Raw genomic sequence first — 101314 nt, 5'->3', positions numbered from 1 at the left:
CTTTTAATTCGTTGAAACTTTGTTCAGTTTTCAAAGGACTACGTGTTGCCAACGCAGCTTAATTAGTATAGCATTTACAGCTAAAATTGTCAAAAACTTTTTTAACTTTTTTTATACTATATAAGCTGTAAGAAACAACTTTTTAAGTATATTAAGTCTAAGCAAAAATGTCAAACACAATTTTTATTTAGTTAAATACTTAAATTGACAGCCCATTTAATGTACTACAAATACAAATAAACGTCAACTACAAATTTCCGGTTGCCTGCTGTAATGTTCGATCCAATGCCCCACCATACATCTCACCAAATAGATTCAGGTGTGCCAACAAATAATAAGTTTGGTACCACGTAATGCGCTGCTGATAATTTGGACGTAGCGGATAAGCCTGTGTATAAGCTTGATAAAAGGCGTCGGAAAAACCACCAAACAAACTAGTCATCGCTAAATCCATTTCGCGATCACCATAAAAAACATCTGGATCAATTAAAACTGGCGTGCCGTCAGCTAGGAAATCGACGTTGCCACCCCACAAATCACCATGTAATAGGCTAGGCTTAATTTTATGTGCACTAAAATATTGCCGGATCAATTGTGTTAATTGAGTTAAATGCGTTTGCCGAAAATCATTCCATAAATAATTTTTCTGCGCTAATTGTGCTAAAACATTTAAACGCTGATTAATGTAAAAATCAGCCCAGCTGCTCTGCCAAGTATTAATTTTAGGGAGCTTACCTGCAGTGAAATCATGGGCTAAGCCAAATTGCTGTGCATGCTGCTGGTGTACTTGCGCAACCGCTTTTCCTAATTGGGCGTCATTTCCCGCCCCCAAGTCTAACCATTCTAATAGTAAATAAGCATCCCCGGTGATCACACCACTAGCAATCACTTTGGGTACCCGAACGACTGGACTCAACAAGTGCAAGCCTTCTTGCTCATGGGCAAAAAAAGCTGCCGAATATTTTGGCTGCACTTTCAAAAAATAACGTGCAGTTGCAGTTTTAATTTGGTAAGCCTGATTAATATCGCCACCGCTAACTGCTTTCACTTTCTGAATTGCCCTTAAAGGTAGCTGGGCTAACCACTTTTTTGTCAACATCATGATATAAATCAACCTCCCGATCAAAATAGCCGTGGCAAAAGGACTTTGCCACGGCTATTGAGCTGAAATACTATTCAGAACCTAGAACACTTGCATTAAGTGAAATTTGACTACCTTCAATCACTTTTTCGTAGTCAGATTGATGCAATAAGAATATATTACGAATGCCTGCCTTACCCGTTAGAATTTCATTAACCAATTCAGGTTGCTGGCTTAACGCTGTAATCACTGGTAGCAAAGTAACATCATCTGGACAATTATCACGTAAATAAGTATAGAAGTCATTTGCTGTATTGATAAGCAATTGACTAGCACTATTAAAGACCATGTTCTTTAACCACCAAATAATAAGCTCATTTTCATTTGAAAATACTTCTAATAAAACACCAGCTTCATTTAACAACTGAATGTTTTCTTTATTATTTTCATTGTATTCTTTAACCAAGACTAAACTACCATTCGTCCGGTAAAAGTTTTCGCTGACGACCCGATTAGCATTATTTTGGTCCAAGTATTGCGTTGCTGACAAGCGACCCTGTAAATCAAAAACATCCCGCTTAATTACTTTGCCTTGGCTATAATACAACACATACCAAAGCGTATCATCGTCCCGGCGCTTAAGCTGCATCACCGGTTGATTATTTTGATCACGAACTAATTCTGAATGTGTCGCGTCATCTTTGGTATATTGCCAATCATCATTTTGCGGAATAATATTATCCGAGCTAGCCTGTGGTTGGTCACTTTCTTGTAGTGATTGATACAAGTTAATCAATTTTGCATTTGGCGCAACTAAATCATGCTGCTGGTAATCCTGCCAAGTATGCTGCAAATAATCATTGTAATCAACTGTAATGTAGGTTGGTGTCACATCTGCTTGTTGGAAAGTTGCCGCGCTAGCATGCAATAACTGTTTTTGGGTTTCGTCTGGATTAGGTGCTAAATCACGCTCAAAAACAAAGTAAGGCGTCTTTTGATCCAATACAACCTCGTTAACGCTTTCCGTCACTTGAAAATATTGTTCTAATTTTTTCTTAGTGTTATCTAGTTGGACATTATACTGCCGGTGCCGGTTTTGGGCATTTTCCAGTGCACTTTTAGTCGAAGTCAAACGCCGGTCTGCCGCTTCGCGCGCTTTTTTCCGATCTGCTTGCTTAGCATCAATTTCTTGTTGCAGCTTTTGTAGCTGTTCATCTAAAATCTTTTGCTTAGCATTGATGTCTGCAACTTCTTTAGGCAGTTCTGCTTGCCGTTTCTGAGCATTAGTCAATTTGACATCAACAACTTCTAACTGCCGCTTGACATCATCTTTTTTGGCATTTAATACTTGCACATGACTCTTTTGCTGTTCAGCCAAAGAAATCATCGCAGACAAATCATCGGTTTGCTTAATTTTATCCACCATTGCGGCTTCTTCTTGCTCATAGCCTGCCAATTCGTCTTTAGCAGCTGCCGTTTGCTTTTCAAATTCTTCAATTGAATCGGCGACAGCAGATTGTTGCTGTTTAACCTTAGCCAATTGGCCTTGCGACTGTTGCCGTTGTTGTTTAACATTGCCGAACTGAACAGTGGTTTCATCTTCCACATCACCTTGCAGTCGGTCCAATGCCTGTTGATCTTTTTGCGTGTCTGCCTTCAGCGCCTCAATTTGCGGCACGATTTGGTTAATTTGATTCAACAGTAATTTTCGCTCAGTAAAGAGTTGGTCGCGTAACTCATCTTTAACAGCTTTGAGTTGATTTTCCAAATCAGCCAACTGATTTTCAGTCGCCGAACGCGCATTGAAGATGTCAGTCAACGTAACATCGTTTGTGTTCGTGTTGTTTGCTGCATCTGTTGATTTACTCGTTGTCCCCATCTCCATCTCATTGATTATTGTTCAAGTCGCCTTGAAGTAAGGCCACTTTTGCCAGCGAAAATTCATTAACAACAAATCGCTACAAAAATAAGCCATTTAGCTTAATTTTAATGCATTCATTAAAGGGTATCAACTCATGTTGTAACTTTTTGTAAAATTGTCATGAAATTGTCCCTAAATTGAGATAAAATCAGCATTCCTTAAATGTACAGGAAAGCCCAGTTTTTCATTTTGTTACATAAAACCAGTACTCAAAAGCTCCCGCCACTGTTTTTTCTGGGTAAACTGCTGTAAACGCGCACCTGAAAACAGCTTCCTCCGGTTAACGTCAAAATCGGCACCACCCACTGCGTGAATGGTGCCGATTTTATGTTAATCCTCAGAAGCTAGCCCACGCTACGTTGCTGTAAACGCGGACGATAAGGCAGCTTTTTCCGTCTAGCTACAAAAAGCCAACAATCCACTACGCGCATCATTGGCTTTCTTAGGCTAGTACTCAAAAGCTCCCGCCACTGCTTTTTCTGAGTAAACTGCCGTAAACGCGCACCTGAAAACAGCTTCCTCCGGTTAACGTCAAAATCGGCACCACCCACTACGTGAATGGTGCCGATTTTATGTTAATCCTCAGAAGCTAGCCGTTTTCAGGTGCGCTCTGTAATTTTTCTATATCCAAGACGCGGTCTATCCAGCCTTGGTAGAATTCTGGTTCGTGGGTGACTAGTAAGACGCTACCTTCAAAATCACGAATAGCATGTGCTAATGCGTGTTTAGTATCGTCATCCAAATGGTTAGTCGGTTCATCTAGTACCAATAGGTTGGCAGGGAATAGCATAAGCAAACACAGTTTGACTTTTGTTTGCTCACCACCACTTAACACTTTAACGGGTTTAACCACATTGTCGCGTTCGATGCCTGCTCGTGCCAAAGCTTGGCGCACTTTTTTCTGTGTCAGCCCTGGCGCCTGTTCATGAACAATTTGAAGCGGTGTTTGCATTGGATCTTGCCAAAGCAACTCCTGCCGGAAATAACCGACCTTAGTTGTCTCTGAAAAAACAAAGTTACCTTTTAATGGTGGAATAATGCCCAACAATGTTTTCAACAAAGTGGATTTTCCAATACCGTTAAACCCGGTGATAGCTACTTTTTCAGCCTGCATAATTGAAAAGTTAAACGGTGCTAACAAAGGTTTGTCATAGCCGACAACCAGATCGCTAACTTCCAATAGCATTCTCACCGCACTGGGTTGATACGGAAAACTAAAATGTGAGACAGCTAAATTACCTGGTGGTGTTAAAACATCCATGTGTGCCAACTGCTTTTCCCGGCTTTTTGCCATAGTCGAACGGCTACCAGCTTTATACTTACGAATATAAGCCTTGGTTTTTTGAATTTTCTTTTGTTGGGTAGTATAAGCTTTCAAATAAGTTTCTTTATTTGCAGCTTTTTGGCGTAAAGCCTGCTTTAATGTTCCATGATACTTAGTGATTTTGCCAAACTCAATATCACAAACACAATTGGTAATTTGACCTAAAAATTCATAATCATGGGAAATAACTAAATACGCTCCAGGAAAATCCACTAAATAGTCAATTAACCAATCAATATGGTTAGTATCTAAATAGTTAGTGGGCTCATCCAATAATAAAACATCAGGCTGTTCCAACAGTAATTTGGCTAAAATCACTCGTGAGCGCTGACCACCAGATAATGTACTAGCTTCCCGGTCAAGACCAAAAGCATCGATACCTAATCCAGTTGCCACTTGATGAATTTTAGTTTCTACTTCATAAAAATTGCGTGCTTCAAGAATTTCTTGATTGCGGCCTGCCTTTGCTAGCAATTCATCGTCTGGATTTTCTGCATAACTAGCATAAATCTTTTCATTTTCCGCGTTCAATGCGTATAAATCATCAAAAGCCGTCTTTAAAAATTCAAAAATTGATTGCTTTGCAGTTAAACTAACATATTGATCCAAATAGCCAATTTTAATTTTTTTCTTCCAAGCAATTTTTCCTGCATCCGGCAACATCTGACCGGTAATAATTTTGATCAGTGTACTCTTACCGACACCATTTTGGCCGATAATGCCCATGTGATCTTCCTGATTCAGGGTAAAACCCGTATCATCATACAATGTTTTATCCAAAAATTGCTGACGCAGGTTTTCCACTGTCAGTACACTCATGGTGATCCACACTTCTTTCTGTAATAATTGAATAACCTTAACATAGTTAAAAAGCGTGGTCAAACCTAGGCTTTCTTGAAAACACCTGCTGGTAAGCTCACCTATTCAGCCTGTGTCCCAGTTGCCTGTGCAATTTGTAAATGCCGGTAGAAAGCTCGGATCGCCGCTAATTCTTGAGTATTACCGTTTAGTTTAGCAAATGCACAGCTATCATTTAAATCGGCATAAATTTCTGTTATTGGTTGATGTTGTGCGTATTTATTTTTCGCTAAACGAAAAACCACTCGAGCTAAATAATAAGTCACATGGTTATCCGCGCAAATCTTATAAGCGTAATTCAGCAGTGCATCGCTAGTTTCGTACTCTTGGACTTCAGAGTAAAATTTACCACAATTATAAACGATGTTTAATACCCGCCAAATATCCGTTGTGGTGTGGATTTTATAATCATAAATTTCCTTCAAGACCCGATTGAAATAAAAATCAGCTTTTTCGTTTTCTTGTTTTTGTGCATAAATCATCCCTGAGCCAGTCAGCGCTAATAAGTTGTAAATTTCCGTGTGCTCTTTTGCTTGACTGGTCAGAATTTGACTAAACGCAAATAAAGCATCTGTATTCTTACCTGCCAATAAAGTCGTTAAGTACCCCGATAAATAAAGGTAGCGCAGACGCTGATCATCATTTGTAATTTGATCAAAATCAATTTGCTGCAAAGCTTGTTGTGCCGATTGATAATCCATGGTAATCAATTTAAATTCAACATCCGTCATTTTCTGATTCAACGCACTACTGGCTTGTTCAACCTTAGGAAAAAGATCAGCCAGGCTTAGGTTCAACCGGTTGCATAGCCGGATTAAGATTTTAATTGCCGGTACTTGACCGTTTTTTTCAAATCGGCTTAGCGTTGCTTGCGTACAGATACCTGCACATAATTCTTTTTGCGATAATCCCATCGCCTTACGTGTTTTTACAAAATAAGCAATATTCATTGTCATCACGTTCCCGTTGTCATTCTTTCTTTGCATGCTAGCAAGTGAACAAGCTAGCTTTGCTCAAACTTATTTGTTTATTGGTCCTTGAGCAATTGTTGTCTGTTTATATAATATCCTATATTTATCCAACAAATAATATACTAATATTATATCATAATCTATAATGCGATTATACTGACAGAAACCCTAATTTGTAGTTGTGCAGTTCAACACGAAATTAGGCGTGGCAACGCTGCTTAAAATTCAATCAACGATGGAAATAAAAGGGACAGATGATTTGCAGGTCAAATCATCTGTCCCTTTTAAAATAATACTCAAAAGCTAACCACTTCTTGGCAGTTACCTGCCAACGCCCATTTAAACGTGATTGATGTGCCAGCTTTTTAGGCTAGTACTCAAAAGCTAACCGGCACATCAATCACTCTACCACTCTAATCATTTACCGATGCGCTGGATGCGTCGTCGACTAAGTTTTCTTTCTTTTCGTCATCGACTGACGCACTGGATGTGTCATCTGGTTGATCTTGAAGTGAAGCGCTAGAGCCGGCATCTGGGTCGGCCACTAATTTTTGTCCAGTTTTTTCTAAATACCACTTAATAACTGGCATTAAGTCTAGGACATATTCGTTAACTCCAGCATAGTCACCTTTTTTATCGTGCATTGCCCGGTAATAATGCATGATGCATTTATCCGGGCCGGTTGGTACCCGCATTTTAATCTCGTCAGTTTCACCAGTACGCAAAGCATGAATTGCTTGTGCAACGTGCTTTTGCGCTCGTTTAGGATGACAGTTAACCAATGCCTCCCCAACTTGTTCTGGTGTCCGGGATGCCAACATTTTTTCCGTTGGCATCATATTATTATAGTAGAGAAATTGATTATTACTATCTGCATAGGTTAATTCCAATGGCATTGAATTTAAGAAATAATTCAACTGATCAACCGTTAGTAGACCGCGATCCAATTTCACATAAGTGTTGCCTTCAACGGCGTTCACTTTTTTCGCTGCCTTTTCTACCCATTGGTCATCCGACTTCGAAACGCCTTCAATAGTAGTATCAATTTTTCCAGTTGCATTTAAATCTTCAACCATATCATCTTGTTTTTTCTCTTCGCTCATTTTAACTGCTCCCTTCGCAATCAAATGGTGACTATTAGTCGTCAAAAGGTCAATTGGCTCACTGATTCAAGTATAACAAACGCTAAACAGGGTGCGCAATCGTTTTCACAGACCGTTTATGCCCAGGTCGTCGCCATCGTACCATCTTGATTAATGACAATGCCTTCAATACTCGGTAATTGTCGTAGTTTAGCTAAAATCACTGCCTGTGATTGTCCAAACAGACGCGTGGTCCACAATTCACCATCAAGTGACCATGGCGAAATCACCGTAATACTGGCCACATCAGTTTTCATCGGGTACCCGGTTTGCGGATCCAAAATGTGGTGATAAGTTTTACCACCAACCTTCAATTGCCGTTCATAAATCCCTGAAGTGACAACTGAACGATTTTGGACCTTAACAATGGTTTTATAATTACCTCGCGGCTGGGCAGGATCTTGAATACCAATTCGCCAAAGCTGATCTTGATGCTGTCGCATCGGCCCCAGTGCATAAACGTTACCACCTAAATTTAACAGCGCGGACGTGACACCCACTCGCTTTAAATAAGTGATCAGCAAATCTGCGATGTAGCCTTTAGCCAGCGATCCTAAATCAAGCGCCATTCCCACTTTTTTTAAATAAACGGTTTGTGCCGTGTCATCTAAAATAATGGCATGCGGGTCAGTTTTAGTCAGTGCTGCTTTAATTTCAGCTGACTGAGGTAGTTTCGCATCGCTAAAACCAATCCGCCAAGTTTGCACCAGCGGTCCGATGGCAATGTTCAACCGGCTATTTGGCAAACAACTCTGCTGTTGGCCAATTTTAATCAATTGGTACAAATCTGGATGCACCTTTACCGGATGTTTTCCAGCTTGATGGGCGATCGCCATCAATTCAGAATCATCTGCATTGGCGCTAAACCGGTGTTCATAAATTTTTAACCGGTGCACTAATTCAGTTAAAATCGGTTCTGGTTGGGAAAACACAACTTGTAATTTGATCACAGTCCCCATCAAATGGACCACACGTGCTGCTTGTCTCATGACCTTGACCCTTTCAAACTAAATCCAACTTTAAATCTTGCCTTCAGCGGCTTCTTTCATGTACGTGCTAAATGGTTTCAAGTCTTCTGCCTGGTACTTCTTGACAAATTCTTGAACCTTTTCTGGATCTTGCCAGCTTGGATCGATGTACATGTGTTGTGTTGTCAATGGCATTGCACCAGTTAATTTAACGTCAATCACAACTGGGCCATCAGCGGCAACTGCAGCTTTAAAGACAGAATCAATATCATCCCAACTACGAATGGTATAGCCTTTAGCACCCATGCCCTTAGCGACAGTTGCCCAATCTGTGTCAATTAAATCAACACCAGATAGTGGTTGGTGCGTATCATCACGTTGTTCAGCTTCAATGTAGCCTAAAGTTTGATTACTGAAGACCACGTTGATGGTGTGCAAATGATACTTAACGGCCGTTAAGATTTCTTGCGACATCATGGCAAAACCACCGTCACCACTTAAACTGAAGACTTGCCGATCAGGGTAAGCTACTTTAGCAGCAACTGCGGCTGGTAAGCCATAGCCCATAGTTGCGTATTGGCCAGAAGTTGTCCATTTTTGTGTGGTCTTCAAATCCATTAACCGCATGAAGTTGATGTTGACGTTCCCAACATCGATGCCAAAGACAGCATCGTCAGCGGCATATTTGTTGATAGCAGCAAAAATCGGTTCTGGACGCAAAGGTTCTTCTTTGTCATCAATAAAGCTATCTTGCCAAGCGCGCCAGTCTTTTTGGTTAGCCTTAGCAGCACGGTAAAAGTCTGAAGGTTCTAAAGTATCACCCTTTGCGGCTAATGCTACCAACGTCTTTTTGGCATCAGCTAAAATTGGCACATCGATTTGGTGACGTTTGCCTAATTTTTCGCTGTCCGTGTCTACTTGGATCACTTTCGCCTTTGGATTGAACAAGAAGATACTAAATGGTGAATCGTTCCCAACCCAAAGGATTAAGTCTGTATTAAAGCCTAATTCAGAACCTGGTTTCCCAGCCGGCCGACCAGTAGAACCGATGTAACCTGGGTAGGTGTCCTCAACGATGCCCTTTGCAATGACAGTCGAAACTAATGGCATCTTAAACTTCTCAGACACTGCCTTTAATTCTGGTCCCGCGTTTTTAGCACCGATACCAAAGTAAATCATTGGTTTCTTAGCTGCTTTAATCAAATCAACTGCTTTATCAATTGCAGCTGGATCTGGTTCTGGCATAATCGGTGCAACGTGATTTTTCGCGTTAGAAATGTAAGTGTCCGGAATGTCTGTCCAGCCTAAGTTCTTTGGAATAATGACAACGGACACACCATTGTACTTATAAGCTTGACGAATGGCAGTATCGATCAAAGCTGGCAATCCTTTAGCGGTTGTTGCAGTCCGGTTGAACACTGCAACATCATCAAAAATCGGTCCTTCATCAATTGCTTGGAAAAAGTCAATGTTCATCCGTGCTTGTGGGACTTGTGCCACCAATGCCAAAACTGGTGCGTGGTCATGCTTTGCATCGTATAACCCATTCATCAAATGAACTGCGCCAGGGCCTGCGGAACCGATTGCAACTCCAAGCTTACCAGTCAATTTAGCTTCAGCAGCGGCAGACAAGGCGCCAGCTTCTTCATGCCGAACCTGAATGAATTTCATGGTGTCCTTACGATTGTGAAGCGCATTCATTCCATCGTCAAAAGAACCCCCGGGATATCCGTAAACGTGATCAACGCCCCATTCTTCGATGACTTTAAAAGCCGCATCGGCTGCTTTGATCGTTTGTGCCATATCTAAATTCCTCCTAAACAAAAATGTTAATTTATAATATATAAATTAAGTATAATAGTTTTATCTAAAATGTAAACAGTTTATTCAAAATTCCTGCTCACAATTAATTAGTATACACTTATTTTAATGAAAACGTTTAACTAGATTTGATTGCGATCAAGTTTTAACTTTATTTTTAACTTTTTATCATTATTTTTACAACATAAAAAAAGAAACACACTTTCACACCAGCTTAGCAATTTCTAATTCGTCACTATTGGCAGCAACAGTCGCCCTTTACCGTCTTCCAACCGAACCATTTCTCTAACTTTAGACTGATTTTACCGTTTAAACTTGCAAAAATTTAAGCATCAAGTTATAGTGTAACAGTAAGCTAATACACTAGTTAGGAGGGGCCGGAATGGAATTTGACGATAAAGTGCCGATCTATTACCAAATTAAACAGTATATTTACAAAGAGATCATTGTTAATCGGCTGAAACCAGGCGCTAAATTACCAGCAGTACGACAATTAGCTGTCAAATTGACGGTTAATGTCAATACTGTCCAGCGGGCACTCAGCGAGTTAGTCAACGAAGGTATCTTAAAGCCACAACGCGGCAAAGGAAATTTTGTGACGACAGATATTTCCGTATTGGTGGATCTCAGACGCCGAGTGGTGGAAGGTCAACTCGCCATGGTGTACGATCGCCTAGCCGAATTGCAAATTACCCCAGACGAAATGATTCAATATTTAACCAATTATATCGACCAACGAAAGGAGCAGTCACATGACTGACTTACTAGCTATCAAGGATTTATCCTATAAACGTAACATGCACACCATTTTAACTGATTTATCACTGACTTTACCGCACAATGCCATTATTGGTTTACTAGGTGCTAACGGCGCCGGAAAAACCACTTTAATGCGACTGATCGCTGGTAGTGCAACAGAATTCCACGGGGAAATTCGCTTAAACGATGAAACAGCTGCCTCGATTCGCAAGAGCATGGTCAGCTTTAGCGAACAGCTGGCTGGGCTTAACCCAGGCATGAAATTAAACCAGATCGCTGATTTTTACGACCGGGTTTATCCCGATTTTGTCCGCGCAGATTTTGATAAATTAGCACAGCAGCTGGAATTAGATCTACAAAAACGGTTAAACCAGTTATCTAAAGGTAATCAACGTAAATTCACCATTGCGATTACCTTTGCTCGCCATGTCCAACTATACCTGCTAGACGAGCCGTTTAACGGTATTGACAGTATGAACCGTAAAAAGATCATCGCCAGCATCATTCAGTGGAAACCAGAAATGGCCACCATTTTAATCAGTGATCACCACGTTACTGACATCGCCAATTTGTTGGACCAAGTCATTGTGGTGCAGCACCAAACGGTTGTCGCACAAGAAAAAGCCGACACCATCCGGGAAAAGCATAATCAAAGCATTGAAGATTATTACGAAAGTTTTTACGAGGGGGAAAACGAGCATGACTAGTACAGGCAGTTTAATTAAAACTTTTTGGCGGCAAAAAGCTAGAATTATCCATGGTGCCGTGGGCATTGAACTTATTTTTATCATTTTAACTGGTATTTATAATTTATTTAAAGGTAGCTGGTCAGATAGTTTGCCATCTTCCTTAACCTTGGGCTACGGTAGTGTTGCAGGATTTGTTGTGTTTGTGCTGCTAGCTCAAAAAATGGAACGTAGCTGGGTTGCGAACAGTTATCGATTAATTCCAACTTCTGACACCAAGCTTTACTGCGCTAATGTAGCCGCAACATTTCTCAGCTATTTATACTTTATGGTTTTGCAAGTGATTCTATTAGCAGTTAGTGCACTCAAATTCTTTATTGATGGTGAAGCCTCGTTTGATTTTCCGGCAGAAGCTTGGCAATATTTAACCGGCGGTGTCCTAATTTTCATAAGCTTATTATTATTCACTTGGGTGTTTATCACGTTAATTCACTTCGTCACCATAACCATCAGCGCGTTTTTACCCACTATCCGGCAAAAGCTTTTCCGCTTCATTTTAATTATTGCGGTCATTATCATCACGTTATTTGCGGGAAACTGGATTGACAGCGGTGTGCAGGCCTTTTCTCAATGGCTGCTAAGCGGCTTCGGATTAGCGGCACCGACGGATACCAACGTTTTATTAGGCTTATATTTAAGTTCCGGCGACTTTTTATTGTCAGTCATCGTGATGTCAGCGATCAATGTTTATTTACTCAAGCATTGGGTTGAAACGAAAACTAGCATGGATTAATTTCCATTTGCAAGCCTTAATTTCACAATCTTAATCAGGTAACCTAAAATGGCAAATCACGTACTAAACGTGGTTTGTCATTTTTATTTACTAGCGGGGCACTTTTTATGCTGCCTGCTAAAAACAGCAGCAAACATTTAGCTATTGTTTGGGCTTAATGTCGTTAACGTCTAATGAACGATTAGCTTGCCGATTGGGCCCAACAGTCGGAAAAACTTTATACGGATTTAAAATGTGGTTGGGATCAAACACTGATTTAATCTTTTGCAATAATTGTACTTTGTCTTGTCCATAATAAGCTTCAAAATAAGGCTCCCGCGCAAAACCAATGCCATGTTCACCTGACATTTCGCCACCTAATTTACGGGCAGTCGCATACAATTGCCGAATGATTCGATCCACTTTACCAGCAAATTCAGCACGTGAATAATCATCTTTGCACATATAGATGTGTAAATTACCATCCCCAGCATGACCAAAATTAGGCATCCGGACCTGTTCACTATCTTGTAATGCAGCCACCTTATCCAATACACGCGGAATTTGGCTAATTGGTACCACCACGTCAATTTCATCGATTGCCGTGGTAGTTTGCTGAATCGCCGTCAACAACTGGTTCCGAGTTTTCCAGACAGCGACCCGATGTGCTTCATCCCCCATCCGAATCGGTGCTAAAGCCCCATTATCTTTGGCAATTTGCAGTGCCTTATCTAAATCACGCTGCACCACTGCTTCATCGTGACCATCAAATGTGACCAACAAGTAGCCATCGCCAGTATGATCCATAAATGGCTGCTGGGTATAATTTTCCCAATATTTAATGGTTTCCCGACTAAAGAATTCTAATCCCGCGGGCACTAAACCGGCTTGCAAAATTTTAGGTACGACGCTAATGGCCTTTTTAACGTTGACAAACGGCACTAACACATCCAAATTAACGGGCGGCCGTGGAACTAGGCGCAAAATCAATTCGGTAATCACTGCTAAAGTCCCTTCACTACCCACAATTAAATCACGTAAATCATAGCCCGAACTATTTTTAACCGTCTTGCCACCAAAATGCTGAATGGTGCCGTCTACCATCACCACGGTAATTCCCCGAATGTGTTCCCGGGTTGTGCCATACTTAACAGCGCGCATGCCCCCAGCATTGGTGCTGGCATTGCCACCAATGGTTGCCCATTTCATGGCTGGCGCAGGAATATAAGTAAATGGTTTGTCAGCTAGATATTCATTAATATCGCGAATCCGGAAACCGTTTTGCACCGTCAAGGTCAAATTGTCTGGATCATATTCTAGTACTTTATTCATTTTAATCATGTCAATATCAATACCTTGAGCCATCGGAACATTGGCGCCCATCAAACCAGTCGCATTTCCACGTACTGTGACTGGTATCAAATGCTCATTAGCGTAGCGTAAGATTGCGGCAACTTCCGCGTTGGTTTGCGGTTGTACGGCAACGTCAGGTAAACTACGCACTTGTTTAAACTGGTCATGATCATAATGCGTTGTGGCCGGATAAATGACCCGGTCTGCCGAAACAATCTCCCGTAGTGCGTCAACATCTGTTTTTGTTACACGACGATAAGTCATATGAACTCCCTACTTTCTAATAAATCACAGGTTATTTCCAAGCCAATCAATGAATCAACAGCAAATTAACCAAGCGTACAAATTAGATCCACTGATGGAATCGCTTACAGATGCATTATATAAAATTTATTATAAAAAGTCCATGAATTTGTTAACATTTATTTTAAAAATCGCTTGTGTTTTATTACACAATTGCGACGATCTAAGTCGTTGCTTTTTGTTTTGCCGGCTGTTATCCTGATAATGAAATATATAAAATATGTATAAAGAAGGTATCCATTATGACGCAAATCGCAATCATTTTAGGCAGCACTAGAAAAGTTGCTGCTGGACAGTTCATTTTCGACTATTTAAAACAACACGCACCAAAAATGGACAACATTGATTATCAATGGCTGGATTTAAAAAAGTACCAGCTTCCTTTCTATAATCATTCTGAAACACCGCTAGCACAACCGCTAACTGACCTGACTACTAACGAAAAAAACTGGCTTAATGCTTTGAAACAAGCCGATGGTTACCTCATCTTAACCCCGGAATATGATCATGCTTTACCGGGTGAGCTTAAAAATGCATTAGACTACGTGGGTCCTGAAGTTGCCCGCAAACCTGTTCAAATTCTTAGCTACACTTCCTATTCAGATGGTGGCGTGTTAGCAGCGGAATCATTAGTTCCAATTCTGCAAATGCTAAAAACGTTAGTGTTACCTAATCCAATCTTAATTTCACAGGTTAATGATAACTTTGCCGCAGATGGGCGCCTCTTAGCAACAGCTCCCTCCGGTGATTACTACGCCCAACGTTTAACCAATGGCATTAAAGAATTGATTTTTTATAGTCAACTACTTAAAACACACCCTTTTCATAGTCCATACGACGTTTAATCATATAAAAAATGTTGCAAAAATGTATAAAAAAAGCGCATAGAATTGACATAAACGCTTGTTAAAACGGTTACAAACCAAAAAGCACCCTGAGATTTGTCGTTAATAACCGATAAATTTCACGGTGCTTTTGTAGCCCACTTATTATAGTAGAAACTAAAATGATTCGTTAGCAACTGCTGCTTGCATAAATTCAGGTAGTGACTGCGCTGGATGACCCATAATTGTTTGGTAATCGCCACTGACTTCTTGTAACAAGCCGCGCGCACCGCCTGCATACATGGAAGCTAGCATTTTACCTTCCCCATTTTGATTGTACAGTTGTGCAAATTCAGTTAAGGTCACCGGCTGATAATCAATTGGTCGTCCTGAAACTTGGGATAAAACGGCTGCCAGTTCCGGCATGGTATAGTGCCGTGTTTGCGTCAAAGTATAAATGCGACCATTTTGCTGCAAAGCAGGTGTGGTCGCAACTTTGGCAAATGCCGCCGCACTATCCTTTTGTCCGATAAACGTCAAGGCCTTATCCGCCATTGGATAGATCACGTGCTGCCGCTGAACCAGTTCTGGTAAATAAGGAACTAAAGGATCAGCGTATAGCGCATTGCGCAAAATCGTATACGGAATGTCTGTTTGCGCCAGTCGCCGCGGCGCATAACCATAAAACGCTGATAACGCAAACGGATTATTTACCTGATCTGCAATAAAGCCCATCACAATCAAATGTTTAATATTGCTTTTTTCAACTGCCTGCAAGACATTTTCAGATTCTTCCACACGCTGGAAACTGGTTTGACTTTTACTAGGAATATAAATAAAAACATCGCAGTCTAGTAATAAGTTTTGTAAAGAAGTAGGTTCTTGGTAATCAATAGGAACAATTCCCATTCCCGCAGCAGCAAATGCTTTGGCCTTACTTAACGTGTGAACGCCTAAGGTAATTTGAGTTGCAGGTACCAGCCGACTGAGTTGCGCAATAATTTGCCGGCCTAAATGTCCAGTTGCACCACTAATACTGTATGTCATCTTTTTTCCTCCTTAACTAATCACGTTTATTGTGGCAACGCTTTAGCTAGTTTGTCAATAAATTAGTCCACGCTAGTTCAAGTTTAGCGCAACACTCCGTTAGGGATATCCCTTAAAATGTTAGCGCTTTATTGATTTTCGCTTAAAACGTGTTATTCTAAAGTCGTTCCACGTTTTCTCCTTTAGTCAAAAATGTTATTTTTATGATAGTAGCGGTTTGTGACCGGTAATAGTCACAAGCCGCTATTTAGCTTCGCATTTAATTTAAAACTGATTTTTACAACTATATAATAGAAGCGTGACGTTCATTTTGTGAATAAAAGCGCTAACATCAGTGTTTTACTCCTAACACCTTTGCAATTCAGTAATAGCTGTCATCTTTTTGTTAAATTAATGCTAAAAAGCAGGAAATTTGTTAATTAATGCGCAAAGCGTTAGAAATTTAAAGAAAAAAATAAAAAAAAGTCAAAATTTTTTCGCTTTTTCTGTAACATTTCACCAAATTTAACTTTTTATTAAGACCTAAGGCGTAGGATTCCCTCATTTTTCCATTACGTGATGTTACAAAAGTATGACGATATTTCAAAACAGCACCATTTTGTAACACTGTTGGTATTGGATTGTTACAGTCTACGCTTATAATGGGCACTGTTGAATCGATGACAGCACAAAGCGTCACCGGTTAAAGTTAAAAATATCGCAATTAAAACATAAAAATCCTTTAGGAGTGATTGATTATTTTATTAAGTAAACGCGCAAAGATGTTAATGTTCACAACAGCTGGTGCTGCAGGTTTGTTCATTGTTGGTGCACAACAAGCACAAGCTGCTACAGTAACAGCTCAATCTGGTGACACAGTTTCCAAGCTAGCTGACGAATATGGTGTTTCGATCAACAGCATTGAAAAAGCAAATAACATCAATTCAGATACGCATTTGATCTTCGCTGGCCAAAAGTACGATATTCCTGATTCAGAAAAGACACAAACAACTAATACAACACAAACTCAGACACAAACAACTAACAATAACGCACAAGTTCAACAAGCTGCACAAGCACAGCAACAAGCTAGTGCCGCACAAGCACAACAGCAAGCAGCTTCAGTCCAACAAACTGCACAAACACAACAAGCTTCAAATGCAGCAACTAAACAAGCTGCTTCTACTGGTGGTTCTACATATTCTCAGTTTATCGCCGCTGGTGGTACTGACGCATTATGGAACACAGTTGTTCAACCAGAATCTGGTGGCAACCCGAACGCCGTTTCACCAAATGGCTACCACGGTTTAGGCCAAACTAAAGAAGGCTGGGGCTATGGTTCAGTTGCTAGTCAAACCGCTGGTATGTTAAATTACGCAACTTCCCGCTATGGTAGTGTCGGCGGCGCTGTTGCCTTCCGTCAAGCTCATGGCTGGTGGTAAGATTCAGTTTTTGCTCTTAAAAGCACTCGGTTTTCCGAGTGCTTTTTTTATACCTTGATGAGCCGCACAACCTGCATTTAAAAACCTATCTATGCTATCATTAATGCGTATCTAGTCATATTTAAGGATTAATTTTAATTTTCAACTACAATTTTAGGAGGCATTTAAATGGCAAAAGAATTGCCACAACGTGAGCAGGTACCAGAAGCGCTAACTTGGGATTTAACTACCGTTTATCCTAACGATGACGCTTGGGAAGCTGCTTTTAAAGAAGTCACTGCTTTAGGCAAGCAAGCGGCCCACTTAAAGGGCACACTTGGTGCTAATGCACAAGACCTAAGCAAAGGCTTAGATGAAATTTTTGATCTTTACCGTAAATTGGAAAAACTTTATGTTTATGCAGACTTAAAACACAACCAAGATAATAACAATCCAACCTACCAAGCCATGTCCCAGCGTGCAGGAAGCTTGCTTGCACAAGTTGCAGCACAAACTTCTTTTTTAGAACCTGAATTATTAGCCATCCCAGAAGAAAAATTGCAAGCCGATATTGATAGCAACAGCAACTTGCAAGTCTACCAACATTATTTGGAAAGTGTGACGGCTACTCGTAAGCACGTGCTTTCTGCTGATGCTGAAGCGTTATTAGCTGGCGCAAGTGATATCTTTGACGCGTCTGCAGACATATTCAACACCTTAAATGACGTTGATTTGCCTTTTCCAACGGTCAAAGATGCCCATGGCAACGATATTCAGTTATCACAAGGCGTCTACGGTACTTTAATTGAGTCCACTGATCGCCAAGTCCGCAAACAAGCCTTCCAAGAACTTTATCGCGTTTATGGTCAATTTCGGAATACCTTAGCGTCGACTTTAGCGGCCCACGTTAAAATGCATAATTATCAAGCACGCGTCCACCACTACGATTCAGCGCGCCAAGCAGCATTAGCAGCTAACCATATTCCCGAAAGCGTTTATGAAACCTTAGTTAATCAAGTTGAACAGCACCTTCCCCTACTGCATCGCTACGTCGCGTTACGTAAAAAAGTTTTGGGATTGAAGGAACTGCACATGTATGACCTGTACACACCGTTAACCGGGCAACCTAGCCTAGCTTACACTTATCCACAGGCAAAAGCTGAAGTCCTTAAAGTCACTAAAGTTTTAGGACGCGAATATAACAGTATTGTCAAAGAAGCATTGAACAACCGGTGGGTCGATGTTGTTGAAAATAAAGGTAAAACCAGTGGTGCTTATTCTTCTGGTATGTATGACACGAACCCTTACATTCTTCTCAACTGGCAAGATAATTTAAACAACTTGTACACGCTGATCCACGAAATGGGACACTCAGTTCACAGTTATTATACCCACCACAATCAGCCTTACATTTATGGGGACTATGCAATCTTTGTTGCTGAAATTGCCTCAACTACCAACGAGAATTTATTGACCGATTACTTGCTGAAACAACAAACCGATCCACGTACTCGGGCCTACATTTTGAACTATTACTTAGATGGCTTTAAAGGCACCATTTTCCGGCAAACCCAATTTGCAGAATTTGAACAATTCATTCACACCGAAGATGCCAAAGGTGTACCGTTAACTGCTGAACACTTAGCAGATTATTACGGCAAACTTAACAAGAAGTACTACGGCCCAGCGATTACCAATGATGCTGAAATCGCATTAGAGTGGTCGCGAATTCCGCACTTCTACTTCAATTATTACGTTTACCAATACGCGACGGGCTTTGCAGCAGCCACAACGTTAGCCGATAAAATTATCAACGGTAAACACAGTGACCGTACTGCTTACATTAATTATTTGAAGTCTGGTAGTTGCGCTTATCCAATTGACATTATGCAAAAAGCTGGCGTAGATATGACTAAACCAGATTACCTACAACACGCTTTTAAAGTGTTCGAGCAACGTCTTGATGAACTGGAAAAACTTTTGCAACAACTCAATTAATCAAGTTTGTCGTTAATCAATTATAGCGAACGCCCATTTATGGACGCTCGCTATTTTTATCAGCTTTTTGCTTAAAATTGGCAAAAACTTTAGCAAATTTTTAATTTCATTTGTTATGGTTAGTTTTAATGCATTGAATTAAGATTTGGGAATCTTATCATTGTTTAAACTATTGTAAAAAAAGGAAGTTAAACCATTGAAACCACAAAAAAAGCACCGACTACCTGCGTTATTTACGGTAACCGTCTGTTTAGTGATCCTTGCACTGCTCGCCCATTTTCAAGTGACACCATTGCAAGTAGTCGATCACTGGCTAGCTTACCCGTTGCAAACCAAAGTAACGCCGACGCGCACTTTCATGTTTCGCTTAATCAGTGTCATCGCACAACCCACTTTTGCACTAATCTATGCCATCCTCCTTGCCGGCGGCCTCTGGTACTTTCACCAACGAGCGGCGGCTGTTTGGAGCGGGACAACTTTTCTAGCTGGTGCCGTCATTTCATGGTTACTAAAACATTTAGTGGCCCGACCACGGCCCACTACACACGTTTTAACCAGTGAAACTGGCTATAGTTTCCCTAGTGGCCATGTTTTTACGGCAGTGATGATCATCAGTTTATTGCTTTATTTATTCACCAAATCGCTACCGCATCTTTGGCAACGTGCGGGGTGTCTCCTTTTAGCCGGTATTTGGCTCGGATTAGTCTTGTGTGCGCGGATTTACTTAGGCGCCCACTATCCAAGCGATACTGTTGCTGGTTTACTGTTAGGGTATTTATGGTTACGTGCTGCCCTTTGGTCGCACCACCAGTTTAACCCATGGCTGCAAACCCATTTGGAAAAAGCGCCCACCAACATGCGGCACGCCCGTAAACCTAAATAAGTCAATTCAATGACATCACTAAACAAACAGATTAGCATCAGATGTCAATTCGATGACATCGGGACTTTTAACTGGTGTTTCGCTGCATAATTGCCTAGAATGGGCGTAACATCAATTGTAATTTATTTAGGGATGTGATTTTATTTTTTCCAAGCGACCAGCAACGCGGCAGCTTTCAGCAGGCATTCGTGTCGAGCTACCCCTTTATTTTACGAATTATCTCTGGAATTATTATGATTTATTAAAAACCGAAGTCAATCATCTACCGACTAACCTTAGCTTTATCATTAAGAAAAAAGGTCAGCACTGTGAAATTTATTGTCCGCAACTCACAGACCAACAATTTTCGCTGGAATTAATGGATGCCACGCTGATTTTACCCGAAAAAGTGATTATTCAACGGCACGCACACCAACAAATTATGCGGTTACCAGCTGAAACCATTGCCAGTGATTAGTGACGTTACATAGTGCCGCCCTAATGAATAAAAAAAGATCAACCAACAGTGATGCCTTAACTGCTGGTTGATCTTTTTTAAATCTAACCACTACCGCTGCCGCCATTTATCAATACCTAAGGCGGCTGCAATAATCAGCAAACCACCGCCGATGACGGCTAAAATGCCATAGTGGCGCTCTCCAGTTTGGGGTAGCCGTTGTGCTGTTTTAGCAGCAGTTTGCTTTTGATTAGCCTGCGCTGCATCAGTTTGACCACTAGCTTCAAATGCTCGCGCTAAACGATTATGCGCTTGTCCAGAAAGTGGTTGTGACCCTCCTGGCGTCTGATAACTGGTCATTGCCGGATCAACAATGATCGTCACCGGGTTGCTTTGCCGCGTGTGGCCGTTATTGTGCGCAACTGTATGGACGACAACCCGTTGACCAGCTGCTAAATGACCTGTTTTTAACGTGAAGCGTCCGTTACTTTCAGTGGTGGTTGTCACTTGTTGGCCAGAAGGTAAAGTCGCAACCGTCTCAAAATGCGTCTGTGCTGGTGTGGTAGCATCTGAAGCCACGGTACCACTAATTTGCACATCCCCATGTTTTACCGGATCCAAACTAGGCTGGCTAACTTGATAATCAATCAGTGGGCTATCTGTTGTACTATCAGAATTTCCCGTTTCTGTGTTCGACACATCATTTTCTGGTGGGCGTGTCCCCTCTGGCTTAATGTCAGTCCCCTCCGTTTCACCATCCGGCCGCGTCGTCGTTGTGTCATCATCTGGATTAGCTACCGGTGGCATGTCATCATTAGCATCACTGTCGCCATCGGTTTCTGGTTGTTCCGTTGGTGTATCCCCATTATCATCCGTGGTATTGCCATCGTCATCTGTATCTGGTGGCGGATTCCCCTCGTCCTCGTCAGTATCTGGCACCGGTGAATCATCATTACCAGTGTCGTTAGTATCATCGGGTATGGTATCCCCATCATTATCAGCATCTAAATCCTCATCTGGCTGCGTTTCCAAATCATTACCATCGTCGGTCGGCGGCGCAACATCTTCACCGTCATCATCAGTAGGCTGATCCTCGTCAGTTGAATCATCGCCTTCACCTGGTGTCTCGGCGTCCCCCGGTGAATCCGTATCTTGTTCTCCATCATCACCAGCACCTGGTTCGTCAGTTGGCGGCGCAGTTTCAGCTGCAGCAACAGTGACGGTGGTACTAGCACCCGCTTTGCTAAAATCGCCGTTGACTGCCACAATCTGAACCTGAAGGGATTCGCCTTCATTGACTGTTCCCGTTTCAATTGTAAAATGACCATCACTGTCAATTGGTGTGCGAATTTGCTGACCATTAGGCAGTGTCGTCACTGCTTCAAATGACGTTCCTGCTGGCACCGAGTCATCTAATGCTAAATTCCCGGTCAACGTATTTGCGCCATGATGGATAGGTTCAAAGGTTGCAGCTGGTACCGTAAAATCTTCCAACGGATTCGTCGGTGTTTCTTCTGGCAATTGAAAGTTTAACGTCACCGCTTCACCCCCTGTTTCTACTAACGATAAAACATCAGCAGAAAGCAAGGCATCATCAATGGCAGCTGCTCGGACAATTGCTGTTGGTGCACTAGGTTCCGAAACCGTCAAATTTAGCGTGCCTTTAGTTGTCCCCATTAAATTACCGTTAATGCTGGCGTTTAATACATCAGAAGTCGCATCACCAATACTGTTAATTAATTTAAACAACGGATCCGTACTTTCTTTTAAAATCGTTAACGCCGCTTCAACAAGCGGGTTGGCAGAGTCGATACCATTGACCGCTGTCTGCAAACTACCAAATAAGGTGGCATAAGCTTGGTGAAAATAATTGCCTAAACCCTGCGTAAAATCAACAGATAAGGCTTTGCCATCCCCACTGATCGTTGCTGGTAAAGTAGCAGTGTAGCTGCCTAAATCCTTTAATCCTTTTAATTCCTCAACGGCCGCTTGCAAACCACTAACATCGGTCCCGGTCAACGCCACAGCCGACGCAAACACATTGACAGCCAATTCAACCGCGTTAAATAGCAAATCGATCCCCGGAATATCAGCTGGCGTCACTGGCAATAAATCTGCCTGAATATCAACTGTTGCTCCATCTAAAACCTTTCCTTGCAGTTCTGCAGGCAAAACGTAGACCAACACTTTACTGTCTACCAGCCCCACATCTGCTAAACCGGTTCCGGAAAACTGCAGTGCCAAATCATAATTACCAGCTGCATTAGGTGCAATTTCCTGTCCAGTTGTCGAAACCAAGCTGGTATTTTCTAAAATTGACATGTCCGCTAATCCTGTTCGGGCAGTGGCCGAACTAGTCTGCACTGCTCCCGTAACAACTGCCGCGCTTGCTGGGACACTAGAACCTACTAACAATAGTAGAGCACCAGAAGCATACAACGTATTCTTTAAAACTGGCCGTCTCGAATAATTCATCGCTTCACCTCGTATTTAACTTTTCTTAAACAAAATTTAGCATGAGCTGAAATACTGTGTAAATAAAAATGCAAAGTCAGCGCGATTAAATAAGTCACTAAAATAACTAAAAAAAGTCAGGGCAACATTTGCCCTGACTTTTTATATTGATAGCCAATTTTAAAATTCTGCGTTCCCTGGTGTCCGTGGGAATGGAATCACATCCCGAATGTTTTCCATGCCAGTAACGTACATCAATAAGCGTTCAAAACCGATGCCGAAGCCAGCATGCTTTGTTTCACCGTATTTACGCAAATCCAAGTACCACTGGTATTCAGCTGGATTTAAGTCAAATTCACCAATCTTCTTAGTTAATTCAGCTTGCCGTTCCTCACGCTGACTACCACCGATTAACTCACCGATCCGCGGCACTAATAAATCAGCTGCGGCAACCGTTTTACCATCTGGATTGTCCCGCATGTAGAACGCTTTGATGCCTTTAGGATAATCTGTCACGAATACCGGCTTTTGGTAAACTTCTTCAGATAAATAACGTTCATGTTCTGTTTGCAGATCAATGCCCCATTTAACTGGGTAATCAAAAGAACGATCCGCCTTTTCCAACAATTCAATTGCTTTGGTATAAGTGATTTGGGCAAAATCTGCTTGACTAGTTTTCTTTAACCGTACCAGTAGCCCATCATCTACGTTAGCATCTAAAAAGGCCAATTCATCAGGTGCTTTTTGCATTAAATAATCTACCACGTACTTCAATAGTTTTTCAGATAACGCCATTTCAGCTTGTAAATCTGCAAACGCCATTTCCGGCTCAATCATCCAAAATTCAGCGGCGTGCCGCGGTGTATGTGAGTTTTCAGCCCGGAAAGTCGGCCCAAACGTATAAACATCCCGGAAAGCTAGGGCAAACGCTTCAGCCGTTAATTGCCCACTCACCGTTAAGTTAGTTTCTTTTTTAAAGAAATCTTGACTTTCATCCACTTTACCTGCCTCTGTTTTAGGTAAGTTGTTCAAATCTAAAGTGGTGACTTGGAACATATCCCCGGCACCTTCCGCGTCGCTACTGGTGATAATCGGGGTGTTGACGTAAACGAAACCGTGTTCTTGCAAAAACTGATGAACCGCAAAAGCAGCTAACGACCGAATCTTAAAGACCGCGTAAAAGGTATTTGTCCGCGGCCGTAAATGTGCTTGCGTCCGCAAATATTCAAACGAGTGGCGCTTTTTTTGCAGTGGAAAATCACTATCAGACTGCCCTTTTACACTTAATTCAGCCGCATGAATTTCAAAAGGCTGTTTGGCTTTAGGTGTATCCACCACTTGGCCGGTGACTTTAACCGTACTGTTAATCGGTAACTTAGTGATTTCATCATAGTTAGCGATGTCTTTTTCTACAATGACCTGCACATTTTTCAAACTCGACCCATCATTAACTTCCAAAAAACTTAATTTTTTAGCCGTCCGGATGGTTTTCAACCAACCCAAAACGCAAACTTGATCATCTCCATGCTGCGCTTGTTGATACAATGTCTTAATCAATGTTGTTTCCATTTTCTAACCTCCATTTTTAAAAACAATGTTGTCGCGCTGTAAACAAAAAGCCTTTCGCCCCTAGACAAGGGACGAAAGGCAACTTTCGCGGTACCACCCAATTTGTTTACCGAATAAACCACTTTAAGCGTACAAACATACGCTGTCAATGTTAACGGATTGATGCCGGCGAAGCCTACTACAATAATTGTTTCAGCTGGCAACCCAGTAAGTGTTTTTCCAGCCGCCCGTCATAGGTTGAGCTTCCACCGCCCTCAACTCGCTGTGCGTACACGCAACTGTACTCCTCTTACTGCTTGTTTTTGATCAATTGTTATATGCAAGTATCATAGCATGATCAGACGTGTTTGTAAATGTTGAGGATAACTAAGTGCTGACGCGCTAGTTCAATAGTAGGTAGCACTTCCAAACAAAAAAAGGTGCAACTCGCTTATGCGAATTGCACCAATTTTTAGCTGTTAAATGAGTTTATGGCATCTATCACCAACTACTTAATTTCGCAGAAGTTAACATCATACATGGTCATCAAATCAGCAACTTGTTGTTCACTAGCTGCAAATGAGAAGACTGTGTGGTGGCCGCCGCCTTGTTGGATCCATTCAGTAGCGCCTTTCTTCAAGCCAGCTTTTGGTGTCCACATCTGTTTAGCAACTGGTAAGTGTGGTGTTTCCTTTTCAGCTTTGTGGGCGTCAACTGGGTAGCTGATCACTTTGAAACCGTCCCGGAAATCTGCCATGGTAACGTCGACAGCGTCACCTTCAGAACCAGAGAAGACTAACCGTGCTGGATCGTCTTTGCCACCGATATCCAATGGGTGAACTTCAACCCGTGGTTTTTCGGAAGCGATGGATGGGTCAACTTCTAGCATGTGAGAGCCTAAGATAGCTTCGTGGCCTTTACGTAGGTCAAGGGTGTAGTCTTCCATAAAGGCAGTCTTCTTGTTATGCGTCATGATCTTGAATACCCGGAGTAATGCGGCTGTCTTCCAGTCACCTTCACCGGCAAAGCCATAGCCATCACGCATCAATAATTGTGCAGCCAAGCCTTGTAATTCTTCGATGCCGTGCAGGTCTTCGAAGTTTGTAGTAAAGGCAGAGTAGCCACCGCGTTCAAAGAAGCGTTTCATGGCAATATATTCTTTCAATTGATAACGAACAGCGTGTTCGTAAGTCTTAGGATCATTGTCGCCTTGGACTAATTCATACTTAGATTTCAAATCCGCATATTCTTTATCAACATCTGCGTCTGTGACTTTATTGATTTCTTCAACTAAATCACCGATACCAAAGTAGTCAACAGTCCAGCCTAATTGAATTTGTGCTTGGATCTTGTCCCCTTCAGTAACCGCAACGTTACGCATGTTGTCACCAAAACGTGCAACCTTTAAGTTAAATGATTCATTGTAAGCAACGGCAACGTCTTCCCAATCAGCGATTTCCTTTTGGATTTCTGGGTCTGCCCAGTGACCATAAATCACTTTGTTCCGTTTGTTTAAGCGGGCATTGATGTAACCATATTCACGGTCGCCATGTGCACTTTGGTTTAAGTTCATGTAATCAAAGTCGATGGTGTCATAAGGAATATTGTTCAAGAATTGGGTTGCTAAGTGCAACAATGGTTTTTGCAATAATTTTGTCCCGCGGATCCAGTTTTTAGCTGGGGAGAAAGTGTGCATCCAAGTAATGACACCGGCAACTTTATCTTGATAGTTTGCTTCCTTCATAAACTTGGTGATTTCATCTGCAGTAGTTAAAACTTCTTTGAATACAATCTTATAAGGCAAATTGCCTTTTTCATTTAAGCCGTCTGTAATTTTTTGAGCGTCTTCCGCAACATGCTTTAATGTTTCTTCACCATAAAGATGCTGACTACCAACAACAAACCAAAATTCATAATTAGGTACTGTTAACATGTAAAACACTCCTTCATCTATTTTTTATAACATTGATACACATAAGTTAAGTGTCACTAACCTTGGCCCTTATTTTTCGCGAGCAGCGTGGGTTTGTGACTTAGCGTTATCTTGGCCGTAATAGGCGTTCTTGCCGTGTTTGCGGTAATAATGCTTATCCAACAAGTATTGCGGAACGCCAATTTGTTCGTGGCCTGCTAGTTCTAACGCGTGGTAATCCATTTCCGCTACCACTTCCAAAACTTTAGCGTTATAAACCGCTTTGGCTGGTGTGGCTGCCCAAGTAAATGGCCCGTGTTGGTTAACTAGCACAGCCGGAACTGCTGCTTCATCAATGCCTCGCTCTTTAAACGTCCGCACGATGACTTTACCGGTGTTTTCTTCATAAGCCGTTTCAATTTCTTCTTTGGTTAACGGATCAGACACCGGTACGGGACCATAGAAAGTATCGGCATGGGTGGTATTCAATGCGGGCACATCTAACCCAGCTGAGGCAAAGGCCACTGCCCATGGCGAATGGGTGTGCACAATCCCGCCAATATCTGGAAACTTGTTGTACAGTACAGTGTGGGTCGGCGTATCGCTGGAAGGGTTCAGGTTGCCTTCTACGACTTTACCGTTTAAATCAACCACCACCATGTCTTCTGGTTTTAACTGATCGTAAGCAACGCCAGAAGGTTTAATGACAAACAAGCCTTTGTCCCGGTCAATACCAGAAACATTCCCCCAAGTAAACGTGACTAAATCTAACTTGGGCAGCTGCATGTTGGCGTCATACACTTCTTGTTTCAATTTTTCTAACATTCAATTCACCCTATTCTGCGTGATTTTGCGGATCTTTTAAAACATCTGCATGATTTTCAACATCTAAAGCGGCCTGATAACGGTCGATATATTTTTGATAACCAGCAACACTAGCCGGTTCAGGACTTAATGTCATAATTTCTGAATCTGGGAAAACGTGCACATCCAAGTAATCAGCTAATGATTCCTTAGCACCGGATAAGACGTATTGTGCTAAGACGGCCATGCCCCAAGGACCACCGACACTAGCGTTGGTCATGACGGAGATTGGTACGTTTAATGCGTTAGACAAGACTTGTTGACCCACAACTGGTGTTTTGAACAAACCACCTTGCGCAATCATCACATCAGTGGTGATGCCTTCTTCTTGCGTTAAAATATCCATCCCAATCTTTAACGGTGCAAACGCAGAATACAATTGCGCCAACATGAAGTTTGCTAAGGTAAAGTGGCTATTTGGTGTCCGCACGAAAAGCGGTCGCCCTTCTTGGGTTTTAGTAATCGGTTCACCAGAAAGATAGCCATAATTGACTAAGCCCCCTGCATCAGGATCAGATTTGGTTGCATCCAAGAACAAGGTTTCATAAAGTTCATCTGGTTTAACGTTATGGCCAAGCCGTGCGGCAAACTCTTTGAAAATATCTGCCCATGCATTGATGTCTGATGAGCAATTATTGATGTGCACCATCGCAACGGGTAAACCATCTGGCGTCGTAACGATGTCAATGTCCCGGTGAACGTGCTTCAATGGCTTGTCTAAAACAACCATTGAAAAAGCGGAGGTCCCCACCGAAATATTACCGGTACGTAGCCGAACACTGTTAGTGCTGATCATCCCAGTCCCAGCATCACCTTCTGGCGGTGCCATCACGCTACCTGGTTGTAAAGCACCACTAGGATCCAATAGTTTGGCTCCTTTAGCAGTTAATTCACCAGCACTTTGACCTGCTTTAAGCACTGTTGGTAAAATATCTGCCAACTGCCAAGGATATGGCTTGACTTTAGGTAGTTGATCAAATTGAGCGATCCGTTTTTGATCAAACTGACCTTTTTCATCAATTGGAAACATCCCAGAAGCATCACCAACACCGATGTTTTTCTGGCCGGATAATTGCCAGTGAACATAGCCAGCTAAAGTGGTGATGTAAGCCACATCTTTGACGTGTGGCTCAACTTTTAAAATCGCGTGGTACAAATGGGCGATACTCCAGCGTAACGGAATGTTGAAGTTGAACAATTTAGTTAATGCTTCAGCTGCATCGCCAGTAATGGTATTCCGCCAGGTCCGAAACGGCACTAACTGTTGATCATTTTTATCAAAGGCTAAGTAGCCATGCATCATGGCACTGACACCAATCGCACCAATTTTTTCAATTTTTACATGATATTTGCTGGCAACATCAGCAGCTAATTGCACATAGCTTTTTTCGATGCCTTGCCAAACATCTTTTAACGAATAAGTCCACACACCATCTTTTAAGCTGTTTTTCCAAAGAAAACTACCGGAAGCAATCGGTTTAAAATCTTTGGTGATCAACACCGATTTAATTTGCGTTGACCCAAGTTCAATCCCAAGCGTTGTCTGTCCAGATTGAATCATTTGGGCAATTTCTGCAATATTCATGTTGTGCCCTCCTTTAAGCTTGACGTTACTTATTGTGTTTCATACCTTCTTCTTCGATCTTCTCTAAAGTTAAGCCTTTGGTTTCCGGAACGCGGAAGCGGATGAACAAGACACCTAAGATACAGATAATCCCGAAAATCGCAAATACGGCTTCTTGTGACATGGAAGCTGTCATCACTGGGAATAATAAACCAACTGCCCAAGAACCGATCCAATTAAAGGATGATGCTAAACCAGATGCCCGACCCCGAATGGCTAATGGGAAGATTTCACCGACAAGGACCCATGTCAAAGGTGCCCAAGTAAATGAATAAAACGCAACGTAAATAGATAAGAAAACGACAATCATCATTGGATTGGCATTTTTAACCACACTGTTAATCAATGATGGCAACAGGAAGGATAAGCCCATTACGGTACCACCCATCATTAACAAGGTCCGCCGCTTGAATTTTTCAGCGATAGCAATGTAAACCAATGACCCAATGACTAAAATAACACCTTGAACAATTGGCCACAGTAATGCTGAACTAGCAGCATTGCCCGTAGCTTTTTCAACAATTAACGGAATGTAGTAGAAAATCGCGTTAGCCCCTTGAAATTGCTGGAAGGCTGCAACCCCAACACCAGCAATTACTAAGTAACGATACTTACCACTAAATAAGGAAGCCCAAGACGACTGCTTGTAAGCTGCTTTTTCCTCAGAAGAAGTTTCTTGGATCTGTTTGATTTCACCATCAATTTCGTCGTCATTACGAATGTAAGACAAGACACGCCGTGCTTGATCTACTTTACCGTTTTTGATTAAAAACCGTGGTGATTCCGGCAAGCGTAGCACACCGAGATAAAGGATAATCGCTGGTACTGCAGCTAGCCCTAACATTAAGCGCCAGCCCCAAGCTTCAGGCAAATCCTTTAAGAAGAAGTCCATGATGTAAGACAACAACATACCAGAAACAATCATGGTCTGGTTAAGTCCAGATAAACTCCCCCGCACTCTAGCCGGCGCCATTTCTGACATGTAAGCCGGAACTAAAGCGGAGGCAGCCCCAACAGCCAAGCCTAAAAGAATCCGGACAATAATGAGGTAAAATTGACCGTTATTAGGCGAAACCATCGATAAAATTGAAAATACTGCAAAAATAATAGCTGAAACTAAAATCATTTTCCGCCGACCAAATTTATCTGAAAGCTGCCCGGCAGCGGCACCACCAAAAATCGCACCAAACATCACAGCTGAAGTGATCCAGCCGACAATCGACGCGTTGGTTAAATTCCAATCGCTTTGTAAAAACGGTAGCGCCCCGGTCATGACACCAATATCATAACCAAATAAAATACCACCAAATGAACCGAAAAAATAGATAAAACTACTAGGTATCTTTTTTTCTGTTGCCACTGAACTTTCCCCCTTAATAAAAAACTGAAACGACTTAAAACGTCATCTAATTTAAAGCTTTTAGCGTAACCGTTTCCTGTAAACACTTACAGCATATGATTTTCATGCGAATAAGTCAACGGGTATAAAAATTGGTTCGGATAAATTCAGCGATTAATTTCAAGAAAGCCCTTTACCTATCACAGCCGAAATGAAAACAAAAAAATATTTATTTTTTTATCGCTTACACTAGCCAAATTGGTTCGACTAGAAAATAAATCGGTTTTAGCTTGAAGAATCGCTCAATATCGTGTATTTTATGGTAGTGACCTAAAATAATTAAGCGGCATCACGCCATAATTATTTTTGAAAGAATAATTTGTTCAAATAAATTATGGGGAGTTTAAAATGAAAAGCGACTACATTATGATTAAAGAAAATTTAAAGCATAAAATTACGTTTGGCACTTACCGGGTTAATGATAAATTACCGACTGAAAATGAGCTCATGCGGCAATTTCACAAATCACGCTACGCAGTCCGCCGGGCATTAACCGAGTTGCAGCACGAACACTTGATTTATAAAGTACAAGGCAGCGGAATGTACGTTCAGGATTGGAATAAAAAATGGCGGGCCAATACCGAAAGCAAAACAATCGGTTTAATCTGCACGCACATTGCGGATTATATTTTCCCACAAATTATTTCCCAAGTGGATGCCGTTATCTATAAAGAAAACTATTCACTCCTATTGGCCAACACCCATAACGACCCAACTCGGGAACGGCTGAGTTTAATTAAAATGTTAGATTCTCAAGTCGCTGGCTTAATTGTGGAGCCCAGCGAAAGTGCTAAACCAAATCCTAATCTGGATATTTATCAACGAATCGCGCAAAGTCAAATTCCCATTTTATTTTTAAACGCGGAATACCCAGAATTAGATTTTCCATCGATTCAAAACGCTGACGCTAAAGCAGAGAAAAAACTAATTCGTTATGTTTTAAGCCAGGGGCACAAACGAATTTTAGGTGTTTTTCAAGCAGATGATCGCCAAGGAACCCACCGCATGAACGGTTTCATTCAAGCATACCAAGAAGCTAATGCTGATCTATCGCAAAGCAACATCATTATGTATAGTTCCCACGATCCATTTAGCGTGATCAGCAAAAAAATCGATTTTTATTTAACCGCGGACAAACGGCCCACTGCCATCGCTTGCTATAACGATGAGCTCGCCGTTCAAGTATTGGATAAATTAAAGCAAACTGGTTACAACGTTCCCCAAGATATTTCACTGATTGGTTTTGACGATTATGATTCTGCTTATTACCTAACACCCAGCCTGACCACCATGCACTATGATCGCCGGAGCGTCGGCGAAGAAGCCGGCCGGGGCATTCTCAGTCTAATCAAAGGTAAACCATTTAATTCCATCATGCACCAGCCGCAACTGAAAATTCGCCGGTCTGTCGCCACGCCAGCAACTGAAAAATAAGCATCAAAAAACCGGGTGAAACGGAAATGAATTCCGTCTCACCCGGTTTTATTCATGTTTAAAAACGGTTATTTACCCGCTGCTTTTTGTTTACGCGCATAGCGTTGGTAAATCAAAATACTTAAGATTGAGAAGCCTATTGGGCCTGCGATCATCCAAATTGTATCTTGGAAGCCACGCCCTTCGATGGCAGGCTGGAAGATCGTAAAGATGTTTGCGCCTAAAATAATCACAAAGACAACAATGGTAACAAATAACGTAAAGCCGTGTGATTTATAAGCCACAAATGGCCGATCTAAATTAGGCGTCTTCTTAAATTTAGGAAAGGCATAAATTAAGAACAAATATGGTAATGTCATCGAAACGTTCGCCATCAACGTTAAAATATTGTAGAAAGCAGACGGATCAGACATCCCAAAGGACGCAATTAAAATGATGGCACAAACTAAGGCACATTCAGTCCACATCGCATAATTTGGCATGCCAGCTTTATTTAAGTGGGTGAATTTCTTAGGCCAGATTTCTTTTGGCGTCCCAAGCACTAAGGTTTTGATCGGTGAATAAATTAAAGTAAAGAATGCACCCGCATAGGACAAGAACATCCCTAAACCAGTGTAACGCGCAAACCATTGCCCTAAGGTAACCGCCGTTGCGTGACTTAAACCAATGCTATCCCCTAATTGAAAACCTAGGTTGCTCATCATGACATAGCTAATATTCCCTAAGTTAGTGGTGTGGCTGGACAAAACGCCATCCCAGTTCGTACTGATCCCCCAGCAGAAGATCCCAACGGCATAGCCCACCGTAATCACAATGGCAGACAAAATAATGCCTTTCGGGAAAGTCTTTGATGGGTTTTTAGTGTCATCCACCATACTACCGAGAACTTCCAGACCACCATAAGCAAACAGTGCAAACACAGCAAAGCCTAACAGCCCAATCGGACTTTGATAAGCTGGGTTAGGTGAATGCAAAATGTGGCGGAATGGTTGTTCTAAATGACCTTTATTGGCTACTAAAATAATCCCAGAAACTAATAGTAAAACAGCGTTTAAACTAGTTACGGCTAAACCACCTAAACTGGTGATTTTAACAATTTTCTTAACCCCTTTGATCGAGACCCATGTCACGATCACCATCCATAAACAAGCTAACAAACCGACTGTTTGCGTAGAATTCAAAGACAGAAAACTTAAATTTTGGGTCTGGTCACTACCAGCAAAAGTCGTGGTGAACGGAATCCAAACTTTGGACGAGGTGGAGACCATCCAAATTATGTATGACGCAAACCACATAAACGTCCCAATAAAGGCAAAACGGGGACCGACACTGACTTCTAGCCAAGTGTACATCCCACTATTTTCCCCTTTAATCGATGATCCATATTCCGCCATCATTAATGCATACGGAATAAAGAACAAGATTGCAGCGCCAAGGTAAAAGACAATGGAGCCATAGCCCATTAAATAATAAGCCACCGGTGCGTTAGCAAAGCCAAACACCGATGTGAAGATCATCATGACTAATGCGCCCAATGCCATTTTCTTCTTTGTCGCAGACAAATAACATCATTCCCCTCACAATTATTTTTAAGTTATTTATTGGGTGTCATTAAAAAATAAACGAAATAATGGCGTTGTTTTTTCAATCCCAATAAATAAGATACCTATGTTATATGGTAGCATGTGCTACTAGCAAAAAGCTAGCTAATTATGCGCTATCATGGCGTTTGTTCTAGGTTTCTAGTGGTTAAGCCTCCAAAAATAATAAAACAATTAGCTTATTGCTTTTAGCATTAATTTTAGGTTGAAAAGTAATGAGAAAAAAATGCTTTATGATGATATTTTTCTTATTTTAACTATCGATCATGAAAATTCCAATTAAAAAATCGCATTGGCTAATTCAGCCAATGCGACAGTGACTTGGTAATTTTAAAACAACAGTGCGTTTACTAGTGTAGCTTATCGTTTAAATCATCACCTAAATGATCGATTCCTTTGGCGGCTAAAACAGTCCCGCCGATGACCACACCTGCGACAATTAGCGTCCCAGTTGCCATCACTTTTAATGTTGTTTTTAAGAGTTGCATCCTGGTGCCCTCCTCACTTTATTTGCGGCGACTGACAACTGCTGAGACAATGAGGACTAGAACCACCGCACCAATGATGGATGGTACTAACGCCATCCCGGCTAAATGCGGCCCCCAAGAACCTAATACCATTTGCCCTAACCAGGAACCGACTAAACCAGCAACAATGTTGGCGATCCAGCCCATTGCCGCACCACGATTAGTGATGGCGCCGGCAATAGCACCGATGATAGCACCGACAATTAATGACCAAATTAATCCCATTTAAAGCACCTCTTTCTAAATTAGTGAATTTATTCTACGCGACTAGCTTCTGCTTTAGCAGCTACTTTTTGTGTGCCGCTACTAACAGATTCTTTTGTTTTTTGCATCCCACTGCTAACGGCGTCTTTCGTTTTGTCCGTTGCGTGGCTCACACGGTCTTGCAACGTTACGGAATCACTTTGGTATTCTTCTTTTGTTTTCACGTCCACAACCGTTACGTTAACTTCAACCACTTCTAAGTCCGTCATCTTCTTGATGTCTTTGTCGATGGCGGTTTTGATTTGGTCGTAAAGGTCAGAAATGTCAACCCCGTAAGCAGCCACGATATCTAAGTCAACCGCAATTTGTTTTTTGCCCACTTCAACGTTAATCCCAGTTGTCACATCACTTGAGTTCACTAATTTGTCAGTGATGTTGGAGAAAAAGCCGCCATCAACTGTTAATAAGTCGTCAATGTTAGAGATAGCTAAGCCGACAATTTTTTGAATCGCTTTGTCTTCGTAAGTTAATTGGCCTTTAATTTGTTTTGCTGCTGAATTTTGGTTTGTCATAGTATTCGCTCCTTTGTGTTGATCAGATTTAAAAGTTGATGGTGTTTGGGGTGCTGCTAAAGTGCCGGTAGTTTGACTGGAAGTTGGTGTCTTCAACGGTTTTGGTGGTGTCGGTGTTTTTAGATCTTTCATCTGAATCCCTCCTATTGTTTGAACAGTTTTTGCAGTAACCCACTTTTAGCAACATACGAGCCTGCGACAATGCCTAATGCGACAAATGCGATCACCAGCAATGTTGAGAAAAAGCCGATGGTAATAAACAGTATCGCAATGATCAGACCAACAACGCCGCCAATTAACGGCCATTGGTAAGTTTTTAGCAATTCCATCATGGATAAAACCTCCTTTACCTTAAGGGCTAAACAACCCGGGCTGCTTTCGGCGCTTCATTTTGTTGCGGGGTTAAATGAACAGTCACTTTTTTCACCCGTACGCCTAAACTATTTTCTAATGCCGTTACAGCTGTCTGTTTAATTGCTTGACTGCGCTGCACTAAGTTTTGATCAGCAGCCGTCGTCGCTTTAATGTCAGCCGTGGTTTTTTTCTTGTTTTTCGCCAACTTGACGGTCACTTTCACTTGATCAACTGGATGTTGCTGCTTAATGGCGTGTTGCACATTTTTTTCAACCGCTTGTTTGTTCAAACTCAATGTGCCGTGATCGGTATGGTAATTCAACTGCTTAACGGTTTTGCGGCGGAAAAGAGCAAGTAACAATAATCCTAGAAAAACCAAGCCGCTGATAACGCCTAGTCCAATTCCTAACCAACGGGACCACGACAGTTGTTCTTGCCAAGTAGTTACCCAACTGGACAATCTAGGAATGGGATAAACTAATGCAGTAAACCAAGCCGTCTGCAGTAAGCCGATTAAACTCGCCAGAAGTAACAGCCATTTTGTCTTTGCACTCATTTTCTAACCTCCTTACTTTTTAAACGTCCTAGAAAAACTGCTAAGCCTAAAAGGCTCATGCCAACTAACAAACCTATCAATGCGCCAATGCTAAGGAGCCAAATTAAAGGGAATTTCATCACGCATCCTTTCCTGTTTTTGACTTTGCTTATCATTGCGATAAGGTAATATTAATTTATTGTCTATTTTTAGTCAACGAAAAGACTACGCTAAATCAATAAGTTTTTTAGAACAGCGTTATTTCGCCGTTCTAACAGGTTTCTTAGGGACAAAAAAATTGTGTATCGCGAAAATAATTTCCGTAAACACACAATTTTGTATGGCTATGACAATCGCCAACTTGCAGCAATCAAATGATCAATAAACATGCCTAAGCTTAGATAATCAGCTGTTCCACCGGGACTTAAGTACTTTGCGGTTAAGCATTGGTCAAATTTAATTAAGCTAGCTTCTAGTTTATCGTCAGGCTGTTGTAGTATCTGTTTAGCTTGGGTTTGCACAAACTGCCAGCCTGCCAATCCACCGCGGTGCAGTAAATTAGTGTCTGTCACTTGGGTCATTAAGATTAACATTAATTTCCAGTAGCGCAATGGCGCGGCGTCCTCATTCGTCGTTAAAAATGGCAAAATTGTTTTAGCAATTACCGGGTAGCCAGCTTCCGCTTCCCCGCGAATCCCGGTAATGCCAGCCGTTTTGTAAAGCTTTTCGCCATAACTTAAGGTTGATTTAGTCGCTAAATTGGTAAAATCGGGTAATAGACGACCTGCCGTTAATGCCTGCACATTGGTTAGCCAAGGTTGAAAATCACGTGCTACCAGCTGTTTCAATGATTGCTGTTTTAACGTCCAACCCAAACTGGCTAATAAAAATCCAAAAGAAAAGTTCGCACCTTTATGGGTGTTGACTCCGTTTGTTGCCGTCAACATGGCTTGTTCAGCAGTTTGACCTAATTGGCGAGTTGCTTGAAATAAAGCCGCTAATGAAGTGGCATATTGACCTAGCTGAACGTACTGGCGGAAAAATGGTGCTAACGCGGCAATGCTTTTTAGAAATAGTGCATGATCCATATCTCGGTGAGCCCCTGGTGTCACAGGATCAACTAAACCTGGTTTAGGGGTTAGATTAACTTCTTGACGCAGTGCTTGCTGGGCGTAGTTGCCCAATATTTGGCTAAGTTTATCATTCAAGATCCCGTGCCCTCATTTCATTTAAAATAAATTGCAAACTATAATCTAAGTGTTCATGAATAAGCATCCTAATTTGTTCGGGATCATGATTGACCATTCCGCGATAAATCAGCCAATGTTCGCGAATCGCACGATTGCGCCGCCCTTTTGAACGAATGCTGATATCGCGAAAATACACTAAATAAGCCCGCAATTTAGTTAAAATGGACTCCAATAATGGCATTTGACTGGCTTGATAAATAAAAGCATTGAAGTCGGAAAAATGTTGGATGACGGCGTCCACTTCACCAGCTTGATCCAAACGTTGCGTGTCTTGTAGTAGCTTTTCTAATGCCGCGTACTGTGTGAAACTCATTCGTTCCATTGCTTTGCACGTAGCTAATGTATCCAGCTCTTTACGAATATCAAAAATTTCGCGCGCGTCCCGCAATGTCATGCCTTTAACAATCACACCAACGCCAGGTTTACGCACCACTAATCCTTCGTCTGCTAATCTGGTAAACGCATAGCGTAACGGCGTTCGCGAAATATTTAAGCCTGCAGCTAAATTTTTTTCGTTAATCCGCTCACCACTTAAAATATCCCCTAAAATAACAGTTTTACGCACCGCTTCATAAACTAATTCTTTAATTGGCCGATTTTCTGACAAATTTAAATTAGCTTTAATCGCCTTCACCATGTAGCTCATCTTAGTCCCCCTAGCCCCTTGTTAAAGATTCAAACACTTTCTTATCATAACATGTGAACCAGCGCTTGCGGCAGAGACGACCACCAGTAAATAAACAGCACGGTAATGATCAGCAACCATTACCGTGCTGTGATTTTTAATCTGTTGTTGGTGCTAAGGAAACACTGACTTTTTCAACTGGAACATCATAAAATTTGTCTTCGCGCCGACCTAGAAAATCGCGGCCCACTTCCGGAAATAGGCCATAAGTCAATACGTCTTCCAGCGAATGGGCATAAGGTTGCGCGCCTGTTTTAAAAGCAGGTAAGCCAGGCTGCAACAAATCAGCTGGCCGGGTGGTAATCACTTTTTCATCGCCAATAATTTTGTGCTGCATTTCTGGTGCAATCGGTACTGGTGGTCGACCATATTTCCCCCGGACGTAATCTTTGATTTCGTTGGGAATCATTTTATAACGCTGATGGGTTAACACATTCATCAACGCTTGCGTACCCACCATTTGCGATAACGGCGTCACTAACGGCGGGTAGCCAAGATCGGCCCGCACCCGGGGAACTTCTTCTAATACCGCTTGGTACTTGTCTTGATTGCCTTGATTTTTTAACTGGACTAACAAATTCGATAGCATTCCCCCTGGTACTTGATAGAGGAGCGACTTCGGTTGAACATCTTTCACCCGCGGATTGAGCCCGCCGCTTTTACGAAACCGATCACGGATGGGGCCAAAGTAATCTGCGATCGCAGCAGTTTTTTCCTGGTCAACGGTAGTCGTGTAACCTAAATCAGACAACGCCACTAAAGTGGATTCTGTAGCTGGCTGGCTGGTTCCCCCAGCAAAAGGTGAAATTGCCGTATCAATGATATCTGCACCTGCTTCAACAGCTTTTAAATAAGTCATTTCAGCCATACCGGCAGTGGCATGGGTGTGAATGTCCAATGACAAATCTGTCACGGCCTTAATGCCACTAATAGGTCAAATGCTTTTTGTGGAGTTAAAATACCGGCCATGTCTTTAATGCACAGCGAATCTGCCCCCATTGCTGCCATTTTTTGTGCTAATTTAACAAAATATTTAACGGTATGAAATTGACTGGTGGTGTAGCAGATGGTTAATTGCGCGTGCCCACCAGCCGCTTTGGTAGCTGCCAACGCCGTTTGCAAATTGCGGACATCATTTAACGCATCAAAAATACGAATGATGTCGATTCCATTTTCCACCGATTTACGAACAAATGCTTTGACCACATCGTCTGGGTAATTTTTGTACCCCAATAAATTTTGACCGCGCAAAAGCATTTGCAATTTGGTATGCGGAACAGCTTGGCGGATGGTGCGCAGCCGTTGCCAAGGATCTTCATTTAAATAGCGAATGCAAGAGTCAAACGTGGCGCCACCCCAAACTTCTAAGGCGTGGTAGCCAGCCTGATCCATGGTTTTTAAAATCGGTAGCATGTCTTTTAGCGGCATTCGCGTGGCGATTTGACTTTGCTGACCATCACGTAAAACAGTTTCAACTATGTTTACTTTATGCTTAGTCATTTTAGGAAAACCCTCCTTGAACAATTGTGGCGACTGCTTGTTGCACTGCTTTAATGCCATGTTTACGCGTGCGGCTGCAAACTTTTGCATCGCCGCCACAAACTAAACAACGCCGGGGAGCTATCCCCAACTCACGGCGTGATACTTGTTGTAGTTGCCCAGCTGCCAAATACACCACATCAAAATCACATAACAAACAAAAACGATGTTGTTGTTCATAGTGCAATAATTGTTGCTTTAACTGCCTTGGTGGTTGTGTCACCACTAAAAAAGCTAAATCACCAGTTGCTAATTGTTGGGCCTCATGAAAAACTAACGTTGCTTTAAATTGTGTTAATAAATCAGCTAGCAATTGTTTAAACACGCCATGTATTTGCGTTCCCGTTTTCACTGGACCCGGAACTCGTAAGGTCACAGAAATCAAACTAGTTTGCGGATAAGTTATTAACAATTCCTTTTGGCGTGCAACCCGCTGATCTCGTGCCGCTAGCATTTCCATTAAGGTAATGGCAGGTCCATTTAAAACGGCTTGCTCAGACATGATTAACCACATCGATTAAAGTGCCATCCCGGTATTCGATCAACGCCACTGGCCGGTCGCCATAGTGAATCTTGGCCGGTGTGCCTGTGACTGCGTAAGCTTTATCGCGTAACTCTTGAATGGTAAATTGTGGTACGTTTAAATCTTTAAACATGGCCATTAAGTCTTGTCGTTTAGGATTAATCGCAATGCCAACTTCAGTGACCACAACATCCACGGAAGCACCCGGTGTGACAACAGTATTCACATCATCAACAATAGTTGGAATCCGACCGCGAATTAACGGGGCGATCACCAAACTCATTTTACAAGCTGCTGCAGTATCGCTGTGACCACCACTAGCACCGCGGATAACACCGTCAGAACCGGTAATCACGTTCACATTATACTTGGTATCAACTTCTAAAGCTGACAAAACCGCAACGTCTAACTGATTGATCACACTGCCTTTAGATAACGGACTAGCATACATTTCTGCATCGATTTCATAATGGTGCGGATCTTCTGCCAACGATTCTGCACTAGGGTGATCAAAGTCTTGGACATCTAATAAGTTATCGACCAGCCCCGCACGCATCAGCGAAACCATTGCGCTAGTAATCCCGCCTAAAGCAAAGCTGGCGTGCACGTTTTGTTTTTCCATGGCCTGTTTCAAATAACGGGTGACCGCTAACGATGAACCGCCACTACCGGTTTGAAATGAAAAGCCTGGTTTGAAATAGTCAGAAGCTGTAATCACTTGTGCAGCGTATTGTGCAATCAATAATTCTTTTGGATCTTTTGTAAAACGAGCCGCGCCTTTAGCAATCCCTTTAGGGTCACCAATGGCATCGACCTGAACGACATAATCTACATCTGTTTGTGGAATCGCAATCGGCGTATTCGGGTACGGAACCAAAGTATCCGTGATCGCCACAACTTTGTCCGCGTACTTAGCATCAATTTTAGCGTAGCCTAAAGAACCACAAGTCGCTTTACCATTAACACCATTAATATTGCCGTACTCATCAGCCGATGGCGCGCCTAAAAAAGCCACATCAATGTGAATGTCGCCACTGGCAATTGCTCGTGCCCGGCCACCATGAGAACGAATCACCACTGGGTTTGCCATAATGCCGTTAGAAATTGCCGCACCTAATTTATCCCTTAAGCCACTAGAAGTAATATTAGTCACCACGCCACTTTTAATGTAATCAATCAAAGGCGCGTGAACGTTAGAAATGGAGCTAGGTGCTAACGAAAGATTTTTAATCCCCATTTTGGCAATTTCTGCCATGACCATGTTCATGACATAATCACCTTCACGGAAATGATGGTGGAAGGAAATGGTCATCCCATCTTTCAGCCCTGTCGCGACAATGGCATCATGAATTGATTGCATCAGTTTAGGTTGCCGTGGCTTAACCGGTTGCACTTTAGCAGCAGCCCGCTGATAGTGTTTGATGTGGGTAAACTCACCTGTATAGACACCATATTGACTAGCATACGGTTCCGGAATTTGCCGGCCTAATTTATTTTCAACCATTAGTCTACCTCCGTTTCCATATTCGATGCTTTTGCTAATTCCAGCGTGAATTGTGCCCGCTCAACAACTGGTTTATCAACCATTTGGCCATTGACGGAAACCACACCAGCACCTTTAGCTTCCGCTTCCTTTAAACCAGCGACAATTTTTTGCGCTTTGACCACTTGTTTTTGTGTCGGCGCAAAAATTTGGTGAATCACAGGAATTTGCCGTGGATTAATCACAGATTTACCATCAAAGCCTAATTGCTTGATCAATTTTGTTTCCCGGATCAATCCCGCTTCATTATCCAAATCAGTATAAACTGTATCGATTGCTGCAATTCCGGCTTCCCGAGCTGCATGTAAAATAAAATTACGGGCAAAGGACAATTCTGCCCCATCTTCATGACGGTAAGTTTTCTGTGATGTTAAATAATCCTCTGCACCTAAGGCAATCCCAATCATCCGTGGTGAGGCTTGGGCGATCTCGCGGGCATTAAGCACACCAGCAGCACTTTCAATTGCAGCCATCATGTGGGTGCGCCCAACTGGAATGTCATAAGCTTTTTCAACTTTAGTGATCGCGGCATCAACAGCCTTAATATCTTGAGCGGTTTCTGTCTTTGGCAAACGAATGACTTGAATGCCACCTAAAACCATCGCGGTAATGTCTTGCACACCCCCAAAATCCAGCGCATTGATTCGGACAACCGTTTCAACACTGGAATAATCAAAGGTTTTTAAGGCAGAATAAACTAACATCCGGGCAGTATCCTTTTCTTTCATGGACACCGCATCCTCTAAATCAAACATGATTGAATCGGCACCATATAGCGTACAATCCCGGAGCATCGCGGCATTGGCACCTGGCACAAACATCATCGTGCGTCTTAATTTATCCATGAGTTGATCTCCTCCCAATCATAATCGGTTTTATCCGCTGCCCGGTAGGCGGCAACAATGGTCCGCGCTTTGATGGTACAATTCAATGCACCTTTGTCATTAACCTTGACAGTAGCAGCTTGAATGCCTGATTTTTGTAACGTTACGGTAACCACCTGCTTGATCTGGTCGCCAAATTGCTTGGCCACACTACTGGTTAACGCAATTGAAATTCCTGCAGTCGCTGGCTGCAGTGTAACAGTTAAATCACTTGATTCTAACGTTCCTGCATGCGCTGAATGTTTAATTTCCATGATCGTAACACTCCTTTACATCATTTATCGTTGTTGGGGGAATCAGTTTTTCTAAGCTATTAAAATCCCGAGTTTGTAAAGCGCGCCGGGCCGCCGAAGCAGAAATGACTTGGCCAGCACACGTCAAACGCGGTACGATTTGCAATTTTAATGTTGGCGCTAGGGTGGCTTTTAATACTTGATTATAAATCGCAGTCACTGGTGAATGTGGCTCTGTTCCCACATAGCGCTGATTAATTTGTAAAACCGGCGCTAATTTATACTGAAATAGTTGAGCATCCACCAACGCTTGTTGCTTCGCTAAATTCAAATCAGCTTGATCCTTTAAAAAATAACTAGGAAAGGTAGCTGGCGATACCAAATAACCACGTGTAGGCAGCACGACAACATTAGTTAAAGTTGCTGTTGCCTGCTTAACCATCGCTAAACGCTGCTCAGCCGTAAAAAAAGCCTGCTGGGAAGAAAGGACAAAAACATAAACTGTTGGATTCGCTTGAGCAGCTTGTTCAATTAAATAAAGGTGCCCTTTTGTCATTGGATCAGCATTCATGACAATTGCCGCTGCCGACCCAGGGCGTTTATGCTGCCTTAAAAAACTTAAATAGTCATTAAAATCAGGATAACCGTATTCCAACAAGCTAATTTGCCCGGTTTGCACCAAATTTTGAAAACCCAGCGCGCTAAAATACCGGCTGGTAGCAGGCTTGGTGTACACAAACGCATGGGTTTGCTGCAGCGTATCCAATCGATCTAACAAGCCTTGAATGATTGGGGTCAATAAATTTTCAGCACGATGGGTAGGCGCAACGGCGACTGCTTTGATAATTGAACCAAATAGTGACCCTGTCGCCAGTAACTCGCCATTTTCAAATAAACCTAAAGTATAATTGACTTGCCGATCGACTGTTAAACCGGCTTGCTTAAGCAACGCTTCCCAAGCTTGAGCAGCTTGGGGGTTAATTGTCAGCCAAATGCGCTTTAGTTGCGGCATTATCACTGCTCCTTTTCTGGTGGAAAAACTTTTAACAATAATTTGGCCACTAAGAAAATGACAAAGAGGACGAAGAAAACGCCGCCCATACCGACACCCATCAATTCAAATGCTTGTTTGATTCCGGTCCAATTCACTGCCATGACCACATTCCTCCTAACTGAAAAAGGCAAGTAACAGGCCACCTGCGATTACCGAGGCAATTTGCCCAGAAACGTTGGCGCCCACTGCATACATTAAAACAAAATTTTGTGGGTCTTCGTCAGTTGCCATTTTTTGAATCACCCGGCTAGACATTGGAAAAGCTGAGATCCCAGCTGCGCCAATCATCGGGTTAATTTTTTGCTTACGGAACAAATTCAATAACTTGGCAAACAAAACGCCGCCGACAGAATCCATAATAAAGGCCACTAACCCAAAGCAGATGATCAATAACGTTTGGACATTTAAAAACAAATTGGCTTGTAATTTCACTGCAATGGTTAAGCCTAATAAAATGGAAACAATGTTGACCAACTCATTTTGTGCGGTTTGTGAAAGTCGGTCTAACACACCACATTCACGCAGTAAGTTACCAAACATCAAGAAACCGACCAATGGTAAAGCCGTTGGCGCAATCAAACCAGCCAATACAGTAATGATGATCGGAAACAAAATTTTAGTGGTTTTAGAGACGTTTTCAGCACGGTAAGTCATGCGGATCCGACGTTCTTTTTTGGTCGTCACTAACTTAATCGCCGCTGGCTGAATAATTGGGACCAAGGCCATGTATGAATAGGCGGCTACCGTAATCGCACCTAATAAATTAGGGGCTAACTGGTTGGAAACAAAAATTGAAGTCGGCCCATCTGCCGCACCGATAATCCCGATGCTAGCTGCTTCTTGAATGTTAAAGCCAAAAAAGACAGCGACCAACACGGTGAAAAAGATGCCAAATTGCGCCGCAGCGCCAAATAATAACATGAATGGCTTTTGCAACAAGGGGCCAAAGTCAATCATCGCGCCGATCCCAATAAAGATCAACAATGGAAATAATTCCGTATCGATACCAGCTTTAAATAAGACATCTAAAACGCCGATCGCTTTGGTACCGCCGGTTACCTGTGTCAACACACCCGTTTTAGGAAAATTAACCAAAATGGTCCCCAAGCCCATGGGAACTAACAAAGTCGGCTCGTATTCTTTTTTGATTCCCAAATAAATGAGCAGCAAACCAATCAAGATCATGATGATCTGGCCACCTGTAATGCTGGTAATGCTCTCTAATAAGGTTGCCATTTGTGCTCCTCCTACTGTAATTTAAACAACAATGCGCCAGAATCAACTTTTTCGTTTTTATCCACTTGAAGCTGGGTGATCACACCTGCTTTAGGTGCAACGATTTCGTTTTCCATCTTCATCGCTTCCAGTACCATTACTGGTTGGTTTTTGGCTACCTGTTCACCAGGTTGCACCATTAATTTAATGATGGTGCCTGGCATCGGCGCCGTTACTGCTTGGCCCTCTCCAGCAGACTGCGGTTTAGCTGGCTGCGGGGCGGGCTGAGCTGCGGTAGCTTGCGGAACTGGTTGCGGTACCGGCTGAGCAGCAGGTTGCGGCGCTGATTGCAGCTGACTAGCTGGTGTGCCACCCACTTCTTCCATTTCCACTAAATATTCTTGTCCATCAATTTTTATTTTAAACTTTCTCAGCATGATCTGAGTCACTCACTTTCTTTTTAATCGACTTCACAACAAATTGCTGGCCGCTGGTGGCCGCTGCTAAAGCAGTCGCAATTAAACTGACCCGCTTAGCTTCCGGATTTTGTTGGTAAAGTCGTTTAAACTGTAATTTTGAAGTCGTTGCTTGACTGGCGACAATGGCACTTGCAGCCAGTACTACCGGTAAATGCTGCCGTGGATCCACTGGTAAATAATGGGGAACCGGCTGCCACTGTTTTGCTTTCACGGCGACTTTAGTGACTTTTGCCGAATCATCTACAGCTGGCTTTGATCGTTTAACGCGCCGTTTTAAAAAACCAAACATACTTTACCTCCTCATTAGCTTTGTGGAATAAACGCTGGCATGTGGCCTAGCAACAATACGGTGACAATAAAGATCACAAAAATCCAAAACGCATACTTACCAGATTCCCGTTGCCATTTACCCATATCTAAACCAGTCAACCTTAATAACAGGTAGATGAACGCAGTTAATGGTGACAGTAAATGGAACGCTTGGCCCATTAAAGATGCCAGTGCCATGTTCATGTTGGTGAAGCCATAAGCTCGGCCAGCTTCTGCTAACACCGGCATGACGCCAAAGTAAAACCCATCGTTAGATAAGAAGAACGTCCCTGGCGCAGAAATCAACGTGACGATGATTCCCCAGAAACCAGCAAATTGCTTCGGTACGATTTCCGTAAAACTATTCGCTAACGCATCGGCCATCCCGGAACCTTGGAAAAGTCCCATGAAGATGCCGGCCGCAAAAACTAAAATCACCACTTGTACCGCGGCACCGCCATTAGCACCAATCCGCTTTGACTGATCAGAAAGGTTGGGATAATTGTAGATCAAGGCTAAAACAGTCCCCACAGCAAATAACATCAACGGCGGGACATAGATGGCTTTAATAAAGGAACCAGCAACTAACCAACCGATTAAGATCAAAGTCAAGATCCCATTCATGGCAAAATGTTCTGGCCGGCGCATGGCTTCTGTTTCTGGATCGCCATCATCAAACATCGCATCGATTTCGGCATTGGACAGATCTTTAATGCCCAGCCGTTTCCGTTCCGCGCGTCCCATGTGCGGTGCCACCCAAAAGGTGACGTACAGTAGCGACAACACCATGCCCGGTGCTAAATAAGCTAAAATACTGGCATCAACGTGCAGTACCGCCATGGCCCGCGCAGTGGGACCGCCCCAAGGCAATAAATTCATGATCGTATTTTGTAAAATTACCAAGACCCCTAAGTTCATCATCCGCATGTTCAACTTTTTATAAATTGGAATGAAAGCTGAACAACAAATTAAAGTGGTGGTGGTGCCATCACCGTTTAACGAAACCGCAGCGGCAACAATCGCTGTTGCCATCAACACCTTCATCGGGTCTCCTTTGGCAAAATGCACCATTTTTTGGGTGATCGGGTCAAATAACCCAGCATCTAACATGATGGAAAAATAAAGGATGGCAAATAGCAACATAATCCCAGTATTGGAGGTGGTGGCTAAGCCATCCATCACCCAATCACCGATGCCACCTTTAGTCGATGACACTCCAGCGACTACAGCAACCAAGGCAAAAATCAATGGGACCATGATTAGCGACGTTAATGGCGACATTTTCTTTTTCATGATCACGAACATAAAAACAATGATCATGCCATATGCGAGAATCGTTAAGAACATCATTTCCACCTCTAACTATGTATTCGTAATGACTTATCCTACAAATTAATCATAAGCGCATTTACTTTTTGATGGAAGCGTTTACTAACAGAAGTACACTAAAAGAACAATTTACTGGCGACCATAAAAAATAACCCACGTCGATATAGCGTGGGCTGTCATACTTCACTATCCTGGTTCAATTAACTAGTTACCAATCACTGAAACGTTGTTCTTCTAATTTCTTTAGTAGTGCTTTGTATTCTGCACGATCGGGATTTTCCGAAAAAGTCGTATTTTGTAATTGATTGAACCGTTCTGCCAAATAATAGGCCGTCAAAAAAAGTGTTAATTTGCGTTTTACGATGGCTTCTGGATCCTGTTGATCAGAGACTTGGTGTGACTTTACCACTAACTGCGCAAATTTACGCGGATCTAGTCGTAAGTCGTCTTTTTTATCCATTAACGCTACCCTCCAGTTTGAATTTAATGACACTATAGCACCAGTGTAGCACACTATCACAGCGCATTAGCCAAAAGCAAAACGCTTCCATGATCGCAGCAAAACCGATATAATGTTTTATATAACTTAAATTAAGGAGACGAATGATATGCAAATTGGTATCCCAAAAGAGATTAAAAATAATGAAAATCGTGTTGGGATCACACCATCTGGCGTCATGAATTTAATTCATGCAGGTCAACGTGTGGTTGTTGAAAAAGGTGCTGGCATTGCGGCAGGTTACCCCGACCAAGACTACATTGACGCCGGTGCGAAAGTCGCAACAGCAGATGACGCATGGCATTCAGACCTTGTCATGAAAGTTAAAGAACCACTAGCAGAAGAATATCACTATTTCCATCCTGGTTTAATTTTGTACACTTACTTGCATTTAGCCGCAAACCCTGATTTAACCAAAGCCTTATTAGAAAATAAAGTGACCGCTATCGGTTATGAAACCATGACCGCACCTGATGGCAGTCTACCAGCACTGATTCCAATGAGTCAGGTTGCAGGTCGGATGTCCATCATCACAGGTAGCCAGTACCTACAAAAACAATACGGCGGCAAAGGCGAATTAATTGCCAGTGTTCCCGGCGTTGCCCGGTGCAACGTGGTCATCGTCGGCGGTGGGACAGTCGGCTACAACGCTGCTAAAATCGCAGTGGGCATGGGCGCTCAAGTGACTATTTTAGACGTTAACCCGCAAACCCTAACTCGGATTGATAACGAATTTGACGAAAAAGTGCAGACCCTCTTTTCTAACCACCATAACTTAGCCAAAGCGATCAGGGACGCTGATTTAGTGATCGGTGCTGTTTTATTACCGGGTGCTAAAGCCCCTAAACTGATTTCTAAAAAAATGGTCCAGTCCATGGAGCCAGGCTCTGTCATCATTGACATTCCAATTGACCAAGGTGGGATTTGTGAAACAACCACTCACGCCACGACTTTTGATGACCCCGTGTATGTCGTTGAAGATGTGATTCACTATGCCGTCGCTAACGTACCAGGCGCAGTACCGAAAACTGCAACAGATGCATTAACTAACATCACTGTCAAATATGCTAGTGAAATTGGCAAAGCTGGCGTTAAAGCAGCCATTCAAGCCGACTCAACTATCAGCAGCGGTGTCAACACCATCAACGGCCAATTAGTTGAAAAAGCTGTGGCAGATAGTTTGGATTTGCCATATAAAGATTTAAAGGCTAGCTTATAATTAATATTTCCTAAACTGATCTGTATTAGTCATTAAACTATGGAATAATTGTATATTGTTATACAATGATAATGCTTAGCGCAAACGCCGCTAGTCATCAGCTTGATTAGTTGATTACTAGCGGCTTTTTCTACATAAATTCCACTCATAAATAATTGTGTTAGCTACTTTAATTGCGCTAAAATAACCGTATACAATCATCACATTCTGAAAGGAAGTTTCAGTATGAAAATCGCAGTCCGTTATTATTCACGCGCTGGTAGCACCAAAAAACTAGCAGAAGCCCTAGCCCAAGGTATTGGCGTCAAAGCTGCCAGTACCGCCACACCTTTAGCCGAACCCGTCGACCTATTATTCATTGGTGGTGCGCCCTACATCGCATCGCAATTAGCGCCGCAACTACGACAATTTCTCCACCAACTTACAGTAGATCAAGTCAAGCACATTGCCGTTTTTAGCACCTCGAACTGGAAAATGGCCATCCGCAAACAAGCGCAACGCAGTTTAGCCGATCCCAAAATTGATCTCTTAGAAGACAGTTTTCAAAGCCGCGGCTCTCTAGGTGCAATTAATAAATCCCATCCTACCGCGGAAGAATGTGATCAAGTCGTTGCTTTTGCAAAACGGGTGATTGCGCAGGTGCAGGAATAGGAAAATAATCTTAGCTTAAAGAATGAACCGCAGCGAGTGCTACTTAGCTTCTGCGGCTTATTTTAATCGGTTAATTTTACCTTAATTTGTTGATTACAGTAAGACACTACATCTAGCTCGTCGTTTAACATGTTATTATGCAGCCAGTGAATCATAAGTTTTGCTTATTTAAATAATATCAAAAAACTGATACCACTTTGTAGATAAATGCGCATACATTCGGTATAATTAACTTATCAAAGAATTAGAAGGAGTGGCATAATGGATAAGCCCTATAATATCGGCCTTGATATCGGTAGTCATTCAATTGGCTGGACCGTGGTCGATGATAACAGTAAACTGGTTAGAATTAAAGGTAAATTAGGTTATGGCGTGCGCCTCTTTGATGAAGGCAAAACAGCCGAAGAAAGACGCCAATTCAGAACAACACGGCGCCGTTTAAAACGGCGTAAATGGCGTTTAAGATTACTGCGTGAAATTTTTGAACCTCATATAGCACCACTGGACGAAACATTTTTCCTTCGCCAGAAACAATCTAATCTAGTTCCCACCCAAAAAAAGCTACCGCAACTAAGTTTATTTAACGATCGGTCAGATGCTGAATTTTACCACAAGTATCCTACCATTTATCATTTAAGAAACGCTTTAATGACCGAAAAGCGGCAATTTGATTTACGCGAAATTTATCTGGCAATCCACCACATTGTGAAATACCGCGGTCATTTTCTAAATGCGGCCCCTGCGGCATCTTTTAAAAGTGGCAAATTTGATTTAGAAAATAAGTTTGATCAGCTTAATTTGCTTTTTGCGAGCGCTTATAGTGATTTAGATTTCACTTTAAGGACTGACAACGTTGATCAAGTTAAAGCAATCTTACTCAACGAAGATCTCAGTGCCAGTACACGGCAGCGCCAAGCATTACCACTGATTTATCAAACATCAGCTGATCAAAAAGCAGCAAAAAAGCTAACTAAATCACTTGCCACTGAATTATTAAAAGCCATTTTAGGTTTAAAAGCTAAATTTGACGTCTTAACAGGAATTGAGACCGATGACACTAAAGCTTGGCGTTTGACCTTCAACGCTGAAGATTTTGACGATAAATTAAACGAGTTAAACGTCACCGACAATGAAGCAGCAACGCAAATCATCGAAATTTTACGCGAACTTTATTCCAGCATTTTATTAGCTGCCATTGTGCCGGAAAATTACACGTTATCCCAAGCAATGATGGCGAAATACAACGCACACAAACAGCACTTATCATTATTGCGACAGGTTAAAACAACCTTGCCAGCAAAAAAGCAAAAAGAGTTGCAAGCAGCCTATGATGACTACATTGACCAGCACCTTCCCCTAGATAAATTCTACGCAAAATTAACTAAAGTTTTACCAAAAGAAAAAGACACTGATAATCCGCAAATTATTCAAATATTGAATTTGATTGACTTGGATCAATTTCTACCAAAACAACGGACTAAAGACAACGGTGCAATTCCTCATCAATTGCACCAGCAAGAACTCGATCAAATCATTGACAATCAAAAAGCCTACTATCCTTGGTTAGCCCAATTAAATCCAAATGAAAAACGCCAAAAGATAGCCAAGTATAAATTAGATGAATTGGTTGCATTCAGAGTCCCTTATTACGTTGGCCCCTTAATTGAAGCCAAAACGCAACAAAAAACTTCCGGTGCCAACTTTGCTTGGATGATCCGCAAAGAACCTGGTACCACTACCCCCATTACCCCTTGGAACTTTGATGAAAAAGTGAACCGACAAGCTTCAGCCAATGAATTTATCAAACGGATGACCACCACGGATACTTATCTGCTAGGTGAAGATGTTTTACCTAAACATAGTCTACTATATCAACGGTTTGAAGTTTTAAACGAACTTAATGGCATTAAAATCGATCAAAAACGCGTGACTGTACGGCAAAAACAAGCGATTTTCAATGATTTATTTTTAAAGCAACCTAACGTTACGGTTAAAAAATTGCAGCAATATTTACAAGCTAAAGGCGAATACGCCAGTGCACCAATCATCACCGGTTTATCTGATCCTAAAAAATTCAACAGCCAATTAAGTACTTACCATGAGTACAAAAAAATTTTTGGCGGATTAATTGACGATCCTGATAAACAAGCTGACTTTGAAAAATGCATTGAATGGTCCACCATTTTTGAAGACAGTCAAATCCTTAAAGATAAACTAAAAGAAATTAACTGGCTAACCCCTGAACAACGGCACAAAGTTGCCAATAAACGTTATCAAGGCTGGGGTCGACTATCTAAAAAATTATTAACACAATTGGTCGATTACAATGGTCAGCGGATTATCGATATTCTTTGGAATACAACTGATAATTTTATGCAAATTGTCCACTCAGAGGCGTTTGATAAAGCAATTATCAAAGAAAATCAAGCTTTATTGACGCAATACAATCCGCAAGCTGTAATTGATGATCTGTACACATCACCGCAAAACAAAAAAGCCTTGCGCCAGATTTTATTAGTGGTTAACGATATTCAAAAAGCACTAAAAGGCCAAGCGCCAAGTCGGATTTTAATTGAATTTGCCCGAGAAGGTCAGGAAAATCCACGCCTGTCAACGCAACGGAAACAACAAGTTGAAAACGCGTATAAAGAAGCAAGTGATGCCTTGCTCAGCAGTGCAGAAGTCAGACAAGAACTCAAGGGCTTAGACAATAAAGCTCTCGCGAACACCCGGCTCTTCCTTTACTTTATGCAAGGCGGCCGTGATATTTACACAGGCAAGAGCCTAAATATCGATGATTTATCCAAATATGATATCGACCACATTTTGCCGCAAGCATTCATTAAAGACAATTCCTTAGATAACCGCGTGCTAGTTTCTGCTAAAATGAACCGGAGTAAATCTGATCAAGTCCCATTAAACGACTTTGCGGAGATTCGCTATGGGAAACAAATGCGGCAACAATGGGAAAAAATGCTACGGGCAGGCTTAATTACGCGGAAAAAATACCATAATTTAACACTAAATCCTGAAAGCATTAATAAATATACTGCTAAAGGTTTCATCAACCGGCAATTAGTTGAAACCAGACAGGTGACTAAATTAGCCACAAACCTTTTAGTAGATCAGTATGCTGAAGACGATGTCCAACTAATTACCGTCAAAAGTAATTTAACCCACCAAATGCGGGAAGAATTTGACTTTCCTAAAAACCGGAACGTCAATAACCATCACCATGCCTTCGACGCTTACTTAACTGCTTTTGTCGGACTTTATTTGCTAAAACGTTATCCAAAATTAGCCCCTTACTTTGTTTATGGTGACTACCAAAAAGGTGCCAGTCAAAATTCAAAGTGGCGCAATTTTAACTTTTTAGGCAACTTACACCGAGAGAAAGTGGTTGATAAAAATACCGGTGAAATTATCTGGCAACGTGATGCTGGGTTAGGTGAACTAAATCGGATTTATAACTTTAAAAAGATTTTGGTGACCCGCGCACTACGCGTTAACCGCGGTCCAATGTTTAAACAAACCATCTATAAGGCAGAGGAAGATAAGTCCAGCGGTCGTGGCAGTAAACAACTAATCCCAACCAAGAAAAACCGGCCCACTGAGTTATATGGTGGCTACACGAACAAAGAAACTGCCTACCTCTGTTTAGTTAAAGAACCACACAAAAAAGGCGACATTTATCGAATTTGTAGCGTTTTAAATATGTGGCTCACAGAACTAGATCGGATTGCTGACCCAATCGCTAAAGCACAAAAATTAACAGAATTATTGACCCCCCAATTCACAACTACCAAAAAGAAGCAAGGACAGAAAATTCCAGTCGTTAAACCGTTTAAGGTTGTCATTCCTAAAATTTTAATTAATCAACGCTTCTTTAGTCGTGGTCAAGAATTAACCGTTGCTTCTCCCATGTATATGCATAATGAGCAAGAACTCTTTCTCAATAAAAAAACAATTAAATTATTAAACGGTCAATTAGCTAAAAACGAGGCTCACGAGTTAGCACCTAAAATTTATCAACAAATTTTAGATCAAGTAAATGATTATTTTCCACTTTATGATATGTATAAATTCCGTGACACCCTTAACGCAAGTAAAGAAATTTTTGTTAATTTACCTTGGCAAGACCAACGGCAGGACAAAAAAATTAGCCAATCTGGTCAGAAATCTATCTTAAATAAAATTCTAATTGGATTACATGCTAATGCTGCTCGAATTAAATTAACTGAATTAAATTTCAAAAGTGATTTCGGTCTCTTATCACAAAGATCTGGTATTGCCTTCTCACCTGATGATCAAATTATTTATCAATCCCCTACTGGTTTATTCGAAAGAAGGGTTACGTTAAAAGATTTATAAGCAAAAAAAGCTGGTCCATCGTCATGATGAACCAGTTTTTTATAAAAATAAGCATAAAAAAAGGCCCCATACGAGGCTCAGAAGTAAAAACTCACCCGAAGGTTTGTTTGATTTTAACTCAGAGTATCAAATCAATGAATCTTTCAATTGGGAGTATCAAACCCAACAAATTAAATATATCATGCTTAATAAATAAAAGCAAATTATTTTTAATGAGGTGAATGTGATGAGTTGGCGCACCGTTGTTGTTACCCAACACGCTAAGATTTCTTACTCAGGGAGGCGAATAATTGTTCAAACTAACGAGACGATCCACCAGATTCCCATTGATGACATTCAAATTTTACTAATCTCAACCTTACAGGTAGTGCTCACAGCTCCAGCGATTACTGAACTAAGTCAAGCTGGCGCAAAAATTATTTTTACCGGAAGAGACAGTAATCCAACTTGCGAAGTAACTGAACTTTATCCAGGCAACCGGAATTCAATTTCAATTCAAAATCAAGCTCAGTGGCCACGAGAATTAAAGGAAACACTTTGGGATGCAATTGTTCAAGCTAAAATTGACATGCAGTTACAAAGTGCAGCTTTGCTAGGCCATAAGATTATAGCATTAAAAAAAGAAGCCACACAAATGCAGTTTGCAGATAAGACCAATAAGGAAGCAGTGATTGCACGCAAATATTTTCAGCTTATTTTCGGAAAGGATTTCATTCGTACAGACTGCAGCCCAATTAACGCCGCATTAAATTATGGCTACAGTATTTTATTAGCAGCAGTTAACCGTGAAATTGTTGGTAATGGGTTTCTAACCCAACTTGGCGTACACCATCACAATGCCATGAGTGATTTCAACCTTGGCTCAGATTTAATGGAACCTTTTCGGCCGATCATCGACTACTGGGTTGCCAGCCAAAAATTCAATGAATTAACACCGGACGTTAAATTTGGCTTAATTGAGTTATTAAATTTGGAAATTAAATACAATGGTAAAAATACCTTGTTGCGTAACGCACTAACTAAACACGTCCAAAATTGTCTCAACTACACAACCCATCCCCAAGAAAAACTAACGGTAAAGGTGGCATTAATTCATGAGGTACCGCATCATGCGCTTATTAGTAATGTTTGATCTTCCAACCGAAACTAGCGCAGACCGTAAAGCTTATCGCCACTTTAGAAAAGCATTATTAAATGAAGGCTTTATGATGCTGCAATATTCCGTTTACGTCCGCGTTTGTGTTAGCCGTCAATCCGCAAAATTTATCGAAAGAAGAATAACTAATTTCCTACCTGATAAAGGATTAATTCAAAGCTTAATGGTGACAGAACAACAATACAATAAAATGCATTTCTTAATTGGCAAGCCAAAAACTGATGTCCGTAATTCATCAGAAAGGACACTGATTTTATGAACATAACCCTCTACCCATTCCAACCTTTTACCATTACACCAAATAAAATTACTGTTTTTAGTACCAATGCCGTTTCGGTTTACACTAAACTGATCACTGGCCTAAAAACAGAGCAGGAAGCGCTTAAAATAAGTAACGAAGATTACCAATTGGTGGACTTTAATAAAAGTATTCTTTGGATTGGCGACTTAGCAACAGCAGATCTAAACCAACTATTTCAAAAACAATTACTTAAGAAAATTTCAAATGATTTAAACGATACCCAAAGACAAACACTGGTTCAGTTGGATAATCAGATCCGTACCGCAATTTCAGATACCATTTTAATGTACGATTTATCGCTTACCGTCGGACAAGAATGGAACATCAGTAAATTGCTGAAATACATTAGCGTGAAATTTTTCAATAGCATCCAAGCTGATCCCTATGGTATAATAGAGAATATAGTAAAGACTGTTTTAGAACTCAATAATAATAAAATAATTATTTTGATGAACGTTTCGCATTATCTTAGTATCAGCCAGTTCAATGAATTAGTAAGATTAATTGCGTCATTAGATGTGAAACTCTTTATCATCGAATTCTTAGAAAAGGCAATTCCACAGAAGTATCAAGATTGCCGGTATTATCACATTGATCGTGACTACGTTGAATGGCGTTATGATTAAATGAAAAATAACTGAGAATTTGGCGGTTTTAGAAGAGTATCAAATCAATGAGTTTATCAACACTTAAAAATGAAAGGAAATGGTAAAAAAAGTTTTAGAAGAGTATCAAATCAATGAGTTTATCAACATTATCAGAAATACGAAAAGCTGATTTAGTGTTTTAGAAGAGTATCAAATCAATGAGTTTATCAACATTTGATGTGACAGCAAAGTCAACGTCTGAGTTTTAGAAGAGTATCAAATCAATGAGTTTATCAACAAAAGAATCGAGAAAAGATTGACCCATTAAGTTTTAGAAGAGTATCAAATCAATGAGTTTATCAACAATGGGCTTTAACCGAGCTAAATATTTGTTGTTTTAGAAGAGTATCAAATCAATGAGTTTATCAACCGGCATTCCGCAACCTGACCCGGGCTTTTTGTTTTAGAAGAGTATCAAATCAATGAGTTTATCAACAAAAAACACTAAGAAAATTGCTGTCCGTAAGTTTTAGAAGAGTATCAAATCAATGAGTTTATCAACAAATTGTACAAACTGCTCCCGCTTTAACCGGTTTTAGAAGAGTATTAAATCAATGAGTTTATCAACTGCCGTAAACAAGGGTCGGATTACCAGAGTGTTTTAGAAGAGTATCAAATCAATGAGTTTATCAACGGGAGACACTAAAACTAAACAGGTTACTCGGTTTTAGAAGAGTATCAATTCAATGAGTTTATCAACCGTCTAATTATACAAATTGGGCCCAGCACAGTTTTAGAAGAGTATCAATTCAATGAGTTTATCAACTACGACAATCCCAACATGTTAGACGATGTCGTTTTAGAAGAGTATCAATTCAATGAATTAAATTTCAAAATATCCAATGATAAAAGAAGCCTGCAATTAGCGCTCAAATAAATCGTTAACTGTAGGTTTTTTATATGCTCTATTCTTCTAGAAATCAGTCCAGTCTTCATCCTTAACTGCCTGCTTCTGTTGTGGTAAATCTTTACGTTTGATTTTTAGCGTTCTCTCTTTTTGAAAAACCTGGTGAATCTTTGCTTTTTTAACATCACGCTTGTGTAAGTAATGAGCAATCATAAATGAGGTTGATTCGCTAGGTGTTTGCTCTCCTATTTCATCCTTCTGATTGGTAAATAATATCATTGGCGGAAATGGGATTAAAAAAGGCAAGAAGCCAGTGAACCATAAAAAAGATGCAGAATCACCTGATTCTTTTGCCCAGTGTAACCCTATAACAGTCATAAGTAGTAAAACAATAGTTATCACAGCTGTTATTTTTAATTTAAATGCCTTAACTCGATACTCTGACGGCATTTTAATCTGCTTTTCTTTTGGTTGTGGTTTAACATAAAATTTTCGTCTGACTGCACCTGAATTGACGTTGCTGCTCTTCACAGTATAATGCGGTGTTTGGGCAAAAGCTCGGGGAACTATGATTTGTTTTTGTGTTTGTGTTGCCCCCTTGCCTTGATTTGATTGCACCAACTCATCATTTGAAGTAAAACTTACTTCCTGTTTTTTGCCAATTTTAAAATTAACGTCAGTAACGGTTGCTTCATAGGTCTTTAAAGCTTTTCGCTCCAATGTATATTTCAACTCTTCAGGGAATTCATTCCGATCATCAATGATTTCAGGTTGTTTTATAATCAAATCGTCTAACTTTTTTTGATAATTAACACTGGCTGCAGCATCTAACTCGTAAGCAATTGCAAAGCACAGTTGTTTAGCACGCTCATGATCATAACCAACTCGTGCTAAATATTTTTCTGCTGCATCAACCGCTTTTGTCACCAACGAAACGGTTACCGTAAATGGCGCAAGCTTTTTTTCAATCTTTAATCGTTCTTGTTTAATTGCCGTTAGCTTATCCAGTTGGATTGCATATTCACTGGCCGTTTGATATTCTAAGCCCTTTCGTGCAAAAAAATTACTAACACGCAGTTTATGCAATTTTTCAGAAGTAATGTCTGGGATGACTTGGTCACCTTTATAAATGACTACTTGGCGCTTTGCATCATAACGGTACATATTTTTATTCATCGCTTGAACTTCATGATACTGCTCATCAAATAAATAAAGTGCTTTTTTAAAAGCAAATAAAGTCCCCAATTAATCATATCAGGTACTATTGTTCTCAGCTGGTAGCAAAACTTTAACCCATCATGTGTGGTGACTTTAAATTTCTCAGCATGATTAAGCATGAAAATTAAGTACTTCAAATAAGCTTGATTATTTTGATCTTTATCAGCCACTAATTGTCGGTATTGCTGTAAATCTTGCTGGCTAAATTGCGATTGTGACTTAAACATAGCTGCATAACGGCTAGGGATAAACTGTAAGGTCTGCTGAGTTTGCCAAATCCGTTTTCCATAATCTTTTTCGTGCTCGGGAATGCCAATACCATCTGCGTTATCCACACCAGCAACTCGGTTTAAATTATATTTTTTTGGTAACTGACTAGTTAGCTTAAGCTTTTCTGCAATAATTTGGTCTCTACCAGAAATTTCACGAATAAAAATACGACTGGTATCTTTGGCACCAAACGCTTCGATTGGCATCACTGGACCTGCTGTTATTTGCTTAACCGATGGTTGTGTCCGCCAATGCTGACAAATCTTATTTTTAAACGAAACCGCCGTTGCGCCTAAATAAAGTGCCCGGTACTGATCTAGCACTAATACATATAACCCTGTCTTACCAAATAATTGGGTTAAATTACTAACTTCATGAAATTGCTGATCTGCTAAAAAATCTTGTACAGTTTCATTGAATGTTTGTTTATCACGACTTTGAAAATCTTCTAAATTCCATCCATAAAAAATGTCGCTCCTAGTCTGCTGGCTGAATTCGCGATCTATCTATTATAAATATTATCTATAATTTATTATTCGGTCAAGTAAAGCTAAATTTGAGCCGATATAAAAAAACTAACTAGAATTTTTAAACCTAGTTAGCCTTTTTGTGATAACCATTTAACGGACCGAAATTATCAATTATCTTTTAAAATGCTGTAAATAACGTTGAGCGATTTGATTTGCTGTAAAACCATTCGTTTGCATGATGTCATCAGCGTCACCACTGGCGCCAAATTCGTCTAAGCCAATTCGCAGGCCATCAATACCAGTATATTTCCCCCATGATAGCGTGGATCCTAATTCAATGGACACCCGCTGACGTACAGTTGGTGGCAACACTTGATCACGATAACTTTGCGGTTGTTGTTCAAACAATTCCATGCTAGGAACTGAAACAACTTGAACATCTTGGCCATGCTCGTGCAATAATTTTTTAACTTCAATTGCTAAGGAAACTTCGGAACCAGTTGCTAAAAGAATGCCACTTGGTTGCGCACCAATACTAGGTGAAATCACGTAAGCCCCTTTCAACGTGCCAGCTTTACCATATGCAAGTGAACCTGCTAAAACTGGTAATTTTTGGCGTGATAATGCTAACATAATTGGTCCATGTTTTTCGTTTAACACATATTGCCAGATTTGTGTTGTTTCGACTGCATCTGCTGGTCTAAATACAGTTAATCCAGGAACTGCGCGGAAGTTATCAAGTTGTTCAATCGGTTGGTGCGTTGGGCCATCCTGTCCCAGCGCAATTGAATCATGACTGAAAATAAACAAAGATGGAATGTTCATTAACGCTGCCATCCGCAGCGCATTTTTCATGTAATCAGCAAACACGAAGAATGTACTACCAAAAGCTTGGCTCCCTCCATACAACATAATCCCGTTTACTGCTGCAGCCTGTGCAAATTCACGCACACCAAAGAAAATGTTTTTCTGGCTATAGTCAGTCGGTTCAAAGCCGGTATCCTGTTCAAAATAAGTTTTATTACTACTGGATAAATCTGCCGAGCCACCCCAAAAGTTTAATTCAGTGTCTGCAGATTTTTGAATCAATTGATGAACAGTTGTCCGAGTTGCTTCCATATCTCCGGCTTGATAATTTGCCACAAATGTAGGTACTTTGGCATCACTACGTTTATTTAAACTGAAGCTTTTCGCTAGTTCTGGATATCGCGCTTGATAAGCAGTAAATTGCTGCCGCCATTTTTTATATTGTTGCTCACCATCAACACTAATTTCCGCAAACCGTTGGTAAATTTCATCTGGAATTATAAAGGGAGCATGCTCCCAGCCTAATTTATGCATCGTTTCACGGCATTCAGTTGCGGTTAGTGGGTTCCCATGAACACTGTGCTGCCCTGCATATGGTGAACCATAGCCCAAAGTCGTTTTAACTTCAATTAAGGTAGGCCGTTCACTTTCATTGTCAGCATCCGTCATTGCTTGATCTAATGCAACTAAATTATTACCGTCTGCAACACGGGAATAATGCCAGCCATAAGCTTTGAACCTTCCCCCTACATCATCACCTAATGCCATTTTGGCAGAAGAATCCAAAGTAACACCGTTGGAATCATACAAAACAACTAAATTAGCTAACTTTAAATGTCCCGCAAGACTGGCTGCTTCATGGCTGATTCCCTCCATAAGGTCACCATCACTGACAATCACATAAACTTTATTATCAACAATTGGAAAATCTGCTTGATTATATTTAGCAGCTAAATGTTTTTCAGCCATCGCCATACCAACAGCCATCCCCAAGCCTTGTCCTAAAGGCCCAGTAGCAGCGTCTACGCCCGGTGTTTTTAATTCAGGGTGCCCTGGTGTCTTGCTGCCTAGCGTACGAAATGCTTTCAAATCAGACATTGTTAATGGATAGCCTGCAAGATGAAGCAATGCATATAACATTGAAGACCCATGACCAGCTGAGAGAACAAAACGATCACGGTTAAACCACTTAGGATATTTAGGGTCGACCTTTAAATGATGTTTGTAAGCAACATATAACATCGGTGCAGCGTCTAATGGCATTCCTGGATGTCCTGAATGTGCATGCTGAATCATATCAATACTTAAGGCACGAATGGCATTAACAGCATCTCGGTCTATTTGATCAAATTTCATTTACATTCACCTTTCTTTTTATTTAGCTGCTTTTTTTACTGCTGCCCGCTTGCTAGCAATAATTGAAGCAACAATGAAGACAACAAATGAAATTAAAATTGCAGCGGTAATCGCCATTACACCACCTGCATGTCCAGACCAACCAACAATTGAACCGACAATCCCAAAATCAGAATCTGAAAACATTGCGTTGCCTAATCCAATTTGTCCAAGCACAGGAATTAAAGCTAGCGGTAGAAAACTAATAAAAATGCCTTGAACAAAAGAACCGATAATCGCACCGCGGCGTCCACCAACCGCATTACCGATCACACCAGAAGTAGCCCCACACATAAAGTGCGCAACAACACCCGGAATAACAATAACGGTGTGTAAAGCAATCATAATGAACATGCTGACAATTCCGCCAACAAAACTGGAGAAAAAGCCCACAATCGTAGCATTAGGCGCATAGGGGAAAATAATAGGGCAATCTAAAGCAGGCACCGCATTAGGTACTAGCCGTTGTGAAATTCCTTTAAATGCTGGAATAATTTCGTTCAAAATTAAACGAACGCCTGTCAAAATGACATAAACACCAGCAGCGAAAGTCCCAGCTTGAATGAGTGCGTAAACAATGTAGTTCACATCGCCACTCATTTTACCAACGAAATCAGAGCCCGCGAAAATTGCTAAAATCACATAAATAACTGCCATTGTAATGGTAATCGCAACTGTTGAATCTCTTAAAAAGGAAACGCTTTTAGGAATTTTTAAATCTTCAGTTGATTTATTTTTATTCCCGGTTAATTTTGCCATCACACCAGCTAACCAATAACCAAAATCCCCTGTATGTGCTAGCGCCACCGTATTACTTTTAGTGACTTGGCGCATAAAAGGTTGTAACAAAGCAGGCATTGCCGTATTGGCTATTCCAAGCATTAAGCCGCCAAGTAGGACTTCTGGAATAAGTTCAAATCCAGCGACTTCCATTAAAACCGCAATCATTGCAGCCATATATAACATGACGTGTCCGGATAAATAAATGTATTTAAAATGCGAAAAACGTGCTAATAAAACATTAATAATCATACTAACTAACATAATTAAGGCAGTCGCAGTCCCAAATTTAACCAAAACCGTTGCCACAACAGCTTCATTATTTGGGATTACCCCCTGGACATTAAAAGCATGAATGAACATTTTCCCCATCGGTGTTAACGCATTGGTCACAATGCCTGCGCCACCAGTGAGTACTAAAAAGCCAATGAACGTTTTAATTCCGCCACTAATGATGTCCGGACCAGATTTTTTCTGCAACGCTAAACCCAAAACCGCAATGAGTCCGACTAAAATAGCAGGTGTCCGGACAATACTTATAATAACGTTAAGTGTACTTTGCATTACTTTTCACTCCTAAAGTTTAAATAATCTGTTGTGATTTAAGGTATTGAGTCACTTTTGTTTTTAATTCATTTTTATCAATGATACTGTCTAACACAGTGACATGATTCCCGAAACGATCTTTAGCAGCATCCGCTAAATCTTTACCCACGAAGAATTGATCAGCGGATTGCTGATTAGCACTCCCCATATCCATATGGGTAGATTCAACTTGATCATCAACGCCTAAATCTTTTAAAATTTCTTGAATATTCATATCAACCATGAAACTGGAACCTAATCCAGTACTACATACAGCTGCTAATTTCATATTATTTCTCTCCTTCCAAAATAATAGCTTCAACTTGTTGGGCGGTTGTTGCAGCCAGCAATGCATTTAACCTTTGCTGATCACCTAGCATTGTGGCTAATTCTGATAGCGCTCTAAGATGGGAATGATCGTCCACTGCAGCTAGAACAAAAATTAGTTGAATTGGATGCTGAGGATTAATCAGATCAATTGCTTGATCTAATCTTAGAAAAGACATCCCTAGCTGTTTAACCCCTTTTTCTGGCCGTGCATGTGCGAAAGCAACTTTATCGCCAATATTAATGTATGGCCCATTTTGCTTCACATTTGTGATCATGGCATCGATATAATTTTGATTAATTTTTCCTTCTTCCTGTAGTGGTTTAGCTGCTAACGCTATGGCATGCTGCCAATCCACTGCATTAGCAGAAGCAAATTGAATAGTTTTTTTATTGATTAATTCACTAAGCAACGGTTGATACCTCTTTTTATGATTTACAGATGATTTGGCAGAAAAAGTGAGCACTTCTTTAATGCCATTAATTAAAGCAGATTGATTAATAATTTTAGTATTATCAGAAATAACATCTAATAACGCCGACAAACGATCAGTTGAAACGTGCGAACGGATCACACCTTGTACCACTAAACGTTTGCGTAACGCATCTAATTCTTGGTGGTTTAATATGGGATGCACCACAATCACATCCTGATTATGGCGTTTCAATGGAATTGTAGATAAAACAACATCCGCATTAACCTTGGTTTGTAAATTGTAATCACGTTTTGTGATCGGTCCAATTAGTTGTAAATCTGGAAAATTAGCTTCAAGTTGACTTTTTAATAGCCGTGATGTTCCAATTCCAGTTGAACAAACTAATAATGCACGTGGTGTTTGTGTGTTTTCATAATAAATTTGGGAACCAAAATAAATGGCAATTAAAGAAATTTCACTCTCATTTAACGGCTGCTGGTTTAACTGAACAAAAGGACGAATAGCCATTTTGGTATAAATATAAATGTTAAAATAATTAGCTTTAATACTATCTGCCATACCTTCATGGTACTGACGGTTATATTTCACTCGGTAATACGTCGAAATTAGATGTACATATAACTCATCGGCTAACTGATCTTCATTGTGAAAATGAATCCCAGCCAATTTTTTAAAATTAGTAATCACTTGTTTAGTCGCTGCCATTACATTTTCTTTTATCGTAGTTTGATTTTTTGTATCAACAGCATTTAATTGGCCGCTTAACAATAAACTTTCCAAGTAGAAAATTTCTACTTCTGAATCGGCAACAGCAATGCCAAATTGAACTAAAAAATTACTCGCAAGTGAAAATTCAGGCTGGTTTAATAATTCATGCCGATTACTAAGCGGCTGTGGAAAAGAATTAACGTGTAAAACATGATCAGCTAAAATCCTGCGTAAAATAAACGCATAAAACAATTCCAACTTTCTAATTGCATCGTCGGTAAACGACCGTGATTGTTTTCTTTCCACAAAATGTAACCAATCATTCACAACTAAATTAATACTTTGAATTTCCTTAACATCAATCAAAGCTATCGGGTTAGCTTGTGCTGCTAACCAATCGAATTCTTTTGCCATCTCCGCAAACCGATCTTGGATATAATTACGGATAGTTAATTCATCACCTTCCAATCGGTGGCCGTTATGATCTGCTCGTAATAAAATATGCTTACGTGCTAAAATGGTTTTTAATTTATTTAGATCATTTACCGTTGAATTGCGGGTTACATGCGCTATTTTCGTTAAATTTTTTATGGTCACGTGCGGTGAATTGGCAAATAATGCCAATAAAATTAAATTAAGTCGTCTGTTAGCTGGTAACTTCTGATGATAAATAAATTTAGCTTGATCTTGTTGCAACAATTTACGGACAGCAATTTTACTTTTAGATGTTAAATAGTATCCTTGGCCACGGACATTGCGTGGTGGCGTGATGTGCAGTTTTAATAATTTCTTTGACAGACTATTCATAAAATAATAAGCTGAACGTTTTGAATAACCAATTTGCTTTGCAAGGACTGTCATCGGCCGATAAGTTGTACTTGCTAAAAGAAGCTGTAGAAGTGCTTTTTCGCTACTAGTTAATTTACTAACCATCTGGTTTCCTCCTACACGTTTATTATCACAAAGCAAAGGCAGAAACGGCAGACCAAAACTTGCACACAGCATTGTGCATAATTTAAAGCACTTACATTTTCGCTAACCGAATTACTTTTACTACTAAATATCTACCCATTTACTTATCTAAACAATTAGATTTTGTTTAGTGATATTAGCAAATCGATTCAATTAGCTCAAATTTAAAACGTAGCAACAGCTTCAATTAACTAGAAACACAGTACTGTCTTGTTAGATGTCAACCAGATAAAATAAAGACTTCTGGCAACAAGACAAAGTATTAAAACATAAAAACAGCAATCACTGTAAAATAAAAAAGCATCAGATTTCAGTGTTTATGCTGAAATCTGACCCTACAATATCTGTTGTTTTTAGACACATTTAAAGGGACCACACCACCATCAATAAATGGTGGTGTGGTCCCTTTATACTAATGCTTATCTTCTAAGTAACTTATGCTAAAATTTACTAGCAATAATGCTATTCTTTAAAAATCATAATGAATCATTGAACGATATTCGTTAACTAGTTGTTTATTTTTCTCATCACCACCGTCTAAATTAGCAGAGTAAAAGACTGGGGCATCTTCAGCGCCAGCTTCAACTAATTGCTGGCTAGCTTCCACAATAATTGTGTTTAAAATAGCCGCACCAATCACTGTCGATGTTGGCCCTACTTTTTGTGGCGTTCCTTTTAATTGACACGCTGCATCCCCAATGTCGCCATGATTATCAATCACAATATCCGCAACTTCAAATAAATGTTTTCCTGAAGAATGGCGGCTAGTGACAGAGCGAGAATAGGTTATATTAGTTAAACCAATAATTTTAACGCCTTTTTTCTTTGCTGCTAATGCTAAATCAATAATCACAGGATTACGGCCTGAGACTGAATGTAAGATCAACACATCTCCGGGCTTAAACGCGACAGTGCTGGCTAGGGCTGTACCATAGCCTTCCAAACGTTCCATTTGGCTAGTAAACGTGATTGGTTTCCGATCTAACATCACTTCGCGACCAAAAATAGCATTAATGGTCATCATACCGCCTGCACGATAATACATTTCCTCAGCCAATATCCCCGCATGACTCGCACCAAAGATATAAATTGATTGTTTTTTCTGATTAGCCGCAACAAGTAATTTAACGGCAGCGGCTATATTAGATTGTTCTTTTTCCTGCACAACATTTAATAAATGCTGTACTTTATTGAGATAAACATACATTTAAAAGCCTCCAAGCAACGTACTCAATAATTTACTAATCATTGCCCATAATGACAGGTCATTACCACCAAAAATAAGAATCCAATTTCTGATAGTGTCACCCATCATCGCAGCAGATAGCCCGACCAATGCAATCATGATAAACGAAGCAACTGCAGTACCGATAACTGCACCGCGAACGCCACCTTGACCTTCACCAATGATGGCAGCACCACCCATTTCAAAGAAACTAGTGATGACCATTGGGACAATCAACACACCAAAAACATTAGTGGTATTGGCAATCAATACTAAGATCGTTGAGGTGATAAATGCCGAAATGAAACCGATAATGACTGCGTTTGGTTTATAGTTAAACAAAATTGGAATATCAAATGCTGGCTTAGCACCTGGCACTAATTTTTCTGAAATTCCTTGGAAAGCCGGAATAATTTGGTTAACTAATAGCCGAACACCATATAACAGGATCAGTAAGCCCCCACCAAAACTTAAACCAGCATTAAGCGCAACCATAAACAAATTGCCACCTTTAGGTACTAGCGCTGGTGCAATTAGGCCGACGACAATATCGACTAAAAACATGACTAAACCACCGCTAATTGAAATTTCACGGAAAAAAGATAAACTTTTTGGAACGTTTAAATCTTCAGTGGAATTTTTCTTATTGCCAAAATGTTTGGCCACAAATCCTGAAACCAATGACAAAATGGTAGTTGGATGTCCAATCAAGAATGAATCGTCGCCAGTTGCAGCCCAAACATATTTACGCATAATCCAAGGTGCAATCGAAAAGTATAGTGCAGCTAAAATTGCACTGATGACGATCAATACTGGGCCGCGGAGACCGCCTTCAACACCACCTGCGACAATTACAAATGGGACCCACCAAAGCATATGGCCTGTTAAGAAGATTGATTTAATTGGTGTAAACCGGGCAATCAATAAATGAATGATTAAAGCTAAAAACATTGCCATCCCAACAGCACCGCCATAATCAGCAGTAAAAGTGGCATCAGATAGGCCCTTTGCAACACTGACGCCCATTTTAGTCTGAACTGCGGTATTAATGGCTGAAACAACGCCGGTTAACATGTTGACACCGGCGGTTAAAATAACCATGCCAAAAGCTGCAGACATACTGCCTTTGACGATTTCAGCTACTGGTTTCTTTTGCACAATTAGACCGATCATCGCAATAAGTCCGAGTAGTACCGGTGGATCTTGCAAAACGTTATTGGAAATAAAGTCTAATATATTGACCAACACTGTCATCGCTTATTTCTCCTCCCTTGTTGCTAAATATTCTTTCAGTCGCGCCCCAACTTCATTTTTATCCATATAACGTTTGACAGCATAAACTGGTTTATCCGTTGACGCTTCTAAATCCGACTCTAATTCAGCACTGGTAAAGTAAACGTCCGCATCGGTTGCCTTTGCTGTTGCGATATCTGTATTCTCAACAGTCGCCTCAATACCTAATTCTTTAACGACTTTATCTAAGGTCATTTTAAGGACCATTGAACTACCAACGCCAAAGCCACAAACTGCTAAAATTTTCATTGTGTTACCCCCATTGATTTAAATAATGTGATGATTTCTTGCTTATGTCCTGCTAGAACCGTTTGATAAGCCTTTTCATCCATAAAAACTGACATAATTTTCTGCAAACTTTTTAAATGGCTGGTATTATCCATCGCTGCCATAATCAAAAAAATTTTCACTGGTTTTCCAGCAAGGTCAACTGGTTTTCTTGAAACTAACAAACTCATCCCCATTTGATTCACACCTATGCCTGGCCGCGCGTGCATTAACGCAAAATAATCTGCTAACACCATGTACGGGCCATTTTGCTTAACACTGGCAATCATGTTGTCAATGTATTGCGTTGTTATCGCCCCAGATGCTATTAGCGGTTGACTCGCTTGTTTGACAGCCGCTGGCCAGTTTGGTGCCTGTTCAATCACTTGAATATTATTTTCTGAAAACATTGTATTTGCCACAACTTACTTAACCTCCATCATTTTTGAAATAAACCAATCTTTATTGTTAATGCCATGCATGATTAAATTCATAAAAGATTCAACAATTTTTTTATCTTCCTCACGAACCATTAATAATGAAACAACATCCACCTTGTTATTTCCCCATTTAATTGGCTTATCAAGAATTAAAACTGCAATGCAGCTATGATCAACCAAATGTGGATCACCATGCGGAATTGCAAAACCATTCCCTAAATAGGTCGACTGTAGTTTTTCACGTTGTTCGATACTATGCCGGTACTTTTGCATTGCTGAATCAGTTGCCCAAGTATTAGCCCTTATTAGTAAATCGAGCGCTTGGTTAAAGTCTTTGACGTTGTCGAAATAGATATGATGCTTTAACAGCACCAATGTTTGTTCCCGATTATCATCTGTTATAATCGGTGTTTTAACATGACTCATCGTTAAATCGATATATTGGTTCATAATTTTTTTCATATCGGTCGGTGTTAACATTGGGGAAATATTGGTCACTGGAACTGGCATCCCTGTTAGCGGGGTTGTTGAAATAATTAAATCAATATTACGCAAATTTTTCTTAGCCAGATCAGTACGCGCAACAATTTCAATAATGGATACCTCTGGTAATATTTGCCGCATTTTAGCTGCAATTAAGGAACTTGTTCCAATACCGTTAGGACAAACAAATAGAATGCGCTTAACATTTTTCAGTCGCTCAATTGCAGCTTGGAAATGTAAAGTGACAAACGCAACTTCATCATCTGAAATGACTAATTGATTTTCACTACCAAATTCACTTAACGCATACCAAATCACACCAAATAATTCTAAATAGTTCGCTTTAATTTCATCTAATAACGGATTAATCACCGTTGTCCCAGACCGTAAGCGCAATACCATTTGGTAAAGATGGACTAATAAGTCCGTTTCTAAACGAGAATCTTGTGTTAAATCTAAATTAAGACTGTCACTAATATTACGAATCAACAGCTTGACTTTTCTTTTAAAAATAATTGGAATCGTCGCGTCTTTCATGAAAAATTTGAAACCATTTCCTAAAATGATGTAAGAAAGGTAACGTAGTTCATCTTGTGAAAAATGGTACACTTTTTTCTTTTCCAATGATTCCAACAACTCATAAACTAGGGGATATTTTTCAAGTTGAAATAACAATTTTCCTAATTGGTTATTTGCTGCTTGCTGAATGAAATAACCTTGCCTGCCACGATAAATAACGATTGAAGCAGAGACAATAATGTCCCATAAATAATTTTCGGGTATTTCTAATGACCAAGCTTGAATTTTTTGGTCAAATGTTTCTTTAACAGTACTGAGTAAAGTTTGTGAAATGAATAATTGTAATAATTCTGGATTTGTTTTATCCTGGCGCACCAATCCCATTACTAAACGCTTCAGAACTTTTTGTTTATCAATCTCACCTCCGCCAATATAAGTTCCTGAATTATCAAAGACTAAAGCCACGTTATCTTTAGCCAGTAACTGTTTAATAAAAACAATGTCATTAGCAATACTACTTCTGGAAACAAAGTAATTATCTGCTAAATGCTGATAGCTTAAATGTTCGCCGTTCAATAAACGTACTAAAATATAGTATTTACGTTTTTTACTATCTGGCAGGACAGGTACATTCAAACTATCATCCCCTTCGATCCTTATCTTAGCGAAGCGCAACGTAGGTAAGAAGACCAAAAAAATGCGCTTTCTTAGCTTAAATCACTGAACACCTACACCGTTTTGTAAGTGTTGCTAAAAAAGCGACTAGCTCTTGTCTAGCAAAAGTTAGTCGCTTATTAAAATTTATCACGATGATTAATTTTTTTGATGATAGCAAATGGCTCCTCTATAAAACAACTTTAATGCGTCGTAATTAGCTAACTTACATTAATAACAAAAATAACCGGAAGACCACTTAACGGTCTTCCGGTTATTTGCTCACACTTTTTTATGAAAATTAATCATCTATCCCCGCACATCAACCTCAATGGCAGGATCATTTGCGGCAACACGTTTTTCTTTTGGTGCTGTCATTTTCGCCACCGCAGCCATATTGGTGATGACAGTGGCGATGGTAGTAGCTTTGCCAGCGGCTTCGATGGCGCCTAAATCCATCTCGCCACAAACTTGGCCAGCCTTAACTTTGTCGCCGGCTTTAATCATTAAATCAAATGGCTTGCCAGCAAGCTCAACAGTATCCAACCCTAAATGGACAATAATTTCTAAACCGTGATCGCTAATCATGGTCCAGGCATGCTTGGTGGCGGTGACGCTCATGATAGTCCCGCTGACTGGTGCCACAATTTTCTTGGCTTGTGGCTCAACTGCATAGCCATCGCCCATGATTTTCTTGGCGAACACATCATCTTTAACCTGCGTTAATGGTTCAAGGTCACCAGTTGCCGGGGCAACAAATTGTTCTGTCCCACTGACTAGTTTTACTGGTGTATTCGGTTCGTACACAATTTCAGTTCCAGCTGGCACAGGTTCAGGGACAACTAAACTACCATCCTCATTTTTAGCTTGCATGGCAGTTTTAGGAACACCAAAGAAGTAAGTCACAATGAAGCCGCCGATATAAGCAGCCAGTAATCCGAGAACGTAACCAAACCAGCGATTATTGGCGATTAAAGGAATCAAGGCCAGACCAGAGGGGCCAATGGTAATGGCACCAACGTTGCCGATTAAGCCGACAACGGCACCGCCGATCCCACCACCAATACAAGCAGTGATGAATGGTCGTCCTAATGGTAACGTGACACCGTAAATTAAAGGTTCGCCAACACCTAAAATCCCCACTGGCAATGCCCCTTTAATCATCCGGGTCAACTGTTTATTTTTCTTAGCTCGCAGCCACAATGCAATTGCGGCACCGACTTGGCCACCACCTGCCATGGCTAAAATGGGTAACAGTGGTGTGCTGCCTAATTCTTTGATCATTTCCAAATGAATCGGCGTCAAAATTTGGTGTAGACCAAACATTACCATAGGTAAGAAGGTCAAACCTAAAACAAATCCGGCAAAGGCACCACCAACGTTAAGTACCCAGTTGATGCCGCCGACTAGGGAACTTGAAATCCAGCCAGCAAATGGCATGACTAGGAAAATAGTGAACACACCCATAATTAGCAGTGTGACAAAGGGCACCACAATGATGTCAATGGCGTCAGGTATCCATTGGTGTAGCTTTTTTTCCACCAATGCCATGAGCCAAACGGAAAAAATGACCCCGATGATCCCACCTTGACCAGCCACTAAAGGTTGCCCTGTAAAAACGTTATTGATCGCTAAAGGTGCGACCACACCGGGTAAATAGATTAAACCGCCGATAATCCCGCCTAATCCGGGCGTCCCACCAAACTCGCGAGCAGTATTAATTCCCACGTAAATGTTAAGGTAAGTAAATAAACCGGAGTTGATCACTTTTAAAACGGTAATAAATTCGGTGAAGTTATCGCCTAGCATCCCGGCTGTCTGCATATTGCCCATAATCCCGGCAATGCCAGAAATTAAACCGGCACCCACAAAGGCTGGAATCAACGGAATAAAAATCGCAGAAATATGCTTTAAAGCTGCCCGCCACCAAGTTTGTTTCAATTTGGCTTTTTGGGCCGCATGGGTTTGCGCCGCTACTGCGGACACCGCTTCTTTATTTGCCGCGTGTTGGTTAGTTTGTGTGGTGCCCGGAAACGGATCCCCTAAACCAACCCCCACACTTGCCACCATGGCCTGCGCAACTTTGTTCACCACACCCGGTCCCAAAACAACCTGAAGAGTCTCTTCATTAACGACACCTAAGACGCCTGAAATTTGCTTTAACGCCGCCACATCAACTTTTTGATCGTCGATGATTGAAATGCGAACCCGCGTCATGCAGTGATTCAACGACGCAACGTTTTCTGGTCCGCCAATTGCGGCAAAAATTTTGTCGCCTAAAATCGTATACTTATCCTTTGCCATCCCAATTACTCCTCCTTTATCGCTTGGCCAATAAACCCATCGGCTTGTTGCAACCGTTGATTAGCCTCTGCTTGTGGTAAATCCGTTAACAACATGACAATTGCCAATTTAACGTTTTGATCTGCTGCCGCAAAGGCCTTAGCTGCTGCTTCAGCTGAACAACCTGTTGCTTGTTGGATGATCCGTTTACTTCGTGCAACCAATTTCGCATTTGTCGGCTTTACGTCCACCATCAAATTTTTATAAACCTTACCTAAACCCACCATGGCACCAGTTGAAAGCATATTTAAAATCAATTTTTGTGCGGTACCCGCTTTTAAACGCGTTGATCCGGTTAAGATTTCAGGGCCCATCGGTGCTTCTAATGCCAATTGGGCATGGGCGCTGATGGCGGCCTGATCTGTACAGGCAATACTAATTGTGGTAGCACCAACTGATTTTGCATAGTCTAAACCGCCAATAACATAAGGCGTGCGCCCGCTGGCCGAAATGCCCACAACAGCATCCTGTGCTTGTAGTTGGTGCGTACGTAAATCAGCTTCCCCTAAAGCTGGCCGATCTTCAGCACCTTCCACCGCCATGGTCATCGCTTTTTGACCGCCAGCAATCAAGCCTTGGACCATTTCAGGATCCGTTCCAAAAGTTGGCACACATTCTGCTGCATCTAAAACACCTAACCGACCGCTGGTTCCCGCACCAATGTAAAATAACCGGCCCTGTTGCTTAAAACTAGCTGTAATCAGCTTAATCGCTTGGGCAATCTGCGGTAAGATGGTTTGTAACTGCTGGGGAACACGTTGGTCTTCCGCATTCATTGCTTGCGCAAACGCCTCAACTGACATTTGATCTAAATGCATGGTGCGTTGGTTACGCTGTTCCGTTACTAAATGACTTAAATCCAAAATTTTAGCCTCATTTCATCAAATTAATGTCTACCTTCGGTTATACTGCAACAAACTGTACCCGCTGCTTTCCCGTTAAAAGCGGCAAAATAGCTTGATATGGTGCAGGAATCGTCCCTAAATAATTGCTAGTTGGAGAAAAAGGCAAGTCAGCTTTGGCGATCTCCACCTCACCAGCGTAGCGTTTCGCTAAATTATTTTCGCAAGTCACCGTACCTTTTGGTCGTGCTAAAGTTTGCTTAATCGCTTGTGGCTGACGCTTAGTCTGCACTCGAATCAATTGTGGTGATTCTTCTGCACGAATGGCTAGTGGCTGTTGTGGTAATTGACTGAGATCCGCATCCGCTATCGGTAACGTGACCACATGTTCCTGATTAAACCGCTGGATCCACGCTAAACTTTGTGGTGAAAGCTGGCTGTCTCCAATGTAAACTTGTTGTACACCATAGCGTTGGGTCATTTCTAAATAGGCGGTGTAAGAATTCCAACCTCGCTGCAGCTCCAAAGTTGGTAAACCCGCATAGAACGGATAACGTTTTAATCCATCCCCTGGAATAAAAGCTAGGGTCTGCAACCCCCACGCTTTGAACAAGTGATTTTTAGCTTGAAAATAAGCTGGCGTTAAGCCGGTCTCTGGCTTAGGGTAAAAATTATGCGCCGCAATGAGCTGTGAAAAATCTACTTTTGTACGTTGCAGCCGTACCAAAAAATTTTCATCAATTGTTGAGGCATTCAAAACCACTTTAAATGTTGCCTGTAATTGCTTAATCAATTGTGGCTCATCAAAACCGGCATCTAATCGTAAAGTGTGAAAGCCTTGCGCGGCCAATTCAGAAAAATCACCTTGTGCTAAGCCTAATTTTTTAAATGTTTCGCGTGAAACATCAACCATGATATCTAAATCATACCGGTGCACACTTTGGCGGAATTGCGCTAAACCAGTTGTAAACTCCTGCGGTGTTTCTTCTGGCAAATGTAACGATGTGAAAACTGCTTGAATTCCTGCATCAGCTGCTTGCTTTAAATATGTAGCAGAAAAATCTTTCAAATAAGCTGAAATTCCCAGCATGCTGTACCTCCTTAAAAGCGGCCTATTTGTAAGCCCTTACTTAACATCATTATTATAACGGCTGTGAAATTAAATTTCAATATCACAGCCACTGTTTTGAATTATTTTGGCATATAAGTTCAGTACTAATGGTCCCGAGTACGTTGAATATTTTGGTAAGATTGCTGGATTTTTTTAGCGTTTTGTTGAAAATGCAGTTGAAAGTACCGGTAATAAACTAAATCAATCACGTATAGTTGCGCTAACAAACTAGTGGTCGCAGCTGTTCTCATTTTAGTAGGTGCTGCGGTGGGATGATAGATCAACGTTAAATTAGCCAACTGACCTAAAGTACTTTTAGGCGCCTGCGTCAGCAAAATTAACGTATGTGACGGTGGCATAGCTTGGGCAATTTTGATTACGGCTGGTGTTTCACCACTATTTGAAATTAGCAATAAAACACCGGGATGTGACTGATTTGCATTATAAGCCATCACCTCATCCGCATCACGGCCTAAAAATGGCGCTACCCCTAAACGCGAAAATTTCTGCACGAAATCTGTTGCCGCCAATAAAGAAGCACCCACCCCATACACGCTGATACTGCGGCTTTTTTGCAACACCGCAACTGTTTTATCGATGGTTGTATTATGTAAAGACAGGTTTGTTTCCGCTAAAGTTTGCCGAATGCGCAAAGACAATTTTTCTTTTACCGTTGCTAGGTCTTCAGTCGGGGTAATTTCAGTTAGCAATGATTTATCCGTAGGTTGTTGTGCAGACAATCGGATTTTAAAATCGGCAAATCCTTTTGCCCCCATAGTCCGGGAAAAACGAATCACAGTTGCGGGACTGGCGCCTGCCTTAGTTGCTAAAGTCTGTGCATTCATTGCCAGTACTTGTTCCGCATGCTGTAAAACGTATTGTGCAACTTGCCGTTCAGCTGGACTAAACTGGGCTAATTTTTCCTGAATGGCCAACAGCATGTTTTCTCTCATGACGCTCATTCCTTAATCATTTATTAATTGGTCATATTATGGCAGAAAACAATACTTGCTGCAATTGGACAATTATCCACAGCTAACAGAAACAACGAGCCATCAACAATGTGAATGGCTCGCTGTTTTAACCTTACGCAGTAGCATCAAACCATAATTAATGCTTCAAAACTGATTTTTCTTTGGTCAAGTAATTACTTCTTGTCCGCATGAAAGTATCAATCCGTTTTTCTGCTAAACGGTCCGCTGCTTTTGCAGTGGTGATGTGTTCTTTTTTAGCAATGTCAAAGACTTCGCCGGTCAATTGGTAGAGGGTTTTAACCCTTTTTAATGCCCGGTCTTCATTATAGCCTTTCAATTCATCAGCAACGTTAATCACACCGCCAGCATTGGCGATGTAATCTGGGGCGTAAACCATTCCGTAATCTTCCACCATTTTGCCATGTTTATCAATATCCAATAATTGGTTGTTCGCACTACCGCAGATTGCCTTCACTTTCAACCGCGGAATGGTGTTGTCATCTAAAATGGCACCTAAGGCGCAAGGGGCAAAGATATCTGCCTGCACATCATAGATTTCGTCCACACCCACCATTTTCGCATCGCATGTTGTCACAATGTTTTGCGCTGCTGCTTGATTAATGTCGGTAACAACAATTTTGGCGCCTTCTTCATGCGCTAATTTTGCCAAGGTCGTCGCAACGTTCCCAGCACCTTGCAAACTGATGGTTTTACCGGCTAAACTGTCATCACCGAAAGCTTCTAAAGCTGTCCGCTTCATTGCATAGTAAACACCCCGAGCAGTTACTGGACTTGGATTACCAGACGAATTAGCTGCATCTGTCGAACCAGTCACATAATTGGTTTCCATATAAATCTGGTTCATGTCATCTGTGGTTGTACCAACGTCTTCTGAGATAATGTAGCGCCCATTCAAACTTTCAACGTAACGGCCTAACGCACGGAATAATGCTTCACTTTTATCCTTTTTTGAATCGCCGATCACGACCGTTTTAGCGCCGCCGATATTTAACCCCGCTGCTGCGTTCTTATAAGTCATCCCACGTGCCAAACGTAATGCGTCGCGCAGTGCTGCTTCTTCTGATTCATACGGCCACATCCGGCAACCGCCTAACGCGGGGCCCAAGGTGGTGTCATGAATCGCGATGATTGCTTTTAATCCTGACGTGGCATCATGTGCGAAAACAACCTGTTCATAATCCTTATCAATCATTTCTTTAAATAGTTCCATGGTGAACCCTCCCTTAAATTTATCCTATTTGGAACCTTGGACCCTAAATTAATAAATCTCGGTATCGACTTGATAATTTTCTAAAATCTGTTTCAGGTCATTTAAAAAGTGACCTGCAGCTAAGCCATCCAGTAACCTATGATCTAAGGTTAAGCACAGGTTTACTTTTTGCCGAATACCGATTTGATTATCTTTTGTCACCGCAACTTCGCGACGAATGGTTTCAACTTGTAAAATTGCGGCTTGCGGATAATTGATAATTCCCATGGAAGCCACTGAACCAAAGGAACCTGTATTATTAACGGTAAATGTCCCACCTGACATATCAGCAGCGGTGAGTTTGCCTTCACGAACACTAGTTGCTAAGCGGTTGATTTCATGCGCAATGCCAGCAATGCTCAAGCGATCCGCATGTTTAATCACCGGCACATATAATGCGTCATCCGTTGCCACGGCAATGCCTAAATTAATGTCATCATGGTGGATAATTTGATTATCCTGCCAGCTACTATTTAATCGTTGATGCCGCTTCAAACTTTGTGCAACCGCCTTGACGAAGAATGGGAAATAAGATAATGAAAAGCCAGCATCTGCTTTAAACGCAGCTTTATTTTGGTTACGTAAAGCGGCTAAATTCGTCACATCCACTTCAATCATGGTCCAAGCTTGCGGAATTTCATGGACACTTTGTAGCATATTACGCGCAATTGTTTTGCGAATGTTAGACGCGGGTACAGCTTGACTGTCGTCAGCTGACTTAGCAGCTGGTTTGGGTGCTGCAGGTTTAGCAGGTTTTGTAGGGGCAGGTTTAGACGCTTCAGTAGTCGGCGCCGCTGCTTTTTGTTCAATTGCTCGTTGCACATCTTTTCGGGTGATCCGCTGGTGTTTTCCCGTCCCTGTAAGGTGGTTTAAATCGATATCGTGTGCCTGGGCCAAACTCAACACTGCAGGTGAAAAGCGCGGCTGACCAGCTGCTGGTTCTGGCTTTGGCTTTTCTGGTTCGTTTGATTGCGTGACTGTTGCTGGTGTTTCCTCCGTTACCTTTTCTGGAGCCTGCGGTGCTGGTTTTGCCGCTGCTTCTGTTGCTTCGCCAGCGACCGTTAATGTCATGATCGGCGCATCTACGGGAACGGTTTCATTTTCTTGAACCAGTAATTCTTTTACCGTTCCCCCTTCACTAGCTGGTATCTCTGTCACCACTTTATCGTTTTCAACTTCAGCTACTGGATCATACTGAGCAATTTCGTCGCCTGCTTTCACTAACCAGCTTGTGAGGACACCTTCCGTCACACTTTCACCTAACTGTGGCATTTTAAGCTCAATGGTCTTCATACCCTCAACTCCTCACTTAAAACTGAGCCAATTCACGCATAGCTGCCTGCACTTGCTCTGCACTGACTAAAAATTCATCTTCTAACGCATAAGACATGCCTGGTGCCAGTGGGCCCGCTAACTGCTGAACCGGCGCATCTAAATCAAATAAGGCTTGTTCAGCAATAATAGCCGCCACGTTGTTGATAATGCTGGCTTCTTTAGTATCTTCGCTAATTAACAGCACCTTCCCGGTCTTCTTTGCTGCCGCTAAAATGGTTTCTTGATCTAACGGATAAAGTGTCCGTAAATCTACCACTTCGGTCGAAATATCTTCTGCTTGCAAAGCTTTGGCAGCATTCAACGCATGCTGTAGCATCGTTCCGTAGGCCATAACAGTAATGTCATCACCTTGTTGTAAAACTTGCGCTTTATCCAAAGGCACCACATAATCTTCATCTGGTATATCAGCCTTTAAAGACCGGTAAAGTCGTTTATGCTCATAGAACAAAACGGGATCTTCTGAACGAATCGCAGCTTTGAGTAATCCTTTAGCGTCATAAACCGTTGATGGTGTCACAATCCGTAAACCAGGCTGACCAGCAAAAACTTTATCTGTTGTTTGCGAATGGTAAAAACCACCGTGTACGCCACCACCATAGGGCGTTCGAAAAACGATCGGTGCCGTCCAATCGCCTGCAGTCCGGTAACGCATCCGGGCCGCTTCTGACATAATTTGGTTGACGGCTGGTAAAATATAATCTGCAAATTGAAATTCAGCAATCGCATGGTGACCCATTAATCCTAAACCAATTGCCAAACCCGCAATGCCACTTTCTCCTAAAGGCGAGTTAAATACGCGCTGATCACCGAAAGCAGCGGCTAACCCTTTAGTGGCACCGAAAACCCCGCCTTTATCACCGCCGACGTCTTCACCGAAAACGACAACCCCCGGGTCACGGGCAAATTCTTCATGCATCGCTAAATTAAGTGCTTCTAAATAAGTGTGTTCAGTCATGACGACGCCTCCTTTCCTTAAGCATAAACGTGATCTAATAGTGTCTCAGCTGCCGGTGCTGGTAATTTTTCTGCTGCTTGGGTCGCTTGATTAACCATCTCTTTGATTTCTGCATCAATATTAGCTATCTCAGCTGGCGTTAAAATTTTTTCTTCACTTAATTGTTTTTCAAACAAAGGCACATTGTCATTTTCTTTAAGTGCGGCCATTTCTTCTTTAGAACGATAAACATTTTGGTTATCATCTGACGAATGGCCGGTCAAACGATCCACCATCACTTCAATCAACGTTGGCCCCTTTCCTTTTTCCGCTCGGGAAACTGCTTTGGCAAATGCTTGATAAGTGGCAGTAAAATCATGACCATCTACCGCTTCTGCTGGCATATTATAGGCCTTACCCCGTTCAGCTAGCTGTTTAACCGCGAATTCTTCGCGGTTAGGCGTGGAAATCGCATAACCATTATTTTCGATCGCAAACACTACCGGTAATTTTTTAATACTGGCAATATTCAATGCTTCATGGAAATCCCCCTGAGCAGTAGAACCTTCACCGGTTGTCACTAAAGTGACGTAATCTTTATGATCTAACAATGCTGCGTAAGCCACGCCAGTTGCCAGTAAATATTGGGTTGTCACTGTTGACCCAAAAGAAACGATTCGGTGTGCCACTGAACCGTAGTGATTTGGCATTTGCCGGCCATGAGAACTGGGATCAGCAGCTTTCCCTAATGACCCTGCCATAATTTGTTCTGCAGTCACACCCCAGCCCATTGCGGCAGTCATGTCCCGATAATAGGGTAAGAAATAATCCCGTTTAGTATTAAAAGCTTTGATCATCGCTGCTTGTGCCACTTCAGAGCCTTGTCCTGAGATGTGGAAAGCAACTTTACCGATTCGATTTAATTGCCAAAGTCGTTCATCTAAACGCCGGCCCAATTTAATTAGCCGGTACGTGGCAATTAAGTCATCTTTTCCAAGTTTTGAAGCTGCTAGAGTTTTCATCTAATCGCACCTTTCTTATTGATTAATCGCCTGTTGATAAACATCTGCGGCTGCTTCCATCACGGCTTCGACTAAAGTCGGGTGCGGGTGAACCGTTTCCGCGATTTCAGCGGGACTGGCATTTAGGTAGAGCGCCACAGCCCCTTCGCCGATCATATCAGTTGCATGAGCACCCATAATACTCATCCCCACCAAGTCATCGGTTGCTTTATCTGCAAAAATTTTAACTTGGCCAGCGGTGGCTCCTTCAATCATCGCTTTACCGTTAGCTTGAAAATTAAATTGACCCGTTTGTGCTTTCGTCGCTTCGGTCACTTGCCCATCCACCCGGCCAACACTGGCAATCTCTGGCGCGGTGTAGACACAACGCGGGACCTGCTCATAATTTAAGCTAGGTGCTGCGCCGTTAACCATATGCTCAACAGCAAGTAACCCTTCCTTAATCGCAACATGGGCTAATTGTAAGGTTGGAATGACATCGCCAATGGCATAAATATTCTTAATGTTAGTTTGATAGTGCTGGTCCACCGTAATTCCCGCTTTGGTGTACTGCACCCCGGCAGCGTCCAAGCCCAATTCCTCTAAGTTAGGCTGACGACCAACTGCCATCAACACCCGCTCAGCTTGCACGTCAATGACTTCTTGATCCTTCTTTGCATGGACAACTTGCTGCTGTGCGTCAGTATCAATGGTTTGCACCGCCGTATTCAAATGCACCTGAATCCCTTGTTTTTTAAATTGCTTAAGCAACTGCTGCGCAACTTGCGCATTTTCATTAGGTAGTAACTGGCCAGTATATTCAATGATTGTGACCGTAACACCCAATTCATTTAAAATCGCGGCTAACTCAACACCGATCACCCCGCCACCGACGATGGCCATGGATTTAGGCAGTTGCGATAAGGCCAATACACCAGTGGACGATAAAATTTTGTCTTCATCGATAGTCACGTTCGGTAAGCTGCGCGGTCGCGAACCAGTTGCCACTAACAGATGTGGTGCCGAAATCTCAACATCGCCCGTAGTAGTTTCGACGCGAACAGTATCTGGTTCTGGTGAAAAAATCGACGTGCCTAAAATTGTTGCGTGCCCGTGATAAACCGTAATTTTGTTCTTTTTCATCAAAAATTGAATGCCTTGTTGCAGTTGTTGAATGATTTTTGTCTTTCGTGCTTGAATAGCCTTAAAGTCAGGGACCACATCACCAGTTAGCTTTAAACCAAAAGACTGGCTTTGCCGGATCTCTTTAAGCACTTGCGTACTCTTTAACAGTGCCTTGGTAGGAATACAACCGCGGTTTAAACAAGTCCCGCCCATTTCTGCTTCTTCGACTAACGCCACTTTTTGTCCGAGTTGATGCGCCCGAATCGCTGCCGAATAACCACCAAAGCCGCCACCGATTACTACTAAATCATATTGTTCTGCCATCAGCCAAAACCTCCGCTTCCGTTTGGTAGTCTTTGACCTTCGTTTCATGATTACTAACCCGCTGAACACCGGCATTTAGCGCCTGCATTTCAATTTCACCTGGAAAAACAGTCACTGGAGCAAGCCAACTGATCTGTTCAGTGATCGCTTGTGTTAAATACTGCGAATGCGCTAAACCACCGGTTAAAATAATCCGCTGAACATGTCCTTGCAAGACACTTGCCTGTGCGGCAATCTCCTTGTTGATTTGATAGACCATCCCCGCTAGGATCAACGCAATTCGCTGATCACCTGCTTCTGCCTTTTTAACTGCCGCGGCAACATCAGTTGAATGCAAATAAGCACTCAACCCGCCTTGACGAGTGATCATCCGTTTTAATTTTTCTTTATCTGGCTGTTGCTGATAAATATAGTCGATCAGCGCCATCGCACTGATATGTCCGGTCCGGGTAGGGCTATAAGGGCCTTCGCCGTCTAATCCATTATTCACATCGATCACCCGACCGTGCTGATGAGCACCAATGCTAATACCGCCACCTAAATGCGCCACAATTACATCTGCTTGTTCATACTGAATGCCTTTTTCCGCCAACACTTGCCGCGCAACCGCTTTTTGATTCAGTGCGTGAAAAGCAGAGCGCCGCGGCCAATTCGGTTCACCCGACAATCTAGCCACCGGTGTCAGTTCATCCACCACCACAGGATCAACAATGTAAGCTTGACACCCTGCTTTTTTAGCTACAGCGTCCGCTAAAATTGCCCCTAAGTTCGATGCATGTTCCCCATATTTCGCCGACCGCAAATCTGCTAGCATTGCCGGACTAACCACGTAAGTCCCACTAGAAATGGGGCGCATCATCCCACCACGACCGACACAAGCCATTAAATCGGTTAAAGCAATTTGCTGCTGCGTTAAAAACTGATGGATTAACTGCAATCGAAAATCTTTTTGTTCTAAAATGGTAGCATAAGGCGCTAATTCAGTGGTTGTGTGCGCTAAAGTCACTAATTTGACTTGCTTTTTCCCGACAAAAAGACCCAATTTAGTTGACGTTGATCCCGGATTGATTACTAATACATATTGCGGCACAAGCTCCCCTCCTTATTGCGATGCTAATTGTGTAGCAAACCGTAACGACGCGGCTTTATTTTCAATTTGATCACTGCGCGATGGTAAAACGACTGGCACTTTAGCACCGATAATAACGCCACCAGTTTGAATGGGAGTAAAAAGCATCAACGCTTTATACAAAATATTGCCGGCATCGATGTTTGGCACAATTAAAATGTCCGCATCACCAGCAATCGGCCCTTGAAAAGCCTTTTTCTGCACAGCTGCTGGCGATAAAGCTAAGTCCAAAGAAATCGGACCAAAGACTTCAGCTGCGATCGGCTGCTGCTGAAAATAAGTCGTTACCTGCCGCGTTAACACTGAAGATGGCATCTTGGGATTATAGTTTTCAGCTGAACTCAGTAGCGCAACTTTTGGTTTCTCGTTACCGATGGCATGGGCTGCATACACCGCGTTATTCACGATTGCAGCAAGCTGCTCTGAATTAGGTGCAATGTTCATCCCAGCATCCGACAGCAATACTGGCCGCGCCAAGTCTGGCAATTCCAATAAAGCGACATGAGATAATAATGACTGTTTTTTCAAATTAAATTCTGGCCGCAATAACGCTTTTAACAACTTATGAGTTTGAACAATGCCCTTAAAAATAACTTGACATTCACCGGCAGCCACACGAGTCAAGCCAGCGGTTACCGCGTCATCTAAAGTCTCTGCTTGATGGTAGGTACCATTAGCAGGCACTTTTGCAACTGGCTGACCGACACCAAATAATGAAAAATGCCATTGTGATGTTTGGCGGAAGTTAGCCACCAGTTGAAAAAGTGATGGATGATTTGCACCGATTAGTGCGACGTTCACTTCTGTCATAACACAATTACCTTTCTATACCAATCTAATTTTATTTATGATTTCAATTTCAGTATAACAAGTTTATTTTCTTTTGCAGCCGGTTACATTTGTCCAAAAATCACATGCTTGCACTTTATTTATCGCCGTTATTATCATCAATATGTTTACATCAAGTTCTTTATATCACAAGTCACAAAAAACATTTTTTAGTATTGACTTTTATTATCTATACCAATTATGATGTAGCTAACTTAATTCTCTGTTATATAACAATTGAAGAGGAGGAATCCAAATGTCCCACCATTCATTGTTTGCTAAAAAGCCAATCGATATCAGTCAATTTAAAAAAGGTGGCCTCGAAAGACAATTAACTGCTTTTAGTTTGACAGCAATGGGTGTGGGTGCTGTTGTCGGTGCAGGAATTTTTATTACCCCCGGGATTATTGCAGCTAATTATGCTGGGCCCGGCGCGATGTTGTCTTACATTCTTGCTGCGGCTGTCTGTGCCTTAGCAGCCTTATGCTATTCAGAATTTGCGTCGACAATTCCTTTAGCTGGCAGTGCTTACACTTATGTTTATACGGTATTTGGTGAATTACTTGCTTGGATTTTAGGTTGGGCATTAGTATCAGAATATTTGTTTGCAGTCGCTTCAGTCGCCGTTAGCTGGTCCGCTTATTTTCAGAACTTACTTTCTGGGTTTGGATTAACTATCCCGGCCTTTTTCAGTCAAGCTTATAATCAAGGAAGCGGTGGTATTGATATCATCGCCGGTTTAATCACCCTACTCATCGGCTATCTATTAGCACGCGGACTCAAGGAATCTACCCGAGTTAATTCCATTATGGTAATCATTAAAGTCGCCGTTATTTTAATTTTCTTAGCTGTCGCAATTTTTTACGTTAAACCGGCCAATTACAAACCATTTCTACCTTATGGTGCTGGCGGAATTTTGTCTGGCGCAGCACTAGCCTTTTATGCCTATATTGGATTTGACGCGGTCTCAACTGCTTCAGAAGAAGTGATCAACCCTAAACGGGACATGCCAATCGGGATCATTTCATCATTAGGGATTGCTTCATTACTATACGCTGCTGTTGCTGCTGTTTTAGTGGGGGTTGTCCATTACACAAAATTAAATGTCGGAGATCCAGTAGCATATGCCCTAAAACTGATGAACCAAAATTGGGTGGCTGGCATTGTCGCTTTAGGCGCAGTTGTGGGCATGACCACTGTTTTACTCATCATGTCATACGGCGGTACTCGCTTGATTTTTGCCGTCAGCCGCGACGGTTTATTGCCAAAAGTACTATCAAAAGTCAGTCCTAAAACCCATGTGCCTGTCATTAATACTTGGATTTTTGCTGTTGTTGCCAGTACTTTTGCAACATTGATTCCTTTGGACAAAATTACTGAATTAGTGAACATTGGCACTTTATTTGCCTTTTCTTTAGTTTCACTAGGCGTTGTCTTTTTACGGCGTTTACCAGATTACCATAAATTACCGCAAGGATTTAAAGTCCCATTTTATCCAGTCATACCACTACTTTCTTGCTTTATGTGCGTCTTATTGATGATTCAACTGCAAAAAGTGACCTGGATCGTTTTCTTCATTTGGATGACCTTAGGTTTACTGATCTATGCCACTTATAGTTACCGTCATAGTCGGTTAAAGCAAACTAAGTCTTAACTAAATCAAAAAGCCCATTTGCAAAAACAAATGAGCTTTTTACATATTCAGTTTTCATTACGCACAACCACGGGCTGCATAAATCGTTTTACATTTCATTCTGTTAAAATTTAGATTAAAGTCTCCTCACAAAACCGACTTTGTATCCCTTTTCACGTATACTAAAGTTGTCGCTAGGTTAATTGTAAAGTAGCTTTAAGGAGGCTTTGAAGTGCGCAAAATTGGTATTATCGGTTTAGGGCATGTTGGTGCAGCTTTAGCGTACACGTTGGTGATCAAAGGCATTACGGATGAATTAGTTTTAATTGATAAAACAGACCGGATCGCTTACGCTGAAAAGCTAGATTTAGAAAACGCACAAATCGGTTTGCAAACCCACACCCAAATTACCATCCAGGATTACTGCCAACTACGAGATGCCGCGATCGTCATTATCGCAAGCGCCGAAAAGACACCGACATCCCGTTCAGAAATCGCCATTAAACAACAACAAAATCAGCAGATGCTCGCAAAACTCGCACCACAAATCATGGCCAGCGGCTTTTACGGGATTTTGCTTAACATGACAGATCCCTGCGACGTCATGTCCACTGAGTTACAGCGTTTAACCAATTTACCGCAGCAGCAAGTTTTCGGCATCGGCACTTTGCTAGATTCCATGTGCATGCAGCGGACGATTGCTGAAACGCTTTTTGTTTCGCCACAAAACGTTCAAGGCTATATGCTAGGCGAACATGCTGACCAGCAATTTACTGCTTGGTCCACCATCAATGTCAATACCCAGCCAATTGCAAACGTCCTCGGCCGCTGTAAACTCGATTATCAAGCACTGGAAACTACGATCCAACAGCGTGCTGAACAAATTATTACTGGCAAAGGGTACATCAATTACAGTGTTGCCACGGCCATCATTTTAGTTATTCAAGCAATTTTTAGCGATGCGCACTTGTTACTACCCCTTTCTAGCTGGGATCCACTACACCAAGTCTACATTAGTCAACCCACGTTAATCGGCCGTCCGGGTGTCTTAAGAATCATTGATGTTGCGCTGACCGCCAATGAACAGCAAGCTTTCGAACAAGCCGCTAGTAGCATCCAGCACAAACTCATGGCAGAAAAAGCTACGGCACTTCCGTAAACTGCCGCTGAAGATCGATGACCACCGGCTGAGTCACCGTTAATGAGCCTGGCGTAACTGCACACTGGTAAGCAAGTAAGTGAACACCGTGTTGCTGCGCCATTAAAACAGCGGCATACAATGCAGGATCTCGTTGCCGATAAATCGTCATCGCCGTCACATCAGGTAGTTGCACAATAAAACATAGGTAGGCTTGATAGCCAGCTTGCTGAGCTCGGATTAGCGTTTGCACATGTTTAGTTGCCCGGGCGGTGGGTGCATCTGGAAAAGCTGCTAGTGCACCATTGGCTAACGTGACCCCTTTTAACTCAACAAAAAAGGGCTGACTTGCTGTGGCACCAAAAATATCAAACCGCGCATCTTCAAAGGTCACCTCTGGTCGCAAAGTCGTAATTGCTTCAGTTGAAATCCCAGGTAGCTGAATTCCGCCATTTTTAATACTTTCATAAGCCACATGGTTAGGTGCCTGACTATCGATGTTAATCCACCTTGTTCCCACTTTAGCAGCGACTAAATCATACTGGGTTTTACGATTCAGGTTGTCACTTTTCACCAGCGCAACCTGCCGCTGTGGCTGTAAAATCTCTTTATTGCGGCCGGTATTTTTAACGTGAACGCGAATCCGCTCATGATGCAAGTCACAAATTGCGATAAAACGGTTCGGACGGGCAATAAAATGTGCTAAATGATAATTAGCATAGCGCAAAACCAACAAATCCTTTCTAATAAGCGCGTTTAACGTCAACTAAAAAAGGGATGCCACAATTTACTTATTGCGGCATCCCTTTTTGATGGCTATGGCGCACCATCACGATTTAGACGTCAGGCAGCAACCACCAGTAAGTGAATTACGCCTTTTTCGGAGCGTACTGATCGTTAGCACGGACCACAATCACAGAGCAAGGTGCGTTTTGTGCCATGTAACTCGCCTGGGAACCGATGAAGATCCGACTCTTTTCAGTGGTTTCAGAACCCACAACCAATAGATCTGGTTGCCATTCAGGAATCACTTGGTCAACGATAACCCGACCTGGTCGACCCTCACCAATCAATGAAGTGACATCAGCAACACCAAATTTTTTCGCTTTATCAGCGTACTGATTAACTTTTGCCAAAACTTCACTACGCCGTTTTGCCAATACATCGGGTGATAACGAGTCATAAACATTCAAATCACTGGTTTCTAGAATGGTTACGATCGCTAATGGAATCCGATACGCTTTGGCTAAAGTTACGGCATAATTAAACGCACGAATTGATGAAGTCGAATCATCTTCGTCCACTGCAACCAACAACCGCCGAAAGATCATTGTTTCTACTTCAAAGTCTAATGAGTCCTGCGTTTTTTTTGCACTCATTTCCCTGATACCTCACTTTTGACTGATCTCAAATCCAATTTCATTATAGCCGCTTCGATTTACTAATAGCAAGTCATTCCACCAGTTACGTTAAAATAAAGCACCAATTTTCATTGTAAAACTACTGTCATTAAGCGAATTATAATTTATAAATTTTTTTTCGGGGATAGTAAAAGTAATTTTTCTCATACCCTTATTTTATCCAATCAACTGATGGTTTAATTTTAAAAGTCTAAAAACAATCAGTCGGTAGTAACCAAATTATCTGCAACATTATTTTTGCCGGCGTAATTGACCAGGTGACGTCACCAACTGAGCTAGCATAAAACCGACAGCAATAGCACCAGCAATCATGAGAACTTGCACTGTAAACCGAATTCCCAGTGGATAGTTTCCTAGCGCAAAAGCTCTGACAGCCCGGTAGGCAACACCACCAGGCACTAGTGGCACCAAGCCGGGAATGTTGACGATGATGACGGGAATTTTATGGCGCCGGGCAATCACCCAGCTCAATAGCGCTAATGCAAAGGCGCCGGCCAAGTTAGGCAACATTTTCCCAATTTCCAATTGTAACAAACTCCAATAAACTAACCAGCCAGTTAAACCGGTCAAACCACATACATGCAATGCACGCCGTGGCACATTGGAACAAATACCAAAACCGATGGTTGCTAAATAACTAAAAACGCCTTGCACGATAAATTGTTGCCACATCACCTGACCCCCTTTACGCAAAAAAGCGAAATACCAATGCAATTCCGATGCCAATCGCACTGACACTAAATAAAGCTTCAATGCCCCGAACAATCCCAGTCAACAAATGACCTGCTAACATGTCGCGAACAGCATTAGTAATGGCAACCCCTGGCACCAGAGGCATTACCGCACCGATAATAATCATGTCCAAACTACGGCCAAAGTGTAAGCTGATGAAAATCCAAGCCAATAAGCCAATGGTAAACGCCGCTAAAAATTCACTGAGAAAACTAACGCTTAGTTGTTCACGTACCAAATAAAAAACGGTATAACCAGCAGCTCCCACTACTGCACTAGGTAGAAAATCAATCCAATGACCACCAAACATAATCATAATTGTACAACTGACGACAGCAGCTGCAATCACTTGCAGCCATAATGGAAAATAAGGCACATCGTGATCCAAGACAGCTAAACGCTGGGATAAAACGGTTAGCGTGATTTGATGGTCCGCAAACTGCCGGGATAGTGCATTGACCCGGTCCACCTTTTCTAAATTGATCGCCCGGCTCGTCACCTGCTGAATTTGCACGGCATCATAAGTTGGTAATGACATAAATAAACCTGTCGGGGTAGTAAAAATATGGCTGTCCATCACCCCGGCATTTTGCGCGATTCGCCGCATGGTATCTTCAACACGGTACATTTCCGAACCACTTTCAATCATGATTCGACCAGCCATTAAACAGGTGGTCAATAATTGAGCTTGCCGTTTTTCATTCACGCCTGTCACCTCATTTTGATTAAAAATAAACAGCCGGCTTAAACCGACTGCCTCCTTAATAAGTCATCGCCCGGTGGTGCTGAGATGCTGCCAGCCGCCATAACCGCTGGGTACTGATTCGTTGCTGGCTTTGCCCAGTGTACGGATCATTGTAAATAAACGTGTCCCCAGTAAAACCGGTCAACAAAATGGCGTGCGCGGAAAAGCCATGCATCACCACCCAGCAGACAACCGGCTTACCTGCTGCTAATTGCTGCCGAAAAGCTTGTGGCGAACGTTGGGATAAATCCGTAAAGCTACCTAAATGTTTAGTGAAGTAATCCCGCCAAGCCGGTGGGTACATGGTATACCCGGTATCATTAAAAGGATTTCCCCAAAAGCCGTCTTCAGGATTATCAGCATAAGGAATTTCCTGAGCAATCTGGGTTAAAGTTTGTGGTTGCCCACGAAATTGTAATAGCATCGCCACATCAGTGATCTCGCAACCGGTTGGTAGAGTCGGCCGCTGACTTTTTGGCGCCACCTGCAATTGAATCGCTTCCGGTGGCTTTTTAGCCAGTTTTGCCCAGCCATTTTGAAACGCCACCGCTGCTGATGTTTTTGCTGGAACATCATGCCAACCTACAAACAATAAGGCACCCATAAAAACTGCGATTAATAAGGCTAACCCCCAAAAGCCACGCCTAATCAAACCTCTCAATTTCACTTCTGTAACCCCATTCTTCTTATAATAAAGGTATTATAACGCAAAATGATACTAAAATTTTCTTTTTTGTTGTGAAATTAAACTAACTTTAATTGTGCTAGAAAATGCCGAATAGTCGCTTCATACTTAGCTCGGTTAGTAGCATAAGCTTGCACGTGATCGGCTTGCGGCACAAAATACGCCATCTTGCGCATTGATGCAGCATGATACAAACGGCTAAACGCTTTAGGCGGCACATGACGATCATGGCCCCCATGAATGAATAACGTGGGCGTTTGACTTTTCAATAATTGGCGCAAAATGTTGCCTTCTTGATAAGCATAACCAGCTTGCCATTTGGCAAATAACGTCATCAGTGGCATCAAAGACGGTGCTGGCAGATAATAATGGGACCACATGCGATAGTAGACTTCTTTTGCAACTGAGCTGAAGCCGCTGTCTTCAATCACCGCTTTAACAGTTTGCGGCAAATCCGCTTCACCACTAGCAGCCAATACCGTTGCTGCCCCCATACTGATACCAAATAAAACCAACGTGGCAGTTGGACCATATTCTTGTGTCATCAACTGTGCCCATTGCACGTAATCTCGCCGGTCCAGCCAACCAAAACCAATGGTACGGCCACCGCTATCACCATGTCCCCGGGCATCAGGCACTAAAACATTAAAGCCTAGATCATAGAACAATTTTGCATAAGGTGCCATCTGTTCCAATGAATGGTGGTAACCATGGGCTAAAATAGCAACTTTTGTGGTTGCTTGCGCTTGTGGCAATAAAATCGCCCGCAAAGTTAATCCGTCTGCAGTTTGAATTTGCCGGTGCAATCGTTTTGTATTTTGATACCATCTTTTTTCCAACACCCAAGGATCAGATGCTGGAAAATCGATATCCCGCTGTTTTCGCACTAATTTTTTAAGGTTCAATGTCGATGCACGAAAGCTTAGATAACTACCTGTGAACAAGCCGGCACTACCTAGCAGTGCTGCTATAGTTAAATATTTTGTCTTCTTTTTCAAAGCAAAACCTCCATCATGACTTTCGGCGTTGATAGTAACGGTAACCTAATCCTAAAATTAAGGCAACGGCAGCATCAAATTGCCGATCCGATAATAAACGCCGGGCAAATAACGCCGTTTTACTACCAAAGCCGCCGACATAGCGGGTTCGCGGTCGCCGGGCAGTCGCTGCCCGCTCCATCAAATCGGCAATGGTTGTCGGAGCTGACCCCACTTTGGCAAATAAATCCAATTGCGCCGCCACTTCCCACACTAATTTTTGGTAGGCGCCAGACCCAGAATCCCGTAGCAAGGCCTGTTTGGCAATACCGGCCCATTGACTATTAGTGGCACCAGGCTCAATCATCACCACATCAATGCCAAAGGCTGCCACTTCTGTTCGTAAAGAATCACTGATACCTTCTAGCGCATGTTTAGTACCCATATACCAACCAGAAAGCGGCTCGTAAACTTTGGCTGCAATGGAAGAAGTGTTAATGATCCGACCAGAACGCTGACATCGCATAATCGGTAAAACCAGCTGGATTAATCTGACCGCACCAAAAACATTAACATCGAATTGTCGACGGCCATCAGCTAGTGGTACCTCTTCAATGGCACCATAAGTCCCAAAACCGGCATTGTTAATTAAAATATCCAAACGTTTTTGTTGCTGCATAATCACCTGTAATGCTTGTTTTAATGAAGCGTCATCCGTTACGTCCAAAGCTAAGACGTGAATGCCCAATCCCAATAGATGCCGCATTCGGGCAGTTCGCCGCGCCGCAGCATACACAATAAACCCCCGTTGCCGCAAACGAATGGCCGTTGCTTCACCAATTCCCGAAGATGCACCTGTCACTAACACAACTTGTTGATTAATCGGCCGCATTTTATCATCTCATTTCTTAATTTTAAAGCGCTGTCAAAGTACTAACGCCTATTATTTTCATGATAAGCCAAACAGCAAGCCATTAAATCCAGCCAAAAAGTGTTATACTAGTTAATAGTGAATTCAGTTGGTGGCTTGCTACCATCCGGTTAAAGGAGGGATTTAATTGGCACAATCTAATCATACAGCACCAGAAGAAAATGAACAAAGCCGGCGCTTCACTGCAGGTGATCAAGTACAAATCACCAAAGAACAAGGCATTCCGGATTGCATTGGTACCATTACCAAAAAATACGTGAATAGTGCGTTGGTTAAATTAGAAGCTGGCGGTAAAATCACCCCTAAAATTATGGAAGAAATCAATGGCCGTTATGTTGTTAGTTACCGGCATTTACAAAAGGTTCAAAGTGAACCTGAAAATGCTTAGTTAAACTAGCAATAATGAAAAGTTAAGCAATAACCTTAGCGTTGTAACTTTAGTTGCAACGCTTTTTGTGTCCTTATCGTGCGGCTTCTGTCACTAATCCTTGGCAAATTTGGTGAGTCAACAAACTAGATGTGGGACTGACTGGGTTGGCTTGTTTTCCTTGAACAGCAGCGATAAATTGCTGAATTAAAGGTGCAAAGCCACGTCGCGTTAAATTAGGCGTCCAATCTGGAAAGCTTTGCTGCGTACAGCAACCATGCTGATCTTGTTGATACGTTGCTAAATCCACCACGCGGAAAATTCCCTGTTGATTTTGAACGGTTGCAGTTTCTCGATTAGTTCCTGCCTGCATATTCAACACCGCATAAGCCGTCGCATGAGGTGCCGTCAGCAACACACTAGCCTGCTGCAAGATACCTTTTTCAGCCGTTAACTGATAATGACAAGCCTGTGGTGTTTGTCCGAATAAAAATAATGCCGTATCCACCACATGAGGCAATAGATCAAACGCGACAAACGGCACTGACTGCTGTTCTGCCACCCGTGTTTTTTGCACCCAAACCACTTGTGCTGGTTGTTGGTGTAATTTAACGTTCATCGGGGCAAAACGTCGGTTAAACCCAGCTGTGAGTAAACAATTTTGCTGAGCTGCTAACTGATAAAGCTGCTTCACCTCAGCCAAATTATCACTCACAGGCTTGTCAACATAAACATGGATTCCTGCCGCTAAGCAGCGTTTAATGTAGGCAGCGTGAGTCGGTGTCGGCGTATGAATGAAAATCGCTGCCGGCTGTTGTGCTAATAATGCCGAAAAATCTGAAACGGTATGTTTAAAACCAAATTTTTGCTGTAGCCGTTTCAATTTAACAGAATCCCGTGTACACAGAATCCAGTCAACCTGATCTTGTAATTGTGCCATCACCGGCAAATATGCTTTTTGGGCAATATTGCCAAGTCCAAACACACCAATTTTCAACATCTTGATTCCACCTTTTAATTAAGCAATTTTATTTAACCTTAATTTTCACCAGCCCAAAACCGCTGTAAATTGGCCACCAATTGGGCAGCAACTTTTACTGGCGCCAAATGATGAATCCGCGATAAGGCCTGAATGCCAGTACTCATTTGTTCTGGGTAAGCACTTAACGGTAATTCTCGGCTTAAAGCCCACGTCATACCAGCCATTCCATCTGATTCTAATAATACTTTATTTAAGGGTAGTGCTTGCAACAAATAATGAACACTTTCTTCAGTTGCAAACGACGGTCCAATACTGAAATAACAACCTAAATCCAAAAAATCTTCAATGTATTCCGTACTTGAATACCAATGTAATAAATAAGTATTAAAATAAGTTTTCAAAATCCGCAGGGTTTCTTTTTCCTGACCTTTAGTGTGGATAATCACCGGCTTATGTGCTTTTTCCGCATAGGCTAACTGTTTGGTAAAAACTTGCTGCTGCAATTGCAAAGGCAGCTTAGTCCACACATTATCCAGACCAATTTCACCGACCACTGGTACTTGTTTTAAAATTGGGGCCATATCTGACCACTTCATTTGATCAGCTTGCCAAGGATGAATACCAGCACTTAATTTTAAACGCCGATTTCGCCCCACCCAAGCTTGATTTTGTTCAAATTCAGCCGGTGACCCACAATTAAGTGTCGCATAAACTTTTTCACGTTTTAATAAGCGGACAAATTGCTGATTATCCACGTGTGTGTGGGCATCAATTAATTGCATTCTCATTCTCCTTTATCCTGCTTTTAATTGTATCACGAAATTTTTTTGATTTTTTTAATGCACTGAAAACGATTGATGTTATACTAAGGGCACCCAAAGTGTTAGTTTAAAACTTACAATTCAAGGAGGAACTATTTTGCAAAAACTTATTAAGATAACCACCATTTTTACCTTGGGTGTCGGCTTACTGGGAACCGGGGTGCAACCAGCAGCTGCCAAAGCAAAAAAATCAATTAAGGTAAGAGTCACATTAACTGTTAACCATAAAAAGATCAGCCGGAAAAAGATTAAAACCACTCGTAAAACTTCTGTGATGAAGATCATGAAGAAGCATTACAAAGTTAAAGAAGACGACGGTATGATCACGTCTATCAATGGGCATAAACAAAATAAAAAGACACAAAAATATTGGTTATACAGTATTAATGGTAAGGATGCAACCAAAGGTGCCGCTAAAACTTACCTGAAGAATAACGATAAAGTGCACTTTAAGTTAAATGCTGAAAAGTAAATCACGTTATACCCCACGATATATTGCTATTATCGCACTGGTGACGGCGTTATGCGTTGTCGGCCGGTATTTATTCCAATTTTTACCTAACATTCAGCCAGTGACTGACATCATCATTTTCATGACCTTAAGCTGGGGGTTTATTGCAGGTAGCAACATCGCTATTTTATCTATTTTGATTTCTAACGTTCTCTTAGGTTTCGGCCTGTGGACAATCCCGCAATTACTCGCTTACTTAGTGGTCGTCGTTGGTGCTTGGCTTATCGGGCACTGGCAGTTTGTCCAACAACACTTATGGGTACAGGCGTTACTCAGCCTGTTTGCTGGCTACATATACGGATTTTGTGTCAGTTTAGGCCAATATCCGCTATTAGGTGGCTGGCGGCAATTTATCGCGTATTACATTGCCGGGCTTTACTTTGATAGTTTACATGCAGTAGGTAATTTTGTGCTTTATTTTAATTCCACCATTGGCTAAAATTTTACCGCAGCTCAATAAGCGTTAAACTAAAGCCATTACGTTTGTCTGATGTTAATAATTCATAAAACCAAGGATGATAATGCACTATTGCCAATTAATGGCGCCCTTGGTTTTATTTTTACAAATAAATGACAGGTTGCCGCTTTTAATTTTTAGTAAAAATGAAAGCGCTGCTTTATAAAACGAGGCATCATAAAATGAAAAATCAACAACAAAGAAAAACTAATGTTCGTTGGAAAATCGGAACACTAATGTGGTTAGCGATTACCATTAATTATTTAGATCGCGCTAATCTATCTGCTGCGTCAACGGATATTATGCGAGAATTTAGTTTAAACAGTGCACAAATGGGAATCGTCATGTCAGCTTTTTTCTGGTCTTATTTAGTTTTTCAGATTCCTTCTGGTTGGCTAGCTGATCGGGTAGGTCACCGGATTAGCATGGCGTTAGCAGTGGGATGGTGGTCCATCGCCACCGCCATGACAACGCTAGCTCGTGGCTTTTCCAGTTTAATTGGTCTGCGACTGCTGCTTGGGATCGGTGAAGCTGGTGCGATGCCATCAAATAGTGGAATTGCAACGCGCTGGTTCCCTGATAAAGAGCGGGGAAAGATTTCTGCCTTCTATGATACCGGAAGTAAAGTTGGCACCGCTGTTGCTATGCCATTGATTGTTTGGATTATTTCCCATTGGGGCTGGCAAGCTTCGTTTATCGTTTCTGGTAGTTTTGGCATCATCTGGGTGCTACTTTGGATTTGGTACTACAATGATCCAGAAAAAAATAAATTCGTTAATCAAGCTGAGCTCAGTTACATTCGCAATGGACAAAAGAAAAAGGAAGGATTAGGTAATCAAAAAGCACCATTAAAATGGTATCAACTCTTAAAATATCGCAATGTTTGGGCGGTTTGCTTCGGCTTTATGGCCTTAAACTACGCCATTTTCTTCTTCATCACTTGGTTTCCTAATTATTTGGTCGAATCACGCGGAATGGAAGCCATGACCATGGGGTTTACCGCAATGATTCCGCCTTTAGCCGGTATTGCGGGTGAACTCCTAGGCGGTTGGTGTACCGATTATTTATATGCGGTTAAACACAAATCTTTAACCTTTTCCAGAAAATTTAACTTAGTCATCGGTATGTTAGTGGGTACCGCTATTCTCTTTGCAGGACTCACCCGTTCCCTAGTTCTGAGCGTCACTTTATTATCCATCTCATACGCTGGCCTAGCATTTGCCGCACCAGCGCTTTGGTCAATTCCTGGCGATATGGCACCAGCTAACATGTCTTCAACTTTAGGTGGTATTCAAAATACTGCTTCTAATTTAGGTGGTGTTCTAAGTCCAATGATCACTGGTTTTATCGTCACACTCACTCATTCTTATGTATCTGCACTAGTCTTATCCGGTGTGATCACTTTTTTGGGTGCATTATCCTTTGGCCTTTGGTTAGGTAAAATTGAACCTTTGAAAGCACCAATTAAATCCGCTTAAACTAAATTCGTTGTAAAACAGTAAAAACCGACCCAGTCACTATCTAAGTGATCGAGTTGGTTTTTTGCTTAACACTTTAGCATTATTTGGGAGCACAACACTTGACTGAACTAAGCCAATGCTCAATAATTACCCGTCTGTTTGGCAATTTTTTACCATCATCCGTTTAAACGTGGTTGAGCAGACAACTATTTCCGCTTAGCTACATTTAAGGGGACAATTCGCTTTGCGAATCATCCCCTTAAATTAGGCTAATGCTCAATAGTTACCCGTCTGCTCAACCACTCTTTTATTTTGTATCCGCTAATTCTTTAAACCAACGCGCACTTTCTTTGATTTCACGTTTTTGGGTGTCAAAATCCACGTAGAATAAGCCATAGCGCTTATTATAGCCATTTGCCCAAGAAAATTGATCTTGCAGCGACCAAACGAAGTACCCTTGTACATTAACCCCTTCTGAGCGTGCTTTTAAAATTGCTTCTAAATGTTGATCAATATAATCAATCCGGGGTTGATCATCGATAATCTGATCAGGTCCCTCATAATGATCCTTAAATCCTAAACCATTTTCTGTAATGTAAATGGTTTTGCTATTTGGATAAACTCTAGCAACCCGTTTCAAAACATCATATAACCCTTCTGGGTAGATATTCCAATCCCAATCCGTTTGTGGAACACCCGGTTTTTTAACGATTTCGCCAACACCTTTGAATTTGAAGGAGGAAGTCCCCTTTTCACCAGTACCATTAAATTGATTGGTGCTTTCACCTTCATAAGCTTGGATGAATTGTGATTGATAATAATTTAATCCAAAGTAATCATTTTGTGGTGCCGCTTTTGCTAAAATGTCCATATCACCAGGTTGGATGTCTAGTTTGGCATTATTTTTTTCTAAAATTTCATTGATCAATGCCATAGTCTCCGTAGTGTAGTGGCCTAAGAACGTCCCATCCAACAAGAAGCGATTTAAGAAAGCATCGTACAAAGCCGCAGCGTGTTTATTTTCTGGTGTTTCTGTAATTGGATAAATCGGCTGTAGCACATGAATTAGCCCAATACGACCTGGCAATTGCATCTCCCGGTACAAATTAACAACCCTTGCGTGTGCTAATAATTCATTGTGTTCTGCCTGAATCGCACTAGTAACATCAAAGTGATGATTAGGCGGGAAATTACCACCGATGTACTGTGAAGTTGCTAAGGAAATTAATTCATTAATGGTGAACCAATTGTTAACTTCTGGAAATTCTTTAAAACAGAATTTAGCGTAATCAACAAAATAATCAATGTTTTTCCGGTTGAGCCAATCGCCATCATCAAATAGCGTTTTTGGTGAATCAAAATGATGCAGTGTAACATACGGCTCAACATTATTATCTAAGCATTCCTTAAAGAGACGATGATAAAATGCCACACCTTTTTGATTAACCTCGCCGTAACCTTTAGGAAAAATACGGGTCCAAGCAATTGAGACACGAATTGCATTTAATCCATACTGTTTAGCTAGTTTGATATCTTCTGGATAACGATTATAAAAATCACTTGCAGGATCTGGAGAAAAGCGGCCTTGCGCTTTGAGATAATCATCCCACATGGTTTTGCCTTTGCCGTCGACTTGTGTACTGCCTTCTACTTGATAAGCGGCGGTTGCGCCACCCCAAACAAAATTAGCTGGTAACTTTTTAACACGATTTAACACACTAATTCCTCCTTCTATATTTAACTTAATTTGGATTAATTAATTCGTTGCGCCAGTAGCGTCAGCATTTTTTTGTTTTAATTTATCAACAATAAAGTGCAATGCTTTATCTGCATGCCGGGTCAAATCAATGTATTGTTTCCCAGTAGTAGTAATCATTTGTACATCACTGTGGTCGGCTTCTTGCTGTAGCGAATCCCGCATGGCATCCATCTGCGGTGCTAAAACAACAACATCCATATCTGGTAACAGGTCACTATGCGCACCGTAAGCTGCTGCGGCTGCTTCAACTGGCATTTCTTTTTCTTTAGCTAATTTATTGATGGCTTTAGCTAAAATCCCACTAGTACCACCACCAGCACATAAGACTAAAATATTTAATTCTTTTTGATCCTTGGTTAACGTTAACGGAATATCACTATTTTCAGTTGTTGCGACAGTTTCAGGCGCTGGTTCCTCGCTTGATTCAACTGTTGCAGCTGGTGCATCAGAACCAGCTTGTTCAGCTGCTAATGCTTGTTGCTCTTCTTCAACTTTTTGCGTGTCGTAAGCTTTAAAGAATGGGTAGTAGCAAGCCACGTCCATCACAAGAATCAATGCAATTAGAATTAGCGATTGAATTGAGAAACCAACACCCATGTATAGTCCAATTGGTCCCGGCGTTGTCCATGGTAAGTTATAAATAAACCCACTCATACCAAAGAAATCGACGAAGATCTTAAACAGCCAAACGTTGAAAATTGGTGTCAAAATGAATGGCAAGAAGAAGATCGGGTTCAAAATTAAAGGTGCACCAAATAAAATTGGCTCGTTTACCCCAAAAGTAACCGGAATCGATGCCGCACGCCCAACGGCTTTTAATTCTTTAGATTTAGCCCATAAAGCGAACATGTAGGTGATCACCAGAGTCGCACCAGTCCCACCGATCGTGGCAACAAAGTATTGTGTTCCCTGTGCTAAAATATTAGATGCATGACCGCCTGCTTGGAAAATTTTTAAGTTGGCTTCCACATTGGTTAAGTAAATGGCCGTCACTGCTGGTTCAACAATCGATGGTCCCTGAATCCCGATGAACCAGAAAAAGGCCATGGCGCCATAAACAATGGCTAAACCAAAGTAACCATCTGCCGCAGTAAATAATGGGGATAGTACTTGAATAATCCAAGCGGCTAAGTTAGTCCCTGTCAATGTCCGGAAAACGATATCAAATAACCAGAAAAAGGTGGTGGCAAAAGCAAACGGAATGATGTTGGCAAAAGCCGATGAAATGTTTTGTGGTACTTGATCTGGCATCTTAATGGTAATGTGGTGCTTAAAGCAATAGTAATAAATATTAGGGACAACAAATGCGACAAGAAATGCACAGATCAACCCTTTAGTCCCCATAAAGTCAGTGGTGAAAAACAAGCCAGCTTTATTACTAAAAGGATCAACAGCTACCAACAAAAAGGCAATCTGAGCCGCAAACATTACGGAAGCCACGGGTACTTGGTTAATTTTTGACAACCGTAAGTTCAAACTTTTTGACAATGCCCGGGCAACATTAGCTGTTGCCATCAATGACAAAACACCCATTGAGTAGTTATAAACTTTCATTAAGGAATCGTTAACATTAGTCGGCCAGTAAAAGCCCCAAATGTTTGGCACTGCAGAAACTAACAGAAATAAACTTGAAAAAATAATGATTGGCATTAATGAAATAAAGCCATCACGTACCGCTCGTAAGTATATATTAGCCGATAATTTACGGAAAAACGGTTGCGCTTTTTCAATCTGCTTAACAATGGTATTCATAATCTAACCCCTCTTACTGATTAATCCCCAACTTAGCTTCAATCTTTGCGATCCGCTCATATTCATCAATAAAATAACTGACTTGATCCTTTAACATCATGGTGGTCATTAAGGTGTCTTGACCGTGAACCATGATGAAGGTCACATCTAAATCATCGCCATCCGCCTCTTTACTCAATAATTTAGTTTGTTCATTGTGAGCATCCACAATGGACTTGTTTGAATCTTTTACTAGTTCCCGGGCCTTTTCAAAATGACCATCCCGTGCATTATCTAATGCCTTTAATAAAGCTGTTTTTGCATCGCCTGCATAGGCGACGATGGCAAACCCTGTCATCGAAATATCCTCTCTTGATACCATATTAATTGTCCTTTCTTATTGATTTTCTTGGTTTTTCATTGATTAAACGCTGAATGTGGATAATAAAATAAAGCCGCTCATTTTCACTCATACTGGGATATAATTTTGATTTAATTTCCGTAAAAATCTCATTTGCAATGGCATATGAGCGGGGATAACTTTCTTTTAACTCTGCCGCCACTGCCGGAACAATAGTGGCATTATCTGTATCTAACCGTTGAATCCGGTCAATTAAATACTGCAAATGGATCATAAAACGATCATAATAATTGCTATTGCTAGTTGAACGCAGGATCGTGTGCCGCTTCAAAATGCGCTGGACCAATTTATTAACATCTTGGGCACTGATCCGACTGAATGATTGCTCAGTATCGCTTTCACCATAGGCATTAATAAAATGTAAAGCGATATTTTTAGCTTCTGAATCTGGAAAACGCACCCCTAAATTGTGATTAATAATTTTCAATGCTTGATCTGCAACTGCATACTCGGTAGGATATTGGACATGCAAATCCGGCACTAAACTGTCCGCATATGTATGTGCTTGGTACCGTTTATAAGCACCGTAAAGATGATCACTCAATGTAATGTAGATGTAATCAAGTACAGGTAAATGGTACTGGTGTTCAGCCAAGTCAATAATTTCATAGGTGGTTGTCACCACATCAATTGGAATATCCTTCATCAAAAAATAAAGATTTTGCTGTGAGGTTTTTGTTTCTAGATAGAATATCTTTTCCACATTTTCGGTAGTGATGCTGTCACCCCGGTGCTTGTGGAAAACAATTCCTTTACCCTTAACAATGGCTTGCCGGTGATCATCTAAATCAACTAACGCCACATTGTTATTAAAAACTTGGGCAATCTTTAACATGAAGTTCACCTCCTATTCAGTTTTTCCAATAAAAAAACCACAAACTATTTATGTAGTCTCCTGCATAAATAGTTTGTGGTTACGCCTAATCTAATAGTAACATTCCACAACGGATATTCCTTTTTGACAAATACAGTATAACACATTTCATCACGATGTAAACGCTTTTTATCCAATGTGTAAATCTGTTACTTTGTGATTAAGCAATCCGTTACGAGCATTTTGGGTAATGAATCCCGTAAGCTCGATTAAGCATCCTTAGCTGGCAAATGATTTTGACTGTCTGTTTTAACCACTAAAACATCAGTCAGTGCATTCCGGTTAACGTAGGTTGCAACAGAACCAATTAGCATCCGTTCCACCGCATTTAAACCTGTCGCACCAATCATAATTAAATCATTGTGGTGTTCTTTAGGAAAATCATACGCAATGACTGTTTTAGGATTACCAAAGCGAATGTGAATATTGATATTCGTGAATTTTGTTTCCTTTTCAATCTGATCGACTAGCCGATCTAAATAGACCTTAACGTCTTTTGACATCTTGTAGATGACACTACCATCGACAAAGCCTGAGTAACTAACTTCGTATTGCTGGGTGGCGAGAACATCTAGAATATCTAAATGGGCTGCATTCCGCTTGGCAACCTCGACCGCTTTGGCTAAAGCAAGTTCAGCTTCCTTAGACCCATCGATCGGCACCAAAATATTATGGTATTCTTGTAGCATTTAACCAGCCTCCTTAATTTCTGTCCTGTTGCTCACGCTTTCATTATAGCCCAATCATGCCATCATTGCCTACCCAGAAATACTAATGAAACTGAGTGCCAATCAAACGCGTCCGCATCAATCATCATTGAAAAAAACGCGCTAATTTATTTAAACATGTACCAGAAAGCAGCTTCTTCCGTCTGCCATGTTTCAACTCGGCGGTTTGCGCCGTAGTTGAATGGTCAACGTCTGCAGCATGAAAGATTTTCGGCACGAAAATCATCCTTAACTGCGGAATAGTAGCGCCAAAAAGCCGCTATTTGCTTCGCAAATAACGGCTTTTTTATGCTAGTACTCAGAAGCTAACCGCTACTGCGATTAGCCACCTTAACTGCTATAAACGTGAGCCATGAGACAGTTTTTTCCGCTTAGCTACAGACAGGCAACCATTTGCTTCGCAAATACTTACCTGTCTTAGGCTAATATCACCCGCTTAACTCACTCAAACGTGTACCAGAAAGCAACTTCTTCCGTCTAGCGCCAAAAAGCCGCCATTTGCTTCGCAAATATAAAGTGAACCCCTAACGTTGGACAACTAAATCCAACGTTAGGGGTTTTACTAT

The 101314-nt window shown here is 41.5% G+C and carries 91 protein-coding genes, 1 pseudogene, 1 CRISPR repeat array and 1 other annotated feature; of the genes and pseudogenes, 20 read left to right on the top strand and 72 right to left on the bottom strand.

Going from position 1 to position 101314, the window contains the following annotated elements; genetic code table 11:
- Positions 1-247: 247 nt before the first annotated feature.
- The 7 genes from FC24_RS01080 to spxB all read right to left on the bottom strand — a co-directional run bounded on the left by FC24_RS01080 (position 248) and on the right by spxB (position 10068).
- Complete coding sequence (locus FC24_RS01080) at positions 248-1102, bottom strand: fructosamine kinase family protein (RefSeq protein WP_191980364.1); 855 nt, start codon at positions 1100-1102, stop codon at positions 248-250.
- A gap of 70 nt (positions 1103-1172) precedes the next feature.
- Positions 1173-2960: a coiled-coil domain-containing protein gene (locus FC24_RS01075; RefSeq protein WP_235807286.1), complete on the bottom strand. Its 1788-nt coding sequence runs from the start codon at positions 2958-2960 to the stop codon at positions 1173-1175.
- 631 nt (positions 2961-3591) lie between these two features.
- Positions 3592-5145, bottom strand: a complete 1554-nt coding sequence (locus FC24_RS01070) for an ABC-F family ATP-binding cassette domain-containing protein (RefSeq protein WP_057873022.1) — start codon at positions 5143-5145, stop codon at positions 3592-3594.
- A gap of 101 nt (positions 5146-5246) precedes the next feature.
- A complete protein-coding gene (locus tag FC24_RS01065; protein WP_057873014.1) occupies positions 5247-6134 on the bottom strand; it encodes a helix-turn-helix domain-containing protein in 888 nt (295 codons plus the stop codon).
- Between the two features lie 434 nt (positions 6135-6568).
- Positions 6569-7258: a PAS domain-containing protein gene (locus FC24_RS01060; protein ID WP_057873013.1), complete on the bottom strand. Its 690-nt coding sequence runs from the start codon at positions 7256-7258 to the stop codon at positions 6569-6571.
- Positions 7259-7374: 116 nt separating this feature from the next.
- On the bottom strand, positions 7375-8286 hold the full coding sequence (locus FC24_RS01055) for an FAD:protein FMN transferase (protein ID WP_057873012.1): 912 nt from the start codon (positions 8284-8286) through the stop codon (positions 7375-7377).
- 30 nt (positions 8287-8316) lie between these two features.
- Complete coding sequence (gene spxB, locus FC24_RS01050; protein ID WP_057873011.1) at positions 8317-10068, bottom strand: pyruvate oxidase; 1752 nt, start codon at positions 10066-10068, stop codon at positions 8317-8319.
- Positions 10069-10468: 400 nt separating this feature from the next.
- Between spxB and FC24_RS01045 the strand changes: the two genes are divergently transcribed.
- Genes FC24_RS01045 through FC24_RS01035 form a run of 3 tightly spaced genes read left to right on the top strand, consistent with a single transcriptional unit; the run spans position 10469 to position 12324 of the window.
- Entirely contained in the window at positions 10469-10846 is a 378-nt protein-coding gene (locus tag FC24_RS01045) for a GntR family transcriptional regulator (RefSeq protein ID WP_057873010.1), read from the top strand.
- Positions 10839-11552: an ATP-binding cassette domain-containing protein gene (locus FC24_RS01040; RefSeq protein ID WP_057873009.1), complete on the top strand. Its 714-nt coding sequence runs from the start codon at positions 10839-10841 to the stop codon at positions 11550-11552. The genes FC24_RS01045 and FC24_RS01040 overlap by 8 nt, the downstream gene beginning before the upstream one ends.
- On the top strand, positions 11545-12324 hold the full coding sequence (locus FC24_RS01035; RefSeq protein WP_057873008.1) for a hypothetical protein: 780 nt from the start codon (positions 11545-11547) through the stop codon (positions 12322-12324). The genes FC24_RS01040 and FC24_RS01035 overlap by 8 nt, the downstream gene beginning before the upstream one ends.
- Before the next feature lie 141 nt (positions 12325-12465).
- Here the strand turns inward: FC24_RS01035 and FC24_RS01030 are convergent, their stop codons facing one another.
- Positions 12466-13920, bottom strand: a complete 1455-nt coding sequence (locus FC24_RS01030; protein ID WP_057873007.1) for an FAD-binding oxidoreductase — start codon at positions 13918-13920, stop codon at positions 12466-12468.
- Positions 13921-14201: 281 nt separating this feature from the next.
- Here FC24_RS01030 and FC24_RS01020 point away from each other — a divergent pair, with 281 nt between their 5' ends.
- On the top strand, positions 14202-14804 hold the full coding sequence (locus FC24_RS01020) for an NADPH-dependent FMN reductase (protein WP_057873005.1): 603 nt from the start codon (positions 14202-14204) through the stop codon (positions 14802-14804).
- Between the two features lie 156 nt (positions 14805-14960).
- Here the strand turns inward: FC24_RS01020 and FC24_RS01015 are convergent, their stop codons facing one another.
- Positions 14961-15830: an SDR family oxidoreductase gene (locus FC24_RS01015; protein WP_057873004.1), complete on the bottom strand. Its 870-nt coding sequence runs from the start codon at positions 15828-15830 to the stop codon at positions 14961-14963.
- 731 nt (positions 15831-16561) lie between these two features.
- Between FC24_RS01015 and FC24_RS01010 the strand changes: the two genes are divergently transcribed.
- The 3 genes from FC24_RS01010 to FC24_RS01000 all read left to right on the top strand — a co-directional run bounded on the left by FC24_RS01010 (position 16562) and on the right by FC24_RS01000 (position 20111).
- Entirely contained in the window at positions 16562-17251 is a 690-nt protein-coding gene (locus FC24_RS01010) for a LysM peptidoglycan-binding domain-containing protein (protein ID WP_235807285.1), read from the top strand.
- Between the two features lie 168 nt (positions 17252-17419).
- Positions 17420-19228 carry an oligoendopeptidase F gene (gene pepF / locus FC24_RS01005; protein WP_057873003.1) on the top strand — a complete coding sequence of 603 codons (1809 nt, stop codon included), beginning with the start codon at positions 17420-17422 and terminating at the stop codon, positions 19226-19228.
- A gap of 196 nt (positions 19229-19424) precedes the next feature.
- On the top strand, positions 19425-20111 hold the full coding sequence (locus tag FC24_RS01000) for a phosphatase PAP2 family protein (protein ID WP_057873002.1): 687 nt from the start codon (positions 19425-19427) through the stop codon (positions 20109-20111).
- Positions 20112-20658: 547 nt separating this feature from the next.
- Here FC24_RS01000 and FC24_RS00995 read toward each other — a convergent pair.
- From FC24_RS00995 to FC24_RS00970, 6 genes are all read right to left on the bottom strand, one after another.
- Positions 20659-23022 carry an adhesive domain-containing protein gene (locus FC24_RS00995; RefSeq protein WP_057873001.1) on the bottom strand — a complete coding sequence of 788 codons (2364 nt, stop codon included), beginning with the start codon at positions 23020-23022 and terminating at the stop codon, positions 20659-20661.
- A 159-nt stretch (positions 23023-23181) separates the two neighbouring features.
- The gene (gene asnS / locus FC24_RS00990; RefSeq protein ID WP_057873000.1) at positions 23182-24570 is read right to left on the bottom strand and encodes an asparagine--tRNA ligase; all 1389 of its coding nucleotides are present in this window, start codon (positions 24568-24570) and stop codon (positions 23182-23184) included.
- Positions 24571-24634: 64 nt separating this feature from the next.
- Positions 24635-24876: a binding site (T-box leader), on the bottom strand.
- 181 nt (positions 24877-25057) lie between these two features.
- Positions 25058-26482 carry an L-arabinose isomerase gene (gene araA / locus FC24_RS00985; protein ID WP_057872999.1) on the bottom strand — a complete coding sequence of 475 codons (1425 nt, stop codon included), beginning with the start codon at positions 26480-26482 and terminating at the stop codon, positions 25058-25060.
- A gap of 69 nt (positions 26483-26551) precedes the next feature.
- Positions 26552-27286, bottom strand: a complete 735-nt coding sequence (locus FC24_RS00980) for an L-ribulose-5-phosphate 4-epimerase (protein WP_057872998.1) — start codon at positions 27284-27286, stop codon at positions 26552-26554.
- 10 nt (positions 27287-27296) lie between these two features.
- A complete protein-coding gene (locus tag FC24_RS00975) occupies positions 27297-28910 on the bottom strand; it encodes a xylulokinase (RefSeq protein WP_057872997.1) in 1614 nt (537 codons plus the stop codon).
- A gap of 25 nt (positions 28911-28935) precedes the next feature.
- Positions 28936-30309 carry a sugar porter family MFS transporter gene (locus FC24_RS00970; RefSeq protein WP_057872996.1) on the bottom strand — a complete coding sequence of 458 codons (1374 nt, stop codon included), beginning with the start codon at positions 30307-30309 and terminating at the stop codon, positions 28936-28938.
- Between the two features lie 387 nt (positions 30310-30696).
- On the opposite strand from FC24_RS00970, the gene FC24_RS00965 reads away from it, so the two are divergent.
- The gene (locus FC24_RS00965; RefSeq protein ID WP_057872995.1) at positions 30697-31782 is read left to right on the top strand and encodes a GntR family transcriptional regulator; all 1086 of its coding nucleotides are present in this window, start codon (positions 30697-30699) and stop codon (positions 31780-31782) included.
- A gap of 68 nt (positions 31783-31850) precedes the next feature.
- Here FC24_RS00965 and yjeM read toward each other — a convergent pair whose 3' ends face one another.
- The 20 genes and pseudogenes from yjeM to FC24_RS00875 all read right to left on the bottom strand — a co-directional run bounded on the left by yjeM (position 31851) and on the right by FC24_RS00875 (position 47078).
- Positions 31851-33344, bottom strand: coding sequence for a glutamate/gamma-aminobutyrate family transporter YjeM (gene yjeM / locus FC24_RS00960; RefSeq protein WP_083485590.1), 1494 nt, complete (start codon positions 33342-33344; stop codon positions 31851-31853).
- Positions 33345-33733: 389 nt separating this feature from the next.
- The gene (locus FC24_RS11620) at positions 33734-33871 is read right to left on the bottom strand and encodes a hypothetical protein (protein WP_157059059.1); all 138 of its coding nucleotides are present in this window, start codon (positions 33869-33871) and stop codon (positions 33734-33736) included.
- Between the two features lie 18 nt (positions 33872-33889).
- Entirely contained in the window at positions 33890-34135 is a 246-nt protein-coding gene (locus tag FC24_RS00955; RefSeq protein WP_057872993.1) for a GlsB/YeaQ/YmgE family stress response membrane protein, read from the bottom strand.
- A gap of 29 nt (positions 34136-34164) precedes the next feature.
- Entirely contained in the window at positions 34165-34686 is a 522-nt protein-coding gene (locus FC24_RS00950; RefSeq protein WP_057873020.1) for an Asp23/Gls24 family envelope stress response protein, read from the bottom strand.
- Between the two features lie 143 nt (positions 34687-34829).
- Complete coding sequence (locus tag FC24_RS00945; RefSeq protein ID WP_057872992.1) at positions 34830-35018, bottom strand: DUF2273 domain-containing protein; 189 nt, start codon at positions 35016-35018, stop codon at positions 34830-34832.
- Between the two features lie 26 nt (positions 35019-35044).
- The gene (amaP, locus tag FC24_RS00940; RefSeq protein WP_057872991.1) at positions 35045-35596 is read right to left on the bottom strand and encodes an alkaline shock response membrane anchor protein AmaP; all 552 of its coding nucleotides are present in this window, start codon (positions 35594-35596) and stop codon (positions 35045-35047) included.
- A gap of 323 nt (positions 35597-35919) precedes the next feature.
- Positions 35920-36783: a triphosphoribosyl-dephospho-CoA synthase CitG gene (citG, locus tag FC24_RS00935; protein WP_057872990.1), complete on the bottom strand. Its 864-nt coding sequence runs from the start codon at positions 36781-36783 to the stop codon at positions 35920-35922.
- Positions 36776-37471, bottom strand: a complete 696-nt coding sequence (locus tag FC24_RS00930) for a GntR family transcriptional regulator (protein ID WP_057872989.1) — start codon at positions 37469-37471, stop codon at positions 36776-36778. The genes citG and FC24_RS00930 overlap by 8 nt, the downstream gene beginning before the upstream one ends.
- Positions 37472-37607: 136 nt before the next feature.
- Positions 37608-39010 (bottom strand): annotated as a pseudogene (locus tag FC24_RS00925) (oxaloacetate decarboxylase subunit alpha).
- A gap of 1 nt (position 39011) precedes the next feature.
- The gene (gene citX / locus FC24_RS00920; RefSeq protein WP_057872988.1) at positions 39012-39551 is read right to left on the bottom strand and encodes a citrate lyase holo-[acyl-carrier protein] synthase; all 540 of its coding nucleotides are present in this window, start codon (positions 39549-39551) and stop codon (positions 39012-39014) included.
- Entirely contained in the window at positions 39544-41076 is a 1533-nt protein-coding gene (gene citF, locus FC24_RS00915; RefSeq protein ID WP_057872987.1) for a citrate lyase subunit alpha, read from the bottom strand. Before citF ends, citX begins: the two co-directional genes overlap by 8 nt.
- Entirely contained in the window at positions 41076-41960 is an 885-nt protein-coding gene (locus tag FC24_RS00910; RefSeq protein ID WP_057872986.1) for an aldolase/citrate lyase family protein, read from the bottom strand. The genes citF and FC24_RS00910 overlap by 1 nt, the downstream gene beginning before the upstream one ends.
- A complete protein-coding gene (citD, locus tag FC24_RS00905) occupies positions 41948-42253 on the bottom strand; it encodes a citrate lyase acyl carrier protein (protein ID WP_057872985.1) in 306 nt (101 codons plus the stop codon). The genes FC24_RS00910 and citD overlap by 13 nt, the downstream gene beginning before the upstream one ends.
- Entirely contained in the window at positions 42243-43244 is a 1002-nt protein-coding gene (gene citC, locus FC24_RS00900; RefSeq protein WP_057872984.1) for a [citrate (pro-3S)-lyase] ligase, read from the bottom strand. Before citC ends, citD begins: the two co-directional genes overlap by 11 nt.
- Before the next feature lie 2 nt (positions 43245-43246).
- Entirely contained in the window at positions 43247-43387 is a 141-nt protein-coding gene (locus tag FC24_RS11315; RefSeq protein WP_083485588.1) for an OadG family protein, read from the bottom strand.
- Between the two features lie 13 nt (positions 43388-43400).
- Entirely contained in the window at positions 43401-44522 is a 1122-nt protein-coding gene (locus FC24_RS00895) for a sodium ion-translocating decarboxylase subunit beta (RefSeq protein WP_057872983.1), read from the bottom strand.
- A gap of 11 nt (positions 44523-44533) precedes the next feature.
- A complete protein-coding gene (locus FC24_RS00890) occupies positions 44534-44938 on the bottom strand; it encodes an acetyl-CoA carboxylase biotin carboxyl carrier protein subunit (RefSeq protein ID WP_057872982.1) in 405 nt (134 codons plus the stop codon).
- On the bottom strand, positions 44922-45269 hold the full coding sequence (locus FC24_RS00885; RefSeq protein ID WP_057872981.1) for a hypothetical protein: 348 nt from the start codon (positions 45267-45269) through the stop codon (positions 44922-44924). Before FC24_RS00885 ends, FC24_RS00890 begins: the two co-directional genes overlap by 17 nt.
- A 14-nt stretch (positions 45270-45283) precedes the next feature.
- Entirely contained in the window at positions 45284-46636 is a 1353-nt protein-coding gene (locus FC24_RS00880) for a CitMHS family transporter (RefSeq protein WP_057872980.1), read from the bottom strand.
- Positions 46637-46826: 190 nt separating this feature from the next.
- The gene (locus tag FC24_RS00875; RefSeq protein ID WP_057872979.1) at positions 46827-47078 is read right to left on the bottom strand and encodes a hypothetical protein; all 252 of its coding nucleotides are present in this window, start codon (positions 47076-47078) and stop codon (positions 46827-46829) included.
- Between the two features lie 148 nt (positions 47079-47226).
- Between FC24_RS00875 and ald the strand changes: the two genes are divergently transcribed.
- The 6 genes from ald to csn2 all read left to right on the top strand — a co-directional run bounded on the left by ald (position 47227) and on the right by csn2 (position 55441).
- Entirely contained in the window at positions 47227-48336 is a 1110-nt protein-coding gene (gene ald / locus FC24_RS00870) for an alanine dehydrogenase (RefSeq protein ID WP_057872978.1), read from the top strand.
- A 225-nt stretch (positions 48337-48561) separates the two neighbouring features.
- Positions 48562-48987: a flavodoxin family protein gene (locus FC24_RS00865; protein WP_057872977.1), complete on the top strand. Its 426-nt coding sequence runs from the start codon at positions 48562-48564 to the stop codon at positions 48985-48987.
- 261 nt (positions 48988-49248) lie between these two features.
- Entirely contained in the window at positions 49249-53358 is a 4110-nt protein-coding gene (gene cas9 / locus FC24_RS00860) for a type II CRISPR RNA-guided endonuclease Cas9 (RefSeq protein WP_057872976.1), read from the top strand.
- A 226-nt stretch (positions 53359-53584) separates the two neighbouring features.
- On the top strand, positions 53585-54490 hold the full coding sequence (gene cas1 / locus FC24_RS00855) for a type II CRISPR-associated endonuclease Cas1 (RefSeq protein WP_057872975.1): 906 nt from the start codon (positions 53585-53587) through the stop codon (positions 54488-54490).
- Positions 54468-54773 carry a CRISPR-associated endonuclease Cas2 gene (gene cas2 / locus FC24_RS00850; protein WP_057872974.1) on the top strand — a complete coding sequence of 102 codons (306 nt, stop codon included), beginning with the start codon at positions 54468-54470 and terminating at the stop codon, positions 54771-54773. Before cas1 ends, cas2 begins: the two co-directional genes overlap by 23 nt.
- Positions 54770-55441, top strand: a complete 672-nt coding sequence (gene csn2 / locus FC24_RS00845) for a type II-A CRISPR-associated protein Csn2 (protein ID WP_057872973.1) — start codon at positions 54770-54772, stop codon at positions 55439-55441. The genes cas2 and csn2 overlap by 4 nt, the downstream gene beginning before the upstream one ends.
- Positions 55442-55466: 25 nt before the next feature.
- Positions 55467-56295: a CRISPR direct-repeat array (repeat unit 37 nt; unit sequence GTTTTAGAAGAGTATCAAATCAATGAGTTTATCAACA).
- Positions 56296-56375: 80 nt separating this feature from the next.
- Here the strand turns inward: csn2 and FC24_RS00840 are convergent.
- From FC24_RS00840 to FC24_RS00735, 22 genes are all read right to left on the bottom strand, one after another.
- A complete protein-coding gene (locus FC24_RS00840; protein ID WP_057872972.1) occupies positions 56376-57485 on the bottom strand; it encodes a hypothetical protein in 1110 nt (369 codons plus the stop codon).
- The gene (locus FC24_RS00835) at positions 57482-58120 is read right to left on the bottom strand and encodes a hypothetical protein (protein WP_057872971.1); all 639 of its coding nucleotides are present in this window, start codon (positions 58118-58120) and stop codon (positions 57482-57484) included. The genes FC24_RS00840 and FC24_RS00835 overlap by 4 nt, the downstream gene beginning before the upstream one ends.
- 318 nt (positions 58121-58438) lie before the next feature.
- Entirely contained in the window at positions 58439-60430 is a 1992-nt protein-coding gene (tkt, locus tag FC24_RS00830; RefSeq protein WP_057872970.1) for a transketolase, read from the bottom strand.
- An 18-nt stretch (positions 60431-60448) separates the two neighbouring features.
- Positions 60449-61813 carry a PTS ascorbate transporter subunit IIC gene (locus FC24_RS00825; protein ID WP_057872969.1) on the bottom strand — a complete coding sequence of 455 codons (1365 nt, stop codon included), beginning with the start codon at positions 61811-61813 and terminating at the stop codon, positions 60449-60451.
- Between the two features lie 19 nt (positions 61814-61832).
- Positions 61833-62123: a PTS sugar transporter subunit IIB gene (locus FC24_RS00820; protein ID WP_057872968.1), complete on the bottom strand. Its 291-nt coding sequence runs from the start codon at positions 62121-62123 to the stop codon at positions 61833-61835.
- A 1-nt stretch (position 62124) separates the two neighbouring features.
- Positions 62125-64239 (bottom strand): BglG family transcription antiterminator, encoded by a 2115-nt coding sequence (locus FC24_RS00815; RefSeq protein WP_057872967.1) that lies wholly within the window; start codon positions 64237-64239, stop codon positions 62125-62127.
- 508 nt (positions 64240-64747) lie between these two features.
- The gene (locus tag FC24_RS00810; RefSeq protein ID WP_057872966.1) at positions 64748-65485 is read right to left on the bottom strand and encodes a sugar isomerase domain-containing protein; all 738 of its coding nucleotides are present in this window, start codon (positions 65483-65485) and stop codon (positions 64748-64750) included.
- On the bottom strand, positions 65486-66757 hold the full coding sequence (locus FC24_RS00805; RefSeq protein WP_057872965.1) for a PTS ascorbate transporter subunit IIC: 1272 nt from the start codon (positions 66755-66757) through the stop codon (positions 65486-65488).
- Between the two features lie 3 nt (positions 66758-66760).
- On the bottom strand, positions 66761-67045 hold the full coding sequence (locus FC24_RS00800; protein ID WP_057872964.1) for a PTS sugar transporter subunit IIB: 285 nt from the start codon (positions 67043-67045) through the stop codon (positions 66761-66763).
- Positions 67042-67473 carry a PTS sugar transporter subunit IIA gene (locus tag FC24_RS00795; RefSeq protein WP_057873019.1) on the bottom strand — a complete coding sequence of 144 codons (432 nt, stop codon included), beginning with the start codon at positions 67471-67473 and terminating at the stop codon, positions 67042-67044. The genes FC24_RS00800 and FC24_RS00795 overlap by 4 nt, the downstream gene beginning before the upstream one ends.
- 15 nt (positions 67474-67488) lie before the next feature.
- Positions 67489-69141, bottom strand: coding sequence for a BglG family transcription antiterminator (locus FC24_RS00790; protein WP_235807284.1), 1653 nt, complete (start codon positions 69139-69141; stop codon positions 67489-67491).
- A gap of 327 nt (positions 69142-69468) precedes the next feature.
- Complete coding sequence (locus FC24_RS00785; protein WP_083485587.1) at positions 69469-71463, bottom strand: glucose PTS transporter subunit IIA; 1995 nt, start codon at positions 71461-71463, stop codon at positions 69469-69471.
- 5 nt (positions 71464-71468) lie between these two features.
- Positions 71469-72365 carry an N-acetylmuramic acid 6-phosphate etherase gene (gene murQ / locus FC24_RS00780; protein WP_191980363.1) on the bottom strand — a complete coding sequence of 299 codons (897 nt, stop codon included), beginning with the start codon at positions 72363-72365 and terminating at the stop codon, positions 71469-71471.
- Between the two features lie 40 nt (positions 72366-72405).
- Positions 72406-73434 carry a MupG family TIM beta-alpha barrel fold protein gene (locus FC24_RS00775; protein ID WP_057872962.1) on the bottom strand — a complete coding sequence of 343 codons (1029 nt, stop codon included), beginning with the start codon at positions 73432-73434 and terminating at the stop codon, positions 72406-72408.
- Positions 73435-73559: 125 nt separating this feature from the next.
- The gene (locus FC24_RS00770; RefSeq protein ID WP_162257000.1) at positions 73560-74408 is read right to left on the bottom strand and encodes a MurR/RpiR family transcriptional regulator; all 849 of its coding nucleotides are present in this window, start codon (positions 74406-74408) and stop codon (positions 73560-73562) included.
- 157 nt (positions 74409-74565) lie between these two features.
- Entirely contained in the window at positions 74566-75660 is a 1095-nt protein-coding gene (locus FC24_RS00765) for a Glu/Leu/Phe/Val dehydrogenase dimerization domain-containing protein (protein WP_057872960.1), read from the bottom strand.
- Positions 75661-75708: 48 nt separating this feature from the next.
- Positions 75709-76992, bottom strand: coding sequence for a dihydrolipoamide acetyltransferase family protein (locus tag FC24_RS00760; RefSeq protein ID WP_057872959.1), 1284 nt, complete (start codon positions 76990-76992; stop codon positions 75709-75711).
- A 16-nt stretch (positions 76993-77008) separates the two neighbouring features.
- On the bottom strand, positions 77009-77989 hold the full coding sequence (locus FC24_RS00755; protein WP_057872958.1) for an alpha-ketoacid dehydrogenase subunit beta: 981 nt from the start codon (positions 77987-77989) through the stop codon (positions 77009-77011).
- A gap of 17 nt (positions 77990-78006) precedes the next feature.
- Positions 78007-78990, bottom strand: coding sequence for a thiamine pyrophosphate-dependent dehydrogenase E1 component subunit alpha (locus FC24_RS00750; protein WP_057872957.1), 984 nt, complete (start codon positions 78988-78990; stop codon positions 78007-78009).
- 15 nt (positions 78991-79005) lie between these two features.
- On the bottom strand, positions 79006-80418 hold the full coding sequence (gene lpdA / locus FC24_RS00745; RefSeq protein WP_057872956.1) for a dihydrolipoyl dehydrogenase: 1413 nt from the start codon (positions 80416-80418) through the stop codon (positions 79006-79008).
- The gene (gene buk, locus FC24_RS00740; protein ID WP_057872955.1) at positions 80402-81508 is read right to left on the bottom strand and encodes a butyrate kinase; all 1107 of its coding nucleotides are present in this window, start codon (positions 81506-81508) and stop codon (positions 80402-80404) included. The genes lpdA and buk overlap by 17 nt, the downstream gene beginning before the upstream one ends.
- Before the next feature lie 12 nt (positions 81509-81520).
- Positions 81521-82357, bottom strand: coding sequence for a phosphate acyltransferase (locus FC24_RS00735; RefSeq protein ID WP_057872954.1), 837 nt, complete (start codon positions 82355-82357; stop codon positions 81521-81523).
- A 274-nt stretch (positions 82358-82631) separates the two neighbouring features.
- On the opposite strand from FC24_RS00735, the gene FC24_RS00730 reads away from it, so the two are divergent.
- Both FC24_RS00730 and FC24_RS00725 read left to right on the top strand, forming a co-directional pair.
- Complete coding sequence (locus FC24_RS00730; RefSeq protein WP_083485585.1) at positions 82632-84029, top strand: APC family permease; 1398 nt, start codon at positions 82632-82634, stop codon at positions 84027-84029.
- Positions 84030-84240: 211 nt separating this feature from the next.
- Positions 84241-85167, top strand: a complete 927-nt coding sequence (locus FC24_RS00725; protein ID WP_057872952.1) for a lactate/malate family dehydrogenase — start codon at positions 84241-84243, stop codon at positions 85165-85167.
- Here FC24_RS00725 and sfsA read toward each other — a convergent pair.
- The 7 genes from sfsA to FC24_RS00690 form a co-directional block, all read right to left on the bottom strand.
- Positions 85151-85873, bottom strand: a complete 723-nt coding sequence (sfsA, locus tag FC24_RS00720) for a DNA/RNA nuclease SfsA (RefSeq protein WP_057873017.1) — start codon at positions 85871-85873, stop codon at positions 85151-85153. The genes FC24_RS00725 and sfsA overlap by 17 nt on opposite strands.
- Positions 85874-86015: 142 nt before the next feature.
- Entirely contained in the window at positions 86016-86525 is a 510-nt protein-coding gene (locus tag FC24_RS00715) for a universal stress protein (RefSeq protein ID WP_057872951.1), read from the bottom strand.
- Positions 86526-86798: 273 nt separating this feature from the next.
- Complete coding sequence (locus FC24_RS00710; RefSeq protein ID WP_057872950.1) at positions 86799-87239, bottom strand: threonine/serine exporter family protein; 441 nt, start codon at positions 87237-87239, stop codon at positions 86799-86801.
- Between the two features lie 13 nt (positions 87240-87252).
- On the bottom strand, positions 87253-87963 hold the full coding sequence (locus FC24_RS00705; RefSeq protein WP_057873016.1) for a threonine/serine exporter family protein: 711 nt from the start codon (positions 87961-87963) through the stop codon (positions 87253-87255).
- A 97-nt stretch (positions 87964-88060) separates the two neighbouring features.
- Positions 88061-88711 carry a C39 family peptidase gene (locus FC24_RS00700; RefSeq protein ID WP_235807283.1) on the bottom strand — a complete coding sequence of 217 codons (651 nt, stop codon included), beginning with the start codon at positions 88709-88711 and terminating at the stop codon, positions 88061-88063.
- A 77-nt stretch (positions 88712-88788) separates the two neighbouring features.
- Positions 88789-89727: an alpha/beta hydrolase gene (locus FC24_RS00695; protein ID WP_057872949.1), complete on the bottom strand. Its 939-nt coding sequence runs from the start codon at positions 89725-89727 to the stop codon at positions 88789-88791.
- A gap of 13 nt (positions 89728-89740) precedes the next feature.
- The gene (locus tag FC24_RS00690; protein WP_057872948.1) at positions 89741-90598 is read right to left on the bottom strand and encodes an oxidoreductase; all 858 of its coding nucleotides are present in this window, start codon (positions 90596-90598) and stop codon (positions 89741-89743) included.
- A gap of 166 nt (positions 90599-90764) precedes the next feature.
- Between FC24_RS00690 and FC24_RS00685 the strand changes: the two genes are divergently transcribed.
- The gene (locus FC24_RS00685) at positions 90765-91025 is read left to right on the top strand and encodes a hypothetical protein (protein WP_057872947.1); all 261 of its coding nucleotides are present in this window, start codon (positions 90765-90767) and stop codon (positions 91023-91025) included.
- Positions 91026-91098: 73 nt separating this feature from the next.
- Here FC24_RS00685 and FC24_RS00680 read toward each other — a convergent pair whose 3' ends face one another.
- Together FC24_RS00680 and FC24_RS00675 are read right to left on the bottom strand one after the other, a co-directional pair.
- On the bottom strand, positions 91099-92004 hold the full coding sequence (locus FC24_RS00680; protein ID WP_057872946.1) for a Gfo/Idh/MocA family protein: 906 nt from the start codon (positions 92002-92004) through the stop codon (positions 91099-91101).
- Positions 92005-92042: 38 nt separating this feature from the next.
- On the bottom strand, positions 92043-92768 hold the full coding sequence (locus tag FC24_RS00675; protein ID WP_057872945.1) for a TatD family hydrolase: 726 nt from the start codon (positions 92766-92768) through the stop codon (positions 92043-92045).
- A 136-nt stretch (positions 92769-92904) separates the two neighbouring features.
- On the opposite strand from FC24_RS00675, the gene FC24_RS00670 reads away from it, so the two are divergent.
- The 3 genes from FC24_RS00670 (at position 92905) to FC24_RS00660 (ending at position 95253) form a co-directional block, all read left to right on the top strand.
- The gene (locus tag FC24_RS00670) at positions 92905-93279 is read left to right on the top strand and encodes a DUF4430 domain-containing protein (protein ID WP_057872944.1); all 375 of its coding nucleotides are present in this window, start codon (positions 92905-92907) and stop codon (positions 93277-93279) included.
- Positions 93266-93757: a hypothetical protein gene (locus FC24_RS00665; RefSeq protein ID WP_235807282.1), complete on the top strand. Its 492-nt coding sequence runs from the start codon at positions 93266-93268 to the stop codon at positions 93755-93757. Before FC24_RS00670 ends, FC24_RS00665 begins: the two co-directional genes overlap by 14 nt.
- 200 nt (positions 93758-93957) lie before the next feature.
- Entirely contained in the window at positions 93958-95253 is a 1296-nt protein-coding gene (locus tag FC24_RS00660) for an MFS transporter (RefSeq protein WP_057872943.1), read from the top strand.
- Between the two features lie 289 nt (positions 95254-95542).
- Here FC24_RS00660 and lacG read toward each other — a convergent pair whose 3' ends face one another.
- The 6 genes from lacG to FC24_RS11855 form a co-directional block, all read right to left on the bottom strand.
- Positions 95543-96958: a 6-phospho-beta-galactosidase gene (lacG, locus tag FC24_RS00655; RefSeq protein WP_191980365.1), complete on the bottom strand. Its 1416-nt coding sequence runs from the start codon at positions 96956-96958 to the stop codon at positions 95543-95545.
- Positions 96959-96991: 33 nt separating this feature from the next.
- Complete coding sequence (locus FC24_RS00650) at positions 96992-98746, bottom strand: lactose/cellobiose PTS transporter subunit IIB (RefSeq protein WP_057872941.1); 1755 nt, start codon at positions 98744-98746, stop codon at positions 96992-96994.
- Positions 98747-98759: 13 nt separating this feature from the next.
- The gene (locus tag FC24_RS00645; RefSeq protein ID WP_057872940.1) at positions 98760-99107 is read right to left on the bottom strand and encodes a PTS lactose/cellobiose transporter subunit IIA; all 348 of its coding nucleotides are present in this window, start codon (positions 99105-99107) and stop codon (positions 98760-98762) included.
- A 1-nt stretch (position 99108) separates the two neighbouring features.
- On the bottom strand, positions 99109-99981 hold the full coding sequence (gene lacT / locus FC24_RS00640; protein ID WP_057872939.1) for a transcription antiterminator LacT: 873 nt from the start codon (positions 99979-99981) through the stop codon (positions 99109-99111).
- A gap of 248 nt (positions 99982-100229) precedes the next feature.
- Positions 100230-100709 (bottom strand): universal stress protein, encoded by a 480-nt coding sequence (locus FC24_RS00635; RefSeq protein WP_057872938.1) that lies wholly within the window; start codon positions 100707-100709, stop codon positions 100230-100232.
- A gap of 124 nt (positions 100710-100833) precedes the next feature.
- Positions 100834-100965: a hypothetical protein gene (locus FC24_RS11855; protein WP_268872291.1), complete on the bottom strand. Its 132-nt coding sequence runs from the start codon at positions 100963-100965 to the stop codon at positions 100834-100836.
- Between the last annotated feature and the right edge of the window lie 349 nt (positions 100966-101314).

Origin of the sequence: Loigolactobacillus rennini DSM 20253 (assembly GCF_001436505.1) — a bacterium.
GTDB lineage: Bacteria > Bacillota > Bacilli > Lactobacillales > Lactobacillaceae > Loigolactobacillus > Loigolactobacillus rennini.
This window is presented reverse-complemented; position numbering and strand designations above follow the sequence as displayed.

What these genes read in the sequence shown, in the direction of transcription:
- FC24_RS01080 (WP_191980364.1), bottom strand. Translation starts at nt 1,102, where the DNA reads ATGATGTTGACAAAAAAGTGGTTAGCCCAGCTACCTTTAAGGGCAATT.
- FC24_RS01075 (WP_235807286.1), bottom strand. Translation starts at nt 2,960, where the DNA reads ATGGGGACAACGAGTAAATCAACAGATGCAGCAAACAACACGAACACA.
- FC24_RS01070 (WP_057873022.1), bottom strand. Translation starts at nt 5,145, where the DNA reads ATGAGTGTACTGACAGTGGAAAACCTGCGTCAGCAATTTTTGGATAAA.
- FC24_RS01065 (WP_057873014.1), bottom strand. Translation starts at nt 6,134, where the DNA reads ATGAATATTGCTTATTTTGTAAAAACACGTAAGGCGATGGGATTATCG.
- FC24_RS01060 (WP_057873013.1), bottom strand. Translation starts at nt 7,258, where the DNA reads ATGAGCGAAGAGAAAAAACAAGATGATATGGTTGAAGATTTAAATGCA.
- FC24_RS01055 (WP_057873012.1), bottom strand. Translation starts at nt 8,286, where the DNA reads ATGAGACAAGCAGCACGTGTGGTCCATTTGATGGGGACTGTGATCAAA.
- spxB (WP_057873011.1), bottom strand. Translation starts at nt 10,068, where the DNA reads ATGGCACAAACGATCAAAGCAGCCGATGCGGCTTTTAAAGTCATCGAA.
- FC24_RS01045 (WP_057873010.1), top strand. Translation starts at nt 10,469, where the DNA reads ATGGAATTTGACGATAAAGTGCCGATCTATTACCAAATTAAACAGTAT.
- FC24_RS01040 (WP_057873009.1), top strand. Translation starts at nt 10,839, where the DNA reads ATGACTGACTTACTAGCTATCAAGGATTTATCCTATAAACGTAACATG.
- FC24_RS01035 (WP_057873008.1), top strand. Translation starts at nt 11,545, where the DNA reads ATGACTAGTACAGGCAGTTTAATTAAAACTTTTTGGCGGCAAAAAGCT.
- FC24_RS01030 (WP_057873007.1), bottom strand. Translation starts at nt 13,920, where the DNA reads ATGACTTATCGTCGTGTAACAAAAACAGATGTTGACGCACTACGGGAG.
- FC24_RS01020 (WP_057873005.1), top strand. Translation starts at nt 14,202, where the DNA reads ATGACGCAAATCGCAATCATTTTAGGCAGCACTAGAAAAGTTGCTGCT.
- FC24_RS01015 (WP_057873004.1), bottom strand. Translation starts at nt 15,830, where the DNA reads ATGACATACAGTATTAGTGGTGCAACTGGACATTTAGGCCGGCAAATT.
- pepF (WP_057873003.1), top strand. Translation starts at nt 17,420, where the DNA reads ATGGCAAAAGAATTGCCACAACGTGAGCAGGTACCAGAAGCGCTAACT.
- FC24_RS00995 (WP_057873001.1), bottom strand. Translation starts at nt 23,022, where the DNA reads ATGAATTATTCGAGACGGCCAGTTTTAAAGAATACGTTGTATGCTTCT.
- asnS (WP_057873000.1), bottom strand. Translation starts at nt 24,570, where the DNA reads ATGGAAACAACATTGATTAAGACATTGTATCAACAAGCGCAGCATGGA.
- araA (WP_057872999.1), bottom strand. Translation starts at nt 26,482, where the DNA reads ATGTTAACAGTACCTAATTATGAATTTTGGTTTGTTGTTGGTAGTCAG.
- FC24_RS00980 (WP_057872998.1), bottom strand. Translation starts at nt 27,286, where the DNA reads ATGTTAGAAAAATTGAAACAAGAAGTGTATGACGCCAACATGCAGCTG.
- FC24_RS00975 (WP_057872997.1), bottom strand. Translation starts at nt 28,910, where the DNA reads ATGAATATTGCAGAAATTGCCCAAATGATTCAATCTGGACAGACAACG.
- FC24_RS00965 (WP_057872995.1), top strand. Translation starts at nt 30,697, where the DNA reads ATGAAAAGCGACTACATTATGATTAAAGAAAATTTAAAGCATAAAATT.
- FC24_RS11620 (WP_157059059.1), bottom strand. Translation starts at nt 33,871, where the DNA reads ATGCAACTCTTAAAAACAACATTAAAAGTGATGGCAACTGGGACGCTA.
- FC24_RS00955 (WP_057872993.1), bottom strand. Translation starts at nt 34,135, where the DNA reads ATGGGATTAATTTGGTCATTAATTGTCGGTGCTATCATCGGTGCTATT.
- FC24_RS00950 (WP_057873020.1), bottom strand. Translation starts at nt 34,686, where the DNA reads ATGACAAACCAAAATTCAGCAGCAAAACAAATTAAAGGCCAATTAACT.
- FC24_RS00945 (WP_057872992.1), bottom strand. Translation starts at nt 35,018, where the DNA reads ATGATGGAATTGCTAAAAACTTACCAATGGCCGTTAATTGGCGGCGTT.
- amaP (WP_057872991.1), bottom strand. Translation starts at nt 35,596, where the DNA reads ATGAGTGCAAAGACAAAATGGCTGTTACTTCTGGCGAGTTTAATCGGC.
- FC24_RS00930 (WP_057872989.1), bottom strand. Translation starts at nt 37,471, where the DNA reads ATGAGCTACATGGTGAAGGCGATTAAAGCTAATTTAAATTTGTCAGAA.
- citX (WP_057872988.1), bottom strand. Translation starts at nt 39,551, where the DNA reads ATGTCTGAGCAAGCCGTTTTAAATGGACCTGCCATTACCTTAATGGAA.
- citF (WP_057872987.1), bottom strand. Translation starts at nt 41,076, where the DNA reads ATGGTTGAAAATAAATTAGGCCGGCAAATTCCGGAACCGTATGCTAGT.
- FC24_RS00910 (WP_057872986.1), bottom strand. Translation starts at nt 41,960, where the DNA reads ATGGATAAATTAAGACGCACGATGATGTTTGTGCCAGGTGCCAATGCC.
- citD (WP_057872985.1), bottom strand. Translation starts at nt 42,253, where the DNA reads ATGGAAATTAAACATTCAGCGCATGCAGGAACGTTAGAATCAAGTGAT.
- citC (WP_057872984.1), bottom strand. Translation starts at nt 43,244, where the DNA reads ATGCCGCAACTAAAGCGCATTTGGCTGACAATTAACCCCCAAGCTGCT.
- FC24_RS11315 (WP_083485588.1), bottom strand. Translation starts at nt 43,387, where the DNA reads ATGGCAGTGAATTGGACCGGAATCAAACAAGCATTTGAATTGATGGGT.
- FC24_RS00895 (WP_057872983.1), bottom strand. Translation starts at nt 44,522, where the DNA reads ATGGCAACCTTATTAGAGAGCATTACCAGCATTACAGGTGGCCAGATC.
- FC24_RS00890 (WP_057872982.1), bottom strand. Translation starts at nt 44,938, where the DNA reads ATGCTGAGAAAGTTTAAAATAAAAATTGATGGACAAGAATATTTAGTG.
- FC24_RS00885 (WP_057872981.1), bottom strand. Translation starts at nt 45,269, where the DNA reads ATGTTTGGTTTTTTAAAACGGCGCGTTAAACGATCAAAGCCAGCTGTA.
- FC24_RS00880 (WP_057872980.1), bottom strand. Translation starts at nt 46,636, where the DNA reads ATGTTCTTAACGATTCTCGCATATGGCATGATCATTGTTTTTATGTTC.
- FC24_RS00875 (WP_057872979.1), bottom strand. Translation starts at nt 47,078, where the DNA reads ATGGATAAAAAAGACGACTTACGACTAGATCCGCGTAAATTTGCGCAG.
- ald (WP_057872978.1), top strand. Translation starts at nt 47,227, where the DNA reads ATGCAAATTGGTATCCCAAAAGAGATTAAAAATAATGAAAATCGTGTT.
- FC24_RS00865 (WP_057872977.1), top strand. Translation starts at nt 48,562, where the DNA reads ATGAAAATCGCAGTCCGTTATTATTCACGCGCTGGTAGCACCAAAAAA.
- cas9 (WP_057872976.1), top strand. Translation starts at nt 49,249, where the DNA reads ATGGATAAGCCCTATAATATCGGCCTTGATATCGGTAGTCATTCAATT.
- cas1 (WP_057872975.1), top strand. Translation starts at nt 53,585, where the DNA reads ATGAGTTGGCGCACCGTTGTTGTTACCCAACACGCTAAGATTTCTTAC.
- cas2 (WP_057872974.1), top strand. Translation starts at nt 54,468, where the DNA reads ATGCGCTTATTAGTAATGTTTGATCTTCCAACCGAAACTAGCGCAGAC.
- csn2 (WP_057872973.1), top strand. Translation starts at nt 54,770, where the DNA reads ATGAACATAACCCTCTACCCATTCCAACCTTTTACCATTACACCAAAT.
- FC24_RS00840 (WP_057872972.1), bottom strand. Translation starts at nt 57,485, where the DNA reads ATGAATAAAAATATGTACCGTTATGATGCAAAGCGCCAAGTAGTCATT.
- tkt (WP_057872970.1), bottom strand. Translation starts at nt 60,430, where the DNA reads ATGAAATTTGATCAAATAGACCGAGATGCTGTTAATGCCATTCGTGCC.
- FC24_RS00825 (WP_057872969.1), bottom strand. Translation starts at nt 61,813, where the DNA reads ATGCAAAGTACACTTAACGTTATTATAAGTATTGTCCGGACACCTGCT.
- FC24_RS00820 (WP_057872968.1), bottom strand. Translation starts at nt 62,123, where the DNA reads ATGAAATTAGCAGCTGTATGTAGTACTGGATTAGGTTCCAGTTTCATG.
- FC24_RS00815 (WP_057872967.1), bottom strand. Translation starts at nt 64,239, where the DNA reads ATGGTTAGTAAATTAACTAGTAGCGAAAAAGCACTTCTACAGCTTCTT.
- FC24_RS00810 (WP_057872966.1), bottom strand. Translation starts at nt 65,485, where the DNA reads ATGTATGTTTATCTCAATAAAGTACAGCATTTATTAAATGTTGTGCAG.
- FC24_RS00805 (WP_057872965.1), bottom strand. Translation starts at nt 66,757, where the DNA reads ATGACAGTGTTGGTCAATATATTAGACTTTATTTCCAATAACGTTTTG.
- FC24_RS00800 (WP_057872964.1), bottom strand. Translation starts at nt 67,045, where the DNA reads ATGAAAATTTTAGCAGTTTGTGGCTTTGGCGTTGGTAGTTCAATGGTC.
- FC24_RS00795 (WP_057873019.1), bottom strand. Translation starts at nt 67,473, where the DNA reads ATGTTTTCAGAAAATAATATTCAAGTGATTGAACAGGCACCAAACTGG.
- FC24_RS00785 (WP_083485587.1), bottom strand. Translation starts at nt 71,463, where the DNA reads ATGGCAAAGGATAAGTATACGATTTTAGGCGACAAAATTTTTGCCGCA.
- FC24_RS00775 (WP_057872962.1), bottom strand. Translation starts at nt 73,434, where the DNA reads ATGCTGGGAATTTCAGCTTATTTGAAAGATTTTTCTGCTACATATTTA.
- FC24_RS00770 (WP_162257000.1), bottom strand. Translation starts at nt 74,408, where the DNA reads ATGAGAGAAAACATGCTGTTGGCCATTCAGGAAAAATTAGCCCAGTTT.
- FC24_RS00765 (WP_057872960.1), bottom strand. Translation starts at nt 75,660, where the DNA reads ATGGAACTATTTAAAGAAATGATTGATAAGGATTATGAACAGGTTGTT.
- FC24_RS00760 (WP_057872959.1), bottom strand. Translation starts at nt 76,992, where the DNA reads ATGAAGACCATTGAGCTTAAAATGCCACAGTTAGGTGAAAGTGTGACG.
- FC24_RS00755 (WP_057872958.1), bottom strand. Translation starts at nt 77,989, where the DNA reads ATGACTGAACACACTTATTTAGAAGCACTTAATTTAGCGATGCATGAA.
- FC24_RS00750 (WP_057872957.1), bottom strand. Translation starts at nt 78,990, where the DNA reads ATGAAAACTCTAGCAGCTTCAAAACTTGGAAAAGATGACTTAATTGCC.
- lpdA (WP_057872956.1), bottom strand. Translation starts at nt 80,418, where the DNA reads ATGGCAGAACAATATGATTTAGTAGTAATCGGTGGCGGCTTTGGTGGT.
- FC24_RS00735 (WP_057872954.1), bottom strand. Translation starts at nt 82,357, where the DNA reads ATGACAGAAGTGAACGTCGCACTAATCGGTGCAAATCATCCATCACTT.
- FC24_RS00730 (WP_083485585.1), top strand. Translation starts at nt 82,632, where the DNA reads ATGTCCCACCATTCATTGTTTGCTAAAAAGCCAATCGATATCAGTCAA.
- FC24_RS00715 (WP_057872951.1), bottom strand. Translation starts at nt 86,525, where the DNA reads ATGAGTGCAAAAAAAACGCAGGACTCATTAGACTTTGAAGTAGAAACA.
- FC24_RS00710 (WP_057872950.1), bottom strand. Translation starts at nt 87,239, where the DNA reads ATGTGGCAACAATTTATCGTGCAAGGCGTTTTTAGTTATTTAGCAACC.
- FC24_RS00705 (WP_057873016.1), bottom strand. Translation starts at nt 87,963, where the DNA reads ATGGCTGGTCGAATCATGATTGAAAGTGGTTCGGAAATGTACCGTGTT.
- FC24_RS00690 (WP_057872948.1), bottom strand. Translation starts at nt 90,598, where the DNA reads ATGCGGCCGATTAATCAACAAGTTGTGTTAGTGACAGGTGCATCTTCG.
- FC24_RS00680 (WP_057872946.1), bottom strand. Translation starts at nt 92,004, where the DNA reads ATGTTGAAAATTGGTGTGTTTGGACTTGGCAATATTGCCCAAAAAGCA.
- FC24_RS00675 (WP_057872945.1), bottom strand. Translation starts at nt 92,768, where the DNA reads ATGCAATTAATTGATGCCCACACACACGTGGATAATCAGCAATTTGTC.
- FC24_RS00665 (WP_235807282.1), top strand. Translation starts at nt 93,266, where the DNA reads ATGCTGAAAAGTAAATCACGTTATACCCCACGATATATTGCTATTATC.
- FC24_RS00660 (WP_057872943.1), top strand. Translation starts at nt 93,958, where the DNA reads ATGAAAAATCAACAACAAAGAAAAACTAATGTTCGTTGGAAAATCGGA.
- FC24_RS00650 (WP_057872941.1), bottom strand. Translation starts at nt 98,746, where the DNA reads ATGAATACCATTGTTAAGCAGATTGAAAAAGCGCAACCGTTTTTCCGT.
- FC24_RS00645 (WP_057872940.1), bottom strand. Translation starts at nt 99,107, where the DNA reads ATGGTATCAAGAGAGGATATTTCGATGACAGGGTTTGCCATCGTCGCC.
- lacT (WP_057872939.1), bottom strand. Translation starts at nt 99,981, where the DNA reads ATGTTAAAGATTGCCCAAGTTTTTAATAACAATGTGGCGTTAGTTGAT.
- FC24_RS00635 (WP_057872938.1), bottom strand. Translation starts at nt 100,709, where the DNA reads ATGCTACAAGAATACCATAATATTTTGGTGCCGATCGATGGGTCTAAG.